We start from the raw sequence: 115343 nt of genomic DNA, 5'->3' as shown, positions 1-115343 counted from the left end.
GAGTTCTTTTAACAGAGCCATTATTCGGCCTACCTGTTTATCCATGTAGGTAATCATGGCGGCATAAGTTGAAAGTGGGTATGGTGTTGAAGCATAGCCTTTTTCGCCCCGATAAGGTTGTTCTTCAAATTTCCCCTTGTATTCGTTCACTGCTTCTTCGGGAGCTTGTAGAGATAGGTGTGGCCCTGTGTATGGCAAGTAAAGAAAAAAGGGCTGGTCAGTATGCTGACGAATATAAGCCAGTGTTTTTTCAGCCATTTTGGTCAGCGAATAGTCTTTTCCTCTGAACTTTTCAAAAGCCTGAGGGCTAGTTTCATTTTGTGGTAGCGGCTGATGCACGTTTATGTACTGATTGCGAAGGGTATCCCACTTTCCATTCTCCCACAAATGTGTCGGATAAAAGTTATGTGCCTGTTTCTGGTCAAGATACCCATAGAAATAGTCAAAGCCATGCTTGTTGGGGTCACCAGAAGTATTGCTCATGCCCAACCCCCATTTACCGATTGCAGCCGTGTTATAACCTGCTTTTTTCATAAGGTGGGAAATAGTAAATACCCCTTCGGGTAATGGCATTTGCCCGCCTTCTTTGTTGTCTTCAAACCCACCTAGTTCATAATTACCTCTGATATACGAGTGCCCACTGTGTTTTCCGGTCATGAGCATAGCCCTTGCCGGAGCGCAGACAGGTGCACCAGTATAATGGCGCGTAAACCTGATACCTTCTTTGGCAAGTTGGTCCAGATACGGCGTTTTTATTTTTTTCTGTCCATAACACCCTAGTTCTCCATAGCCTAAATCATCGGCATAAATATAGATAACATTAGGTTTTGATGCCTTTTGAGCAAAGGAATTTACAAAGAAAAACAGTAAAAAAATAAAGCGGCTTATTTTCATAGACTTTTGTAATTCAAAATAACTATATCCTAAGCGCTTTCATTTCTTTCAGGGCGTAATCGACCGCACGGGCTGTAAGTGCCATATAAGTTAACGATGGATTTTGTGTTGAAGTAGACGGCATACAGGCGCCATCGGTCACAAATACATTTTTACAATTATGCATCTGGTTCCATTTATTCAACATCGAGGTTTTAGGGTCTTTTCCCATACGTACCCCTCCCATTTCATGGTTTTCGCTACCCGGGTTACGTTTTGTATCAAAAGTCTGGATATTCTTAAATCCAGCTTTTGTATACATTTCAGTATATTGCTCCCAGAAGTCTTTCAGCATTTTATCGTCGTTATCATCATATTCGACAGATACGTGTAATTGAGGCAGACCATATTTATCTTTCAGGTCTTTATCTAACCATACACGGCTTTTTTCTTTAGGAATGGTCTCGCCCATCATGTGCGAGCCTACCTGCCACGGACCAAGCGCGGGTTTCATGAGATGTTCTTTCAGGTCTTCGCCTATACCACTGTTATCGGGTGCATAGCCTCTTGAAGTACTAAAACCGGCGGCGTATCCACGTAAGAAATCTGTTTCTTGTTTATATACGTTCCGAAAACGCGGAATATAGCTGCTATTAGGGCGTTTTCCGTCGGTAGTGGAGTCAAGTAAACCATCATATTCAGCAGCAATACGGCCTCTGAATGTATGAAAAGCCATATATTTACCCAAAATTTCGTTATCGTTACCTAGCCCATTCGGGAAACGATTAGAAATAGAATTTAATAGAATCAGGTTTGAATTAACCGTAGAAGCATTAACGAAAATAATTTTTGCGTAAAAATCTATCATTTCAAGGCTTTGGGCATCTATAATACGTACTCCTGTGGCCTTTTGTTTTTTATCGTCATAAATGATAGAATGTACTACCGAATGAGGGCGCAGGGTAAGCCTGCCTGTACGCTTAGCCCACGGTATTGTTGAAGAAACACTACTGAAATATCCGCCATAAGGGCATCCTCGCTCACAAATAACCCGATTCTGGCATTGTGCGCGCCCTTGTTTATAATGAATGTCTTTGGGTTGGGTTAAATGAGCCGCCCGACCAATAATAACGTGTCGGTCTTTATAATGGGTAGACATCTGTTGTTTGAAGTATTTTTCAACACAACTCATTTCATGCGGAGGCAGAAACTCGCCATCTGGTAAGGTATCAACTCCATCGCGGTTACCAGTAATACCTGCAAATTTTTCAACATAACTGTACCACGGAGCAATATCAGCATATCTGATGGGCCAGTCAACAGCATAGCCGTCACGTGCGGGGCCTTCAAAATCGTAGTCACTCCAACGTTGGGTTTGTCTGGCCCAAAGTAACGACCTACCCCCTACCTGATATGCCCGCATCCAGTCGAAAGGATGCTCCTGAATATATTCTTGTTCGGCATCTTTCACCAGAAAGTGAAGGGTACTTTCACCAAAAATATAATGCCGGCTAGGAATTTTATATTCTTCTTTAATTATGTTAGGTACCTGCCCCAGATGCTCAAACTCCCAAGGATTTTTTAAAGTTGTAGGGTAATCTTTTATATGCTCAATGTTTCGGCCACGTTCCAGAACTAATGTTTTAAGTCCTTTTTCGGTCAGTTCTTTGGCTGCCCATCCGCCGCTCATACCAGAGCCAATCACAATAGCATCAAATGTACGCTCTTTTACAGTGTCAATATTTAAGTTCGACATCAGAATTTCAGGGTTAGGTTACTTATACTAAACAAGTCTGTTGAATATAACGAAAGAGAATTTTGTATTTGGTATGTAAATATTCATATTTTTTACCAGAATACGAATATCCTTCTGAAAATTCTTCGATTAAAAATTATTTAATCGTTTCAAGACCTGTTTCCCTACCTCAGAACCCTGTTTTTGTCCGCGTTCGATGGCATCAATAAAGTGGATACCTCCATAAAAACGAGAAATGGCTGCCTCGTCGGCAGCAGCCTGAAATGAAGGGAATGTACGTGGCTCTAACCCAAAACGTTTTTCGACCGAATCGGTATATTTAAAATTATCTCCAAAAAAATGAGAAAGAATTACCGCTGAGGCAGACGAAACAGTAGAGTGCCCACTCAGATACTCAGGAAAAGGAGGTGTTTGCAGAAGTGGCCGCCAGTTTGGGTCAATATATTTCCGAATGGCGGTTTCGGGGCGTATTCTGTTACTACGGTATTTTTCTCCCCAGCAACCAATAAAACCATCCATAAGCCCTATGGCTAATACTGTATGTATCTGTAATGTTTTCTCAAGGCTTAAGTTTGCTTGTTTACAGACAATACCTGCCACACCCATCCAATGCGCACCGGGAGAAATTTTCTTTACACCTACCATCAGGTGTCCGTTATCCTGCAAAGCAAACGGGTTACAATCCCAGAAAGCAGCTATTTCTTTGTGGGCTTGTGGTAGTTTTTCATTGTAAAGATTAAGCATTAACCGATAAAATTCTGACTTTTTATCGGTTGAGAACGGAATTGGCGGAGACGGATTAAACTGATTGGCGGAATCGAGTGTGAATGACCTTATGGTATGAAAATAAGGCTCAACAGGTGGGAAGTATGCCGGTGGCGTAGGGAACCAATCTCCATCTTTACCGCCCGGAGTATATCTTGGATAATTACTTATCTGATTGTATTTATCGGCTTTGGCATAAGCCAACAGTTGTTTGCTTATATTTTGGGCATAAGCTAAAGAGTTATCCATTACTTCTTTTGAAAAACCGATAGTTTGGCACGAGTCTATCCATTTTTGCTCATAATCGGCCAATATTTTGCCTGATGGCTGTATTTTTTTTGCGGTTTCCATCATGGCCAGTATGGCACTCACCTGTGCCGAGAACGTGCCTTCTGGTTTTTTTACACTAATATCCGGGTAGCCGTTCAGTTTCCCTTTCATTGAATGAAAAGAGGTGTCATTCTGGCTTACTACCTCATAGCCTGCTAAACAGGCATACGAAAAAAAACGGGTGGCTAACGGCGGATTCGATACATCATGAATCATGATGTCGGTCATTCGGGTAATTACATTACTTACTTCGTTACTACTTAGCTGAGGTATTTTTTCGGGCTTTGTTGTACAGGCCAGACCTATGTAAGCAAGGCTTGCAAATATTATCAGAAATCTCATCGGGTAGAATTTTACTTAATAACCTTAAATCAACTCGTTTTTTCTTATTTCTTATAGCTGTATACTTTTAATGGCTGCTGATTAATACCTACAAATAACAGTTGATTGATATTAATCATACTCCGAACATCTCCTGCTATACCAAGACCTGAGTTTTTCTGCGTAATTGCATTAAACTGCCCTGTTCCATTGCCTTTTAAAAGTAAACCCAAATTAGCATCATATTTTCCAAACCTCAAACGTCCGCGATTAATGTTTCCGGCCAGTATTAAATCTTTTTTTCCATCGGCATCTATATCGGTTGAGGTTATGGCAAAAACTGGTGAAAACTGGGCCTCCACAGGCAATGATTTCTCCTGAAATTTTCCATCTTGAGAACCCATAAACAGCGTTGTTCTAAGTGTAGTTACACTTAGTTGTTTCATGTTTTCGAGTTCTTCTGGAGTAAAGATTTCTTTCATTGAAGCATCGGCATAACTTTTATAATCAGGAAAACGCGTTCGCATCAAACTTATCTGGTCAAGTAGTTCATCGCGGGTTACGTAAGGATAACTTTTACCTTGAATATAAAAACATAGCATAGGGTCAACGGAACCGTTATCATCAAAGTCTTTGTAAAATAACTCAGCGGGTTCGGTGGCTGTGGCTTTTAACTGAGAATTAGTTCCCATATTCCCAACCAGTAAATCAACTTTGCCATCATTATTCAAATCATCTACTAATAATTTGTTCCAAAGCCCGGTGTAGGGCTTATCAAAGTAATGCTTACTTGCTTCTGATAATTTACCATTAAGATTATTAAATACCTGCAAGGGCATCCATTCGCCAACTAAGATTAATTCAGGTTTTTTATCCTGATTTAGGTCATACCAAGCGGCATCAGTCACCATGCCGATATTTTTTAATTCAGGAGCTATTTTGTCAGTCTGGTCGGTAAACCTTACGTCTGCCCCTTTACTTTCGTTTATTAAAAGATAACTTCTTGGTGATTCGGGATAACGCCCCGGAATGACGCGCCCACCTATAAACAAATCAGGTTTTCCATCCTGATTGATGTCTGCCACTCTTACGCAACTTTTGCTCACGAGCATTTTTGGCAAAGCGTTTACAGCTTTGGAAAAACTACCTTTACCATCGTTCAGGTATAATCGGTCTTGCAGAAGCGGGTCTTCTGGTAGTAAGTTTCCGTAACCGCCACTGGTTACATATAAGTCAATGAAAGTATCACCGTTTGCATCAAAAAAAACGGCATCAGTATCTTCATTTTGTTTATCAGTTTCAAAAGTTGGTTGGGTCTTTGGGGTAAATTTGCCATTTTTTGTTTGTACATATAATGTTGCGGGCTGCCCGCTGCCACTGCCGATGAAAATATCTTCAAGGCCGTCTCCATTTATATCTCCTTTAGCTAGGCATGGGCCGGTAAATGATAAAGGATTTACCATTAAAGGTTGCCTTTTAAAATCATTCAGTGTGTTTTTTGCTGACTGAAAGTTAATGCCCACGTTAGTTTCTTTTAGTAGTGGGTTAATTGTAAAGCTGAAATTATGCAGTTCAACAGCTTCTTTTTCATTGATAGCAATGAGTTTATCGGCAGTAATGTTTTTCAAAACCTGCTGCTTACCAGTTAGCCAGATAACTTTCAGTGAATCGATACGAGGCTCATCTCCTAAACCCAAATGGAGTATTGGCGAAACACTTGATTGATACCCACGCGTAGGCATTTGTTCAAGGTACTGTACTTGCCCTTGTTTGTAAAGATATATTTTTGCGCCTAACCCGAAGGTGTTTAACCCAGAGCCATTGAGTTTTATTTTAAGGTAATGATTTTTGAGTTGCTTCTCGGTATCGTTCTGGTAAATAAAAGCCGGAAGGTTAATATTATTGACAATCAGGTCAAGGTCACCATCGTTATCAAGGTCAGCATAAGCAGCCCCATTACTATTGGCGGCTTGAGCCATTCCCCAATTTTTCCCTACGCTTTTAAACTGGAGATTTTTACCGTTTTTGTACATGTAGTTGGTGAGGTTCGATGATGGAATCTTCATCACTAAATCAAGTACGTTTTGCCGCTGGATGTTTGCCTGATTGTTCTGAATATAATCACTCATGTATTTCAGGAAATCCAGATTAGTATAGTCTCTCAGATAACCGTTGGTTATGTATAGGTCTTTCCAGCCATCGTTATCATAGTCTGCAAATAAGGCACTCCAACTCCAATCGGTATTAGAAATACCTGATAACTGACCAATTTCTAAAAACTGTGGAGTAGTTTTATTTGCAAACACACCTTGATTAAGGTGTAGCATATTGCGCATATATTGGTGTCCGAAACCAACTTTTACATTGAAGTCAAATTTCTCATAGTTATCGGGGGCCATTAAGAGTTTTTGACGGCGGTTATCTTCCGGCAACATATCCAGCGTAAAAATATCTGTCAGGGCATCATTGTTTATATCGGCCATATCGCTACCCATTGAAAAATGAGATGTATGCCCTATACTTTCGGCTATCTGATTAACAAAGCCTCCTTTTTTATTATTGATATACAGGAAATCTGGAATTGTGTAATCGTTCGAGACGTACATATCTTGCCAGCCGTCATTATTAAAGTCGGCAATACCAATGCCCAACCCATAAGATAAGGCCGTGCTCAGTATGCCTGCTTGTTTGGTGATGTCTTTAAAAACAGGTTGGCCGTCTTTTCCTTTATCATGTCTGTAAAAGCGTACTCCATTCGAGGGGTCATCAGTTTTCAGTATCGCAGCCGTAGTTGCTTCGTCCAAAACAGGCAATGATTTCGGATTGTGGTTTAACAGAAACATATCCAAGTCACCATCTTTGTCATAATCAAAGAATGCTGCCTGTGTACTTGTTGAAGGGCTATCGAGACCGTATTCATGTGCTTTTTCTGAAAAAACAGGTATACCCGCATTATTTTTACCCTGATTTACAAACAACTGGTTGGTACGTTTTTCGGGTGTCAGGTTACCCGAATAACATACATAAATATCAAGCAAGCCGTCACCGTTTACATCAGCCATAGTAGTTCCGGTTTTCCATGGGCCTTGTCGCCCGCTTACCCCTGCGGCCTCGGTAATATCTTCAAAAACCATGTTACCTTTGTTAAGATAAAGGCGATTCGACTGCATATTACTTGTAAAATAAATATCATCAAGCCCATCATTATTCACATCGCCTACTGATACGCCGCCGCCATTATAGAAATACTCATACATGAGTACGTTGGTATTGAGCCCTTCATTAATGATATTCTGGAAATCGATGTGTGTTTGCTGGGCATCAAGGAGCGTAAAAAGTTGTGGCTCAGTATCAGCAGCTATTGCATTGTCTGAAGTAGAGTCAGGGCCTTTACAGGCGGTTAGTAGTAATAATAGGTTTAGAGAAAAGAGGTTCAGGTATTTCATTTGAAAGTATTATAACAATCATAAAAATTTGGGTAGCCGAGTATCTTTTCAGTGTCTCAGCTACCCAATTTACAAAAAATACAGGTTAGTACCCAGGATTTTGTATGAGCTTATTATTACGATTCATTTCATCACGATGGATTGGCAGGAAGTACATTTTATCAAGCCATGTACGGTTTTCTTTGCCGGGGTCCATATCTGTTACTTTGTATTCATAATTATAATTTGATGGGTCATATTTATACAAAGAAACGCTTTTACCATCTTTTAAAGTACCAAGTACCGTAATGATATTGGCTTTTCGACCGAGTGTTGTTGGAGCAATCATCCAACGGCGGGCATCATGGTAGCGTTGTTCTTCAAAGGCCATTTCAATCCGGCGTTCATTTCGATACCGTTGGCGCAGGGCATCGCCCGATTCGGTAAGAGCAGGCATCCCTGAACGGAAACGTATCTTATTAAGCCATGTACGTGCCTCTGCATCTTCGCCTAGTTCGATACAAGCCTCGGCGTAGTTAAATACAGCTTCGGTGTAACGCAAATGTGGCCACGGTATTTGCTGCCATGTATTCTGGTCAATAATTGCAGGGTTCGGGTCAATGAACTTACGCATATAATACCCTGTATAACTACCGTTCCAGTCTTCAACCGAACTTTTGCGGGTATCCAAACCAAAGTAAGGCACTTTCTTTCCTGAACCATCGGTTACTTCATATTGGCCTGTCTGAATCTGGTTAGCAGGGTCTTTGGCGGCTACATCGGCTGTGCGTGGTTTCCACGGCGCACCGTCATAAAGAATAGAAGCATAGAAACGAGGGTCACGGTTTACATAAGGGTTGCTAGCCTGTTGTGTATTCTGCCAGCTGAATTTTGTTCCATCCATCATTTCGTAATCATCTACAAAGTTCTGGATAGGTGTATTTCCGGCCCAGTTATGGTAACCATTTGGCCCATTAAATAAACCCTGACGACCGCCATCTTCTTGCTTAGCATTGATAAAGTAACGTGCAAAAATCAATTCTTTTTCACCACCATTACGCGAAAGTGAAATATTCATGTAGTTGGTTGTTCCTTCTTCTTTGCTTACTGGGGCAGACAAATTAAGGTTAAAACCATAACCTGCTAAATCAAGAACAGCTTTTGCTGCGGCTTTGGCTTTTGTCCAACGTTCGACACGGCTACCACTTGCAATAGCCAATATTTCGGGTTTGCTGAAAGCAGCCATAGCTGTTGATTTTGCCTTGGCTGTGTTTACGTCGTACAAGTCGCTGGCAGCATATAGCAATATACGTGATTTAAGTGCTAAAGCTGCGGCTTTTGAAGCACGGCCAGCGGCCAGAGTTTTACCATCGAGCAAAGTGGCCGCTTGGTCACAATCTTTCACAATGAAATTAATACATTCTTCCATCGTATTACGAGGAGCCATGTAATCGGCCTCACCTAAATCATAAGGGCGGTCAACAAGCGGAACACCTCCGAAATAACGTACTAACTGATGATAAAAATACGCACGCATAAAGAGTGCTTCACCTTTCAGACGTTCGGCAATTTTATTGGTGTTAGTAAATTTCGGTGTTTCCAGATTTTTAAGAGCCAAGTTACAAGCTCTGATACGAATGTACATTTGTTGCCACTGTATGGTATTATTTATCCAGCCCGGAGCAGCCGGATTTGAACGGGCCTCGGTAATGGTTGTGATGTCACGGCCGGGGTGAGTAAAGGCGGTTTCGTCGGTTAAAGAAGCAAGCATTTGCTCATTAAAACCGCCCAGCCCTAAGCCTCCGTATAATTCTGTAACGAAAGCCTCTGCCAGTGCAGCATCAGACCATACAGCGGCCTCAGACACCTGATCAAGAGGGCTGGTATTCACAAAATCATCGTTACAACTTGTTATAACAAAACCTGCAATAACAGTAGATGCTAATATTTTCTTAAATTTATTCATTGCTGTTCAATTTAATTTTTAGAATGTTGCTGTCAGACCTGCATTGATAATTCTTGCTTGAGGATAGTACTGGCCAGTAGAGTTGGCAGACTCAGGGTCATACACTTTCAGTTTATCCCATGTAACGAGGTTAAGGCCGTTTACATAAACTCTGAAGTTATTCAAGCCTACTTTTGACCCCCATGCACTCGGAATAGTGTACCCTAACTCAAAGTTTTTCAAGCGTAGATAATCAGTACTTCTTAGCCAATAAGTGTTTCCGCCCGAGAAATACTGGTCGCTACGGTTAGCAATACGCGGGTGTACACTACTTGGATTGTCGATTGTCCAGCGGTTTTCATAAATATCAAGCAAGAAATTACCGATATTACCAGACTCACCCGCACTTACATATTGTTTGGCGCCAGCGGCTCCCTGAAATAAGATAGTAAGGTCGAAGTTTTTGTATTGAGCCGTAATATTCATACCTCCCTGAAACTTAGGTAACTGTGTGTTATCGTCACGAACTTGGTCATCAGGAGTAATTTTGCCATCACCATTATAGTCTTTATACTTCATATCGCCGGGGCGTAGCTGATTCACAATTGCTTTGTAATCAATCGGATTGGCATCAATTTCTGCCTGATCTTTGAACACACCATCATAAATGTAAGCCAGATAAGTATACATAGGTTTACCCGTTGTGCGTTGCCATGCAGGTGCGCCGGGTGCTTCGTCCCAGAAAAGTACTTTATTTTTAGCATATCCGCCATTTACACTCACGCTATATTTAAAGTCACCAACCTGACTACGGTAACCGATGTTAAACTCCCATCCTTTATTCGAGATTTCACCGATGTTTTCAGCAGGTAATGTCAGACCTGTTGACTGTGGAACTGACGCATTTCTGAACCACAAAATGTTTGTGCGTTTGTTGGCAAATACATCAAATTCAAAAGACACTTTACCATTAAATAACTGACCTTCTAAACCGATGTCGGCATTGTTTGCCACTTCCCATGTAATATTGTTGTTTGGTATACGTGTTTCATATAAGGTTTTTGTTTCAACATTACCAATAATATAACTACGGAACCCATAGGTTGATAAATACTGATACGTGGCTGGTGTTGTGGTATTAGGCAGGTATACTTGGTCATTACCCATTTGCCCCCACGAACCGCGTAACTTCAGGTAATTAACTACTGGTAATCCTTTTTTAATGAAATTTTCTTCAGATAATACCCATCCTAGCATAAAGCCCGGGAAGAAACCGTAACGTGTTTTTTGAGGAAAAATGTCGGAGCCGTCATAACGCCACAGGAACTCTGCCAGATATTTTTCTTTAAAATTATAAGCCACACGACCGAAGTAATTCAAACGTGCTGAATTATAAGCACCACCACTATTATTTTTCTCAAGGTCACCGCCTGCAAATAGCTGGTCGATAGCAGTTGAGATAAAATAACGACGGTAGGCACTAAAACCATTTCCTTGAATCGTTTCACGGTTTGTACCAGCTAAAACTGTTAGGCCATGCCCACTGAAATTACGCTCATAAGTAGCAATACCCCCTAACAAAATATTCAGTTGTGTTTCGTTACCAAGCGACAGGCGAGGTTCTGCCGGGCCACGTTTACTCGGAATGAGTATAGGGGTAGTACCGTCAGCTTCAAAACCTGAGCCTCTTTCGTAAAGTGTCCACGGTATCTCCCAACGTCTTAACGAGCGAATACGCTTATCAATAGCTGCTGTACCTGTAAACTTAAGTCCTTCAATACCCGGAATCTTAATATCTATTTGTCCGTTAGTCTGGAAATAATCCTGTTTGTCATGCTCGTAACCTGTCTGATTGGTAGTAATTACCACGGGGTTTTCTCCGTTTTCAATATCAGGGCCAGGGAGTCCGTTTGGCCAGTAAGCTGGTTGATGAGGCTTACCACGCATTTGCATACGGAAGATGGCCCCAGCAGGCTTAGTCGGAAAACGTCTGAACTCTTCACGGCCTAACAAACCAATTTGTACATTAATGTATTTATTAACTTTTGCATCAAGGTTTACTCGGATGTCATATTGTTCATAGGCGGTAGCCGATTTTTTATAGTAAGCATCCTGTTTTTGGTAACCCAATGAAGTAAGGTATCTTATGTTTTCGGTACCACCGGTTAACTGCACATTATGGCGTGACTGTGGAGACCAGTCTTTAAGTGTAGCTGCATACCAGTCGGTATTGGGGTGTAACCACGGGTCAGAACCATCTTTGTATTTCTGAATATCAGTCGGAGAAAAAGGTGCTTTCCTTTCTTCGCCGTTTGGTCTTTTATAGACCCCTGTACTTTTATAAGCCTGATTGGCCGTTGCCCACTCTCCTACTGGTAACTGATAAATATCCAAGTCGTTGAGCATTTCAACATACTGTGCAGCATTGGTTAGCTTAGGAATTACAGTAGGTTGCGCCCACCCCTGATTATATGAATATGATAATTCAGGTTTACCTGTTTTACCTCTTTTGGTTGTTATCAGAATAACCCCGTTAGCCGCACGAGAACCGTAAATAGCTGCCGAAGCATCTTTCAATACTGAAATACTTTCAATATCAGCAGGATTGAGGCGGTCAAACCCACCCGAACGGTTAGGAATACCATCAATCACAATCAGGGCATCACTATTGTTAAGGGTATTAGCTCCACGAATACGAATAGCAGAACCATCGTAGCCCGGTTCGCCGCTTCTGTTTACAGCAACAACCCCCGGTAAACGACCCGCCAGTGAGTTACTAAGGTTAACCGCCGGAGACTTAACGAGTTCAGAACCTTTAACGCTCACCACCGAGCCTGTAACGGTTTCTTTTTTCTGAACACCATACCCTACCACAATTACTTCACCTAACGACTTTATGTCGGCTTTCATGGCAACATCAACGGTAGAACGGTTCCCTACAATTACTTCCTGTGATTCAAACCCTACAATACTAAAAACCAGAACAGACTGATTATCAGGCACTACAATTGAATACGCACCGTCGGCATCGGTAGTAGTTCCTTTGGTAGTACCTTTAATTACAACACTTACCCCAGGCAGGCCTTCGCTCTTCTCAGCTTCTGTAACCCTGCCTTTTACGGTTCGTTCAATTATTTCTCCGTTTTCCATCCTTAGCTCGTCAATGTATGACATTTTCTTGAGCTGGGATTTTTTCCGAAGTAGAATTCTGGAGCCTACCACCTCATAAGAAATCTGAAGAGGTGTAAATAAATCGTTCAGTACCTCGGATAACTTATTATTTACCACGATTGATACTTTCTGATTCAACCGTATAGTATTTGAACTATACACAAACTTCACCTCTGCCTGCTGTTCAATCTGGCTGAGAATTTTTTTAATTTCTAAAGACTCTATTCTTAAAGAAACGTTAGTGTTAAGTACTTCTTGACCATTGACATCGAAGGCATAAGAAAGTCCGCTAAAAAGAGCGACCATCAAGAATTGAGTAAACGTAATTTTCATTGCTTTAAGCAAAAAATGTTTGCTACGTACGTCTTTTTTCATACATTTAGGTTGGTTTTATACTTGTAATAGGTAAAAACTCTACTCTCGTGAATCGAATTGCCGTTCGATTGAGAGTGCTCAAAGCCGGTGATGCGCCAACATCATCGGTTTTTTTTGTTTCATGTTTTCATTTTGGTTTTGTTAATATTTAGGTTTTGTAAATTATATGATTGTTAAGGTTGAATAGATACATGGTTTTATTTGCACCCCTCGCCACTTATAAAAAAACTGGTTCCGCGTTGCTCGAAACGGGCGTTAATAGAGCGGCAAATGAGTTCAAGTTGTGTGGTTAGTGGCAGGTCGTTAAGGTCAGCGGTAAGCGCACATTGGGCTAAATCCTGATTCTCAATGATTATTTCAATGCCATAGGAATTTTTTAATTTCTGTAATACCTGAGGCAGCATTGTATCTTCAAAAACAAAGTCAATTTTGTTCATTTGCTGGCCTATCACCAGTGGGTTCTCTACAATTCCCTGTATGATTTTCTTTGAACTTTTATCGAAAATCACTTTCTGATTAGGTGTCAGAATAACCCCGTTCTTTTTATCAGCTACGGGGCTGGATGCTTCATATACTGATACGCGCCCTGAAGTAACCGAAACCTCGATAGCCTTGGCGTTATCATACGATTTTACGTTAAAACTTGTCCCTAATACCTCGGTAACTAAATCGCCGGTATGGACAATAAACGGAGCATTAGGGTTACGTTTAACTTTAAAAAATGCCTCTCCTTTCAGATACACATTTCGAACATGGGTGCCAAAGTGTTTCGGATAACTGATTGAGCTATTGGTCTTTAGCCTTACAATAGTGCCATCTTCCAGTTTTATTTCGTTTTCGGTAAGTGAAGTATTTTTTATTTCAATATCAGTAGCCAAAGTGGTGTTTACAGTGTTGGCGGCCAAGTCGGAATCTTTGTTTCTTAACAAAAGGAAAAGATTAACAAGACCCAACAACACTGCCGCAGCAATACCCCATTTAAAAAGCGTTATGGCCAGTTTAGGGGAAGAAATACCTTCTTCCTGACCGATAGTATTGCTATAAATTCTGTTCCAAAGACGTTTTTTGATTGCTTCTTTCTCATCGGGATTAAGAGATAACTGACTGTTTTTTAACATGTTATCCTGCCATTCCCAAATCAATTGTTCTTCTTCAGAATTACACTCACCTGCTAAATATTTTTCTAGTAGTTTGTCGAATTCGTGCTGGTTCATAGACCTTAGCTCGTAAAAATAACGGCATCTTTAATTTTGAAACTTGATTAATTATCTATATGATAAGCCCGAAGTTGTTCCTTTAATACTTTAAGCGTTTTGGTAAGATGATATTCAACTGCTTTTTCTGAAAGATTCATCTTACTGGCAATATCTTTTACTGATTGGTTTTCAAAACGACTGAGTTTAAAAATTTCACAGCTTTTTTCCGGTAGCTTTTTCATCGCTTCTTCTACTGCCTTCGAAAGGTCAGTAAATTCTACGATTTCGTCTGTTGAGTATGATTGATGTATCTGATTGAATATCAGATACTCTTGAAATTTACGATGTGTAATTTGCGACTTAATGTAATTAGTTGACAAATGCTTGATAGACACCACCAAATAAGAAGACAAATGCCTAATAATACTTGTCTGGCGACGATTCCAAAGGCTTTCAAAAAGGTCGTGTACTAATTCTTCGGCTTCTTCTCTGGTACCGATTTCATGGTAGGCTATGCCAAATAGTTTGTACCAATACCGATTGTATATCTCTTCAAAGGCTGTCTGATTATCACCTTTCAAGAAATCAACCAATTCATCGTCAGTAAGTTTTTGGTACTTCATTATAGAGCGGTTAGTTTTCAAATGCATGACTTCGTTAATATGTATAGTCAATTAATTCGGCAAAATCCCTAAATCATTTCAAATATTCTTGAAAAAATACAACATTAGATTCTTAATAATATGGCTATTATTCTTGTATTCCGTTTAATAAAAACCACAAAAAAATAGCAGGCACAAATAGATATGTGCTTGGAATCAAACAGTTAGCAGTTTGAGAATGTAACGGACACGCTAAAGAAATTAATTTTTAAAAAAATTTAAAAATTCTTCATATAGTCCTATTGTATCGGGGTTTGGTTAAAATAATCTTTACGTACATGTGCGGATTCCACGATAAAAGATTGCTTTTAACAACAACTTTCTGGGAATACTAGAGAATAGAAATTTTACTGGATGAGGGGTTAATCAGGTTTTCAGGGTAATTATTATATTGTGTAAATTTGATAAAATTCTTAAAGATTAAAAAGTAATTAATATTTTTTTTAAAATATGCCTTACCTTTTTGAGAATATCTATTTATTTGAGAAATAATTAATGTCTCATACTTTTCTGAACGAGTTTATGCTTTCTGAAACAGATACTTTAACCTTAAAAAACAAATTACGCAAAGCACGTATAGCAACTTTACTTATTTTTCTGGTATGTGGCATTGGCTTAGCCAGTTGGGTGCCGATGGTTCCGCTAGCCAAAACAAGGCTACACCTAAACGATGCCCGTCTTGGCTTGATACTGCTTTGTCTGGGAGCAGGGGCCATGACTATTATGCCTTTTACAGGTTCTTTAATTAATAAGTTTGGTAGCCGGCTTATTATGTTACTGTCGGGCCTGATGATTTCAGCCATTTTGCCGTTACTTTTATTTGCCGATAATAGCATAATGCTTGCCATATCACTCTATTTGTTCGGGATGGCTATCGGGGCTATTGATGTTTCCATGAATGCTCAGGCTGTGCTGATACAAGAACGAGTAGGAAAATATATTTTATCTTCTTTTCATGGTTTGTTCAGTTTAGGAGGCCTTATTGGCTCATTAGGGCTTGGTTTTTTGCTTGAACTGGGTTTGTCTTCAACAATTGCCATTAGCATAATATCAGTATTACTGGTTGTTATTTCAGTTAGCCAATACAATAATTTGTTACCTCATTCTGACGAAAAACAGGTAGAAACAGCTACTCTTATTATTCCGAAAGGTGCCGTGCTTGTACTTGGATTGATGTGTTTTATTGCATTTCTGGCCGAAGGAGCTATACTTGACTGGAGCGCAGTTTTTCTAAAGTTTCACCGTAACTTTGAAGATTCGATGTCAGGGGTGGGTTTTGCTGCGTTTTCGGTGGCAATGGCTGTTATGCGCTTGTCTGGCGACGGGCTGATTAATCGTTTCAGTTCACAGAAAGTAGTACTTTATGGAGGAGTCATGGCAGCCTTAGGACTACTGATTGCCATAATAATTCCGTCAGGTATTGCTACCATTTCGGGGTTTGTACTGGTAGGCATTGGTTGTGCTAATATTGTACCTGTGTTTTTCAGTACTGCTGGTAACTTACCCGATGTTGCACCAAGCACAGCTATTGCGGGCGTAACTACACTTGGATATATTGGTCAGCTTGCTGGCCCTGCCCTGCTAGGCTTTCTGGCTGAGGCCACTTCGTTGCCGTTAGCTCTGGGCCTAGTAAGTATTTTATTGCTCATAGTAGCCTTTACATTCAGGAAATTCTGAGTACCATGTGGCAAGAGGTGCAGGTGCAGTTCACCTCTTGCACTATGGTTTTTATGTATTTTTTAATTCTGAACCAACGTAAAAGTATACTTACCTTTTTGTTGTAATGCTTTGTTTGTCAGGATAATCCTACGTACAGGGCGGCTATTCCATTTGGTTTTAAAACTGTTGTACTCCATACCTTCGGTCGATGGCAAATCGGTTGATACACTCCAGTTTTTGGCATCGTAGAGCAAAGTTATATTTTGTTTGTTTGCAGTAGTCAGGCTTATTTTACCCGGCGAAGCGGTATCAATATCACAAACAGTCATGAACACTTGCTCAAGCGATACAGGTTTTTGGGTTAAAGTATAGTCGTCGGTTATTTCGATCTGATTTTTGATTTTATTTAACTTTACAGTCCTGTTCCATACCTCTATACCGGTCGATTTGTCATAAGCTGGTGTTATGTTCATAGCCAGAGAGGCTTCTTTGTCGTTCAAGGTACTTTTAATGTTTATACCTTCATATTGGCGGCCAGCCAATTGCCCTTTACCATTCACAATAGGCAAATTATGGTATTGCGATTGTGTAAACCACAACTCGTATCTTTTAGACGAAAAGGTACGGGCTGTATAATTACCACGCCCTGCATCAATAATAACAGGTTCTCCGTTTGCATATAAGAGGAAATCGCCAACATCGTTATGATTATGGCTTTCGGCGTTATGCCCTGCATGAGTAGCCAGAAAAAAGCCATTCGACGAGCGTGTAGTAAGTACCTGAATATCTCCAAACCAAGCATCGCCATTGGGTTTGTAAGATGTTGGTGTTGTAGGTACCTTTAGTAAAACCAGGAAGTTGGCTATTCGGCGCATTCGGTGGAAACTACTATTTGCTATTGCCGTAGTCGGGAATTTCTGGAATGCCCATAAACCAAACTGAGTAAGAGCATTGTCATTTAAGGCTTGCCCAAACCGATAGAGCATTAATCCGTCAGGGCGTAGTTTAGGGTCAGCATCGGCAAAATTCACGAAATAGTCATCGGCTATGTGCATTTTATACACATACGAAGCCATTTTCTGAATTAGCGGCTCATTGTAAATATCGACCTTACCATTTGTAGCACTCGCAAGGGTTTCAAGCGCATCGAACACGCAAGCACCAGCGGCAAACCAGTAACTGGGGCCTTCGTCACAGCCGCCTTCATCTCCCAAACTGTTAAGATACGAATCTAAAAAGCCGGCGTAGTTGTAGGCATAGCTTACTCGTTTGGTTTCGTCGGTTTCTAACAGCAAGTCGGCAATCAAGAGGTTCGAGACTATCCATGGATTCCAGTTATTGACAGGATTTTTCTTGCTCAAATAACCATATCGTTCTACTTGCTTGATAGGTTCAAAAATTTTACGATTTACTTCATAGTAAATTCGTTTACGAATGAGAGGCGAGATTTTATCCAGTTTTTCGCCTGTAAAGTAATCTGTCAAAGCCAATACCGAAGCCGTTTCGGCAGCAAATAAATCAACTGTCGGGTCTTCGGCATCGGGTAACCCATTTTTAGCTTTTTGCACACCTAAATGTGCCGGAACACCCCAGTAGGTTTCTTCACAAATAGCCCAAACGTAATTCATGATTGCTTCCGTAAAACGGCCCTTACCTTCTACCGATTCGGCCAGTATCAAATCAATCAGGTTATTACGGCGTGCATAAGATATTTTTGAATGCTGTTCGCGGTCACCCGAACGCACATATTCCATGAGCAAAGTAGCCGATAACTGCGGCATTTCTTTACGTACAGCTAGTTCGCCAGCTTTAATCAACGATTGTAAAAGAGTATCTGGTAAAGCCGCCTTCCACTCGTCTGGGTTTTTTGGGTATGGCTTCCATTGATTTTTAGGAATAATATTCTGTTTATAGGCATCTAACGAATATCTATTACCTAAAATGTTTCGCTGTGTTACCTGTGCTGTACTTAGTATAGGCAGGCTTAATAAAAACAATAAAAAAAGTTTTTTCATACTGTATTCAGGTTCAGGATTGATAGACACTTATTTGTTCCAGTCATTAAGAGCAGGAATACTTTTTTCTGGCTTTACCCCTTCAGGAATCAGTAAGACCGTCAGATTGGTTTTAGTATTCGCCGGAAGGCTTATTTCAAACCCCACCAACGTAGTACCAGCATTAGAAGCATCATACTCGTGCGGCCCTTGTGTTGACCATGTTTTAATAAGGGCATTTGAAGGTTCTAGTACTTTTAGCCGTAATTTTTTACCCTTCTGCATCAGAATAGCTTCGCCATTTTCAGCCATGCTTACTTCGGCGGGCGTAAGCATAGCCCAACGTACATTCACAGGTATTTCGGCTGTTTTGACTTCGTCTTTTACGGCTACATATTTTTTATTTATAATAGCTACTCCCCTTTGCACCTGTCGGGTTTTGTTCTTGTAAACTGCCGTAATGTCGCTGACGGCACTTAGAAACAGAGGATTGCTGGTTGACTGATTAATGGCAGCATAACCCTCTACATTCTGGAATTCATTGTCGAAAACCAAAGTGCTATGTGCCAGATTATTATAGCGGAACACCTGCCAACGCTCAGAGTTTTGAGCCATACCCCAAAGTTTTACGCCTTTTGATTCGAGCGATTCATATTCTTGCATACCAAAATCCATCGACCAGCGTTCACCGTTGGCATCCATCACAAAAGACCCAACATCCATGTGACCATGGTTCACTGACGGCGACCCTGTTTTGAAACCCACATAAATTGCATTTGGGTCTGTCCATGAAGTACGCATCAATGCCACAGGATTTTTACCCTGCCCTACCCATAGCAACTGTTTAGGAGCCTCTGCATTTACCAACGAAATATCTTTACCCCATAGCATGGCTGCCGGCAGCAGGCGGTCGCGACCTATATTTTTATTTCCACCTTGCAGGTAATTTTTTTCAGTGTACAACAAGCTATTATCTTTATTCCGATTGGCAAACCAGAACATGGCCGGACTTAAATCAGAGCCATTGCCGGCATCTGAATAATTAAAACTCTTACCCGAAGTGCCCACCATGTGCTGAAAATATCCTGCTGTTTTCAGAAACCCTTGTGCATTAGATAACTGAAAGTCTGTATTGAAGGCTTTCTGAACAGCACTCAGAAACATCACATTAAAACTGGTGCCATATCCCCAATAACTATAACCTTCAGGATAAGCCCCTTCAGGTTTGTAGTCTTGCATTGGCAGCTTGATTGAGCCGATGGCGCGGTCAATAATCTGCCTTGCCAAAGCCGGATTATCTTCAAAAATAGCCAATGCGCCGTAAGTCATTCCTGCATTACAAACCTGATTCCAGTTATGAGAGGCTTTCAGCCAGCTATTATATTTATTATCTAGCGAAGGCTCGATTCCTTTTTTCAAAATAGCTTCTCTGATGATTTCTTTTGAGGTTTGTGGTAAATCGTTAAACAACCAGTCATAGCCGATGGCTACGCCCATTGTCATTTCGGCTACATCCAGAAAATGACTTGGATTCCAGTCACTAAACTGTGAAACTTTCAATAACTCCTGTTCGGCCCTATTCAGGTATTTTTTATCATGGGTAGTTCGGTAGGCATAAGAAAGATAGAAAACCCTGCGAAGGCATTCTCTGGATTTATCGAGCAAACGACGCCCGATTTGTATGCGCTCCAGCGTAGGTATGTTTATCAGACGGTCACTTTCATTGATAATTACCTGATGTATTTTTGCCCAGTTTGGGTCAGAAGCAATGTTTTTCAAAATATCTTTTTCTTCATCTTGCAGAAGCAACAAACGAGGGTGAGCCGAAAATTTTGTTTCTTCTTTCAGATACATCAACTGCGCCGAAGCCTTCAAGGCAGATGCCCAAAGCAATATGAACAAAAAAACAAAACATTTCTTTTCCATAGATTTATAGTTTTGAATCCAGAGTAAAATAAAATTGTGTGGTAGTATTGCCGAAAACCAGCAACGTACATTGTTAAGAATACGCTCAAAGGTTAGTAATAAATAACAGGAGTTTTATGGTGTGGGATTTAGCAGAATCGGGTTTACAGATAAATAGTTTCCTTCTCTTGACCAGAGAAGGAAACTTAATAAACAGTAATTAATGAGTATTTTTAATAGCCTTCTAGCCTGCTCATTTAAAAATACATTACCATTTAGGATTTTGTTTCAGATTTGAATTCAGAGAGATTTCATTAATTGGCAAAGGCCACAAGTAGTCTCTTTGGGGGTCAAACTTACGGAAACTGGCATTCTGTACTAAAATGTATTTATCGGCTGTAAGATTAACGGTAACTGAAGTTCCGAACTCATCTTTGAAGAAATAGTTGCCTAATACTGGTTTTGGAAGCTCTGTTTCAGCGGTTTTCCAACGGATAATATCCCAGTAGCGGAAACTTTCCTGTGCCAGTTCAACACGGCGTTCACGGCGAAGTTCTTCGCGCATATCTAAACCATTAGCTCCTACAAAGGCATTGCTCAATCTGGCAATCTTAGCCCTGTCGCGGAGTAAGTTTACCGATATATTCAGGTCTGCATCGCTGATTTGCCCTTCTAACTCAAATTTTGCTTCGGCATAAGTAAGAAGTACCTCGGCATAACGTAAAATAACACGGTCCATTAAAGATGCTTGCGTAACCCAGTCGTCAAGGTTTGAGTATTTACGAAAAGTGAATCCTGTTTTATTAAATACCAAAGGCGCAATATCAAAAACAGGTTTTGTACCCATGTAAGAATCGCCCTTTTTCATGATAGTAGCCCCCATGCGTTCGTCGCGGTTAGCGAAAACCTCTAGCGAAGTAGTAGGTGTTTTGTATAAAGGCGATTGTGAAATTGGCAAGCCATCTTTCATTAAATAAGAATCAACCAGACTTTTGGTTGGGCTAAGGTTACCATTTTCAAGTGTGCCTCTATAATAAGCATGGGTACTTACGCGGTCGGTAACAGCAACGCCGTATTGTCTTACAATGATGTTTTCACGGTTCTGACGGCCCTCACCTTCGTACTGAAAAAGGTTAAAGTAATTGGCAAACAAATCGTGTTGTTTGCTATCCATCACAGCCTTTGCTGCTGCTACTGCTGCCGACAAATGGGTGTTAGGGTTACCGTAGTTATGAAATTTTGAGCGCGTACCTTCAAAAAGTGCAACTCTGGCCTTAAATGCAAGTGCCGCGGTATTAGAAATACGACCATAATCGGCCGACCCCAACGCTGTTGGTGTTGGCAACTTACCGGCTGCAAAGTCAAGGTCCTGATAAATCTGCTCGTAGATTTGTGCGCGGGCAGTAGCAGGAGCCGTCAATTCAGGCGAGGTGTCGTCAAGGGTTTTAAGAATCAAAGGCACATCGCCATATTTCTGTACCAACGAAAAATAAGCCCATGCTCTGAAAAAACGTGCTTCTGCCGTATATCGGTCAATAGCTGCCTGGCCTGCTGCTGTGGCTTTTGGAGCTTTCTCGATAATATTATTGGCTGCTCTTATTAACGAATAGGGTGTGTTATAATTACCATCGGTAGCAGGTGCCAGTCGTGAACCATCGCTGATGCTATTAGAAGCCAGACCAACGGCATCGTCTGACCAGACATCTTCGTTATTAAAACCCGGCAAAAAAGTGTACAGATAATTGGCCGCCGATTTTAAATCAGCCTCTGAACGCCAGAAAGTAGCATCGCTGATACTGGTTTCTGGTAATCGGTTTACGTCGCAAGCCGTTACACCTACCAAAACAGCGACGGTTAATGATATATATTTTATGAATGATTTCATATTCAAATACTATTTGGATAGTTCAAGTAATATTTCCTAATTAAAATGAAAGATTTAAACCCACCGATGCCGTAGCAAAAAACGGATAGTCGTTATCGACGTTATCGCGGTTTTCAGGGTCGAACAAGCCTTTAAATTTACCCAGAGCAGACACCGTAAGGAGGTCTTGGCCTGAGAAGAAAAATCTTGCTCTTGAAATATTAATTCTGGATGTCCATTTAACAGGAAGCGTGTAGCCAACCTGAATGTTTTTCAAACGGGCGTAGCTGGCATTTAGTACCCATTTGTCTGACGGCAGATAATTGTGTGTACCACCTACGTAAGGTCTCGGATACAAAGCATCAGGGTTTTCAGGTGTCCAGTAGTCTCTGTGTACCGCTAAAGCCTGTTTCCATGTAACCAGAAGCGGAGCGATATTTTCGGCATTAGGGCGGTAACTACGTTTACCAACACCTTGCACAAAGGCTGAGAAATCGATATTTTTCCATTGGAACCCTAAGGTTACTCCAAACAAATAACGCGGCTGAGTAGTACCTAATAACACCAAGTCGCCATGGTTATCAATATTACCATTACCGATGGTTAATTTGCCGTCGCCGTTCTGGTCAATATATTTTACATCACCTGCTCCAGTGCGATTATCCTGAAATGCCCATGCTTTTACTTCATCAGTGCTAGTAAAATAACCTGCCGTCTGATACCCCCAGATAGTATTAAGCGGGTATCCTTCAATAATGCTGTTTGTGCCTGCACTAATTACTCTGCGGCCCGAGAAGTTGAGAAGTTTATTCTGGTTGTCAGATACGTTTGCTGCTATGTTATAAGAGAAGCTCTGCCCGATATTACCACGGTAACGCGCTTCTAACTCCCAACCCCATGATTTTAGTTCACCATTGTTTTTGCGAGGCGTACCGATACCAATTACGGCCGGCAATTGCTGAGGAGTTAACATATTACGGTTATATTTTACGTAATAGTCGGCACTTACCTGTAATTTATTCTGGAAGAATCCGAAATCAGCACCAAAGTTTGAAGTCTCGATGGTTTCCCATGATAATTGTGCCGACGGAATAGAGCTCTGATAAATGTATGAAGTTCGAGAATCGCCCAATACTAAAGAAGCACTACGGCTTAGCTGATTGAGGTAATCGTAGTATCCTAGCGTATTACCCAATGCACCACCTAAACGCCCCCATGAGGCTCTTAACTTGAATTCTGAAATGAACCTTAACTGATTGGCGAACCACGCTTCACGGTGGATATTCCAACCTGCTGACGCGGAAGGAAATACTTTAACACGGAACCCCGGAGCCAGACGCGAACTTTCGTCGGAACGTAAAGTTCCTTCCAGCAAGTATCTATCATCAAAATTATAATTAACTCTACCAAATATTGATTGATACGCATAGGCATAAATATTCTGGCTATTGCTTTTGGTTTTATCGTCACCCAGATTCAGCGTTGGCAGGTCGTTGCTTACTAGGTTTGAGGCAGCAGTATAGAAAGAAGAGAAACGGAAGGCCTCCCACTGATACCCAGCAAATAAACCTAAATTGTGTTTTCCGGCAAATTGTTTATCATAATTAGCCAGTAATTGCAGATTGGTATTGGTCGTAAGCTCGTTTGTTAAGTTATACGAGTTTACCTGATTCAGATAACTCAGAATTCTGGATTTACCCCACAATGGCACAGTACGGTTAAATACCTCTCTGTCGCCACGGCGGTATTGCGTACCTAATACAGCTCTTAGATTCAAGCCTTTTACGAACTCAGCGGCTTTCAAGGTAAATACTCCATCAAAATAATTACGTCTGTAATCGTTAAAACCACCTGCTTCCATTGAAGCATAAGCCGTGGCGGCCGAACCAGCACCATTGTAGCGGCCTTCTGGCGTAAAGAATGGCGTACGTGTGCGCAAACGATAAATCTGATACAACAAGCCTTGCCCGTTTATACCTGCCGAAGACGTCTCGGTTTTATCGTTGGTATAAGAAAGACGCGAATCTAAAGAAAAAAACTTGGTTAATTGCGCCCCCAGATTAATACGTAAATTGTATCTGTCATAGCTATCAGGCCCTACCTTAAAGACCCCATCTTTTCCATAGTATCCTCCTGAAATCAGGAAGTTGAGTTTGTCGGTACCTCCGCGCATAGTTAAATTATGCGTACGCATCGATGAGTATTTTCTGAGAATCTGGTCTGTTAAAGGAACCTGATTGTAAAAAAGATACGTACTGGTGTCAACCGGATTCACTACGTAAGGGATTCCGTCTTTAATACGTTGAATATCGTCTGCGTTATATTCTGGGCCACTACCCGAATTGGCTCTTGCAAGGTTGGCAAACTCTGCCTCTTCCAATAAAGACATCCTACCCGGCACATTAATAGCCCAGTCGGTGCCTTGTTGTGCCAGATAATCGAAAGTGATTTTTCCGGCTTTACCTTTTTTGGTCGTTACCAGAATAACCCCACCAGCAGCTTGCGCCCCATAAATGGCTGCGGCAGCAGCATCTTTCAATACACTGATACTTTCAACATCGTTAGGGTTCATGGTTTGCAGGGTATTGCTTGGTACAGCTACCCCATCTAACACTACCAGCGGGCTTACTGAGCCATTGGCAGTAGTTGCCCCACGAATCTGAATGCCTATATCTTCGCTACCGGGCTGGCCACTTGTGCGGGTAATAATCAAGCCCGGACTCATGCCCTGCATGGCTGTTGCCAGATTACTCGCCGGACGATTCTCGATAGCAGCCGCATCAATGCTCGATACCGCTCCTGTAAGATTGGCTTTCTTCTGAGTGCCATACCCTACCACTATCACTTCGTCTAATGATTTCATATCAGAACCCAGTACAATATCAATAGTAGTACGGTTGCCAACAGTAACCTCTTGTTTTTCATAGCCCAAAAAACTATATACTAAAACTGATTTATCGTTAGGTACTACAATTGAATACTCACCGTTGGCATCAGTAGTTACACCGCGTGTTGTTCCTTTTATGGTTACGCTTACCCCTGGCAAACCGCCGCCGCCATCTTTATCAGTTACTTTTCCTTTAATGGGTTGGTCTACCACTGCCTCTTTTGCTTCCTTTTCAAGCATTTCAGCAGGCTCAATATTCTCTATCAAGGCTTGTTTATCTTCCCAATTCAGAATAATCTGCCCACCAATAATGCGATAATTCACTTGCATTGGTTTCAATAGAGACTCTAATACTTCAGATAGTTTTTGTCCAGAAACTGTGTAGTTTACTTTTCGGTTGGCATGAATGGCTTTAGAGCTATACACAAATTTTACTTCGGTCTGTTCTTCAATCATTCCCAATACCATACGAAGACTCTGATTTTCGGCTTTTAACGACACCGACTTATTCAAAAACTCTTGTGCTTTTGAATCATAAGCGTACGAAACAGTAACGAAAATCATTGCCAATACAAGCTGAACAGCAGAAATTTTCATAGCAAGTAGCAAGATTTTACTTGTTTGTAATCTTTTTTTCATACATTTGAACAATTTTGTTAGAGGTAAGAATTTGACAAAAGAAGCCCTGATTTTCACGAGCAGCGAAAACATTACTAGGGCATGTAGGGCTGACAATGCTGGTACCATTGTCAGCTTTTTTTTATTATATGGCAAACATCTGTTATTTTTTAATCATATATTTTATATGGGGTTAGCGTTTAATAGAGACTCTGGTATAGGTTATATTTGTTAAGGTTAAATAGATGCTGGTTAATAGAGGAGTATGCCTACCTGTTATTATGTATTTTATACTGCAACAAGTAAACATACTCCCGAGCGAATAGATGGTTAGCTTTATTAAGGTTGAATAGATACTGTTCTGGTTTTGGCATTTCTTACTCACATCCTTTACCTGTAATCAGGATAGTGGTTCCTTTCACTTCATATTTGCCATTAATTGTTGCACATATTATATCCAGTTTGGTATATAAAGGCTGCTGGGTTATATCGGCTGTTAACGGGCACGAACTCAGTTTTTCGCTTTCAAGTTCAATATCAATGCCATAGACCCTTTCTAATTTGCTGATTACGTCTCCGATAGGCGCATCATCAAATTCAAAAGTATCTGGCTGGCTACCAATCGATTTAATCTGTGGCAATGGTTTTTCAACCAAACCGGTAATGAAATGTTTCTCTAGCGCAAAGAAAGTAACCTTATGGTTAGGCGTAAGTACCACACCCGGATTCTGGTTATTTACTTTTTCCTTTTCATAAACTGACACCTTGCCTGTAAGTACTTCTACCTCTACGTTTTGTGTAGCGGCTACGGTGCGTACATAAAAACTGGTTCCAAGCACTTTGGTAACAAGTTTGTCTGTAATAACATAAAATGGTCGTTCAGGATTTTTACTGACTTCAAAAAGGGCTTCGCCCGTTAGTTGTACTTCTCTCTTGTTCGCAGCAAATTGATTGGGATACTGAAGTTGGCTGTGTGGACTTAGTGTTACGGTACTTCCATCTTCCAAATCTATTCTGATAGGCTTAGCGGAAGTATTATCCATGAGATTCATCTCATTTTTAACTTGCTCTGTATTTGCAATTGTTGGCTTACTGTTTTGCATACTGATATACCACCATACGCCCAAACCCATTAAAAGGGTAACCGAAGCAGCAATGCTGATACGATACGAACGCCAGAAACTAAAGCCTGATATTTCTTCGGTATCAGCAGTTTCAAAGGCATCTTTTTCAATTTTTCGCCATAATTTATATTCTAACTCTTGCCATTCGGTTTCTGTATAGTTTTGTCGGGGTTCTTCGTCAATCAGTTCGTACCACTGTTCAACCAGATGTTTTTCTGACTCATTACATTTCCCATCTAAATATTTCTGGAGGAGTTTACCAAATGCTTTACGGCTTTTCATTAAATAGCATATCGTTTCTTTCTATTAACTATGTATGTTATTGCCATAAAAAACCGCAAATAGTTTTGTAAATTCTTTAAATAATACCACAAAAAGCAACTTTTTATAAAAACTTCTTTAAAAAATACAATACGATTTTTTCTAAGTAAAGGGCTTGATTATTAAAAGATGAAAAAGTGGCCGATACCTGTAAGAAAGAGATTTAAGATTGACCTAAGGCAAAAAAATAGAAAGTATGAGATGATAAGCAAACTAAAATATTTTACTTGCTCGAATTATCCGGTGCATATATCATATTATTTATGATAAAAAAAAAGCAGTAACCCCCAAGTAATGAACTCTTTGAGGTGCTCGCGCATAAAACGAAGCGACTGAGAAATATGATACTCAACTGTTCTTTCAGGAATATTCAGGATGGCAACAATTTCTTTGGTAGTTTTTCCTTCTAACCTGTTAAGACGAAAAATATGTTGCGTTTTTTCAGGTAATTGTTCAATAGCTTGTTCAATCGATTGGGTTAAATCGTCGTAAGCAATTTTTTCTTCAAGGCTATTTTCTTCTTCGTAGCTTTCGGTGGTAGTGTAGGTAACGAATTTTTCTTCCAATACCTGTTTTTTGATGTGTGTAATAATCTGATACTTAAGAGCCGTGAAAAGATAAGGCTCCAGCGTCTGTATTTTTTGTGTAGCGCGTCTTTCCCAGAGTGTAACGAAGATATCCTGCACCAGTTCTTCAACTATTTCTTTTGCATAGACTTTACGTTGGGCTTTCTGGAATAATTTACGCCAGTACCGACGATAAATCTCCCCAAAAGCCTCCTTATCTCCCAAACTCATAAGTTTGACTAGTATGTCATCACCTAAACTTGCGTACTCCACACTTTTGAGCTTTTTTGGGCACAAATATAGGTTTAAAAAAACAAAAAACGGTCAAAAATACACCAATTTTAAGGCATATCAACCGTTTTGTATTAGTTTAAGTCAAATTTTGCATAGTTAATCGATTACATAAATTATTCTTTAAACCACTCGGCATACATTACATAATTATTTGCTGTTCGCATAAATACTTCTTCCAGTTCGGGTGTAACTGCCTTTAAAAACTTAGCCGGATTACCCGCATAAATCGAGTTAGGCGGCACCACTGTATTTTGTGTAATAATGGCTCCGGCCGCTATAATTGAGCCTGTGCCTATGACGGCGCCGTCCATGATAATAGCCCCCATACCAATTAATACTTTATCTTCAATAACACAGCCATGTACAATGGCATTGTGTGCAATACTTACATTATTACCAATAATTGTTTTAGTTTTCTGGTAAGTACAATGAATGACGGCACCATCCTGAATATTCACTCTATCACCCATAATAATTGAGTTTACATCGCCACGAATAACTGCGTTGAACCAAACCGTGCAATCTTTCCCCATGGTAACATCGCCAACGATAGTGGCATTCGGAGAAAACCAACAATTTTCGCCCCAAGTCGGGCTTATGCCTTTAACTGGTAAAATAAGAGCCATTTGTAAGAAATTATGTAGTTTTATGCTTATTAAGAAACTTGCACAAAACTACATAACTGTTCTGAAAAAGTAATTGCCTGCTTCGGATTTAGTCTGACAGTATTTAATGTGGAACCGAGCGTTTTTTTATCATTCCACCTTTGGTATCCTTAATACTAGTCATGATTACGAAGGCGTTAGGGTCTATTTTCTCAATTTCAAGGTTGAGTTTACTTACTTCAAGACGAGTAATAACAGTATAAACAATTTTTGTTTCCCCTTCTGTGTAACCTGTTTTTCCAAAACCTCTTTCGCCTTTATAAACGGTTACCCCACGCCCCATTTCTTCAATAATCATTTTCTTGATTTCCATGGGCTTAAGTGAAATAATAGTTACGCCGGTATATTCTTCAATCCCTTCAATGACAAAATCGACAGTTTTAGAGGCAGAAAGATAAGTAAGCATCGAATAAAGGGCTGTCTCGATAGATAACACGTAGGCAGCAACCGAAAATATAATGACGTTTATCACCAGAATTACATCACCAATGGTAAGGCTCATTCTACGGCTAAGTGTGATGGCCAAAACCTCGGTTCCATCAATAACGCCACCGCCTCTCATGGCCATTCCGATACCCAAACCTAAAAAGAAACCACCAAACACTGAGGTAAGTAGTTTATCATGAGTAATTTCGGGGTATGGAATTAATGCTACTGCCAACGAGAGTGCCACAATACCAATGGCTGTTTTAATAGCAAATTCTTTGCCTACAACCGTAAGCCCTATAATAATAAAAGGGATATTGATGAGGATGAGCATTAAAGAAAGTGGATAACCAGTAACGGCTGTAATAAGTAGTGAGATGCCAGTTGCACCCCCATCGATGAAATCGTTTGGCAACAGGAAACCATCCAGACCGAACCCTGCCGACAATACTCCTAGCGAAATCAGGAAGAAGTCTTTAAAAAGTCGTTTTATTGTAACTTTGGCTTCACGTACTTCTTTCGCAAACTTGTACTTAGAACGGTCGTTACTTCTGGTTTCATCATCGACAAAAAAGCTGATAAATAGATTTAGAATAATTTTTGGTAATCGCAGAAAAACATTTTCTTTTTCTTTTCGCATAAGTTTTATCTTTGGTGGTAAAAGCGAAAATACTAATTTTTGGGTACATTTCCGAAGATATACCTATTAATAATTCCTTAAAAATAAGATAACAGTATTTTATCCCCCTTTATAAAATAGTTAATTTTAAAGAAAAAACTATGGGCAATCTGTTAAAATTATGTTGTTTTGTAGCACTTACAGGTGCTTGTTCAATTTATATGCAATGCCGTTTTATGGGCAGGCACTAAATACTATTCTTTCATGAAAACCCCATTTTTATTTTATATTCTGTTTCTGTTTTACCTGAGTGGTCATGCTCAAAACAAATTTAAAGTTTTAGCTCTGGCTGAAAGCGGCGGGCATCATATCCAGTATTCTACCCGAGCCAGTGCGTGGCTCAATCAGTTAGCGGCCGATAGTAGTTTTTCTATTGATTATATACAGAACACCGATGCAATCAGCGAAAACTTTCTGAGCCAGTATCAGCTCTTTATCCAACTCGACTACCCACCTTATGGCTGGAAAGAAAAAGCAGCCAGCGCATTTATTAAGTATATTGAAGAAGGTAAAGGTGGTTGGATTGGTTTCCATCATGCTACTTTACTTGGCGAATTTGACGGTTTCCCGATGTGGCAATGGTTTTCTGGCTTTATGGGAGGCATCAGATATACCAATTACATTGCTACATTTGTGGCCGGAAAAGTAAACGTTGAAGACCGCACCCACCCCATCATGCGTGGCGTGCCAACACCTTTCCTGATAAATAAAGAAGAATGGTATACCTATAATAAAAGTCCACGGGCAAATGTGCATGTGATTGCAAGTGTCGATGAAAACTCTTACACACCTGATACCCCGATAAAAATGGGTGACCACCCTGTAATATGGACTAACGAGAAAGTAAAAGCACGAAATGTATATATATTCATGGGGCATTCGCCAGAGTTATTTGATAACGAAGCCTACAAAACTTTATTCAGGAATGCCATTTTCTGGGCGGCGAAAAAAAAGCCCTGAAGAGTGTTAACCAAACCAGCAAATGAAAACAGTATTAATTATAGATGATGAAGAAAAACTCAGAACGCTACTGGCACGCATTATTCAGTCGGAAGGTTTTGAGGTAATAGAAGCAGGAGATTGCAGGTCTGGTTTAAAAAAATTAGAACAACATGAGATAGATGTGGTACTGTCAGACGTAAAGCTACCTGACGGCAACGGGGTTGATTTATTACCCAAAATAAAATTGGTGCGCCCAATAGTAGAAGTCATTTTACTAACAGCTTATGGAAACATAAACGATGGTGTAAGAGCCATGAAAAACGGTGCTTTTGACTACATCGTGAAAGGCGACGACAACGAAAAAATTATTCCGCTACTACATAGGGCTATTGAGAAAGTACAGTTACAGAAAAAAGTAAAAGACCTCGAAAAACGCGTAGGTGAAAAGTTTTCGTTTGATGCTATTATTGGCAAGTCAAAGGCTATTCAACAGGCAATCGAACTAGCCAAAAAGGTAGCCCCGATTGATACAACAGTTTTGCTGACTGGCGAAACCGGAACGGGTAAAGAAGTTTTTGCACAAGGAATACATCAGGCCAGCCAAAGGGCTGGTAAAACTTTTGTAATGCTCAATTGCAGTACATTTAGTAAAGATATTCTGGAAAGCGAGTTATTCGGGCATAAACAAGGGGCTTTTACGGGGGCTATCAAAGATAAAAAAGGCTTAATTGAGGAAGCCAACGGAGGCACACTACTACTGGACGAAATCGGAGAAATGCCATTGGAGCTTCAAGCCAAATTATTGAGGGTACTCGAAACGAACGAATTTATTAAGTTGGGTGATACCAAACCTACTAAATCAAATTTCAGATTAATAGCAGCTACTAACCGAGACTTAAAGCAGGAGTATGAAGCAAATCATTTCCGCGCTGACTTGTATTTCCGGCTGAATGTTTTTGAAATACATCTGCCACCGCTTCGGGAACGGGTGAAGGATATTGAACTACTGGCCACGCATTTTATGCAACAGTTTTCAGATAAGACAAATAAACGTATCATAAATATTGATGCTGAATGTCTCGAAAAGCTGGAAAACTATACTTGGGTCGGGAATATCCGTGAACTGAAAAATATTATTGAAAGAGCGGTTATTCTGGCTGATAGCAACACGCTTACAGCCGATTTATTACCATTTGATATTCAGCAGCCTAAACCAAACCCTAAAGGTACTTTGTCGGCATTTTCGATGGCAAGTGTCGAAAAACTGCATATCCAGAAAGTACTCAATTATACCAAAGGCAACAAGGCCGAAACCGCCCGATTACTCGAAATTGGCATTGCCACCCTATATAGAAAAATTGAAGAATATGGCTTGTAACTAAGCCATTACCGATAAAACTTTACCTTAAATATTGTTTTTTAGATTTCCTCATTTTGAGAAAAGCCTATCATTTTGATAGGCTTTTTTTATATCTCCTCCCTCTACAATCAATTATAAATTATTCATTTACAGACACTTAACATTATTTCCCAAAAATAGGCATAAACATTGGCATTAGTTGAGCATAACTATTTATTAAACCAATGACAACATTCATTTTAATTACTCTGGGCGGACTCCTTTTCTGGATATGCTACAAGTCAATTCACTTTTTTGAAAAAATCTAAAAATCATGACAGCCTTATTCATTTTATCGATACTGGTTTTCGGATACCTCGTGTATGTATTACTTAAACCTGAAAAATTCTAAATCTTATGAACACCGAAATATCAGGCATAATTGCCATGTTTTTGGCCACGCTTCTGTTGGCTATTCCCTTCGGGAAATACATTGCCCGGGTTTACACAGGTGAAAAAACTTTACTAGACCCTGTTTTCAACCCTATCGAAAAGTTTTTCTATCGTTTCAGCGGTATTGATGCTACCACAGAAATGAACTGGAAACAACACCTGATAGCCTTACTGGGCATCAACGTTGTTTGGTTCTTTCTGAGTATGCTTATCTTAATGAATCAGGGTTGGTTACCCCTTAATCCAGACGGTAATCCATCCATGTCGCCTGATTTGGCATTCAATACGGCTATATCCTTTATGGTGAATTGCAACCTGCAACATTACTCAGGCGAAACCGGAGTTTCGTATCTGACACAGTTAGTGGGGCTTATGTATCTGCATTTTGTTTCGGCTGCTGTGGGTATGGCCGCTTGTGCCGTACTATTTAATGCCATGCGTGAGCGGCAAGCCGAGAGGCTGGGCAACTTTTACAATTATTTCTTAAAAAGCTGTACCCGCATATTGCTGCCGGTGTCTATTGTCATTGCTATTATTCTGGTATGGAACGGCACGCCTATGACCTTTGAAGGCAAAGACAACATTACAACTTTACAGGGCGATTCGATTCAGGTATCAAGAGGGCCCGCCGCTGCTTTTATTGCTATTAAACATCTCGGAACCAACGGTGGTGGTTTTTTTGGTGCCAACTCGGCACACCCGCTCGAAAACCCCAATTACTTCACTAACATGGTAGAGATGGTAGCCCAGATGCTTATTCCGTTTGCTATGATTTTCGCACTTGGTTTTTACCTGAAACGTAAAAAACTTGCATGGTCTATTTTTGGTGTCATGACAGTCGGTTTTCTAGCCCTTACAATTCCTACTATTATTGCCGAAACAAACGGGAATCCGGCTATCAGCCAGATGGGAATAACCCAGACCACTGGTAACATGGAAGGCAAAGAAGTACGTTTTGGCGCAGCCGCTTCTGCCTACTGGAGTATTGCAACCACGGTTATCTCAACTGGTTCGGTTAATAGTATGCACGACAGCAGTATGCCCTTGTCAGGAGCCATGCAATTACTAGCCATGATGATAAACGCCTTTTATGGAGGTTGTGGCGTTGGGATACTCAACTACTACATCTTTATTATATTGGGTGTGTTCATCTCAGGGCTGATGGTTGGCCGCACGCCTGAGTTTCTGGGCAAAAAGGTTGAGGCACGCGAAGTAAAAATTGCAGCTATTATCGCTATTCTTCACCCCTTACTTATTTTAAGCGGAACCGCCATTGCTGCTTACCTGACCGCAAATGATGCCTCTATGGGTTGGTGGTTTAACGGCAAGGCCACAGGCTGGCTTAATAACCCCGGGTATCATGGATTTTCAGAAATGCTCTATGAATACACCTCAAGCGCAGCCAATAATGGTAGTGGATTTGAAGGGCTTGGCGACAATAACCCATTCTGGAATATCAGTACAGGCATTGTACTTCTATTAAGCAGATTTATACCCATTATAGGGCCAATAGCCATTGCCGGATTATTAGCCAGCAAGAAGTATATTCCTGAAAGTGCCGGAACACTACAAACAGACACTCCAACCTTTGGCATTATGACCTTTGCTGTAATAGCTATCATTGCGGCTTTGTCATTTTTTCCGGCGTTGGCTCTTGGGCCTTTCGCCGAACACTTTACTTTATTTAAATAAGCTACTTCCATGAACAGAAATAATCAAATATCATTATTCGACAAAACTTTAGTAAAGGAAGCCATCGGGCAGTCTTTTATTAAACTGAATCCTCGAATCATGTTTCGGAATCCTGTGATGTTTACAGTCGAAATCGGAACATTCATTATGCTCATTGTATGCATTGCTATCTTTTTGGGGGCCAGTAATCAAGGTAGCCTTGCTTATAATATCATTGTATTTTTAATACTCTTTATTACTTTATTATTTGCCAATTTTGCAGAGGCTCTCGCCGAAGCAAGAGGCAAAGCACAAGCCAATAGCCTACGTAAAACGCGCGAAGAGACACCCGCCAAACTGGTTCAGACAGTAGGCGAAATGTACCTGAACGAAATACAGGTTATTCCGTCTTCTTTACTGAAAAAAGGCGATGTTTTTATTTGTGAACCCGGAGATATTATTCCTACCGATGGTGAGATTATTGAAGGACTAGCAACTATTGATGAAAGTGCGATTACTGGTGAGTCGGCTCCTGTGATTCGTGAGGCAGGCGGAGATAAAAGTAGTGTAACCGGAGGCACAAAGGTATTATCAGACAAAATTAAGGTTATTGTAAGCACCCAACCTGGCGAAAGTTTTCTGGATAAAATGATTGCATTGGTAGAGGGAGCCAGCCGACAAAAAACACCCAACGAAATTGCTTTAACTATTCTACTGGCTGCCTTTACATTGATTTTTATCATTGTATGCGTAACGCTAAAACCTTTTGCCGACTACGCACAAACCCCCATTACAATTGCGGCGTTTATTTCTCTCTTTGTCTGCCTGATTCCTACCACCATCGGAGGGTTACTTTCAGCAATTGGTATTGCCGGAATGGACAGAGCCTTGCGTGCAAACGTTATCACGAAGTCAGGCAAAGCCGTAGAAACTGCGGGCGACATTGATGTGTTACTACTTGACAAAACAGGTACTATCACCATCGGTAATCGGAAGGCCACACATTTTTATCCTGTTAAAGGTATTAATGGCCAAACCTTTATCAGAGCGGCTGTATTAAGTTCAATGGCCGACGAAACTCCTGAGGGTAAATCAATTATTGAGTTAGCGGGTGTTAATGCCAACAGTTACCCGATAAGCAAGCCTACTTTTATTAAATTCACGGCCGAAACCCGTAGCTCAGGTATCGACTTTGAAGGCACAAGAATAAGAAAAGGAGCTTTCGATGCAATCAAGAAATTAGTTGAAAATGCCGGAAATATATTTCCGAACGAAACTACTGAAAGAGTAAAAACCATCTCAAGCAACGGGGGAACTCCGCTTGTAGTAGCCGAAAATGAAAAAGTATTGGGTGTAATTGAATTACAGGATATTATTAAAACAGGTATTCAGGAACGTTTCGAGCGTTTACGTAAAATGGGTGTTAAAACCGTAATGGTAACAGGCGACAACCCTCTGACGGCTAAATACATTGCCGACAAAGCCGGCGTTGACGACTTCATTGCAGAAGCTAAACCTGAAGATAAAATGCAGTATATCCGTAAGGAGCAGCAATCGGGCAAACTAGTTGCCATGATGGGCGATGGCACTAATGATGCGCCTGCACTAGCCCAAGCCGATGTAGGAGTAGCCATGAATAGCGGCACTCAGGCAGCAAAAGAAGCAGGTAACATGGTCGATTTAGACAACGACCCTACAAAACTGATTGAAATTGTAGAAATTGGCAAGCAGTTACTCATGACACGCGGCACGTTAACTACTTTTTCTATTGCTAACGATGTAGCCAAATATTTTGCTATTGTACCTGCTTTGTTTATTGCTACAATTCCTGCCTTACAAGGTCTTAATATCATGGGGTTGCATAGTCCTGAAAGTGCTATTTTATCGGCAGTTATTTTTAATGCCATTATTATTCCTTTATTAATTCCGCTGGCTTTAAAAGGCGTTGCCTACAAGCCTATCGGAGCAAGTGCCATTCTTCGTCGTAATTTATTAATTTATGGTTTGGGCGGTATTATTGTACCTTTTATAGGCATCAAAATTATCGACCTTGCTGTTTCACTTTTCATCTAGTAAAATCATGAAAAATCTATTTTCGGCTATCAGACTTACATTGGTAAGTATGGTGCTATTCGCAATAATTTATCCGCTTATTATTACAGGTTTTGCCCAGTTAGTCCCAAATAAAGGCAAAGGCGAAATTATACAGGTAAATGGTAAAACAGTAGGTTATAAGCAATTAGGGCAGTCGTTCACGGCTGATAAATACTTCTGGGGGCGTCCTTCGGCAGTAGCTTATAATGCCGCGGGGTCGGCAGGTAGTAATAAAGCCCCAAGCAACCCCGACTATCTGGCTACTGTACAGGCACGGATTGATTCTTTTCGGGTTCATAATCCTAAAATACCACAATCGGCCATTACTGCCGAAATGGTTACTGCCTCGGGTAGTGGTCTCGACCCTGACATTTCGCCTGCCTCAGCCCGTATTCAGGTAAAACGCATTGCTGAAGCCAGAAGGATTTCAGCAGATAAAATTCTGGCACTCATCAACGCACATACTAAAAAACCAATTCTGGGTTTATTTGGTCCTGAAACCATTAATGTATTAGCCTTAAACGTAGAGCTTGACGAAATGAAGTAGGTACATCCTCTACCAAAGTATTTTTCAAGCCACGGCCTGTTACCATACAAATTATAAGTACAACAAAAAGCCTAGCACAGGCATCACTCAATGAAAAAACTATTTTTAATGGCATTTGCTTGCATAAGTATGCAAGCAAATGCCCAACAAAGCAATCCACTAACATTTTCGGGTTACATAGAAACCTATTACAGTTATGATTTCAGTAATCCGGCCAATCATGAAAAGGCGGCGTTTTTATATAATCATAACCGACATAACGAACTAAACCTGAATCTGGGTTTACTGAAAGCCAGTTATAATACCGATAAAATTCGGGCTAATATTGGCATTATAGCAGGCACTTATGCTCAGTATAACTTGGCAGGCGAACAGGGGCTTCTGAAAAATATTTATGAAGCCAATATTGGGTTTAAAATTTCTAAAAAGAATAATCTCTGGTTTGATGCTGGCATTATGCCTTCTCATATTGGTTTTGAAAGTGCTATTGGCAAAGATGCATGGAATCTGACCAGAAGTTTATTAGCCGAAAACTCGCCTTATTATGAATCAGGAGCCAGATTATCTTACACCTCACGTAACGAGAAATGGTTTCTGGCTGCATTGGTTCTAAATGGCTGGCAACGCATTCAACGAGTACATGGCAACCAGACACCTGCATTTGGCACACAACTTACATTCAAACCTAATTCAGAAATTACCATCAACTGGAGTTCTTATATAGGCAATGAGCAGCCCGACAGCCTACAACGCTGGCGGTATTTCAATAATTTATATACACAGTGGCAGGTTCATAAAAAACTGGGCGTAATAGTTGGTTTCGATTACGGCATCGAACAAAAGGCTTACAAAAGCACTAGCTATAACAAATGGCTCACACCTGTGTTGATTGCGCGTTATGCGGCCAACGACAAACTAGTGGTAGCTGCCCGTGCAGAATATTATCAGGATAAAAACGGGGTTATTATCACTACCGGCACAGTTAATGGGTTTCAGACTTTTGGTTACTCGTTAAATCTTGATTATACTGTGGTGAATAATCTTATATGGCGCATTGAGAGCCGATACCTGCGTAGTAAAGACAAAATATTTGCCGATAAAAACCATAATTCCTATTTAACAAGTGCCTTGTGTTTTAGTTTCTAGTAAATAGTTTGTCAGGGTACTTTGTTAGTATCCTGACAAACCAATAACAAACCAACATCATGTCAGATATTGAGAACAAAGAAGAAAACGTACAACATTTTCTGGATTTAATCAGGAAATCAAGGCAAGGAAAATTTAAAGTCTATATAGGCATGAGCGCAGGTGTAGGCAAAACTTTTCGGATGCTACAAGAAGCACATTCTTTACTTCGGAATGGCATTGATGTAAAAATAGGTTATATTGAAACACATTTCCGAAAAGAAACCCACGACTTACTGGAAGGGCTACCAATAGTACCTCGCCGAAAGATTTTCTACAAGGGCAAAGAACTAGAAGAACTCGACGTGCAGGCCGTTATAAACTTACGTCCTGAAGTTGTGGTCATCGACGAACTGGCACATACCAACATAGAAGGCAGCAAAAACGAGAAACGCTGGCAGGATGTACTCGAAATACTGGAGGCAGGTATAAATGTGATAAGTGCTGTTAATATCCAGCATATTGAAAGCCTTAACGAAGAAATAAAAGAGATTACTGGTATTGAAGTTAAAGAACGTATACCTGACAGTATTCTGAGACTTGCCGACGAAGTGGTAAATATTGACCTCACAGCCGACGAACTCATTACAAGGCTGAAAGAAGGAAAGATTTATACGCCCGATAAAGTACAAATGGCTTTAAATAATTTCTTTAAGCCTGAACAGATATTACAACTCAGAGAATTGGCACTCAAGGAAGTGGCCAGTCAGGTAGAGCGCAAGGTAGAAACCGAAATACCTAAAAGTACGGCTATCAGGCATGAAAAATTTCTGGCATGTATTAGCAGTAATGAAAAAACAGCCAGAAATGTTATCCGAAAAACTGCTCGGTTAGCAAGTTATTATAATAGCAAGTGGTTTGTTTTATATGTACAAACACCCCGAGAAAGCAGCGACAAAATTGCACTCGACAAACAAAGGCATCTTATCAATAACTTTAAATTAGCTACGCAGCTAGGAGCAGAAATTATCAGGGTTGAGAATAACAATATTTCAAAAAGTATCATGGAAGTGGCCGAACAAAGGCAAATTACTACCCTATGTATCGGTAAACCACATCTGAACCTTTTCAATGTCATATTATCAACCAACATATTCAATGAATTACTAAAAAAGCTATCATTTGCTGATATTGATGTAGTAATATTATCCTGAATAGAAAAACAAAAAAGGCCTTAAAAATTTTCTTTAAGCTAATGCAATGAAAATCAGAACAAAATTAACGCTGGGTGTAGGGTTACTCTTTATATTAATTACCTTGCTTACTTACGTAGGAGCAAAATCAATCAATGCCCTGAAAAATGATACAGAGAATATTCTGGTAGCTAATTACAACACCCTTGAGTATTCGCGTAATATGCTCATGGCTCTTGATGAATTAAGTACCGACACCACAGCTATCGAAAAAATCAAGGAAAACCTCAATAAACAGCAAGCAAATATTACCGAAATAGGCGAAAGGGAAGCAACCGAGCAACTCAGGCAGCATTTTTCACAATTGCAACTTAATAATTTTGACAGAACCACACATTTGCTCATCAGAAAGGATATTGCCGAAATTATGCGATTAAATATGGAGGCTATTCAGCGAAAAAGCGATATTGCCAAACAGACTGCGGCTTCTTCAACCATCTGGATAGCCCTCACTGGTACGCTCTGTTTTGTAATAGCTTTTACCCTGCTTATTAATTTGCCAAGTAATATTGCCAATCCTATAAAAAAACTTACCCAAAGTATTAAACAGATTGCAGCCAACGATTACTCGCAACGGGTATATTTTGAAGACCACAGCGAATTCGGAGAACTGGCGCAGTCGTTTAATACAATGGCCGAAAAACTGGAAGAATACAACAACAGTAATTTATCGCAACTGCTATTTGAAAAAAAACGCATTGAAACCCTTATTAATAACATGAACGACCCTGTTATTGGGCTTGATGAAAACAAAAAAATACTTTTTGCTAATAATGAGGCCCTAAAAGTTACAGGATTACAGGCAGCCCAACTGATAGGCCAACAAGCGCAGGATGTTTCGCTCATTAATGATTTAATGCGAGCTTTGGTGAAAGATTTAATTATGCCTCAGGAGAACACTGGCGACGAACGCAAACAGCCTATCAAGATTTTTGCTAATAACAAAGAAAGTTATTTTGACAAAGAAGTGATTGATATTGCCATTGTCCCCACAGGTGAAACTGAAAAGCAACACATCGGCCATGTGATAGTATTAAAAAATATTACGCCTTTTAAAGAACTTGATTTTGCCAAAACAAATTTTATTGCCACTATCTCACACGAACTCAAAACCCCTATTTCATCCATCAAAATGAGTTTACAATTACTCGAAAACCAACAAACTGGCCATATCAATCAGGAACAAAAACAGTTAATTAGCAGCATAAAAGATGATAGCCAACGTTTGTTAAAAATAACCAGCGAGCTACTCAGCCTCTCACAACTTGAAACGGGCAATATTCAATTAAACATTCAGAAAAGTATGCCCTACCAGATTCTTAAATTTGCAATAGAGGCCGTAAAGACACAAGCCGAACAAAAGAAAATTGAATTAATAACTGAAATAGACCCTGATTTGCCTGCCGTAAAAGCCGACACCGAGAAAACCGCTTGGGTACTTATCAATTTTCTGACAAATGCCATCAATTATTCGCCCGAACAAAGCAAGATTACCATTGCTATCAAACAAAATGCTGGAACAGTAAATTTTTCGGTAACTGATCAGGGTAAAGGCATTGAAAAACGTTATAAAGACAAAATATTTGACAAATATTTTCAGGTTCCGGGTAGCGTAAAAACCGGAACAGGGCTTGGGCTGGCTATTAGCAAAGAGTTTATTGATGCCCAGAATGGCATCATAGGTGTTGAAAGTGAAATTGGTATGGGAAGCACCTTTTACTTTCGTTTAGCTAGCATATAAGCATCTGGTTAATTTTCAGGTGATATTTCAGAGGTGAGTTTCAGAGAATTTCCTGTGTAAAAATACTGAATAAAGGTTTACATTCTTTATTTTTACAACCTATACCCTCATTTATCAACCTTATGAAGTATCCTATCAGATTCACCAGCCTGTTTCTTGTTTTAATTATTTCGTCACTCAGTTGTTTTGCCTCCTCACCTATTCAGGCCGACGGCTTAAAGTGTGAATACCTTAAAAATCCGCTGGGTATCGACAACCCTTCTCCACGCTTTACATGGCATATCAATGACAGCAGAAGAGAAGCCAGACAAACGGCTTATCAGTTAATAGTAGGCTCCGACTCATTGCAGGTAGCAAAAGGTATAGCTGACGACTGGAATACAGGTAAAGTTACTTCAGACAATCGTCTGGTTGTTTATAAAGGTAAAGCCCTTCAACCTTTTACTAAATATTTCTGGAAAGTAACCGTATGGGATAAAGACGGCGTTAAAGCTACCCAAGACCCCATAGGCAGTTTTGAAATGGGAATGATGGAAATGAAAAACTGGAAAGGTGCATGGGTAAGCGATAGCCGTGATGTAAACCTGAAACCGGCCCCCTATTTCAGAAAAAGTTTTTCTGCACCTAAAAAAATAAAATCGGCCAGAGCTTATGTGGCTGTTGGAGGGCTCTATGAAATTTACATAAACGGGCAAAAAATAGGCAACCACCGCCTTGACCCCATGTATACACGTTTTGACCGCCGCACGCTCTATGTTACCTATGATGTAACCCATGCCTTGCAAGAAGGCAACAACGCCATAGGCCTATTATTGGGCAATGGCTGGTATAATCATCAGTCAACAGCGGTATGGTTTTTTCATGAAGCTCCATGGCGAAACCGTCCTGCCTTCTGCCTCGATTTACGTATTACCTATGAAGATGGCTCTCAGGAAGTAATAACTAGTGGCAAAGGCTGGAAAACTGCCCTTAGTCCTGTCATATTTAATAGTATTTATACAGCCGAACACCATGACGCGCGACTTGAAAAAGAGGGCTGGAATACGCCTGATTATAATGACAAAGACTGGAAAGATGTTATTTTCAGAACATCGCCTTCGCAAAATATTGTAGCACAAGTCATGGTGCCTGTGAGAAATGTGGAAGAAATACCTGCCCAAAGTCTTAAAAAATTAAATGATACTACCTATTTATTCGATTTAGGCCGTAATATTTCTGGCGTTAGCCGCCTCAGAATTAAAGGAGAAGCGGGTACTGTCGTCAGACTTAAACATGCCGAGCGTTTACAGCCCACTGGCTTTGCCGATATGTCGAACATTGACATTCATTACCGACCAACTGATAACCAAGACCCTTTTCAGGTTGATATTTACACCCTAAGCGGCAAAGGCGAAGAAACTTTCATGCCTCATTTCAACTACAAAGGTTTTCAGTATGTGGAGCTAACCTGTACAAAACCGCTTGAACTGGCAAAAGAAAACCTGACAGGCTTTTTTATGCACAGCGATGTTGAACCTGTTGGGCGAATCAAGACCTCGAACCCTACCATGAATCAGCTCTGGTGGGCTACCAATAACTCTTATTTATCGAACCTTTTTGGCTATCCTACCGACTGCCCCCAACGAGAGAAAAACGGATGGACAGGCGATGCGCATATAGCTAGCGAAACAGGTCTGTATAATTTCGACGGCATAACGGTATATGAAAAATGGTTAGCCGACCACAGAGATGAGCAGCAAGCCAATGGTGTGCTACCATCGATTATTCCGACTAGTGGCTGGGGATATGAGTGGGGTAACGGCCCTGACTGGACAAGTACAATTGCTATTATTCCGTGGAATGTGTACCTGTTTTATGGCGATACCAAGATTCTGGCTGACAACTACGAAAACATGAAACGGTATGTAGATTACATTCAGGGTATTGCACCGGCCTACCTTACTACATGGGGTTTGGGCGATTGGGTACCAGTAAAATCAAAAACACCTGTTGAGTTTACTTCCTCGGTTTATTACTACGTAGATGCTTCAATTGTAGCCAAAACTGCCTTGCTACTTGGAAAAACGTCTGACGCTAAGTATTACACCAATCTGGCTCAAAAAATAAAAGATGCTATCAACCAGAAATATCTCAACAAGGAAAAAGGAATTTATGGCAGCGGTTTACAGACCGAATTAAGTGTACCGCTACAATGGGGTATAGTACCCGATGATATGAAAGCTAAAGTGGCGGGTAATCTTGCGCAAAGAGTACAAAACGATAATAACCATATTGATGTGGGCCTGTTAGGTACTAAAGCCATACTGAATGCCCTCAGTGAAAATGGTTATGCCGATTTAGCTTATACTGTGGCTTCGCAGGAAACTTTCCCTTCGTGGGGTTGGTGGATTAAAAACGGTGCAACAACGCTGTATGAAAACTGGCCAATTGATGCAAAGTCAGATATTTCGATGAACCATATAATGTTTGGGGAGATTGGAGCTTGGCTCTACAAGGCATTAGGAGGAATAAAACCCGATGAAAAACTACCCGGTTTCAAAAATATATTACTGGAACCTCATTTTGTTAAAGACCTGTCAGGTTTTGAGGCTCATCACAATAGCCCTTATGGAACAATTTCATCGGTCTGGAAAAAAAACGAAGACCTCATTACATACAATTTCAGTATTCCTGCCAGCAGCACTGCCACATTACGTTTAAATATTAGCACCAACCAATTGGTATATGAAAATGGCAAAGAAATAAAAGGAACTGTTATCAAACATGATGGCGGTAGTACAAAAACAATCATATTTTTATTAACCGCCGGAAGCTATACTTTTGAAGTGAAGTAAACCTAAGCGTATATTTAAATTTTCAGCAACGGTATCTATTACTTATACCATAGTTCAGACTTAGACCTCATAGATGTTGGAAATTCTGGCAAAAAACAAGTGATAGGAGTATGAGTAGTACATAAAAAAATCCCTGCTGCTAATACCAACAGGGATTTCCGTTTATATGTATGTCAATTATTTTTTTCTTGGCAATTTTTCATCGCGCATGGCTGCATTGTATACAAATGATGCTACAATTGTTGATATCTGTTTCAAATCATCTGGTTGCAGGTGGTCATACGAGTCCATATTTGTATGGTGAGTACGTGTGTTGTATTCAATTTCATCCTGAATAAACTGAAAACCCGGAATACCAACACCAACAAATGCTAGGTGATCGGTACCACCAGTGTTACGGATAGTAACTGTTTTAGCACCTAAATCATGGAAAGGCTCAAACCATTTAGTAAAAATCGGACGACAGGCATCGTTTCCTTGCAAATAAATACCTCTGATTTTGCCAGTACCGTTATCAACATTAAAATAAGCGGCTACTTTGTCGCCTTCGGCGTTACTTTTTTTAGTATTAGGGTCTGTAAAATGGTTTTTAACATAGTTTCTTGAACCATGCAAACCTTCTTCTTCTGCGCTCCATAAAGCAATACGGATTGTTCTGCGTGGTTGTACATTTAAGGCTTTCAGAATTCTGACAGCTTCAAGCATTACGGCAGAACCTGCGGCGTTATCGGTTGCACCGGTAGCACTTTGCCAAGAGTCAAGGTGTGCGCCTAACATCACAACTTCATCTTTCAAGGCAGGGTCGGTTCCTTTAATTTCAGCCAGTACGTTGTACCCTTGTAAATCTTGAGCAAAGAATTTTGTTTTTACATCAATTTCCATTTTCACCGGAATACCTGATTTAGCTAATCTGCAAAGTGAAAGATAATCTTCGGCAGCCAACATAATATCAAGCAAATTCTCAGGGTCTGAAGCCTTATAAGAACCCCCACCCGACACAAACAAGGTACCATCCTTACCTCTGTTGCTCATGCTCAATAAAGCCAATGCTCCTTCTTTTTTCGCCATTTCTTTGGTTTTGGTCGAAAGTAAAGTACTTCTGCGCATAGCTGCCATCATTGATCTGAATGCGGTATCAGGTTGAGAACGGGTTTGAGGTGCATCGTTAGCCATTTTTTCGAGTTCTTCATCGGTATAACGGTTGGCATCAGCCTTGAACGATGGCGTAATTTTATCGTTTTTATATAAGAGAATAATTTTGTCTTTCAGTTTGCCTTTGTAGTTTTCAAGGGCAGTAGTATCAGTCTCATCAATCAAAAAGATTTCCGCTTCTTTCAGTTTGCCTTTGGTGCCGGCTGTCCATGTTTTAGGATAAGCAATCAACGGACGATAATACGGTGCTTTCATGGCAAGATAGCTTTTCTGTAACTCCCAGCCTTTACCAAATTCGCCCCATGCTTCCAGTTTGGCATCTGCTAAGCCCCATTCGGTAAGTTTGCCTTTTGCATAATTGGCTGCACGCATAAAGCCCGGCGAGCCTTGTAATCTTGGACCACTCACATCTGTAAGATTAAAAGCGATGTCCATTACTTTTGAGTTGTTTAAGCCTTCCTGACGGATTTTTTTCACCATTTCGAGGTCAATTTTTTCTTCCTGAGCCAATAGCCCTAGTGAGACGAAGAAGAAGGCAATAACAGGTAGTAATTTTTTCATGAGGAGATGTTTAGTTTGTTTGAATTATTACAATTTGCTTTGGAAGTTTTAAAGGTAGAAATTCATAGACTTCATTCCAAAATATTGAGATTAATTTGCGTTAAGCTGCGATTAACAAGGCTTAAAGGCTGATATGAACGATAAGTCGTTTAAATAACAACCTATTCTTGATATGCCCAATATAGGTGCTTTATAGTAAAAATTGGGACGAAAATAATTTTAATCCCTTTTGCTTGAAGAACAATAATCAAAAACGGGGTTCAATAAACTGAACCCCGCCACAATATTTATTAGCATGAATTTTATCTTGAAAAATCCAAATCCTGAAAATCAAAACTGAAGTCTGTTAGCGGCGAAATAGCTTTCATTTTAAAGCCGGCCCCTTTGCCTTCACTATCAAGGTCAAACATTACATAGGCATCGGCATCAAGGCTACGGTCAACCCATTTCACAATAAACGTATTTCCTTTATACGGAAACATTTCTCCATTCAGCAAATACGAACGTTTAGAAGTAAACCACAACTTACCGTTTTTCATCCCGATTTCTACGTCACCAAACCACTTGTCATGATAAGTACCTGTAAACAGGTTATTATCTAATTTAAGCGCATTCTTTTGTTGTGCTTCAATGTCTTTCCAGATTCCATCAGTAATTTCCTTAGCCTTTGCCAGCCCCTGTAATACCCTATCTTGGTTTTCTTTTACCCTATCAATGCCTTTAATACCCAGATAACTATCTTTAATGGTATTCGTGATAGAAACAAATGCAGCACCCTGTTGCTGATTAGTAAATACAATAATACCTAATTTCAGTTCAGGCAGTAATGTTACCTGTGTTACAATTCCGGCCAGCCCTCCTGTATGAGTAGCCTGCTTATACCCTTTTACATCGCTTAAACCCCACCCTAAGCCATAGCTCGAAAAATGCGTATTGTAAGAATTAGTTCCACGAACCGGAATAATGGTTTGTGGCGTCCACATTTCATCGTGTACGTTTTCGCTGAAAAGTTGTTTTCCGTTCCCATATTTACCGTTATCCATCTGCATAATTATCCATTTACTCATGTCAGTAATGTTACTATAAAGCCCTCCTGCCGAATTAGCCACTTCGCTCCAGTCTCTACGAATCACTTTTACAACACCATCAACAGGTGCGTGTGGGTCTATTACATTCGATTTGTTTTTCAGGCGTTTGAACGAGGCCGCAGTCTGAGTCATGTTTAGAGGTTGCAGAATACGCTGCTCGATAAAGTCTTCCCACTCCATACCCGACGCTCTTTTAATTACTTCTCCAGCAACAATATAAAGTAGGTTATCATAGTCATATTTAGTTCTGAAACTCGAAATAGGCTTCAGGTAACGTAAATTATGGATGATATCTTTTTTTGAAAAATTATTGGAATCAGGCCAGAACATGAGGTCGCCAGCACCCAAACCCAAGCCACTACGATGCGTAAGTAAATCTTTGATTGTAAATTCTTCTGTAACGAAAGGGTCATACATCTTAAACTCAGGTATGAAGTCTCGTACTTTGTCGTCCCACTTTAATTTTTTTTCGTCAACCAACATTCCTAAAGCCGCAGCCGTAAAAGCCTTACTATTGGAAGCAATGCCAAACAGGGTATTCTCGTCAACTTTCTGCTTGGTATTTAGCGAACGCACGCCATATCCTTTGGCATGAATCACTTTTCCGTCTTTCACCACAGCTACGGCAATACCTGGCACATCAAATGTTTTGAGTGTACGCTCAACCAGATTATCAATTTCAGCCGATGTCATTTGTGCCTGAACAGCATTGAAATAGCCGAGAAAGCAAAAAAGGAGTAAGAAGGAGAGTCTAGGCTTCTTCATATTAAATGTTATTTAAAGGTTTTTTGAGAAGTGAATAAATTACCAGCAACGGAGCTGTGTCAGCAAAGATTAATGAAAACCATCTAAATTACAAGCAATCTGCCAGATTACCTGATAAATAACAGTAATCTCATGATTCCATAATAATATAAGGCTCCGGTAAGAAGCCTTATATTATTAAAGATATTTGTTTCAGCCAGCTATTATGGGCAGGCACTTGTAATTTTAGCCAAGTATACACTGCCAGCAGTAGCCTCAAAACCCGGGCCTATTAATACGTATTTGTTTCCAATATGTGTTGCTTTACCACCAGAACTGATTTTATTCGTAGCCTCAATGGTTTGGGCTGTATTGCTTTGAACGCCACTTGCCAGTACATCGTTTGTTGGGCTTGTCAGAACCAAAGGCGCTTGAATGCTCCCGCCTGAGGGCAATACACTTATGGTTGCACTGCCAGATAATAACTGATTGCACTTTCCTTCTACGTTAATACTTACCAAAGTAAAAGTTGTTTCCTCTGTAAGTATACCCGTCTGCATTGTTGCGCTTCCATTGGCATCTAACAAAACTGACGTAGTAAAGCCATTATATTTATAATATACTTGTGCAAAGGGTGTTCCGGTAAACATAAGCGTTCCGATAGACCCCGGACAGACAGCCCCACCAGCACTCATAACGGCAGTAGCTTTTGCCCAAACAGTTAAAGGAGCTTCGTCAGAAATGGCTACACCACATTCGCCTGTTACTTTTACTCTATATTTGGCACCATTATCGGCCAGCGTTCTGTTTGGAAGCGAAAGAATGGTTATGTCAGAGAAATCATTACTGAAAGGAGCATTTACCCCATTAGCAACCGGAGCCTGCCGTTGCCACTGATAGGTAAGAATACCTTCACCGGTTGCTTCACCCATAAAAACGGCAGTTTCGCCTACACAAACCACTTGCCTTGTAGGGTTACCTGTAATTTCGGTCGGAGCCTTTACGCTTACCGGAGACGAAATATTTAAGGCTCGCTCGCAATTAGTAGCATTATTTTTTATCTTGGTAATATATAGATTTTTGGCATTGTTTGCCCAAACCAATGTTTCTGAAAACGAGGCTTTTCTGGTAGTATCAGGTGTAACGACTATTGTTTTTTCAGTCCCCGACAAATCAACTTTATACGTAACGCTATAAGTATCTGTACTTGGAAAACCTGAGAGCGTGAAGGTTGTACTTTGCGCAGGGCAGACCGCTGCATTTTGTGTTACAGTTGCAATGGCCGGAATCGGATAGGTATACTGGCTATAAAAATAAGCACCACCCGTACCGAAATTAATCGACAAAAGAGATGGTATAAAAGATGCTCCTACAACAATTGACGTTTTACTGATAGCCACAGATGTACCAAACTGGTCGCCAGAGGCTAAATCAGCTGGTATTATTACTCTTTTTTGTATCCAGTCTCCATCAATATTTTTTTCATAAATTACTGCTGCCCCTTTGCCTACTACATTACCCGGGCCACCAAGCACGATGGTATTGTTATGAATGGCAACCGAGAAACCCAAACCTGCATCATCGGCTAAATCTTCGCTGGTTAGTCTGGTTTTTTCTAACCAATTCCCTGCAAGGTCTTTTTCGTAAACCTGCACCACGCTTTTACCACTCATTAGAACAAACCCTGAGGCAACAATAGTATTGCCACTTATACCTGTTGCAAATCCAAAACCTGCACCTAAGTCTAAATTATTTGGTGCCAGTCGGTCTTTCAGTTCCCAGTTTCCTGAATTATCTCTTTCATAAACAAAAATGGCTCCTGCATCGGCTTCGTCAACAGCACCTACTACCAATGTATTACCAGAGAGGCTCACCGATTGTCCAAAATAACTTCCTATGCTTCCATCAAACACTTCATCTTCGTATATCCAGTTGCCTGTATTGTCTTTTTTATAAATATATACGGTTTCATAATCAGTGGCTCCAATAGCCAGATAATTATTAGCTACTGCAATTGAGCTACCAAAATAATCACCCGATGCTCCACCAATGGCTGTTATTTTGGTTAGCTGTGTCCATGTATTATTGGTTTGCTTTCTGAAAATATACACAACCCCTCTATCGCCGTCTTGGCCGGGGGCACTTACAAAAACAGTATCACCAGAAATAGCCACCGATGCCCCAAAGTCATCTTCTTCATGAAGGTCAGTAGGTGCTAATTGAGCCATTTGAGTCCATTTACCATTCGGATTCATTTTAAGAATATATGCTGCACCTTTATTATGACTTTTAGACCATGCCCCTACAACAGCCAGACTGTCGGAAATAGCAGCCGAATTACCAAATTCATCAAGCGCAGTTACCTGAGGCGGAACAAGTTTATTTTTATCAAGAATGGTCTGAGGGAAAGACAAGAACACTTCTTCTGAATAAGAATCACAAGTGCCCACTACATGGCAGCGATAGTATCCACGGCTAGCCAGCACAGTACTATCAATAGTAAATGTACTTGCAGTTGCTAGCGGTATATTTACATAAAGGCCATTCTCCTGTTTTTTCTGCCATTGAAAGGTTGGCGTTCCGCTTGCTGCTACACTAAAAGTAGCACTACTACCTAAACAAACCAATAAGGACGTTGGCTGAGTGGTAATATCGCTCAAAGTGGTTATTGTTGTACTCTCGAAAGGCCCATAACATCCCGAATGAATCGTGCTTTCGCAACGAACTTTATAAGTAGTGGTGCTAGTAGGTTTTATATCCGTACTCAATACCAGAGTAGTTTCATCATCAAGATACCAATAGGGGTCCGAATCTGCATCACAATTAGCAAGTAGTAACACGCTCTCGCCTATACATACGCTCTGGCTACTTGTAACACCAGTAGGGAAAGGTGGTGAACTTACTTCGACACTGATGCTTGCAAAACTACTAGGACAAGCCGTCAGGCTTTCGCACCTGACTTTATAAGTAGTGTTTGTGGTAACATTCTCAACCACTGGCTCTATTTCTGTTACTTCATCGTCCAGAAAAAAGAAAGCATCGGCACCAGTATCACACGTAGCTGACAAGGTAATGTTTCCGCCGACGCAGGTAGTAACAGGACTTACAGGCACAGGTATACTGTTCGGGCTACTAAATACATGAATCGTTACTGACTCGAATAAACTCTCGCAAGCGTTAACGGTATCTTCGCAACGTACAACATAGGTGGTTTCGGTAGTAGGCGAAACTGTATTGCTGATTAATGGCACCATGGTATCGGCCCCATTATACCAAGTTACTGCTCCTCTTGGACAACTGGCACTAAGTGTTATGTCACTTCCCAGACAAATTGATTGAGTTCTGGTAATATCAAAAGGGCGGTCTACGGTAATAATAACCGGTACGGAATTACTCATTTCACAGCTACATACCGATTGGCAAACAGCAAAATACGTGGCTGTTTCGGTGGCATTAAAGGTAAGGCTTGTTATTTCGTTAGATAAAACATCAAACCAATGAAGCTCACCTGAACTACACGTGCCTGTCAGGGTAACGCTTTCATTATAGCAAACTGTCTGGCTTGAGGTAAGCCCAGTTGGGTCTGGTAATGTTTGTGCAAAAGTTAATTGACCACCAAGAAAAAACACACAAAAAATCAGGATTTTCTGGTAAAGTGGTAAATAGATGTTTTTCATAAATTGGGCTATAATTAGGTGTAAAACAATGGTTTGCGGGGTTACTTTTTTTCACAGTGTAATTTTTACTGAAAGATTTTTCAGCATTATAGAGGCAGTTCGAAAAGTTCACTCAATAAATACCTAAGCCAAAGACATTAGGTCTTCTAATTAAAAAATTAAAGGGATTATACCTGACTGCGTTTCAGAATGACGCTATTTTAAGGGTTTCAGTTTGACCCGACAGACTAGGCCGGAGTTAGTTATGATATGGAAAGCGGATAGTGTGATTTAATACTTGCTTTATGCTGAATTTATTCTCAGATACAGACAATCAAAATTAGTCAAAAAAAAGATACACCTACAAGCATTTCAATGAAAAATGTGGATATACTCCTTTTTATATCTATTCTGAAAATACAATTACAGATTTTGATTTATAAATATAGCTGCACTTTTTATGAATATACTAATTTTAATTTTGGTCTGAACCCCATATTTTTCATAAATTGCTGGCTTGTCTCAATCGTCTATTATTAACCCCCAAAACATGAAAACTGTTATTATAGGAGTACTTGTTTTTTTAAACGCCCATTTCGTTTTTGGGCAAAGCACCAAAGCACCCGCTTACCCCCTTATTACCCATGACCCTTATTTTAGTATCTGGTCTACTACTGACGAGCTAACGGCCTCCCCTACCAAACACTGGACAGGTGCCGACCACTCATTAATTGGTATGATTGAGGTTGACGGAATCATTTATCGTTTTTTAGGTAAAAGCGGAGATAATTACGAAACCATAATACCCGCCGGCGACGAAGTTAACTACGAAGCTCTTTATACTGAAAGTAATCCGGGTGAAAACTGGATGAACCCAAGCCTTGACGATAGCCAGTGGAAAAAAGGCTTGGCTCCGTTTGGCAATAACATGACTATTGCGAAAACAGCATGGAATACCAAAGATATATGGATGCGTAGGAAATTTACTTTAAAAGATTTAAACGCCGATGCTCTATATCTGAAACTTAACCATGACGATGACGTTGAAGTATACCTGAATGGCGAAATTGTATACAAAGTAAAAGGCTGGACAAACAAATACATTTACGTACCAATACCAGAAGCGGCCAAAAGCAAGCTCAAAACTGGCGAAAACCTGTTAGCTGTTCATGTAATTAATAACGTTGGCGGAGCTATTATGGATGCTGGTATTGTTGAAAAAGTTACAGAAAAACCGAATCCGAAACTACAAACGGCTGTTCAGAAAAAAGTGACCGTAAACGCCACTCAAACTATGTATAATTTTAGCTGTGGCAAAGTTGACTTAACTTTAACCTTTACGTCTCCGTTACTGATTAATAATCTGGATGTTTTATCACGGCCGGTTTCATATATCAGTGCCAAAATGAAAGCTACTGATAATTTATTGCACGATGTTCGCCTGTATCTGGGAGCATCAACCGATATTGCCGTAAATACTCCGGCGCAGGAAGTGCAAGCCACTCAGTACTCTGATAAAGGATTGGCTATTCTGAAAGCAGGTACTACAAGCCAGAACGTACTGAAACTTAAAGGTGATGATGTACGTATCGACTGGGGCTATATGTATGTAGCAGTACCTAAAGTAGCAGGTGTTGTGCAATCTATTACAAAAGGGAATGACCTTTCAAATGCTTTTACGCCTTCGGCCAATACAAATTTAGGTGGAAAACACCTCACACTAAACACTTTGGTAAACACAGGCAAAGTGGGCAGCACTACCAAAGAACAGGTTTTCTTGTTAGGCTATGACGATATTCAGTCAGTACAGTATTTTCAGACCAACCTTGCACCGTGGTGGCGTAAAAACACAACTACTATCGAAAACCAGTTGGCAGCAGCCCTAACAGGGTATCGGTCAATCATACAGGCTTGTGAAGCCATTAACCGCAAAATTTATAACGATGCCCTTATTGGTGGTGAACAATATGCCCGCCTCTGCGAGCTTGCTTATCGCCAGAGTATTGCAGCACATAAACTGGTTAAGAGCCCGTCAGGAGAAATACTTTTCTTGTCTAAAGAGAATTTCAGTAATGGTTCTATCAATACCGTTGATGTTACCTATCCGTCGGCTCCTTTGTTTTTGGTTTACAACCCCGACTTACTGAAAGGCATGCTGAATGGCATTTTCTATTATAGCGAAAGCGGTAAATGGACGAAACCCTTTGCTGCTCATGACTTGGGTACGTATCCGCTAGCCAATGGCCAGACCTACGGTGAAGATATGCCTGTTGAAGAATGTGGCAATATGATTATCCTGACGGCTGCTATTGCTAAAGTAGAAGGCAACACGTTGTATGCAAAAAAGCATTGGAAAACACTTTCTGTATGGGCCGACTACCTGAGTAAAGAAGGTCTTGACCCCGCTTTACAACTATGTACCGATGATTTTGCAGGCCATTTAGCCCGTAATGCCAATCTTTCGCTAAAGGCTATTGTAGCCTTAGGCGGATATGCACAAATGGCTGAAAAACTAGGCGAAAAACAAACGGCTGAAAAATACAAAGCTATAACCAAAGAAATGGTAAAAAAATGGCTTGAAATGGCTGCCGATGGCGACCATTACTCTTTAACTTTCAACGATAAAGGTACATGGAGCCAGAAATATAATCTGGTGTGGGATAAACTTCTGAAACTCAATTTATTCCCGAAAGAGGTTTACGACAAAGAAGTGGCCTATTACCTGACCAAACAAAATGCCTACGGCTTGCCTCTTGATAGCCGTAAAACCTATACTAAGTCAGACTGGGTAGTCTGGACATCGGTTTTAGCTTCAAGAAAACAAGATTTTGATGCCCTTGTTGAGCCTATGTACAAATATGCCACTCAGACCAAAACACGTGTACCTTTGAGCGACTGGCACGAAACCACAAACGGCAATATGGTTGGTTTTCAGGCCAGAAGCGTAGTAGGTGGCTATTTTATGAAAGTGCTTGAGCAAAAATTAAAAACTAAATAACTTTTCGTAAAGTCATAATCTTATACCAAAGGGCTGTATTGTTTAAACACAATGCAGCCTTTAGTGTTATAAAACGGCAATGAAATGGTGCGTTTACAAAAGCAATAGAGTAACTTAACAATATTTGCCCCCGCCTGAAACGTTAATGAGAGAAAATCAGGAAAAAATGAAAATTCAACGAATGCTATTTGTTCAATTTATAGGATTTTTACTTACTATTCATTTCATGCCTTCATGTGCGCAAAATAGCCCTTCAACTTCAGAAGATTTCACAACCTTACAACAGGCTATACTGGCAGAAGTAAATACATATAGAACATCTAAAAATCTGAAACCTTTACAGGAACTTCCGCTCATTACAGAAGAAGCCATTAAGCATAGTAAAAATATGGGTAATGGTAGGGTTGCTTTTGGCCATGACGGTTTTGACAACCGGATGGACAGAATTATGGGGCAGATAAAAAATGCCAATGCCTGTGCCGAAAACGTTGCTTTCGGAAAGTTTACAGCACAGGAAGTGGTAAAACGATGGATTCAAAGCCCCGGCCATCGAAAAAATATAGAGGGCAATTATAACCTTACGGGTATAGGTGTTGTCAGAGGCAAAGATGGATACCCCTACTTTACCCAGATATTTATTAACCAGCGAAGCATGTAATGGCTCGCCTATGTGTCCTGAAGAGTTATTTTATTTTTTAATATACTTCTCTGGAGCAGCGTCAAACTTCTCTTTGCACATCTTACTACAAAACTTGTGTTCTTTGTCTTTATATGTAGAACTATATGCAGCATTTTTTTTGACTTTCATACCACAAACGGGGTCATGTAATTCTTTATCTGCTTTTTTTGATGACTTAGGTTCCTGATTGATGTCTGCAAAATAACTTAAACTCACAAACAGACTTAAAAAAATGTACTTCATAATTTTTTAGTTTGAATTTTATCACAATTATTTTTCGGAAATACCTCATTTATTTTATCACTCAACCAGTTTAAGTCTGAATTTTCGCATCTGTGGTAATACAGCTTAGAATAATCAGGCTTAAATGAGGCTATAAGCACATAAAAGTTTTTTGAAAGCTCAATAAAATGTTCTGACTGGTGTTCAGTCGAATATTCACCTTCAATAATATGTTCACAATCAAAAGAAAGTTTCTCAAGATAGGTATTAAAAAACACTTTTTCTGCATTTGCTAATGGCAGACTATTAAGTTTTTTAAGTACCTTCGGTAATTTATCCGACTGCTTGGCAGCAATACCAGTCTGCTGTGTTTTAATGGCTTCTTTTATTTTCAGATAAATATCAATACTTTCATTGAATATTGCTTTTACTTTACCCGAAACCGGCCTAAAATTCACCACTTCGGCATCAATATCTTTTTTAGGAATACTTACGGTGAGTGTATTTTCAGCGAATCGGGTATTTTTTATAAAGTCCTCATCATCAAGGGTTCTGAGGAAGCTGACAATTTTTTGCTGCTCGTCTTTAGACAGCATAATACCTGTTTTACCATTCTGATTTAACACAGGGTCAAGAAATGGCGTTGATTCTACTGTTGAGGTATAATGCGCCAATACTTCTTCCAGCGTTTTAAAACGGCCGTCGTGCATATAAGGAGCCGTAAAACCCAGATTCCGCAAACTAGGCACTTTAAACTTAAAACTATCACTTTCGTTCTGGTTTACTTCAAAACGGCCTTTATCATCGACGGGTAAATGTGTTAACCCATTATTTCTAAACGAATAATCAGTAAAAAGTTCGCCCGCATGGCATGAAGCACACTTTTGTTTAACTATTGCCATACCTGCCAGCTCGGTTTCGTTTAGCTCAACGCCTTCATAGCGCATATATTTATCGTATTTTGAGTTGGCCGAAACCATCGTCAGCATAAATTGGGACAAGGCTTTCAGAAAACGTTCTGTGTTTATTTCCTCAGAACCAAAAGCCTTTTTAAATAAAGCCGGATACTGCTGACTTTTACGCAGTTTATCTAATACTCGCGCCATTGACTCATTCATTTCGGCAGGATTAGTAATAGGCGAAATGGCAAACAAATCAAGGTCGTGTACACCGCCATCCCAGCCGAAACTCTCAGACCACGCCAGATTAAACAAAGGCATGGAGTTTCGTCTGGTTAGTTTATCATCAATTCCGTGGCTAAGGGCGTGTCCGTGTTGTGTAAAGCCCGCCGACTGCTGGTGGCAACTACCACAGCTAATGGTGTTATCGCTCGAAATAATGGCATCATAAAACAAGGTTTTGCCTAGTTCGATGCCTTCGTTGGTAAGAGCATTTGCACTAAAATTATAACTGGGCTTCGGAAAATTTGCCGGAGCCGGAAATAGAGGTATATCCTGTTTTTTACGAAATGACAATGATATTATCAGAACAATTCCTGATAATATCATGATTTTATTTTTTGCTGGCATCATTTTAATTCATACCTAGTTTCTCTTTATTGGCAGCATTAACAGAGAAAGCCGGAGAAATTCCGCTAAATGAGAACATAGTTTGATAATTTTCTGCGATTCTGGCTGAAAAAGGGCCACCCATCACAGCAGGATTCTTGGCTATATCAACGTTGGTTTGCCCATTCATAAGTTTAAGGGCATCAGCCTTTATATGAACAACCGATGTGTTCTTATCAGACTTAACCCTAAAAACTGCATCCCCAAAATTGATAGTTGCGTATTTAATATTATTAAGGGTTTTCTTGTTTCCTATACCTCCGAACAACCCAATATGGTACATAAAGATATTATTCTTTTCGACTGACTGTGGCGATGCACCTTCCATTTTTACAAAAATGTAGCCTGAGTTCCATGCCCAATACATATCCTGCGCTTCCCCTGCCACATCAAGGCAGCCTTTTCTTTTACTTATATCGGCCGAGCTTCTGGCACTATCAATACCTATTGTAAAACTTATGCCCGTATATTTGCCCTTAGGAATATCAGTGAGGGTAATAGTCTTGCTTTCGTTTTTGCTCTCACGAATAAGGAAATAAGATTGGTCTTGCGGAACAGTGAAAGTTGAACCATCTTGCCGAGTAAGCTTAACATTACTTATATAATACTGAAACAATGAAACTGTAAACTCATTCCCGTTAGCATTGGTATACTTTTTAGCATTGAGCACAAGCGGGTCGCTGCCAACATAGTTATCAAACTGAATACTTAAAGAGCCTGTTTTCTGTGCCTGTGCTACCGATAAGGCACAAAACAACATGATTATTATTTTTTTCATAAGAAACTGTTTTAAAATTGTACTTTTTCCCAAACGATTGTCTGTTTTTTACCTTCCATTCTTTTTTCATAAGCCACCAGCACATCGTTTCCAATGGTTGTTGTTATACTTGGATAACTGCAATCGGCTAGTGGTTCTGATAAATACGTTGTTGTTATTTTTCCATTGATTTTACGTAAAGCAATGGCAGTATAGTAATCTTCTCCCTGAATCTTTGACTCGGCATAAGTCAGAAAAGTATTACCCGACTTGGTTGTAGTAATCTGTGGCTGCCGTACTTTTTCAGAAATTTCGGCATTTACAATTTTACCAGTTGCTACGTCACACACCTTTATGCCTGATGCCTTTTCTTTGCCTGTATACCAAGTCATTAATACTCCCTGAGGGCTAACAGTAGCCGACGGACCAGAGTGCGGACACGCATTTACCTGCCATTTATCGGGGTATACATTTCTGGGTTGCGAGAATGTTTGCCCGTTATCGCTCGACGAAATATAACTCATATCTCTCGAACCATCGTCATACATATCCCTATAAAAAATATGCAGCGTACCTTTTCCATCAACTACGGCTTCAATCCGGCAACACTCGCAAGCCTGATTATCAATTATTTTTTCTTCACCGAAACCTTTCCCGGGTGATGTTCTGGCAAATTTCACACTCCGCCCTTTGGCTGTTAGTTTTTCATCCAGCCAGATAATTCCGATTTCACCATCAGCCAGCCGCACAGGTCGGCTAAATGAATGGCTCTTATTAGGATTCCTATCGGCTTGTACATACATTGGTTCAGACCACTTTACGCCATCGGCCGAGTAAACATAAAGCAGGTCAGAACCAAAACGTGAGGTGGGGTTATCTTTCTTCAGTTCAAAACTTACAATCATGCTACCGTCTTTTTTTACAGTCAGCCGAGGCATTCCCTCGGCATGAGTTGTTGCCGAATCAACGATTGGTACTTTTACCGGACTATTAAATCCTTTGCCATTATATATGCTATAATAAAAAGATACTTTATTAGAGGCATCTTTCTCTGTCCAGCTAAGTATTACTTCACCTTTGGCAGTACTGGTAAAAGAAGGCACAGCGGCAGTATTAACAGGATTTGAAACAATAATGCCTTTGTCTTCTTTACGAAAAGCCATTAAAGTAACTAATGCAAAATAGATGATAATTTTTTTCATAAGGATTTATTTTATAATATACCACTCCAGTATGAAGCTGGTTATGTTTTTGTAACTTTAAAAACCTGATACCCCTCCGCAAGAAAGAGTGTGTTATAAAAGCAAATTCATTTTTTACCAACAAAACTATATTGTAAACCCATAACGAAAGTGCGTGGTGCAGCTGGTGTAAAAGTTGCACGGTCGGTTGTGGCATTACCGCGTGTAACATTGGTTGCATAGAGCGCATCGGTCAGGTTCATAACATTGGTATACAATTCAATACCTTTCCATTGATACCCAATTCTGAAATTAAGCAGGTCATAGCCATCATAAGTAACGGTATTAACCTGATTCTGATACCATTTACTTACGTGTTGCCACTCAACAGAACTACGTAAGCCTTTAGCCCATTTAGGATAATAGCTGACTTCGGCATTCCATAACCAGCGAGGAGCCTGCGGCATATATTTGCCATTGACATCTTTCAGGGCATCTGAAGCACGTTGGCTCAGTATAAACTCATCGAAACGATGAATGGCATAAGTACCACCCCAGCGCATAAATAATTGCTGACTAGGCTTATAAGTAACGCCCAGTTCTATACCTTTATGAAGTGTTTTTCCGGCTGCCTGATAATCGGTTGAATTATCGGGCTGACGTATATTGAGTAACTCGTTAAGGCCATTCATCTGGTACAACGACACATCGACATAAACTTTATTTTTTACTAATGAAGCCCACCCCCCAATTTCGGTATTAATAAAAGTAGCCGGAATGAGGTTATAATAAAATAAGTCGCCGTTAGGAGCAGGTGTAGGCCTCTTGCGGAATATTGCCGTAAGCCCCGACGGAGCAAAGCCTTTTGAATAATTGGCATATAAGCCTTTTCCTTTACCTAAATCATAGGTGATACCAATTTTAGGGGTAGTTTTAGTATATACCTTTGACCCACCAATGGCTTGTCCGGTTGTTTTATCAATATCAAGATTATTTACATAGTCGAAGGCCATATTATCATACCGAAGGCCCGCCGAAATACGAAGGTTTTTCAGAGGTTCAAAATCATATTGCAGATATACCGCTGAATTATGAATATCGGCGTTATAGTCTGCAATTTTAATATCTGGGCGTTCTTTCGCAATTGTATATTTTTCAACTGATTTTTTGTCAGGTCTGAGTTGGGCATTCAAATCAACCTGATACGACCAGTAATCGTTTGGTGAGAAATCAAGGCTGGCTCCAATAATTGCTTTGGAGTTAAGAAACCCAAATTGTTGGGTGTGTTGGGCAATAACCCCTAAACTTCTGAAATTATTAGAGTTAATTTCACCTCTGGCAGTAGATGCGCCCGAGGTCCAGCGGATACCATAACTCGGATTCTGCCCATGTTTGTTATCTCTAGCAAAAACCGTAATAAAAGATTGTGAACCTTTTGCCCAGTCTTTCTCAAATGTAAGACGGGTTCTTAACGAATAAGCCTTACGATAAGTAAAATCACTGGTGCTTACATACTGGCGGCTATAAAATGCGATACTGTCAACACTTCCGCTGGTTTGTGAATTATATTTACTATATGATAAAGTGTATATCAGACGGGCTTTAGGCGAGAAACTATATTCAAGGCGCGCATATTGCGCGTTTTTGGTATAGTCAGAACTAGCCATCCATGAATCTTTCTGTTCACCAACTAATCCACCGAGATAAATACCAAGTTTGCCTAAAGTAGCACCTGCTCCATACTGTATACGTCTGTACCCCCATTGGTCAAACTGAACACCTACCCGTGCCGTTGGTAGTGAAGTAGGGCGTTGTGTTATAAAATTTACTACCCCTCCTACTGCCTCAGGGCCATAGATAGACGAAACAGGGCCTTTTACTACTTCGATAGAACTCACCGTAAACTGATTCATTTCAAGCAAGGCGTTATGGTTAAATACACCCATTGGCCGAATAGGCACACCATCTTCCATATACAGATAATAGGCATTTGTAGTAATGGGCTGGCGTATGGCCATCATGTGTTGCTCGTTATTAAGGTTAACCATCATTACCCCCGGCAGTTTATTAATAACCTCATATACGGCTACCGGCTTTGCTTCTTCTATTTGCTTAGGGGTAAGTTTAGAAATAGCAATAGGGGTTTCGGTACGCAAACTAGCTTCACGATTACCAGTTATAACCACCGTTTGTAGGTCTTCGACGGCCGTTTCGAGTGCAATTAGTAATTCGTTGGAAGTTCCGACTGCAATTTTTTGTGTCTGATAACCTATCATAGTGACGGTAATCTCTTTGGCTTCGGTTTTTAAAGTAAAACTACCATTATTGGCGGTAGTAGTACCTGTTTCTGACTCACCCGCCCGAACACTTGCCCCAATAACGGCCTCTTTGGTATGAGCATCATATATTTTGCCTTTAATCAGGCTTTGCGCCCAAGTAAACTGGCTTATAATAAGAGAGATAATTAATACTAAATATTTTTTCATTACGGTTATTTTTAAATCAATATTGAATACCCTTTGCAGAGTAATGAATGGTTTGTAAGCTGAGTTTATACCAAATACATAGCAGCAAACTTTAGTTTTTACATAAAAACACAATTTATGCTTGCCCTAACTGCCAGATTATTCTGGTATTTTAACTCAACTGAGGGGGTTTCAATATTGAAAAAAGAATAAGATAATGGTAAGTATCTTTGTACGCGGGATGTGTAAGTGGCTTTATCCAGCAAAAGCCATGAAGAATCTCATAGCTAGGTGTGTGGCTATGGAATACTTCGACTAATAATTTAAAAATATTCGCTTTAGCTTGTTGTTCTTCGTTTTGCTCGGCAGTTTTAATTTTTTTGGCCAAGTAACATTTTCCGTCACAGTGCAACGCTGGTTTATTTTTATTTACACAATAGTTATCAATAATATACTCTTTGTTGAACTCATATTCAAGAAACACCACAGGAACAACCATGACCCGCAAAAATAGCAAGCCACATAAGAGCAATATTCCTATTTGTCTTAAATAATTCAACCGTAATTATAGGTTTATATGAAACTGAAAGGTAAATAAAATCATCAGCAGAGGGCTTTATTGCCAGCAGTATAGCCAAGCTACACACTTTTGTACAAAGCCTCAATAACGCAGATAATTAATAATGAAGTACTTATGCCTGACAAGGCGGATGAAAGAGATAAGAGGCAAACAAGCCTGTATAATGATTTTGGTAAGTATCAGCAATGAGGGTATAATCAGGCATTACAGAATTAAACTGTGGGCTTGTTACCTCCTCACAAATTATGGTTGGAATTTCGTATTTTTCGAGGATACTCCGCTGAGTTTTATTTTCTTTTTCTTCTGTGGCTTTCAGGCGTTTGGCCAGATAACATTTTCCGTTGCAATGTAATTGTGGTTTTTCTTTATTGATGCAGAATACCTTAGCGATAAAATCCTGACGTAGTTGATAATCTATCAAATAGTAAGCCTGAGTAAAAGGGCGAACCATTACCGAAAATAGAAGTAATATGGCAATTGCTTTTCTCAAAATCTTACGTTTTGCTGCAAATATATGCTACAAGTAATAAAGTTAAATAATTTTTTTCATAAAACATACATTATTGAGAAAAAAATATACCGACAAATAAATTTTCTTTCACATCAAATAAAGAATACAAGAAGTACTTTAAATCTAAAATGTTTTTCTATTCGCCAGTTAATGCGTTATTTTCTTCAATAAGAACTATTTTATTGCAAAAACATCAGACTTTTTTTGGTATATGACCTATACAGAATTAAATTTGTTAGAAATTCAGAAGTATTTGTTTCTTGGCTCCACTACAAGAAACCTTCATTCCTAAGTCCAGATATAATGAAAAAGCTCACTTTATTAATAATCTTATTCGTTGGTTCTTTTAGTGTTTATGGACAACAAAAAAAGAAATTTTTTGTAGCAGAAAAGATAGACTACGACCACAAAAGCGTCAAAGAAAATAAACAAACCGAAGAAGAACTCAAAAATGAAATGACCAGTTTTTTGGGTTTTGGTTTCAGGTTGTCTATTACCAATGTAGAAGAAGAGGTAAAGGAATCGGCCAAAGAAGATAAAAAGAAGTTTGCCTTACGCTTTCAGGTAGGTTTTCAGATGCCCAAGTTTATTAAAACCAAGCCCCCTCAGAAAGTATTCAAAGCCGGAATGGATGTTGGAATTGTAAAATAACCTTGTACTATTTTCGTAAAATATCAAAAAGAGCCGTATTCACTACGGCCCTGCATAATTGCTTGCTGTTTATATGCTTTTTTTCAGATTCTTTAACTGAAGGTAGTCCAGAAAATAAATAATTTTCAACGAAAAATTATTGTTTTGCTGTGTCTGAAGGGTATTCTGTAAATTATCCAGATAATTATTAGTCGCCCTATCAGAATCCGTTACACTTGCTTCCTTCCAGACAACATTCAGGAAGCTACCCGGAGCAAACTGCCATGTATATACCATATCAATATTAAAGAAGTTTACATTTCGGTTCAGATTCTCGGCAATGCCATCTCTGGGGCTAAGTGTTCCGTTGGTATTGAGTGTAAAAAAGGTTCTTGGGTTCACTACACTTGCGTAGTGTCTGGCTCTGAAAGTAAGCCCCATTTTGTTGGTAAAATTATATTTCAGAAACAAAACGTGGTCAATGGAATTTACACTTCTAAGGGCAAATAAAGGCGTGGTGGTATCAAGCAAAGTCATAAAGCCCAAATCTGTTGGCTTAGCCGAATACTCAACACTATGCCTGATTGAAAACTTACTATTGAAACGGTACTGATGCGAGAAATAAAACCACGTAGCGTTAAGGTTATAAAAATTAGTATACACAGTTTCTGAAATCTGCGTGGAAACCGAGTATTTTTTAGTGTAATTACTTTCAAACCATAAGGTCAGACTAGCGTTAGCTCCTTTTCTGAATACCTGCCCTACCACACGTGGCTCATAAAAGTTGTTCTGAGCAGGGTAAACCTCTGCAAAAGCACCAAACCAATGTAGCTTTTTCATTTGCGCACTGAAGTTGGCATTAATGTAAGATTGTTGATATTTAGATTTTATGTCTCCAATTGGTGCGTATAACGAACTGTAAAAGGCATTAAAATTATAAAATAACCTGTTATACCATTTTTTAGGCTCGGTATACCGATACCCCAAGTATAAAACATGGTTTATAAAATTGTTATTAGTAAAATAACCTAAGTCATTACTGGTATATCTGGTGTCGGTCAGTTGTTGTGAAAGGCTAAAATTAAACCTGCCACTATTTTTAGAAAAGCCTATGGAGTGGCTATAACCCATTGTGTTTTTCTTATCTGGTACTTTATATGTGAGGCTGCTGATAGCTACGCTTCCTGTCAGGTTATAAGTATTTTTTTTATCAAAAAAACTAAATAACCCCGAACTTACATTAGCATTATAATTATTATTTCCTCTGAGTACACTGGTATTTATAAAACTTACACTCGAATTGTGTTTAAGCGTTTGGTCTAGTACCAGAATGTTATAATTAGTGGTTGGGTCGGTTTCAACTTTTCTTCGCTCGCCTGTTTCGGTATTTTCAATAACAGCATATTGCGGGCGCGTAATGGCATTCAGAATGCCAATACCCAAGCCTCCTTTCATGCGGCCCGATACCTTTGAGGCATTAATTAATTTTGATTCCGTCGGATTCGCAATTACCCTTTCATTATCTTTCAGGCCGTCATAGGCTGCATCAAAGTTAATTGGCGCACCACCAATGCGTCTTGAGTAGAAAAGGTTACCTTTATTAAATAGTTCAGTTCCTTCGGTAAAAAAAGTACGATTCTCGTTGAACTTTACTTCAAAAGGGGTAAGATTTAGCACACGGTTATCACTTTGCACTTGTCCAAAATCTGGAATCAGGGTTGCATCTAAAGTAAAAGCCTGACTTAACCCCAGTTTCAAATCCAAGCCGCCAGAAACCTGATTAGTCCAGTTTTTCTGGTCTGGCTGATTGACCGGAAAATGATTGGCATAAATTGAAAAATAAGGCGACAATTGCAGACGAATCGGTGGTTTAATGTCTGAAATACCCGTCCAGAATCCTTCCTGCGTCAGAAAACCATTCACGTTAGGATTAATAGCACTCCATGTATTTTGTCGTTCGGTTTTACGTCTTCTTCTGGTAATATTCAAACCCCAGTCCTGAATTTTGTCTTTACTGAACCTGATAGCTGAGTAAGGCAGAAAAATCTCGAACGACCATCCTTTATCGTGTATCACTACGGCACTTTTCCAAACGGCATTCCAGCTAAAATCTTCTCCACCGTTGTCACTGTTGGTGTTCGATGTCATTTTAGCATCCCATTGCTCACCTAAAGGAGTAATAAAATATTCAAAGCCGTTGAGTTTGTCGTTATAGGTGTCAAAAATAATTCCGATGTAATCATTGGCTCCGAAGCCGTCTCGTCCTACGAGTTCTTTCGAAATACTGTCGAGACTTTTTTCATAACAAGTACCACCGAAGTAAATACCTGCGTCGTCATACATTAAAAAGGCTTCCGTTCGATTTTCATATTCTTCTTTGCGTCCTGCTACTGGGCGGAACTCCGTAAAATCGTCGAGTAACGATGCATCCTGCCAAGCTGGCTCGTTTAGTCTTCCATCAATTATAACCGATTTGCTGGTACGTTTGGCAGCCAGTTTTTTTGGTACAATCTGGGCAAAAAGAGTACAATAACACGTAAAAGTGAAAAGGTAAGTAAGTAAAAATAGCTTTTTCATAAAAGTTTAATCATACGCATTTGAATGCCGCAAAGTTATAGCGATTTGCAAACAGACAATTATTAAAAAATGTTAAAAGGAGTATTTTAACATTTTTTAAGCGAGATAATAACTTTCAAAAGACACAAAAGATTTGAAGATGTTGCACGATTTTAAAAAAAATACTCAGCCCTAGTTATTATACTTATATGAATATAGGCGTGTTTATCAGAGATTGGCTCAGCAAAAGGCAGCTTTAAAAGAGAAATTGAAGTTTTACAGCAAAAGAAAAAATAAGTTGTGCAGACATAAACCAATAAAATATTTTAGCTTTTTCATAATTTTTAATTGAGGGGCAAGCTCAATTAACTTACCCCTCAATATGTTATTTTGCCTTACGGATATAGATATTTCCGTGCATATTTTTCATCATTATTTCACTTCCACCGCCGTTAACTTTACCTTGAATCCAGTCGTCGACACTTACTTTATACATACCGTTCTGTGAGGTACGAACACCTTTCGGAGTAGTTTTGTCAACATCAATATCAAAGTCGCTGTATATTTCGCCACGGTCCGACTTCACCTTCACATTCATTTTCGTAGTAACCGGAAAAGTTACATCTACATTGCCATTTAGTGTTGTGAAAGCCATTGGGGCATCGGTTACACTTTTAAAATTAGCTTTAATTACCCCATTAACCGTGTTAGCTACTGCCGAACCCGACACATTGGTTAGTGTAATATCGCCGTTAACGTTATTTACTTCCAACTCTCCGTTAATGTTTTCAATAACTATATCTCCGTTGTTTACAGTACTTACCTTAAGCGAAAACTGTTGAGGCACTTTAATTGTCAGGTTCACGGGTTGTCTGACGGTATGAGATGTAACCACCACTTTATTATTTTTTTCCTCGGCTGATAGTTCAAGTCCTCCACGGTTCGATATGCGTTTCATGCCGCTGGCTAATTCATCGTTTTTTTCTTTTTTATTTGGGTTAGCATTGGTTTCTGCATCAATTACGACTTCTTTGCCAGCATAGCCAACCACTTTGATGGAACCATGAACTAATTCGACTTTTAAAGAACCTGATTTGGCAGGGTCGGACAGAGGCACCAACAATTGTTCTTTGATTTCATTTTGCGCTAATATCGGGGTGATTTTAATAACAGCCATTAGCACCAAGAGTACGATAATTACTTTATTGTTTTTCATTTTATGATTGTTTTTTGATATAAATATTTCCGTTGAATGTTTCAAAGTTGAATTTTTTACCGCCATTGCCTATTCTGATTGAACTCCGTTTGTCTAGTTTATAGACTGTTTTTTCGCCTTTGTGTTCTATGTTTTTAATAACTTCGGGAGCCAGTGTTTCGGTATTAGGGAAATCAGTAAAGAACTCTCCGTTAAAACTTTTAAACTGTAAATCGCCTGAAAACGAAGCCGGATATGTAATTCGGATATTTCCATTAAGTGTATAATAAGATGATTTTTCAGGCGGACTTGCCAGATAATTAATTGTTACGTCTCCGTTAATTGTATGCACATTGGTTGCTCCTTTCGCATTGGCCAATGAAATAGCACCATTAATGTTATTGGCTTTAATAGCACCTACAACATCTTTTACCGTAATATCGCCATTATTGATTGTCGAAACATCAAGGTTTATATCGGCGGGTACTTTTATGGTAAAATTCAGGTTGCTACGATATTCTATTTTGCGGTTCCAGTTTCGTCCTTTTCTTTCCTGATGCGGGCGGGTATCATAAGGGGCTTCAATGTATATCAGTACACTATCGCCGTTTTCTTCAAAACCCAGTTTAAATTCTTCTTTACCTTCATCAAGAATATCCTGAGTTTTAGCCGAAATTGTTTTATCAATTTCCACAAGTACTTTAGTACCTGCATAGGTCTCTACCTTAATAAAGCCATCAATGTTATAAATACCCAGAACCGTCTGGCTGGCTGGCTTTTTTAGTGTAAACTCTTTGCTGATATGTTCTTTAAATTCGAGCTTCTGCGCCGAAGCAGGGGCACAAGCAAGCACCACTCCTGCCAAAAGTAGGATAACCAATTGTTTCATAATTTTGTATGTTTATGTATGTTTTTTTAAGATAAAGCCTTGATGGTCTCTTTGATTTTGGTTTTTACAATCACATCGACATCATCTTTTTCAAGCAAACGTTGTAGGGGTTTAATCGAACGTTTTTCTTCCAGTTTTACCATTACGTCGGCTAAAGCTGCCTGTACAAGCGGAGTATCCTGCTTCAAGATTGACTGCACCAACCCTTCTCTTACTTTAGGATTGTTGGCCAACTGTGCCAGTGCTTCTAATGTTACTAGACGGACATTTACGTTTGAATCGTTATTTAAAGTACTGAGTAAGGCTTCTATTACCTGCTCGTCAACCTGATTTATTTCTTTTGTATAGCTTACAGCCTTGAGGCGTTCGGTAGCCGATGAGTTTTCGAGTAAAGAAAGCATTACTTTCTGGTTCATTTCCTGCACCTGATCTGAAAGTTGCTGAATCTGACCCTGATAATCTGGTGTCCGGCGTTCGTTGAGCCAATAGCCTCCTGCCAGTCCAATAAAAAGTAAACACATACTATACGACACCCTGAAAAGGTTTTTCTGTGTCAGAAGGGCTTCAATTTTATGTTTCAGTTCATTCCAGAACGACACCTTTTTTACTTTTTTAGTTTCAGCGGCTTTAAAAGTCTCAAGCATAGTATAAAACTGTATTGGCAGGTTATCGCTTGGCTTAGGCACGCTAACATTGCCCATTACCTCCCACAGTTGGCGGGTAGCCTGTAATTCTTTCTGGCAGTCGGGGCAAGTATTCAAATGTAATTCAAAAGCTGCCCTTTCAGATTCCGGCATCTGGTTATTCAACCAGTCTACCATCATTTCACTTGCATGTTCACAATTCATGAGCTTTGTTTCCATTTTCAATTTTTAAAAAATGTTTTTTTAATTCATTCATGGCGCGGTGTACGCGTACTTTTATGGCTCCTTCAGAGGTATTCAGAATAGTTGCTATTTCATCATACTTCAAATCCTGATACCTACTCATAATGAGTACCTCTTTATATTCGGGGCTTAGTTTGTCTAAGGCCCTTTGTAACATTTCTGTATCCTGCTGTTTTTCCAGTTCTTCGTCGGCTGTTACACCCCCTCCTATTCTTTCAGCAAATGCGTCTACATCATAATGCTGTGAGTTATGTCTGTTTTTCTTGTAAGAATCATTCAGTACATTACGTGCCAGATGATACATCCAAGTATGAAACTCGCCTTCTGCCGTAAACGTATGCCTGTATTTAAGCATCCGATAAAATACATTCTGCACCAAGTCTTCGCTTGTCTGGTTATCACCTGTCATGTGATACAAAAAGCCAAACAAAGGGCGATGGTATCGCTCAAAGAGCAAGCCCATTTTGTCGAGGTCGCCCGCCTTTACCTGAAGCATGAGTAGGTTATCTTGTGTATTCACACGTTTAACGATGTATTATTGTTTATCAAATTCATAGTGGAAACCTTGTCGATACTGAAAGGTTACAGTAAATATTCAAAAAAAATAAAAAAAACTAACACACAACTCATAACTAACTTATAATAAATCATTTACAACCCAAAAATATTTCTTTAAGGGCTAATTAGCTGGCTGATACCATCGGGTAATGAAACACCACAATTGCCCTCGCTTAATAAAATATTTGTCTAAAACTCCATTGCAAGAAAACAACAAATGCTTTTTTCTGTATTTTCGCAGGTATTCTCATATCCAATTTATCACTGATGAAATATCTGCAATTTAGTAATGGCGACCAAATGCCTGCGCTGGGTTTAGGAACCTGGAAGTCGGCAAAAGGCGAAATCTATAAGACCATCCGAACGGCCCTTGAAATTGGTTACAGACACTTTGACTGTGCCTATATTTATGGAAATGAGCATGAAATCGGGCTGGCTATTGCAGATGCCATTAAAAACAATGAGGTTACCCGTGAAAACCTATGGATTACGTCAAAACTATGGAATAACCGCCACCGCCGTGACGACGTACATCCGGCAATTGAAACCACTCTACGCGATTTACATTTAGAATACCTCGATTTATACCTCATTCATTGGCCTGTTGCTCTTATTTATGATGTGAACTATCCCCAGAATGCCGGTGATTTAATAAGTCTGGAACATTTGCCATTAAGTGAAACATGGCACGAAATGATTGCCCTGAAAAACAAAGGGCTTGCCAGACACATAGGGGTATCAAACTTTAGTATTAAAAAAATTAATCAGCTAACAACTGAAACCGGCGTATTACCCGAAGCCCTTCAGGTAGAACTCCAGCCATTTCACCAGCAAAACGATTTGTTAGCTTACACGCAAAACAAAGGGATTTGCCTGACAGGATTTTGCCCACTTGGTTCGGCCGACCGCCCCGCCAGTAGAATATCGCCCAATGAACCTAAATTATTTGAGAACGCTACAATTCTGACTATTGCAGCCACAAAAGGGTGTACACCTGCGCAGGTAATGCTGGCTTGGGCCATTAACAGAGGAACTTCTGTTATTCCGAAGTCGGTGAATGCTAGCCGATTAAAAGAGAACCTTGCCGCAGCAGATATAGTACTTTCTGAAACTGAAATGGCTGCCATGAACGCCCTTGATAAACATTACAGGTTTATTAAGGGTGATTTCTGGTGCCTTGCAGGAAGCGACTACACCCTTGATAATCTTTGGGATGAGTAAAGGAGGATACCGAGTATCTGTGGAGAAGTAAGCCAAACATTCTTCTGCCACAGATATTTTTAATTTTACTGTTGTTATGCTTTAAAACTATATAAGAACGGAGCTTTGTGAGCTTTGCCTGAATATTGTTTTTCGTGTCTCTGTAAAATTCCTAAGCCAAGTATTTTACGCTGAAACGTTGTGCGGCGTAGTTTTTCACCTAAAATTGCTTCATATACTTTCTGCAAATCATTCATTGTAAATAAAGGAGGTAATAAATTAACGCCAACCAATTTACGTTCCAGATTATCCCGCAAAGTCTGCAAGGCTTTTTCTACTATCTGTTTGTGGTCGAGCATCAGGGCTGGAAGTTCCTGCACATCGTACCAATCGCATGAGTCAGACAGTGCATCGGGCTTTAACACAACGTCTTTATTTTTATAATTGATAAGCGCATAGTACGAAATAGAGATAAAACGGTTGAGCATCCAATCGTATTCGTTCACATCATAGCCACTAGCTTCCAGAATAGTTTTCATTACTTCTGGCTTAAAACGTGTCAGGTCGCCAAAGGTATAAAACTGTTCAAGATAGATATTATCCAGCCCTGTTCTTTCTTTCAACCCTCTCCTAACGGCATCATTCAGGTTTTCGTCGCGTCTTACAAAGCCTCCGGGTAAAGCAAATAATCCAGTATTATGGTACTTCATAATCAGGATTTTCAGCTTGTTTTCTGAAAATCCAAAAATAACCGAATCGAATGCAATATGAGGCAAATATTCTTTCTCTTTCACGTATCTGATTGTTTAAACTTAAAAGCGTTCTGACAGGCAAAAATATAAATTTCTCAAAAATAAATATGATTATTTCAAAAAACCAATTATTATTGTCACAAATTGAGACAATAACTAAATTTTATCAAACAAAATGAAAAAAATATGCTATTTATTTAGCCTGCTCCTGTTGTCAAATGCAGTAGCACACGCACAAGGCAACAATGCTTTTGCGGTGCAAACTACCATTTCAAACGGTGTAATAGAAGGAAACTATGATACTAAAAGTGGTATCCAGACCTATTTCGGGATACCTTTTGCCAAACCACCCGTAGGCAACTTAAGATGGAAAGCCCCTCAGCCTGTTGAAAACTGGAAAGGTGTAAAAGAAACTAAAAAATTTTCGGCCAGACCTATGCAAACAGTTGTGTTTGGCGATATGAATTCACGGTCAGAAGGTGTTAGCGAAGATTGTCTTTACCTGAATGTCTGGACACCCGCCAAACGTAATACCAAAGATTTACCCGTACTGGTTTATTTCTATGGTGGTGGTTTTGTAGCAGGCGATGCCTCTGAACCGCGTTATGATGGCGAAGCAATGGCAAAAAAAGGCATAGTAGTAGTAACAGTAAATTATCGTTTAAATATATTCGGGTTCTTTGCTCACCCCGAATTAAGTGCTGAAGCTCCTTACAAAGCATCAGGCAATTATGGTTTGTTAGACCAAGCCGCTGCCTTGAAATGGGTACAAAAAAATATTGCTTCTTTTGGTGGAGACCCCAAAAAAGTAACTATTGCTGGCGAATCAGCAGGGTCAATTTCTGTAAGTGCGCAAATGGCATCTCCTCTATCAAGAGGCTTAATTGCCGGAGCTATTGGTGAAAGTGGTGCAGGTATTAACCCGACGTTGTCGCCAGTACCTTTGGCAGAAGCCGAAAAAACCGGTGTGGAGTTTGCCAAAAATGCCGGATATACATCGCTGGCACAATTAAGAGCTTTAAGCACCCGTGAAATCTATGAGATTTATAACGAATCGAAAAGATTTGGGTTTCCGACTGTAATTGACGGCTATTTTTATCCTAAAACTATTCCACAAATTTTTAGTGCTAAAGAACAAGCGCAAGTACCGCTGTTATTGGGCTGGAACTCGGCCGAAATTCCGGGTGCAGCCTTTATGTTCGGGCAGCCTTACAAAGAAGAATCATACGTTGCCCGTGTGAAAAAAGAATATCCGAACGATTATGAGGAAGTTTTAAAACTATACCCACACGGCTCTGAAAAAGAAATTGAGTTGTCGGCAACGGCTTTAGCTTCTGACCGCTTTATTGCATACAGTACATGGAAATGGTTCGATTTACACCGTAATAACAGTTCTCAGCCCGTTTACCGCTATTTATATAGCAAATTACGCCCATCGTTGGTCGACCAGTCACTTGCGGCGGGTCTGGCTGGTGGTACTGTCAAAAAAGACAACAATACACCAAAAATGCCCGAACCTGTTGGCGCACCTCATGCCTGCGAAATTGAATATTGCATGGGGAACCTACACCTCATTAAAGAGTATGCCTGGACAGCCGACGACTACAAAGTATCAGAAACTATGATGAACTATTTTGCCAATTTTATCAAAACCGGAAATCCAAATGGGGCTAAGTTACCTGAGTGGCCTGCGGCCAAAGCTGGTGACAGCACCCCACCGGTGATGATACTGAACACAGAATCGAAGGCAGAAAACGCGAAAGACGATGCCCGCTACCTGTTTCTGGATAAGGCTTATGGTAACAATAAATAATTAACAGACATCTACTTGCCTGAATAAAAATTCAGGCAAGTAGGCAATCTTGTGTTTATCCCAGCTAATTATTACATATTCTAATCTCTCCTTAATCAATGAAAAAAATTATTGTGTCGCTTTTGGCGATTTGCTTGGCTACTGGTGCCTCGGCACAGTTAAAAACCGGCGAAAACGTAGCCGTTACCAGCACCGATGCCGGTAAAGTTCGTGGCTATGTGCATAATGGTATTTATACCTATAAAGGTATTCCGTATGCAGAAGCTAAACGTTTTGAAGCCCCTCATAAACCAAGACCGTGGTCTGGCGTACGTAGCTCAATGACATACGGCCCTGTTGCTCCTTTAATGGTGCCAACTACTACCGTACAAGATGAAAGCGAGTTTGTGTTTCATCATGACTGGGGATATACCAGCGAAGACTGTATGCGCGTAAATGTCTGGACTCCGGGCATTAACGATGGCAAAAAACGCCCTGTGCTATTCTGGATTCACGGAGGTGGCTTTACTGCTGGCTCTTCGCAGGAATTGCCTTCTTATGATGGCGAAAATCTGGCTAAAAAAGGCGATGTAGTGGTAGTATCTATCAACCACCGTCTGAATATCTTAGGTTATCTGGATTTATCGGCCTATGGCGAAAAATTCAAACAATCGGCTAATTTAAGTATTATCGATATGGTAACTGCCCTTGAATGGGTAAAAACCAATATTACAAACTTTGGTGGTGACCCTAACAACGTAACTATCTTCGGCCAGTCGGGTGGTGGTGCTAAAGTAAACACCCTGATGGCGGCTCCGTCGGCTAAGGGTTTATTCCATAAAGCTGTCAACCAAAGCGGTGCTTTCCGTACTACATTACTTGAAAAAGCTGACACCCAACTAATTGGTGCAGAAGTACTAAAAGCCCTTAACCTACAACCTAGCCAGATAGATAGCCTGCAAAAAATTCCTTATGCCACTTTAGTTGCAGCCGGAAACAAAGCACTGAAAGTTGTAGCCGACAAAATGAAGGCCGAAGGCCGTGGCGTAGGTGGTTTTGGTTTAAGTTGGGGCCCTAGCCGTGACGGCGAGTTTTTACCTTACCAGTTTACTGACGAAAAAGCAATGGAGCTTTCTAAAAATATTCCGTTGCTGATTGGCACAGTAAAAAATGAATTTATGGCTTCGATGTTTGGTGGCTTATCGAATGGCACAGCCGAGCAGATAAACGACTTTATTAAGAAAAGATACAACGCAAAAGCTGACGCTTACACTGCCGCAGTTAAAAAGGCATTCCCGAACGATACTAAACCATCTGATTTAATTGATGTTGACATGATGTTCCGTCCGGGGGCTGTTACACAAGCCAAAACCAAAGCATCAGCAGGAGGCGCACCAGTTTATATGTACTTCTTTGCATGGCAGTCACCCGTGCTTGACGGCAAATACAAAGCCATGCACTGTATGGAGTTACCATTCGTATTTAACAACATTGCCCGTTGTGAAGAAATGACAGGCGGTGGAAAAGAAGCCTATGCCTTAGCTGATAAAGTGAGCCAAGCATGGATAAACTTTGCTAAAACCGGAAATCCGAACGCTAACGGTCTTCCTAAATGGGAACCTTACACCGTAGAAAAAGGCGCAACCATGTTCTTTGACAACACCAGCACTATTCGTTATCACCACGATAAAGAATTACTTGAACTAGTGGCGCAACCATAAATCATTTATCAGTGTATGAGTACATCCGAGATTCTCATGCACTGATTTATAATCTTGTATTATCATAGGTAAATATAAATTAGAGTCTCATACGCTTGTTTATCAAATATAATTGCTGGCTACCTGAGTAGAATCCGACAATTAATATTTTGCTTTTTTAGCGTTCAGCGAATAACTTCGCCAACGCTTTTTAAATAACTCTCTGGTGCTATGCTCAGAGAGTTATTTACTATCAGTACCTTAGTAGCTGAATAAAATTTTAAAAGTTTTGGCAAAACCTTGCATTAAACAACCTTCTGACCGTAACCATGAAAAAAGCACTATCATTTTTCTTTCTTCTATTCCTTTGGGTATCTGTAAGCGAAGCAAAGATTATAAGAATCGTCATTGACAAAACTGAACTTTACGCCAATGGCAGGCAGTTTGGTAACGCAGGGCAATACCAACGCCTTACGGGAAGAGCCTTTGGCGAGGTGAATCCAGCAGATGTTCACAACAGCATTATTCAGGATATTGCATTAGCTCCACGCAATGCCCGCGGAATGGTAGAGTACGAAATGGAGTTTATTTTATTAAAACCTGCCGATTTAAATAAAAGCAATCATCTTTTATTTTATAATGTGCCTAATCGGGGGAATGCGTTTCCTGCCGATACTTCACTTTTGAAAAGAGGATATATTTATTTATGGGGAGGTTGGCAAGGTGATATTTTCGGAGATAACAAATTAAAGATAAAAGTACCTGTTGCCACCCAAGACGGCAAAGAGATTATCGGAAGCCTACATACTGAATTTATTGTTTCAGAAACACAGCCTACGCAAAACCTGAGTGCAGGGGCATTCAGTGCGCAGTTTCATAAACCTTATGAAACTGTTTCATTAGATAATTCAACCGCCACACTAACCAAACGCATTCATGCGGCAGACGAACCCATAAAAGTTCCCAATACTGACTGGGCCTTTGCCGATTGTACTCAAGAGGTTTTTCCGGGTAAACCAAGTACTACTCAGATTTCATTAAAAGGAGGTTTCGACCCCAATTATATCTATGAACTAAATTATACAGCCAAGAATCCTTTGGTATTAGGCTTAGGCTTTGCCGCAACCCGCGACATCGTTTCATTTTTCAGGCACGCTCAAACACCTGACAATGTGTTGGCCAATCAGGCCAGCGCAGCTATTGGTGTGGGAGTTTCACAATGCGGAAATTTTCTGCGTAGTTTCTTGCATTTGGGCTTTAATGTCGATGAAGAAAACAAGCCTGTTTTTGAAGGACTGAATGTACACATCGGCCCACGACGCATCACCTTGAATGTCCGTTTCGGACGCCCGGGCGGTGGAGGTATGCAACACGAAGAAATACTTTTTCCGGGTAACGAAGCCCCTTTCACTTGGTCAAACACTTATGACCCTCTCTCTGAAATTGAAGGCGGAATACTCGATGCCTGTCAGAAACAAGGCTTTATGCCCAAAATTATGCATACACTTAGTTCTACTGAATACTGGCAGTCGAGGATGTCGCTACGCACAACAGATGTTTATGGAACAAAAGACCTTGTTATTCCTGAAAATGTACGTATTTACCTGTTTTCAAGCACACAGCACACGCCAGCGTTCAGTCCGAATATTAATAAAATTACAGGATTTCAGGGAAATTCAAACTCTTATGTAGACTCATGGCGGGCCTTACAGGTAGCATTGGAAGAATGGGTTCTAACAGGTCGTAAACCTCCTGAAAGTATATATCCGACTATTAAGGGTAAAACTCTTGCCAAAAGTACAGCCATAGGCTGGCAACCGATGAATAATGTTCCGTTCAAAGGTTTAGTAAACGAATTACAGGTAAGAGACTTCGGGCCACATTTCGATGAAAAAATGATGTCGGGCATTATTAGTGAGTCGCCTGTTATCAAAAAAGATAAAGCCTATACTATTCTGGTTCCTAAAGTTGATGCCGACAACAACGAAAAGGGAGGTCTGGCCACACTTACCTTGCAGGTTCCTATTGGTACTTATACAGGTTGGAGCTTACGAAAAGCCGGCTATGGCGAGGGAGACCTTGCCGTGCTAGAAGGAATGTTTATACCTTTTGCCCGAACAAAAGCCGAAAGATTAGCTAATAATGATAATCGTTTGTCGTTAGAAGAACGCTACAAATCACATAATAACTATGTAAAACTGGTAAAAAAAGTGGCTAAAAAAATGATTAAACTACGCCTCTTATTGCCAGAAGATGCTGAAAGGGAAATTAAAAAAGCAGAAAACCTGACAACTTTATTCTAAGTTGGCGGTTACGGCTTTAAGCAGAATACGCTATTTTTTGAATTAGATATAATTTAACCACCCTACCCGCTATGCTCGCTTTGTTAGGATTTGCAACCATTGTTGTTTTCCTGTTTTTAATTATTACCAAACGCCTATCTGTTGTAACAGCTTTGGTAATTGTACCCATTGTTTTTGGTCTGATTGCTGGTTTTAACCCCAAGCAATTAGGTGATATGATGCTAGATGGAATCAAGCAGGTAGCCCCTACCGGAATAATGCTGGTATTTGCAGTATTGTACTTTTCTACAATGCTCGATGCAGGTTTGTTCGACCCAGTTATTGCTTTTGTTATCCGTTCTGTGAAGGGAGACCCCATGAAAGTTATCATCGGAACAGCCATTTTAACCATGATTGTACATTTAGACGGCGACGGCACAGCCACTTTTATGATTGTTCTGTCGGCATTTTTACCGATTTACAAACAACTTAAAATCAATCGGCTGATATTATCCGGTATTGTAGCCCTCAGTGTTGGGCCTTTGCATCTGGTACCGTGGTCGGGTACTTCTGCGCGAGCCATTTCTACGCTGAAATCTGATGCAGTACATATTTTTAATCCGAATATTCCGGCTATGCTCGGCGGAATTGCATGGGTCTTATTTGTAGCCTATATATTCGGAAAAAGAGAACGTAAACGACTAGGTATTATTGATTTTCAGTATCAGCATCATGAAAACCTGACAGAAACCCAAAAGGAATTACGCAGACCTAAACTGATATGGGTAAATGCTATTCTAACCTTAGTGCTGATAATAACCCTGATGAAAGGTTGGCTTCCTACACCAGTTTTATTTATCATAGGCAGTATGCTAGCCCTGATGATTAATTATTTTAAATTAGCTGACCAGCAAAAAGTACTCAAAAGCCACGGCACCAATATATTCATGGTATCGAGCATGATATTTGCCGCAGGTATTTTTTCTGGCATTCTTACAGGTTCCAAGATGATACCCGCCATGGCTACTGCGTTGGTTTCGCTTATTCCTCAACACCATGCCGGATGGCTCCCAACACTTACAGCCATTACCAGTATGCCTGCCAGTATGCTATTTACACCTGATGCCTATTATTTCGGGGTTGTGCCTGTGCTGAGCCACACAGCTACACAATTTGGTATCGACTCTTTGGAAATTGGTCGTGCTGCCCTGCTCGGACAAATGACGGTAGGGTTTCCGCTTAGCCCATTAACGGCCTCTACCTTTTTACTGATAGGTCTGTCTGAGGTTGAGTTGGGCGAACATCAGAAATTCGTTTTCAAATGGGCATGGGGCACTACCCTTGTCATGACATTAATAGCTTTACTGACTGGCTCACTGCATATTTAACTTTGTTGGCACATGAAACAAAAAATAAGAATTGGCTGCGGAGCAGGGTTTTCTGGCGATAGGCTGGAACCAGCCCTTGTATTGGCAGAAAAAGGAGAACTTGATTATCTGGTACTAGAGTGCCTTGCAGAACGCACCATTGCATTGGCACAAAAGCGTAAACTGCAAGACCCCTCCAAAGGCTATGACCCGCTTCTGGAACGTAGAATTGGGTTACTGCTACCGACATTAGTAAAAAACAATGTTTGCCTTATTACTAATATGGGTGCAGCTAACCCTGTTGAAGGTGCCAGAAAAATTATTAGTATTGCCCAGCAACAAGGCATAAAAATAAAAGTAGCAGCCGTAACAGGAGACGATGTTCTGATAAATACTTCGCCTGACGACCCTGCGTTGGAAACAGGAAAACCACTAAGCCAAAGTGGAGAGCTTGTTTCTGCAAACGCTTATATGGGCATTGAAGGCATATTAACTGCATTAGAGCGCAAAGTTGACATTATTATTACAGGTCGTGTGGCTGATCCTTCTTTGTTTCTTGCGCCTATGATTCATGCTTTCGGATGGCATACCGACAATTATGATTTATTAGGCAAAGGCACAGTTATAGGTCATTTACTGGAATGTGCCGGACACATAACCGGAGGGTATTTTGCAGACCCCGTGAAAAAACCCGTAGATGATATGGCGCATCTGGGGCATCCGTTTGCTGATGTTTTTCCTGACGGTTCGGCTGTTATCAGCAAGGTAGCAGGTACTGGTGGTATTATTAATCTTCAAACCGCAAAAGAACAACTTTTATATGAAGTTATTAACCCACATGAATATTTCACGCCCGATGTAATAGCCGATTTCACTACCGTACAATTGAAAGAAATTGGCCATAATCAGGTTAAAGTAACCGGAGGTACTGGCAAAGTAAAGCCACAAACTTATAAAGTGAGTGTTGGTTACAAGGCTTTTTATCTGGGTGAAGGTGAAATTGCCTATGCTGGCCCCTCAGCCCTTGAAAGAGCGCAATTAGCAGGTGAGATTATCTACACCCGATTGAAAGATTTGTATACCGACATCCGAATAGATTATCTGGGGAATAATGCCATTCATCGTACTAATTTCGGACATGAGTCTGTCCCCTATGAAATCCGTTTGAGGGTAGCGGCCAAAGCCAGCAATGAGGCAGCCGCCGCACTGGTTGGCGAAGAACTAGAAGCCCTGTATACCAATGGCCCCGCAGGGGGTGGCGGTGTAAGAAAAATGACCAACGAAGTTATAGGCATTGTTTCTACACTCATTGACCGAGATAAAATCCGACCGATAGTCAGTTTTTTTGAATCATAATTTTACGCTCATGAAACTTTATGAAATAGCACATAGCCGCGCAGGTGATAAAGGCAATACGCTTACACTTTCTTTAATTCCTTATCAGGAAACTGATTACCCGATGCTATGTTCGGTCGTGACTGCTGAGGCTGTTCAAAAGCATTTGGCTGAAATAGTTTCAGGCGAGGTTGTGCGTTATGAGCTACCCAATATTCATTCATTATTATTTGTTTGTCAACAAGCTCTGCTAGGGGGTGTTACTACCTCGCTGGCTGTTGATACGCACGGCAAAACCCTAAGTTATGCCCTTCTAGCAATGGAGATAGAGGTAACTAAGGAATAACCTTTACTCTTTGATTATTTTTCTTGTATATACGTCCTCACCATGGTATAGCCTGATAATATAAAGACCTTTGGCTAGTGGTTGAATATTAATAGGACAATCGGGCAGAAAATTGCCTTCCATAACCTGCTGACCCGTGCTGTTAATAATCCGATACTGATAAGGCTGCACAAGATTAATATTTATATAGTCTTGCGCCGGATTCGGAAAAACCATAAAGGTTTTTTCAGGCTCTTCGCCTAATATAAGTGGTTCTATCTTCGCCATTTTCCAGACCTGCCAGCCATACGACCTTGTGAAGGCATAAGCATATAACTGCTGTTTAAATTCAAAGAGTGTTCCGAGCATTATTCCTTCGGGGCCTTTTATAATTTCAGGATAAAAAGTTACGCTATCTCTCCCCAAGCCTATAAGCTCATTGCCTTTTTCAGCACTCACTGTGTAATAGCTATAAAAATTATTACCTACTATTTTGACATTATATGCCAAATAATTAGGGAACTGGTATGATTTTACTAATTCGCCACCACTAAAACGCCACACTGTTGTATTATCATTATTGAGGGTTGAAGAAAAAACCTGTGTTAGGTCAGGGTCAGAAAAATAACTGGCCACTTCAAAAGGAACCAGCTTTTTGTTAGCCAATGTCCAGTAGTTATGGCTGTAATCCGTGTTTTCGTTAGTAATTGTAATAAACAAAGTAGCCTTATTACTGTTAGATACAGGTATCGAATAAAGCTTGTTTTTGACAATAGGTATCACCTGATTATTCGATAAATCGTAGTAGGTCAGGTCTCTTGAGCCACAAATCAGAAAACCATTGCTAAAAGGTATCAAACCGTTGTCTGCTCTGTATTCAAGTTTATATTCTTTCAGGTTCTTACCTGTTATTATCAATACTTTCAGGTAATTTGTCAGAATAATGGTATTTCCTACTGCCATGTTGTAGACATTCGCCTCATTTTTTACCTTACTAATTTCAGTCTGGCTTGTTGTCAGGTCAATAATACTAAATACTTTTGTTGATGTTTGCTCTACATATTGTTGATAAAGCAGCTTATCTCCATAAATTGTATAACCGTTTATATTTTCATCTGATAATATGCTTGGTAGGCCGTCTTTACCTGCCCAGTATAACTTTAATTCGTTAGACTTATCAGAAACAACCTTGCCATAAATTACACGGTCTTTATAGACCATTTCCAATAGCACGTTTGTATCAATTAGCTTAAGCTGACCTTTATCAACTCTAAAAAAATCATGGTAATTTTTATAAGTACTAACCCTCACTTTCTTGATTAGGTATGTATCGGTTGTGCTTATCTGTATATCGAACCCATACGTTTCGGGCGAGGTATCTGTTACAAGATACGCCTCTTCATCTTCAACCACTACAAATTCGCCTTTGCCCGAAGTCCTGTAAAACAAGCATATTATTTGCCGATTGTTATTTTTTATCCATTCTACCCTCAGCATTTCTTTTGCTTCATACCTAAACACCTGCTTTGTTCCCTCTACTGTTCCATCAGTTTCATAAATAGCAAGTATGGGTGAATAATTACCAGTATAGAAATATATTTTTCCGTTTAATTCTTTTATAGCAGCATCATACACCGTTCCACTGAGGTTTACTAACAAACGCGTATGGTCTCTTTCGCCATCGCTTACCCACAGTTGATACTGCCTGACGATAGGGTTGTATTTGATAAACAGAAGTTTATCACCTAACTGGTAGTTGTAAAAAGTAGCGTCTTGTTGAGTAGTATATATTTGTTGGGGTGCAATCATCGGGATTTTTTCAGCCCTCGAAATATCATATACATTCCCCGACACAAGTAGTTTTCTGCCATTAAGCATAAAAGTTGTATCTGCATACCAACTGAATGGGTAATTAGTGATATTAATAACCGAATCTTTCAGAAAACTATAAGTGTATTTTTGTCCGACCTTATTATCGAGTATATAAGTATTGCTGTCAACAGGTGTTATATCCATTATTCCATAATAGAACCTAAAATATTCAATCAGGTTTTTACTTCTTCTGTTAACGCCTGTGTTCAGATTAAGAGCATTGAAATAATACTTATTTATGCCCTCCCCACCTACTGTTGTATTGAAAAGCAATTTGTTGCCAACAATTAAGGTATTGTCAGTTCTTAATGAATAGGTATCTAATACATCATTCATCAATACAAGTGACTGCATTGATACGCGCCATTTTTCAGTAATCTGATTACTATCCGAAATTGCAAATATGGTGAGGTCACCGAAGTGATGCGTAAAATAAACATTCTGTGCGGTATCTTTCAGTATTATCGGGAAGCTCTGAGAAACGGGCCCCCAATCTTTTAGCACAACTTTTTTATCAATATCAGTTGTTTGCGCTAGCAACTGCCGGTCTTTATTGGTGTAAAAAAAGTAGTACTCAATGCTGTTTCGAGTAGCGTATTTAAAGTTTTCTATGGTAATGCCATCAGCTTCAATCGTTTTTTTTATGATGGTGCCGTCTTTTTTTACTTTACCCAATTCGTAGTATTGCGTTTGTGTATTGAATTTGAGAAAATGGAAAGTAGAATCTATCATCTGGCAACTTATAATATCTTTCTCCCAGATATTTATGTGGTGGAGCGAATCTAACCACCCTACCGAACTATAAAGAATATTTTTGCCCGTTGCTGAGGCAGTATTCGTATTGAACCCGAACAGTAAATACTGGTTAAAATCATAAACCACCCGCAGTGAGTCAATATCAGGAAACAAGCGTTCCACAGTTGTTCCGTCTGTTCGCCAGAAATAGCTTCCTTTCAGGTACAAATATCCATATTTCTTTACTTTCGTACCATACAAAGGCATTTGCCCCCATTGGTCTTTCAGTTGAATAGTATTTTGGGGTGTACCATCGGTACTCCACATCATAGTGCTACCTTCTTCGGGGTTGAGTGTCAGAAAAACTAACCTTCCTCGCAGGGTATCTGTAAGTTGGGCTTTATCGGGAATAGTAACAGCTAAGTTATCGAAGTTAGTTATCTTCTCCTGAGCAAATACAAACTGAAAACCAAAACAGGCAATCAGCAATAAAATTTTCTTCATATAATTTCTCTGAACGTTACTGCTCTGACATCCCAACTGCCAAATTGGTTGTATTTAGTGCTAATCTTTTATAGTTTTTGTCATAAGATTATGGGTGTAAATATTACTTTTTGCCCAATTAGGCTATATCAAAAGCAAGTTTCGGCTGATGGCATCATAATCTAGATTTTTATCTTTACCTTTGGAGTTATACTAAAATTATGCAAAACAAACTTTTAATATTGCTACTTTTATTAGGTTTCTCTTGCCAGAAAACTGACGTACTATTGGCTACATACGAAATTGACCCCGCTCTTAAACCGTATGTTGACTCATTTGTGACCGAAGCTAAAAAACGAAATATTGAAGTAAAGCAGGAAAATCTGATTATGAAATTTGGTGCAACCACCATTGAGATTTGCGGCCAGTATATAAAAGATAATAAAGGGCAAAGAAGTATTACCATTAACCCAAGCGCTTCTTGCTGGAAAGATGCCCCCGAACAGAATCGGGAAGCATTAGTGTTTCATGAATTAGGACATTGTTTTTTAAATCGCCTCCACCGTGACGACCACCTACCAGATGGCTCCGCAGCAAGTATCATGAGTACCAGTAACAATGGCCCTTATGAACCTTGTATTTATCCGATTGATGGTAGCACTACCTGTAATAAAACTGCACGCAGAGACTACTATATTGCTGAGCTTTTTAATGAAAAAACCCCTGTGCCAAACTGGGCCAAATAACTGGAATAATACCCATTAAACCCTATGAAACGAATTCTATTTTTTATTTCTCTGCTAAGTTTGGCTAGTTTGTACTCAAAAGCACAGCTTTTAACCGGAATCGTACGGGACTCTATCGATAACGCTCCGCTAAACAAAGCTGCTGTAATTCTGGACTATGAAAAGATTTCAAAAGGAACTTATACGAACGCCAAAGGTGAGTTCAGTTTGTCTCTTCCGCCAGGCCCTCATGTAGTTGTAGTACGATACATAGGTTATTTACCCTATCGGCTTTTGATTGATGGGAAAGGGCAAAACCTGAATCTGGATATACGTCTGCAAAGTGTTTCGAGCCAGTTAGAAGAAGTAGTTATTACCGACAAAGGCTATGACCGAACCGTGCGGGAACCTCTGCTAGGTGTAAGCCGCATTAACATGAAAACCATTGAGCGAATGCCCGCCGCTTTAGGCGAAATTGATATTCTGCGAAGTTTACAATTATTACCCGGCGTAACCAGTGTGGGCGAAGCGGCCAATGGAATCAATATCAGGGGTGGAAATACAGACCAGAGCCTCATCCTGATGGACGAAACGCCTATTTTTAACCCTACGCACATGTTCGGGTTGTTTTCGGTATTTCCGGCAGATGCCGTTCGTGGGCTTGACCTTTATAAAGGTAATGTTCCGGCCCGATACGGTGGTCGTGCGGCGTCGGTGCTTGATATTTCGCTGAAAAACCCAAATCTGGAACAGTTTACTATGAAAGGAGGTATAAGCATCGTGTCGAATAAATTAACGGCTGACATTCCGATAGTAAAAAACAAATTAGGGCTTATAATTTCGGGAAGAGGCTCTTTTAATTCATCACTTTTACCGCTAGTTTCCAAGAATCTTGACAGCATCAAGGCTAATTTCGGCGATGTGGTTGCCAAACTCTTCTGGCGTATGAATAATAAAAATACCATGACGGCCATGGGGTATTTCAGTAAAGATTTGTTCAGGACTAATCTGGTAGGCGGGTTAGCCAGCATAAATTCGGTTAGTACACAGTATCGCCACCAAACCATGAATGGGATGGTACAATGGTTTAGCGCAATTTCACCTAAAATGAATCTTCAGACTACGGCCGTAGTAGCGCAGTACGTTCCTGATATTATTTCACTTGAATCAGGAACCAATAAAGAGGTAACGCTCCGGCAGGAGATTTTGCAAAGACAGTTTAAATCAAACCTGAATTATCAGGCTTCCAATTCTAAAACAGAAATAGGCATTAATGCCACGCATTACCAGTTGAATCCGGGCGAGCTATCACCCGGAGGAAGCCCCAATGTAAATTATAAAAAAACACCTAACGAAAACGGACTTGAAACGGCTATTCATATTGACCATGAAGCCAGCTTTACCGATCGACTGGCTGTTTCGGCAGGTTTACGGTATTCTTATTTTATGAGTCTTGGGCCAGGTGTAGTAAGAAGGTATACGCCGGGCGAATCTGTTAGTGAAACAAGTGTCATTGATTCGACCAGCTATGGAAACTGGCAGGTATCAAACCATTATGGCGGGCTTGAACCACGTTTGGGGGTAAGGTATACTTTAGGCCCCAATACTGCTATTAAAGTTGGGTATAACATGATGCGCCAGTACCTTCAAATTATTACTAATACTACTACCCCACTTCCAACGGCCCGTTGGAAAACCAGCGATGCCAACATTAAACCACAGGTAAGCCAGTTAGTGTCGGTAGGTTGGTTTCAGAACATGAAAGATAATACCTTTGAGTTTTCGGCAGAAGCCTACTGGCGAACCACCAAAAACACCCTTGACTATAAACCCGGGGCCGATTTCCTCTTACAGGCATATCCTGAAACCCAGCTAGTTCCGGCCCGTGGAAAAGCCTACGGATTGGAGCTAATGTTTAGTAAGAAGAAAGGAGAACTAACCGGATGGCTCAATTATACCTATGCACGCTCGCTTAATCAGGTGTTATCCACAGTAGATTTCAAAGAGCAAATTAATAATGGAGACTGGTATCGGGCTAACTATGACCGACCGCATAGCCTGAACCTGAGTATTAACCTTAATCAGGGTAAAACTCATAGTTTTTCATTTAATTTTGTCTATAGTACGGGGCGGCCTTATACCGCCCCCGAAGGACAAGTGTTTTATAGGGGCAGGGTTTATCCTTATTATAATGAGCGTAATCAGGAACGCCTGCCAGATTATCACCGTCTCGATTTTGCATGGAACATCTACAATCCAAGCCTGAAAAACAGGCGTTGGCAAGGGCACTGGACATTCACGATTTATAACCTGTACGGGCGGAAAAATGCGTATTCAATCTATTTTAAACAATACGAATTATACCCTTACAGATTAGCTATTTTTGCCGCACCTATTCCGTCATTATCTTATAACTTTGATTTTAAATAACCCAATATTACGTTTCATCATGCCCTTGTCGTTCAATAAAAAGATTGCCTCTTTAGCTCTACTTTTATTAGTAATGATTGGCTGCATTGACCAGATAGAATCAGGTATAAATGCTTATATTGATATTATTGTAGTGGATGGGCGGCTGACAAATCTGGCCGAGGAACAAGTGGTGCGTATTAACCGCTCAAAAGCCGAATACGGGCTTTTTGGTTCGCTACCTATCAGTAATGCCGTGGTTGAACTCGTAGTAAATAACTCGATGGTTATTGCTTTCACCGAAAAAAATAATCAGGCAGGAGAATACATTTTACCCGCGGGTTTCAGAGCTAACATCGGAGATGCTTATCAGTTACGCATAAAACTAGCCGATGGCAGGCAGTATGAGTCTACTATTCAGGTTATGCCAAAAGTACCTGCCATCGAGAAGGTATCTGTACGTTTCAATGCCGAAGAGCCTTTTTCGTCAAAAAGTGCTTTTAAAGGCGTACACAGTTTTTATCTGGACACTAAAGACCCCGTTGAACAGGAAAATTTTTATAGCTGGGAATGGACAGCCTACGAAAAGAAAAAATGGTGCCGCACGTGCCAGAGTGGGGTATATGTGGTTAATGAGATTCTACCCGGTCAATACCGGTTTTCGCAATATTATGTTTCGGGCGACAAACTCTTTGAAGATTGCTTCACACAGCCTACCGCAACAGGTTTGGGGGTTCCGGCCATTGTGAATGAAAAGTGGAATTATGACTATAAATGCCGGACTGAATGTTGGGAGATTATTCATAACGAGGAAATGAATCTGTTCGATGACAGAAACATTAACGGGGGGCAGATTCAGTCAAGAAAAATAGCACGACTTCCTTATTATCAATTTAATGGTGCATTAGTAGAAATCAGACAAGCCTCACTAACCAAAGATGCTTATCAGTTTTACCGTTTTTTTCAGGAACAAACCCGAAACAACGGTGGCATAGCAGACACCCCGCCTACTGCCCTGAAAGGTAATATCAGAAATATAAACAACGACCGCGAAAATGTTGTGGGGTTCTTTACAGTTTCGGCGGTTTCGTCGGTCAGATACTGGCTTGACCGTAAAGACACAGGTAAACTGGAACCTCCTGGTTTATTTGAAGGAATGAATGAAAGAAATCCATCGGAAGAACCGCTTCCGCCTGAAAAACCATACATACTTATCTGGGGTGGCCCTCCACGAGTACCCACTGCCACCTGTTTAAATTCAGCAACCAGTACCCCCGAAAAACCCGTAGGCTGGATAGGGGACTAATTGTATAAAAATGAAAACAAAAGCCAATATGCGTACTAAAACCCTCCTGCTAGCTGTTTTTTTGCTGACTATGCTTGGCTGTGTTGACCAGATTGAATATAACATTACAGGAAAAGTTGATATTATAGTAGTTGATGGCCGTATCACTAACTTGGAAGAAGAACAGATTGTAAAGTTGTTCAGGTCAAAAGCCGACCCTATCACTGGCCGTTTCGGCTCAGCACCTGTATTGGGTGCTAAAATGGAATTGGTGGTGAACGGCAGTCAGAAAGTAGCTTTTGTTGAAGATACAACCATACTTGGCAACTACCATTTACCCAAAAATTATATTGGTGCTATTGGCAATACATACCAGTTACGTTTTCAGCTAATTGATGGCACCATTTATGAGTCGTCGATAGAAAAAATGCAGTCGGTACCTGCTATGGAAAATATCGATGTGCGCTTTAATGCAAACGAAGAAGCAGAAACAGCCATAGGATTTAAAGGGTTTCATGAGCTTTATATTGATACCAAAGACCCCACCGATGAAAAAAACTTTTATAGCTGGGAATGGGTGCTTTATGAAAAACAACCGTGGTGCCGAAGCTGCCTCAGAGGGGTTTATGCTGTGTATAAAATAATTCCGGGGCAGTATTTATTCAGGCAATATTTTGTTTCAGGAACTGAACTATTTGAAGACTGCTTCGCACCTCAACCTGTATACGACAACCCCGAAGCCCCCATTATAAATAGAACTGACTGGACGTACGACTATGAATGCCGTACCAAATGCTGGGAGGTTATACGCAATAACAGTCTTAATCTTTTTGAAGATAGTTACACAAATGGCGGTCAGATAACACATAGAAAAGTAGCCAAAATTCCTTTTTATCAACGTGGTGGGTGTCTGGTCGAACTCAGACAATTATCTCTTAACAAAGATGCGTACGAATATTATAAGCTATTTCAGCAACAGACCGAAAACAGCGGCGGCATTGCCGACACCCCTCCTACCGCCCTTCGTGGCAATGTAAAAAATGTAGCCAATGCTCGTGAAGTAGTAGTTGGGTATTTCTCGGCTTCGGCTGTATCATCTAAAAGACAATGGATTGACCGGAAAGATACAGGCGGCACCATACCACCGGGTTTATTTGAAGCTCTTACAGGTAGAATTCCGAACCCTGAACCTCCGCCACCTTATGATGGCCCCAGAGGTGAAGCATTGGTAAAAATATGGGGTGGGCCACCAAGAGTACCTACGGCTCTCTGCTTAAAAACCAATAATCGTACGCCTACAAAACCAGAAGGCTGGCGTGATGATAACTAACATAAAGCACCAAGAGACCCCTCAAAGTCAGGTTCAGAGGTCTCTTGTATGTAGCATATATATATTTTAATGTGGGTATCAGTTCCACATTGTGCCATGTAGCCCCAGAACAATCCCCATCCACAAGCCTATAATATAGATAATCACAGCCAGTATATTAGCTACTATTCTTTGGGTCTTACCCTCATTCCGAAGAAAGTCCAGAAAATGATTGCAAACACCTGCGGCTGCGCCTGCCATTGGTGTCACTAGCAAGGGCTGAATTAGCCAGTATTGTCCCCAATCAGGGTGTGGAGTTTTTACTCTTAATACAAAACTCAGAATTATAACCAAACCTATGGCTGCACCAATCAACACGCGTTTTATCAATAGTGGTGTATTAAATGGCTGCGTTGTAAAATTGTTTTTCTCTGTCATATTAGTGATAAGTTTAAAATTGTATATTAAAGTTTTTGTTACGTTTATACTAATACCCGCCTTTCGGTTATTTTTCTATGCTGGCTATTGGCGTTGTTTAATATCGGGTAATGCTTTTTCATATTTTTCACTTCATTGTTTATGTTAAAAGTTTCTTACTACCTATTCAAAAAGTACTTTGTAATACAAAGTTAAATAAAAGTACTTTTATTTTCAAAGCAAAATCTTGAAAAAATTTCTAAATATCGAAAAACCATTTTCACAGATAGCTTTTAATCAACTAACTTACTTCCTCTAAATCAAACTGTTAACCCTGAAATAGTTAAATAAGCTATGATTAAGCCAATTAAATAGCTATTTATTTACTTTGATAAGCAGCATCAAGAGAAGGAAAGTACATAATAGATAATATCTATTAAAATATAGAATTTATCGATTTTGATTATACTCATCAATCCCATAATTTTACGGTCAGATAAACATACAATTGTCCGAAGTTCCTAACAGACAGAAGCCAATTGATTAATAACCCGATTATTATAAATTTTTTACCAATTCCTTTGCAAAAATAAAAAGATAACAATCAAGAAAAACTCTAATAATCATCATATACAATACCGATTAATAAGATTAATATTGTAATAATGCCTATTTATGGCAGAGCCTGTTAATTTTATATATATCGCATAAATTCAGATACATTAAACATTATTCTTTAAATCTAAAACCTGAAAAAAATGGAAAAAGAAGCCGGAGATATTAGCAAATGCCCTTTCCATAATGGCACTATGAAAAATAATGTTGGCGGTGGTGGTACCAGAAACCGTGACTGGTGGCCGAATCAGTTAAAATTAAATATTTTGCGCCAACACTCTACATTATCCAACCCAATGGATAATGATTTCAATTATGCTGAGGAATTTAAAAGCCTTGACCTTGAGGCCGTAAAAAAAGACCTTCATGCCTTAATGACTGACTCGCAAGACTGGTGGCCAGCCGATTTTGGGCATTATGGCCCTTTGTTTATTCGTATGGCATGGCATAGTGCTGGTACGTATCGTGTAGGTGATGGCCGTGGTGGTGCAGGCTCAGGTCAACAACGTTTTGCCCCATTAAATAGCTGGCCCGACAACGTGAGCCTTGACAAAGCTCGCAGATTACTTTGGCCGATTAAACAAAAATATGGCCGCAAAATTTCATGGGCCGATTTGATGATTCTTACCGGAAACGTAGCATTGGAATCGATGGGTTTTAAAACATTTGGCTTTGCAGGCGGACGCGAAGATGTATGGGAGCCAGATGAAGATGTATACTGGGGTTCGGAAACAACATGGTTAGGTGGAGACCTACGCTATGCGAGTGGCTCTGAGGGTGTAGCTAAAGCGCATGGAGTGGTATCGTCAGACGATAACGCTGATGGCAAAATTCATACCCGCAATCTGGAAAACCCACTAGCTGCGGTACAAATGGGCTTAATTTATGTAAACCCTGAAGGACCTGACGGAAACCCCGACCCAATTGCAGCAGCGAAAGATATTCGTGATACTTTTGGCCGTATGGCAATGAACGATGAAGAAACTGTGGCTTTAATTGCTGGTGGGCACTCGTTCGGTAAAACACACGGAGCCGCTCCGGCCACGCATGTTGGCAAAGAACCTGAGGCTTCTGACCTTGAAATGCAAGGATTAGGCTGGAAAAGTAGTTATGGCTCAGGTGTTGGTGCCGATGCAATTACGAGTGGGCTGGAGGTAATCTGGACAAGCACTCCTACTCAATGGAGCAACAATTTCTTTGAAAACCTGTTTGGGTTTGAATGGGAACTAACCAAAAGCCCCGCGGGTGCGCATCAATGGGTAGCTAAAAATGCAGAAGGTATCATTCCTGATGCTTTTGATAGCTCAAAAAAACATGCACCGCGTATGCTTACGACTGACCTTTCGTTGAGATTTGACCCTGCGTATGAAAAAATCTCACGACACTTCCTTGAAAACCCTGATGCCTTTGCTGATGCGTTTGCTCGTGCGTGGTTTAAACTAACCCACCGTGATATGGGTCCACGCGCCCGTTACCTTGGCCCGGATGTTCCGGCAGAAGAACTAATCTGGCAAGACCCGATTCCGGCAGTTGACCACGAATTAATTAATGAAAGTGATATTGCAACGCTAAAAGCGAAAGTACTGGAATCAGGCTTGAGCGTGTCTGAACTGGTATCAACAGCATGGGCATCGGCTTCTACTTTCCGTGGTTCTGACAAACGTGGCGGTGCCAATGGTGCACGTATTCGTCTGGCACCACAAAGATACTGGCAAGTGAACAACCCTGCACAATTACAAAAAGTATTAAGTGTATTGGAAGGTATTCAGAAAGAATTTAATGTCGCACAAACAGGTGGCAAGAAAGTTTCAATAGCCGACCTTATTGTATTGGCGGGTGGTGCTGGAATTGAAAAAGCCGCCAAAGATGCCGGACACGACATTAGTGTTCCGTTTACTCCGGGTCGTATGGATGCTTCCCAAGAACAGACAGACGTTGAGTCGGTAGGTCATCTAGAACCTGTTGCCGATGGTTTCCGTAATTACCGCAAAGCAAGATTCTCGGTTTCGACAGAAGAACTATTGATTGACAAAGCTCAGTTACTGACACTTACAGCTCCAGAATTAACTGTTTTAGTGGGTGGTATGCGTGTATTAAATACCAACTTTGATGGTTCTAAACATGGTGTTTTCACCGAGCGTCCGGGTGTACTTAGTAACGATTTCTTTGTAAATCTGCTTGATATGAATACTGCATGGAAAGCCACATCACCTGAAAGAGAAATCTACGAAGGTAGCGACCGTGCCACTGGTAATGTAAAATGGACAGGAACCCGCGCCGACCTTGTGTTTGGTTCTAACTCAGAATTAAGAGCTATTGCCGAAGTCTATGGAAGTTCTGACGCACAAAGTAAATTTGTAAAAGACTTCGTAGCGGCATGGACAAAAGTTATGAATCTTGATAGATTTGATTTAGCTTAATTTTTGAAGTTTAAATAAATGACTGAAACGGCCTTCTACATGAAGGCTGTTTTTTTTTATATTTCGCTCAATCATTTTTAGGTAATAAACTAGTAGCATAAAATTAAAAGTAGTACCGCTTAAATGAATAAAAGTCGCTAATTTGATATTAACGACTTTTATCAGAGGCTAGCAACCTAGTATTTATGTAGGTACTAATTTCATTACAAATATTATAAAGATACTTTCTTTTGTCCGTCGTTTGTTCCTTTCAGGAATTTAATAAGCCCATTCATATAGGTCTGTTGGTCGTCATACATGGCCATGTGGCTACCGTTAGGGCAATAAAGATAGCTTCCGTTTTGTACCTGCGTACTCATCCATTGCATGTGTGTGGGGTCCATGGTATCGTATTTAGCACCAATAACCAGCGTTGGAACAGTAATGTTTTTCAATTCGGCTTTACGGTCCCAGTTAATAAGATTCCCACCAATGCCAAACTCACTCGGCCCCTGCATAGTAACATATAACGAATTATTCATTTTACTGAACGAACGATTGACAGGTTCGGGCCATTGGTCTAGAGGCAAGCGGCAAATATGCTTTGCATAAAAATTAGGCATCAACAATTGCATATATTCAGGGTTTTGAAAATCTTTTTTGGCTTCTATTTCGCGAATACGTGCAAGTACTTTAGGGTCAAACTGTGGGGCCAATACACTATCGGCATATTTACCATAATCAGGGCAGCTACTCATCATGTTTGATATAATCAACCCTTTTATATGCTGCTGATATTTAAGCGCGTATTCCATAGCCAGTATTCCACCCCATGAATGGCCCAACAAATAAAAATTACTACTGTCGAGCTTGAGGGCCTGCCGTACTTGCTCTACTTCCTCAACAAAGCGTGGTAATTGCCAGAAAGTAGTATCTTTCGGGTTATCAGAGTTACCACAACCTAGTTGGTCGTAATAGATAATTTCAATACCTTCGGCAGGAAGAAAACTTTCCATACACTCAAAATACTCGTGCGTTCCACCCGGCCCGCCATTAAGCAACAATAACTTTATACGAGGATTATTACCAAGTTTTTTAGTCCAGACATTAAATTTTCCTTTAGGAGTATTGATGGTTATGACTTTTACACCTCCGGTTTTAGCTCCTGAGGTAGTGTCTTTAAAGTACTCGCTTAAGGTTGGCCCCTGTGTTGATGAGGTATTCTGGCAACTACTTATCCATACTGCACTACAAATCAGTAGCACAAAAAGCAGGCATTTTTTTATCATGACATTAGAGTTTAGTTGGTTTTTACAAATATATAAAAAACAACCGTTTTTGCCTGATAATGAGCCGAATACTCTGTATATATTTTATCATAAAACACCTGCAAACAAAGTATGTGCTAATTAAAAGAACGCTTGAATTCTAATGGAGACAAATTGGTTTTTGTTTTAAATAATTTACTGAACGATTGCGGGTGTTCAAAGCCAAGCTCGTATGCGATTTCACTAACCGACAAACTGGTTGTAGATAATTTCTCTTTGGCTTTTTCGATCAGTTTCTGGTGTATGTGCTGTTGGGTGTTCTGGCCAGTGAGCGAACGCAACACATCACTTAGATAACTTGCCGAAATATTGAGTTTTTCTGAAAGATAATGTACGGTGGGTATTCCCTGGCTCAAGGATACTTCATCTGCGAAATAGCTATCGAGTATTTCTTCCAGCCGCAGCAAAAGGTCATTATTTAATGGTTTACGGGTAATAAACTGACGCTTGTAAAACCGATTCGCATAGTTTAATAACAACTCAATCTGAGATATAATTACATCTTGGCTAAAGTCATCTATACGGCTATTCAGTTCATTTTCTATCATCATAAAAATCCCGATAATTGTTTTTTTCTCTTCTTCTGATAAATGCAGGGTTTCATTAGTTGCATAAGAGAAAAAACCATACTGTTTAATCTTTCGGGAAAGCGCATGACCCAAAAAGAAATCAGGATGAATAAGCAACGTATACTCCGAACACACGCTGGCGTCGTTATCATTATTACCTATAATCTGGCCGGGTGAGGCAAACAATAAACCACCTTCATCAAAGTCATAATAGCTCTGCCCGTATTTCAGCCTACCTGTTAGTTTAGGTTTGTAAGCTATTTTATAAAAGCCTAATACATGGCTTGGGCTAAGTTTATCAATTTCAATCCTGACCTGTGTTCCGTTAATCAAACTAATTAACGGATGCTGGGGCTTGGGCAAATTAAAAAGCCTATGCCCCTCTGCCAGAGTCATTATTTTTAACGGGCTGTGTTCTTCTTTCTTCATAATCTGGATTTATTAAAATACTGGGCGGTATTTGCTTGAACGCAGCCCAGTACCTTTGTTTCTGCTTATAAATCAACCTTGTGCGGCATTTGAGACTTCTTCCCATGCTTCCCATGTTGCCAGACGTTCCTGATAAGCAACACGCACCCACGGCAAACAATGGCTACCTAAAAAGAAACGTAAGGGTGGATTTTCTGCATCAACAATTGCAAAAACTGCTTCTGGAGTAGCATCAGGATTACCCCTTTCAAAATTTTGCAAATTACCAAAAAACTGTGCTTTGAAATCAGTATAAATATCAAGCCCTTGTGCAAATTTTAAAGACTGCTGGCTACCAAACTCTGTGGCATAAGCACCTGGTTCTATGATAGTTACTTTTATACCAAAAGCCTTTACCTCTTCGGCTAGGCTTTCATGAATAGCCTCAAATGCCCATTTGGACGAACAATAATAACCGATAACCGGAAGAGTAACATGCCCCAGATTGCTTGAGGTTCCTATTATATGGCCTCCACCTTGTTGTCGGAGCAATGGCAGGGCTGCCTGAATAACACTAACCGGCCCAATAATGTTCGTTTCGTAGAGTGCCGGATATCTTCTGCACTAGCTTCTTCAATAGTACCTACAAGCGAGTAACCCGCATTATTGAAAACGATGTCGAGTCTTCCGAAATATGCATAAGCCTGCTCAACAGCCGCCTTTACTTGTGTTGAGTTAGTTACATCAAGTGCCAACGTTAACACATTATCGCCATATTTTTCTTTTAATCCGGCTATACTTTCAGGGTTACGTGCCGTAGCGGCTACCTTATCGCCTCGTTCAAGCGCGGCCTCAGCCCAAACATGTCCGAACCCTCTTGATGCTCCTGTAATAAACCAAACTTTAGCAGATTTATCCGCACCAGATGTTGAAATACTGCCTGAATTTTCTTGTTGCTGTGACATAAGTTTATTGTTAAATTAAGTACACAACAAAGGTCTTTAAGTGCATATTGATACTTGTAGCCAAATTGAGGGTTTTTGTAATCAAAATGAGGAGAACTGAAACATTAACTCTCTATTTAGATTCTCTAAAAGTTTAATCCGATGAAAATAAACATTTTTACGCTATAATCAGGCAAATTTTAAGTGCAGGTATTGGGCAATTATGAGTTATTTAACATAAAAAGGTTGCCTGAGAAATCTGACAACCTTGCTAAAAAATATTACTGCATCGAATATTACAGTAAATTTTATTCATTCTTGAGAACTTCTACGGGGTTAGCCCTTGCTGCTTTCATTGTCTGCGAGCCAATCATCAGACAAGCAATGAGTAAAACTGCCAGTAAACCAGCAAATAACTCTGCAACTTGCACGGGTGTATGATAAGGAAAATTAGTAAGCACAAATTTTTCAAAGAAAATATAGGTTATTGGTAATGCAATGAAGGCTGATACTGATAACATTATCAGGAAGCCACGACTTAGTAAATAGACCAAATTAGCCGAGCTGGCCCCCATTACTTTTCGGATACCTATTTCTTTCAGTCTGGTTTCTGTTGTGAATGCGACCATTCCGAATAAACCCATTGAAGAAATTGAAATAGCCAGCAACGAAAGAAAACCTATAATTTTAATCATCATTGAAAATTCGCTGTATGCTTCTTCTATTTCTTCGTCATAAAATTTAGCATCGAACAAATGAACACGGTCTGTTTTTTTCCATAAAGACTCTATTTTTTCCATCGTTGCTGGTAGGTCATTGCTTTGAATTTTAGCATTAATAACAGCCCTGTCGCCGGGTGTCCAGAACATAAAAGCTACTGGCACAATCAGGTTATCTACTTTGCCATAGTGGAAATCTTTTATGACACCAACAATAGTCACTTTACGTTGATGTATATTAAAGTTACTGAATGTAATCTCCTGACCAATTGCCTGCTGAGGGTCTCCGATATTAAATCGTTTCAAAAATTTCTGATTAACAATTATTTCTGTGGCGGCTTCGCTTGTTGCTGGCCTCGTCCTAAAATTACTTCCGGCTATAAGTTTATACTCATGCAGGGGCAGATAGTTTTCATCAATATTATTGGTTAATACAAGTGCCGAATCGCGCGTGTCTTTGTATTTCATAAAGCCGCCCCAAGCATTTCCAACGCTCGTAATGATTAAAGATTTAGATACAGTCTTTACCTCGGGTATTTCGCTCAATTCTTTCATGAAAGAATCTGGTTTATTACCTTGCATATTAATATTCAGGATATTTTCTGTGTTAAAGCCCAAGTCGAACGCCAGAATATCTTTATACTGCACATAACCAATAGTAGTAGTAGTAATAAAAATTAAGGTGAGTGTATATTGAACTACCACCAGTACGCGCCTGAATGTCACAAACTTGAAGCCTTTTACTGAGGAAGCATTTCTGAGAGCATTAATTGCATTGACTTTTGAAAAGAATAAAGCGGGTAAAAAACCTGCAATAACACCTACAACCAGAGAGAAAACAATAAAGGTTACAACCATTGAAAAAGTAAGCTCAAGCCTGACGGTGCGTTGCATTTCGGGAGCCAAATTGATTAACTGTGGGCGTAATAATAAAAAAATCAAAAATGACAGCAAAAGGGCTGCCAGAGAAATCATAACCGATTCGGTCAGAAACTGTTGCCATACCTGACTTTTGCCCGCACCAATAGCTTTACGAATGCCTATTTCTTTGAAGCGACGCATGGCACGCGCTATTGAAAGATTCGTATAATTGAAACAGGCCGATAATATTACTACTAGTGCAAGGCCACTCAGTATCCAGAGCACCACAGGAGACATGTGAGGGCCTGATGAACCACCCGCCCCTTCCGACTGGCGGAATTTTTCTCCCACTACAATATTATATAAAGGTAAAAGTTCGAGCTGAATCTTTGTGTTATCTTCGGCAAGGTTCTCTTGCTTGGCAATGGCATCAAGCTGAGTTTGCACCACACTTATATTGGCCTCTTGTGGCAATAACAAATAAACATAGTTCGATGACATATCTGTCCATTTATCGAAGTTGTTATTACTTTTATTGAGTTGTTCAGCCGTCGATAGTGACACTAAGGCCTCAAAGTTGATATGCGAGAAAAAAGGAATATCTTTCATTACGCCAGTGACCTGATAGCTAAGTGTATCAAACCGGATTACCTTACCCAGTACGTTTTCGGTACCGAATAGTTTTTGGGCAGTAGTTTGTGTAAGCACAATAGAATAAGGGTTTTTGAGCGCATTTTCTGGATTACCTGCCAACATCGGAAATGTAAAAATCTTGAATATTGAAGCATCGGCCCATAAACCTTTAATCGGCAGAATATTGTCGCCAACTTTAGCATCCTGAGCAAAGCCATTACGCAGAATAGCTACTTCTTCTATACCAGTTACTTTTTGCCTGATAAGTTTACCTGTCTTTATTGAAGTAGTTGCAAACTTGCCGCTCTGTTTATTGTTTTCGGTCAGTACGTTGGTGATACGGTAAATTCTGTCACCATTTTTATGGAATCTGTCATAAGTGCGCATATCAAGCACAAACGCAATGAGTAATAAACCTACCGACATACTAATGGCAAGGCCCGCAATGTTAATAAACGAGAACATCTTGTTGCGCCACAAGTTGCGTTTAGATGTTTTAATGTAGTTTCCGAGCATGGTCTGATTAATATAAATGTTTACAGATACTATTTTTCATAAAAGTATTAAGTCAGTTAGTGCATTTTAAGAAATGTGATAAACCAGTCTAAAAATGGTATAAAACACAAGAAAAAGTCTCTAAAACCAAGAGACTTTTTGCACTAACTACAATTTATTTCTACCATAAATTGTATCTATATTTGTTTATTCCCATTACTGTCTGCACCATCATTTCAGTCAATATCTATCTGGCAATTAGCAGGCTTCTGACGTATTGTTCAACTTAAACCTGATTATCTTTCGGCAACAAAACAAATACAAAAAATAAATCAGAATTTTTATTTTAGCCCAACTACTTATTTGGCTTGCCACACAGCTTTCTGAAAGGCAAAATTGTAGTTTGTCGAGGAAATTTGTCGTTCGGCTAAAATTGCTGTTGTTTTCGTCTGATTCCATACTGTTAGGCAAATAAACTGTTTTTTTAGTATCAGAATTACTAAATTCGGCTCTATAATGTGTATAAAGTCAAAAAAAATGAAAGCTATCCGCCAGTACAAATTCATCTATAAAGTTGGGCCTCAAATCCTTTTCTGGCTTTGCTATTTTTTATTCTCGTGGCTCAATCTGGCACTTTTCACACATGATTATGAATATAGTTTTCTTAGTATCATCAAGACATTTCCTGTTTACATTTTAGCCAGTTACTGGCATCTGGAGGTTACAGTCAGGTATTTTCTATTAAAAAGCAATATTCTAGGTTTCGTCTTGAGTTTAATAGGTGGCATTATTGCGTTTGGTATCATTCAAAGAGCCTTAATATCAGAATGGCATTCGCCTCTGTATTATCTTAACGCATTTACCAAACCACTCTCCTACTGGCGCAGGTTATTCGGCCCCGGAGCAATTATGCAATTACATTTGGCTATTATGCTATTTATAGCCTTTGAGTTGGTGCGCCATGCTTTATCGCAACAACGGCTAAATGAAGTTTATAAAAGAGAAAAATTAGCGGCCGAGTACCAATTGTTGCAGTCACAGGTACAGCCACATTTTTTGTTTAATACCCTTAACAACCTTACATCTGTTTCTATTAATCAACCTGCACAAATGCCTGTATTAATGCAACGGCTGGCAGGTTTACTGAGTTATCAGATTCATGAAAGCCATCGTGCCACAGTTAAAGTAAAAAAAGAAATTGAATACCTGATTGATTATATCGCTCTGGAAAAGATACGCTACGGCAACAGGCTAGATGTGCAGACAAATTTTAGCGAATTAGGCAGCCTGAATGATTTAATGATTCCACCAATGCTTTTGTTACCCTTTGTAGAAAATGCGTTCAAGCACGGTGCTGCGCAGTCGGAGAACAAATGTTGGATTCAGTTACATTTAAGTAAAAGTGGCAATCGGCTTATTTTTTCGGCCGAAAACTCTGTTCCTGAAGAAAAAAACTCTTTAGCTAAGTCAGGCTTGGGTCTGGCAAACCTAAAAAAAAGGTTAGATATTTTGTTTCCTGAAAATTATGAACTGGTAACACTACTTGAAGATGGACAATTTTTAGCGGTATTGAAGTTTATACCAGAATCTATGGCAATTAATTCAATGCCAGAATATACACAGCGAAAAGAGGTATATCTAGCGTAAGTATTAGCGAGCATACAGTTTTTAAACATTAATTTTACTTTGATGGCTATTCGTTGTTTTGTTTTAGATGATGAACCTCTGGCAACTGACTTGCTCAAAGAATATATTAGTCGCCTGCCTGATTTACAATTAGTGGGGGTATCGAACAGCCCGACACAAGCCTTACTATTTCTTCAACAAAACGCTGTTGATATACTGTTTCTGGATATTCAGATGCCTCGACTAACAGGTTTCGATTTACTTAGGCCACTCAATAACAGGCCAAAGGTTATTTTTACTACGGCCTTTCGCGAATACGCACTTGATAGTTACGAGTTCGATGTAGTAGATTTTTTGGTTAAGCCTATTTCATTCGAGCGTTTTCTTCAATCGGTCGGAAAAATTTATCGTTTTTTACCCAATTCTTCACCTCAGCCAGAAGTTGCGGAAACCACCAGACCAGCCAAGGAGTACCAATATTTCAAGGTTGACAAAGAAATGATAAAAATAGACCTAGATGATATTTTATGGATTGAAAGCCTTAAAGACTATGTGCGTATTCACACCATTTCAGGCTCGTTGGTATCTTATTTACGCATCAGTTATCTGGAAGAGAAACTCCCGCCTAACAAATTTGTAAGGATTCATAAATCATTCATTGTATCTCTCCACCATGTTCAGGCTATCGCTGCATCTTATATTCGAGTCAATAATGAAGAATTACCTATTGGAAGAATTTACAAAGCCCGACTTGATGAGATTTTGCAAGGTAATTGAATGATTGTTGCAGAAATCTACGAAAATAAAAAAGTCGCCAAACGACGACTTTAAATTCTCTCGTGAACCCGGCAGGATTCGAACGGCACAGTAATAATTTTTCTATTAACTATTACCTGAAAATAAAGTACAGCTGTGTCGTCTTTTCTGACACGCTAACTATTAATTTTCAGTTTGTAGGAGAAAATCATGTTGAAACGTTGTTAAAACATCCTGAAAATATTACTATTATAAGGAGATAGTAAGGAATGTTTAAACGATGTTTAAACAAAAAAACCGCCACAGAGGTAGCGGTTAATGCGATTTAAGAGGAAATTGTGAACCCGGCAGGATTCGAACCTGCGACCCACAGATTAGAAATCTGTTGCTCTATCCAGCTGAGCTACGGATCCGTTTTCGGACATTTTTCCGAATTGTGGTGCAAATATAGTGGTTTCCTTTTATGTTACAAAATTCGTATTAAAAAAAATCCATGTAGAAATTTCCCTAAAAAAATATTCTATAAAAAAATACCTTTGAAACTTTAATAATATCTCAGAACTTTGAAACTTGATTTCTGAACTCAACAAAACGCCTGAATGCTATTTAATTCGTTACAATTCGTATTCTTTTTTATTGTTGTTACACTAGCTTATTTCAGTTTACCCCATCGAGGCCGCATCTGGTTGCTACTTTTGGCAAGCTGTTATTTTTATGCGGTTTTCAAGCCCATTTATATACTTATCTTGTTTGTAACGATAGTTGTCGATTATTTTGCAGGCATCTGGATTGCACAGGCTTCTGGCAAAAAACGAAAATGGCTATTGGTTCTCAGCCTCATCACTAATGTTGGATTTCTGGCCTATTTTAAATATTATAATTTTCTGAATACGAATCTGGCTGTTATTCTATCAAAATTCGATACTCCAACTCCTTTCCCCTTTCTTGATTTTGCTCTACCTATTGGTTTATCTTTCCATACGTTTCAGGCTATGAGCTATACCATTGAAGTGTACAGAGGAAACCAGAAAGCCGAAAAAGATTTTATCATCTATGCGCTCTATGTGATGTTTTATCCGCAACTCGTAGCAGGCCCTATTGAACGTCCGCAAAACTTGCTATGGCAATTCCATAGCTATTTTAAATATGACTTTGCTAACCTGAAAAACGGCCTTATGCGTATAGCGTGGGGAATGTTCAAAAAAGTTGTTATTGCCGACCGCCTCGCACTCGTAGTTGATTATTGCTACGACAACCCACAAGACCATAACGGGCTTACCCTTTTGATAGGTACTATTTTCTTTACCTTTCAGATATATTGCGATTTTTCGGGTTATTCCGACATTGCCATTGGTACTGCTCGCGTAATGGGTTTTAAACTGATGGAAAACTTCGATACGCCTTATTTTTCGACTTCCATTTCAGAGTTCTGGCGTCGTTGGCATATTTCGTTGTCGGCATGGTTCCGTGATTACCTCTATATTCCTATGGGTGGTAACAGGGTTGGGCAAGGGCGTATGTATTTCAATCGTTTTTTTGTTTTTATGATGAGCGGCTTATGGCACGGTGCTGCCTGGACTTTTGTTATCTGGGGCGCATTGCATGGCCTTTATTTGGTTATGGCCCAAATACGCGATAAATATTTCAAACTAAAAACCAATGTCATTCCAGCCTTTCTGAACAAGCCATTTAACCTTTTATTTACGTTTGCGTTGGTAATGCTCACATGGGTGTTTTTTCGGGCAAAAGGGCTTACAAATGCGAAGATTATCCTACAAAAGATATTTTCTTTCGGTAGCTATGGCAATACCATTCATTCGCCTTTGAATAATACTGAAATGTGGTTCTGCTGGTTGCTGATTGCAGGATTACTACTGAAAGAGAAGTTTTATAAAATAATTGACACCAGTAATACCAAAAGATTTTACGCGCTATTTATTGTTTTACTCATAGCCTGTTATTTCTTCGGCGTATTCGAGTCAAATCAGTTTATTTATTTTCAGTTTTAAACCTAATTTCAGTTCATTGTGAGAAATATCACAATACACTGAATAACCACAAGCTATATTTGCAGAGAGGTTTAAGAATGTAGGCGTTTTATCCTCAAAACTTCTTTTGAAAACTTTAATGAGTTTTTAAAAAGAATGAAAAGCAGTTTCCATGACTAACAAAATACTCAAATACACTGCCCTCGTCATTTTTTCGGCATTATGGCTTACAGGATTCTCTCCTGAAGTATCCAAATGGCTTTATCAGATAGGGTTCACGAAAGATGATTACCGATACGGCGACCTATACAGGTTTTCGAACTTACCACAATTCAGGGTATTAAAAGAAGTTTGTAAACCTGATAAAATGGAGGTAACAAAGCCCAATACTAGTTTATATCTGATTGGTGATAGCTTCACAGAAGAAGGCAGAGTAGCAGCAACTGACTTTGTAAGCGGTGCTTTTTACCGATTCTTTATTGGCCAGCACCCTTTTGTTAAATTAGACAAAACTAAGAAAAACATTCTGGTAATAGAAACAGTTGAACGGCATTTCAGAGAGCGTTTTGCAACACCTTACCAAAACCTGACAGTGGGCGAGCCTACTCCTACTCAAGCTGTGGCTAATCTGGCAAAAAATGCTAAGTCGGAGTTCTGGTATGATACCGAACGGCATACATCTGTTTTGTTCTCATCTGATTTCTTCTTAACTATCAAGGAATGGAAAGCTACACTGAATGAGTATTTATTCGATAGAACAGACAAGAATGTGGTGTTATCGCCCGACAAAAAAAATATTTTTTATGAACTGGATGCACGCCCAAGTGGCATTACATCATCGTTCGATAAAATTTCTGAGAAAGAAATTTCACTTTTAGTAGAAAATGTCAATCGTACATACGATTTTTACAGAAAGAACGGATTCGATGAAGTATACCTGACAATTGCTCCTAACAAGAGTGCTGTTTTAGGAACTGATTTAGGTGAATATAACCACCTGATTGAACGGATTCAGAAAAATCCAGCCTTGCGCATGCCAATCTTGGATATTTACACGCCTCTTAGCTCTTCAAAAAAAATGCTGTATGATATAGGAGACACCCATTGGAACTGCGAAGGAAAGCAGATTTGGCTCGATGCCGTAAATCAGAAACTATAATATTTTTTTTGTAAGGTAGAGTTCATTAAATTTGTACTTTATTTAGATGTTTATTATTTAACTTAATACCATAAATTATTTCATATGAAAAGAGCACTGGTATGTGGAGCAGGTGGTTTTATTGGAGGCCATTTGGTTAATCGCTTAAAGAGTGAAGGTTATTGGGTGAGAGGAGTAGATTTAAAATATAATGAGTACGGTAACGGAAATGCCGATGATTTTATAATCGGTGATTTAACAGACCCCGTAATTTGTCGTCAGGTACTTGAAGGTGGCTTTGACGAGGTATATCAGCTAGCAGCCGATATGGGTGGTGCAGGATATATCTTTACAGGTGAAAACGATGCAGCCGTTATGCACAACTCTGCTTTGTGTAACCTTAATATGTTACACGCTGCACAACAGGCAGGTGTAAAGAAAATCTTCTATTCGTCGTCGGCATGTATGTATCCTGAATACAACCAGCTTGACCCCGAAAACCCTAAATGCTCTGAAGAGTCGGCTTATCCGGCTGCACCCGATAGCGAATATGGCTGGGAAAAACTATTCAGCGAACGCCTATACCTTACCTACCAACGTAATTTAGGTATTACAGTTAAAGTAGCGCGCTTCCATAACATATTTGGCCCACAAGGTACATGGAAAGGAGGCAGAGAAAAAGCTCCGGCTGCTATTTGCCGTAAAGTAATTGAAGCCGAAGATGGAGGTTCTATCGAAATCTGGGGTGATGGAAAACAAACCCGCTCATTCTTATATGTTGATGAATGCGTTGAAGGTGTACGCCGTTTGATGGAGTCTGACTTTACTGGCCCTGTAAATATTGGTTCAGAAGAAATGATTTCAATCAATGATTTCGCAAAAATGATTATCGAAATATCAGGCAAGAATATCAGCATCAATAATATTCCTGGCCCACAAGGTGTACGCGGACGCAACTCTGACAACGCCCTCATTCAGGAAAAACTAGGCTGGTCTCCGTCTCAATCATTGAAAGAAGGTATCACCAAAACATATAAATGGATTGCAGAACAAGCTACCAAAGAAAACGAAGTAGCAGAATTGGTGTAATTGCATAGACAAATTTCCTGTAAGAAGATGGCCAGATTAAATTCTTGGTCATCTTTTTTTATATATCGGTTTTCAGGTCTGGCACAGCTTTTTATTTCATAAGTTGTCATCTTTTATTTATCATGAAACCAGACTTCGACCTTTCAATAATTCTTGCCCGTATTGAACAAGCAACAAAAGATTTTCCGAAAGCAGCTATGTTTGAGCTTGCCGAACGTGGCTATAACTCTTTGTTTGAGCAGTTAATTTCCTGTATCATTTCCATTCGTACTTTCGACGAAACCACTATTCCAGTCTCTTTAAAGCTTTTCAAAGTAGCACGTACACCCGAAGCATTATTACAACTAAGCCCACAAAAACTGAGTGAGTTACTTTATGGAAGCACCTACCCAGAACAAAAAGCCTATACCATGTTAGGCATTGCACAAACGGCGATACAAAAATATAACGGCGAATTACCCGCCGACTTCGATAAACTTATTGAAATGAAAGGGGTTGGCCCTAAATGTGCCAATCTGGCTTTAGGAGTTGCCACCGGACTAGCTGCCATTAGTGTAGATATACATGTACATAGAGTAGTAAATCGCTGGGGATTTATACAAGCTAACACCCCTGAAAAGACCCTGAAACTACTTGAAGCGAAAGTTCCCGTTAACTATTGGGTTGATATAAACCGGCTATTGATGCCATTTGGCAAACATATCTGTACTGGCACCTTACCCAAATGCTCAACCTGCCCAGTATTGCAATTCTGCGAACAGGTAGGCGTAACAACCCACAGATGAATAGTTCTGTGCCGTTGCTTATATTGACAGAATGGGGCTTATAACTCCAGTAATGTTTTAATAAATGCTTCGCTGGTATGAGCCTGCACAAAGTCTTTGGCTCTTTTAGGATACTCAGGTGCCGCAGTATGCAAAAAATATTGAAATGCTTCTTTGATTTCTTCCGGACTATGCCCATCAACAGTAATGCCTAGCTGATATTCACGGGTCTGGTCTCCTACTACTCCAAATTTTGTTGCTATAATAGGTTTATTATGTCGACAAGCTAGCCCTATAACTCCGCTCGAAGAATAGAAATTCACGTATGCCAGCGATATTACATCGCTTTGCCCAACAAAACACTCCATTTCATCATCATCTACAAATCGGCTTTCGAGTTCTACCTGTAAAGACGGATGCAAACTTTTAGCTTCTTTTATGGCTTCGGCCAACGGTGCTTCATATTCAGGTCTGATTTTCCCTACTATCAGCAAGCAGGTTTTGGCGGCATCCTCGGCCGATAATTGTTGCAGCCCTTTTAAAAGATTCACTACGTTTTTCTTACTATCAATCATACCAAAAGCTAGCAGAATTTTCCGGTCGTCATTAATTTTATATTTCTGCCGGATAAACAAGCCTTGTCTGGAAGGGTAATTATAAACAGGGTCAGGCAAATAGGTAAATATTTTGGTTCCTAAGGTTTCGTTCATGGACTGAACTGTTTGCCTGTCATTAAAAATAAAAACCTTTTTTAAATTTTTATTCCGAAGCATCCACCACGAAGTAAATAATTTACGGGCTTTTGTAATAGCTGTTTGCTGTTTTGCACGCAAGGTATTAGCCGCAGGAATCACCCTCGGATAAGGGTTAAACATAATACCCGTGATTTCGCACGATGACCGACTGCTTCCGATAGTATGTTGAAACATATCTACCATCATCAGAATAAGCCTGTCGGCTTTCCAGTCGTTCATGTATTTTGTGACAGACTTCCAGAGCAATTGCGTTGATTTGATAAGGCTCATTCCTGAAAGTTGCGGGGCAAATTCCTCATCAGTAAAGAAAATAATCTGTACGTTTTTTGCAGAACTACGAATGGAAGGAATTGTTTTGGCTTCAGGATTCAACAAAAATATGTACTCTGTATCATTAGGGTTTTGCTCTAAGTATCTTAAAATATTCTGAATATGCCCTAAATTATGCCCTACTAGTTTCACATATATATCGCAAATAATTACTCGCATAATTAGTCTGTTGAAAAAAACGGATTAGTAATAAAACCAACTACTATCAAAAGCAGCTACATTCAAAAATAAAACAGCTAAAACTTATACTATACAAACAGAAATGTGTACCTATTTGCCTAGTACATTTCTGTAAACGTTGAGGGTTTTTTTAGCAGTATTTTCAGGAGAAAAATCTTTAAGACGCTGATACCCCCTTTTAACCAGACTCAGCCTTAATTCGGCATCATCAATTAACCTTTCTACTTCAAAAGCAATATGCTCGGGGTTATCCGGATTAAAATAAGTGGCCGCATTCTGTGCCACCTCAGGAAAACACGAGCGGTCGCTCAATACAACCGGGCAACCACAGGCAAATGCCTCCAGTATAGGAATCCCGAATCCTTCATATAATGACGGATACACAAAAGCAATGGCCCGCTGATACACCCTGTACAAAACTTCATCGGTGGGTATTTCCTGGTGCATCACTTGCTTACTGATGCCTAACTCATGAAATAGTTTATGTTCGGTTTCAGTAAATTTGTTACTCCCTGCACACATCAGATGCAAATCGGGCTGTTTTTTCAGAATTGGCGTAATTGCTCTGATAAAAACATCGAAATTTTTGTAGTTTTCCCTATTGCCTACATAAAGCAAGTATCTTTCGGGCGTAACAATATCAAAGTTTTCGTCAGGCTTATAGGTAGCAAAATGCGTCGAATGATGTACTACTTCTATTTTTTCGGGGGCTATATGAAAAATTTCGAGGAGGTCATTTCTGGTATTTTCTGATACGGCAATAATTTTTGAAGCCTTATCGAGCACTCTTTGTTTATGGGCTTTATCAAAACCATCCAGTTCGGCATATTTGGTCGAGAACTTTTCAGGAATGACATCATGATGGGTAATCACGAATGGTTTCTTGCCAAGAAAAGTCAGGAAGTAATCGTTGAAATAGGTCGGATGAAATATATCGTATCTGTGTAAACCAATGTGCATGGCACTATTGGCACGATTGACATGTGAAAAAACTGCATTGGTAAGGCCGTACCCAAGAAAATAACTAAATGGAAAAACTTTTTTTACATCGGCATTTTTCAGATACTCGTTGTTTGAAAACAATAAGGATAAGTTTACCTCTACCCCCTGATGAAACTTCAGATTGTGCATCAGGTCATAAAAATACCTTGCTACACCGCCATATTTTGCACCAGAAAAAGATTGATGGTCGAAAAGGACTCTCATAAAAAAACGATCAAGTATGTAGGATGAAAAGAATCCGGGAAAACAAAATCTTACACACAATTCTCCTACATTTTATTCAAATTAGGTAAAAATAAAATATTGGTAATGGTAATGATACAACTGGTGTATCATTTTTTGTCTTCTTAGGTTGCCTGATTTTAAACAGCAGCAGACCCTTTTCAATGGTTTGTCGATGGTAATAACAGATGTGATTCCGAAACAAATCAACACAAAATGTATGCCCAAAATCTTATTACCTTTAGTTGATTTCAGTCATACCTCAACCAACATAAGCTAATTATAGATTCATTTTCATACGCAATGGCAAAAATAACAAAAAGAGCAGACATTTTTGCTATAATAAGGCTAGTTATAATTAAAGGTTATCAGAACCTTAATTATTCAATAGTAAGTTTATGTGGCATAGTTTTTAATGAAAAATAATCAGAATAGTTAGTTAGCAGTAGAGATAAATTCCCTTTCTGTTTTCTTATTAAGCTAAAAAATCATATATATTTGAAACAGACAACCCTATTTACATAAACTTACAACCTATGATACAAGCTAAAGCCGCCATTGCCGATGGAAAAGGCCATTTTACCATTCAGACAATTACAGTAGATAATAACCCTTCGGATGATGAAGTACTGGTAAGGCTGAAAGCCGCAGGTATATGCCATACCGACTGGGACTCACAATCGTGGGGTAAACCTTTAGTGATGGGCCACGAAGGAGCCGGAATTGTAGAGAAAACAGGCTCTAAGGTAAAACACCTCAAAACCGGCGACAAAGTGATTCTTAACTGGGCTATACCCTGTTATGAATGTTTTCAATGTCAGGAAGGCAACCAGCATATCTGCGAAGTAAACTCGCCCGTAACGGCAGGTAACAAAGTTGCAGGTGGCCATGCACGTTTGAATGCTACTACATTAAACAATGTTCCCATAGAACGCTCATTCAGCTTGGGGACTATGTCTGAATACACGTTGGTTCGGGAAGCAGCATGTGTAAAAATTGATATAGATATTCCTTTTACTTCGGCAGCTATTGTCAGTTGTGGTGTCATGACAGGCTACGGGTCTGTCATTAATGCCGCAAAAGTAAAGGCGGGCTCATCGGTGGTTGTACTCGGAACCGGAGGAGTAGGACTAAATGTGATTCAGGGAGCCAGAATTGCCGGAGCCAGTAAAATTATTGCTATTGACATAAACCCTTCCCGATTAAAAATGGCGCTTGAATATGGTGCTACTCATACCATTCTGGCCACAAAAGATGATATTGGCCTTTCAGAAGCCGCCAAAAAGGTAAAAAATCTTACGCAACGCGGAGCCGACTATGCTTTTGAATGCACGGCGATTCCGGCATTGGGTGCAGCCCCTCTGGCAATGGTACGAAACGCTGGCGTAGCCGTGCAGGTAAGTGGCATTGAGCAGGAAATTAATATCGACATGAATTTATTCGAGTGGGATAAAGTCTATATTAACCCTCTTTATGGAAAAGCCCGCCCGCAAATTGATTTCCCAATTTTGTTGGAACTCTACCAAAAAGGTGACCTCATTCTGGATAAAATGGTTACACAAACCTACGCCATAGATGAACTACAAAGGGCCTTTTCAGATATGCATCAAGGGTTAAATGCCAAAGGGGTAGTTGTATTTTAATTGTTTCAATCTTTTAAGTTTATCCGAAAGCATAAAGCTTGTTAATTTTAAAATGTCATCATTTTTTACAATCGAAGTATCTGACCCGTCTTACGAATGGGATAACCTACGTTGGATAACCGTTAAAAGCAAAGCGCTCAACAAAAGAGCCGACGTAAGCGTTTTCAAACCAAAGGGAGTGCCAGCCGAATCTATCAAGGGTATCGTAATATTGCTACATGGCGTTTATGGGTCACATTGGGCTTGGTCTCTCAAGGGTGGTGTACATAAAACTACTCAACAATTGATTGATGAAAATAAAATAGCTCCTATGCTTTTAATAATGCCATCGGATGGCTTATTTGGCGATGGAAGTGGGTATTTGCCGCATCAAACAGAAAACTATGAACAATGGATTGTGAACGACCTCCGAAATCTCATTTATGAAGTCCAGACGGGGCTTCCGCAAGACTTACCGGTGTTTATCACAGGGTTATCAATGGGTGGTTATGGTGCTATGCGACTGGGAGCGAAATATCCGCAGGTTTTTACCTCATTTTCGGGTCTTTCTTCTATTACCGAGTTTTCACAATTGAGACAGTTTTTAGAAAACGCTGACGATTCTACTCTAAAACAACACGTAAACACCGAGGAAAACACTTTGGATTGTATACTGGCAAATAAGGAAAATTTACCCTTATTTCGTTTCGATTGTGGCCAAGATGATATACAGATTGAAGCTAACCGAACACTACATCAAGCTTTAATGGAGAATAATATACTGCATCATTATGAAGAATACTCTGGGGCGCATGAGTGGCCCTACTGGCAAGAACATATTGTGGATACTCTTTTGTTTTTTAATAGCTTTTTGAATAAATCTTCGGCATAATGGCCATTAAACATAGCTTAGCATTTAAGTAGCCAACACAAAATAGTGCGCTTATGAATTTTATTAAAACGGGCTTATTAAGCACTTTTCAGGATACAGGCAGGCATAAGTATCGTTATATGGGTGTCAACCCCAATGGAGCTATGGATAAAATGGCCCTTCGTTTGTTGAATATGCTCTTACAAAACTCAGAAAACGAAGCAGCCATCGAAATACATTTCCCTGCCCCTGAAATATTTTTTGACCATGATACGCTTATAGCCATTGGTGGCGCAGATTTCTCGCCTTATTTATTTCATAAAAACCATTCTATTCAGCATATTAATAACTGGCAATGTACTTGGGTAAAGGCTGGCAGTACACTAAAATTCAGCAAGCGTATTTCGGGGCAACGGACTTATTTGGCCGTAAAAGGAGGTTTTAAAGTAAGCGAATGGCTGGGCAGTAAAAGTACCAATACTTTACTTGGCTTTAACGACATCAAATCAGGTCATTATCTGGCTGTATCTGCTCAGGCAGAACCAGATTTTTATCCCTATTTAGGCTTATCGCTACGCCCATTATATACACCAACACCAGTTATCAGGCTTATTAAAGGCAATGAATATTTTTTTTTGAAAGACGAGAGTAAAACCGCATTAGAAAATCAGTCTTTCGGTATCAGTCAGCAATCAAACCGAATGGGTTTCAGGCTATCAGGTCAAGCCCTGCACCTTAAAGAAAAAACAGAACTCATTTCATCAGCCGTTGATTTCGGCACTATCCAGTTACTCCCTGACGGACAACTCATTATCCTGATGGCCGACCACCAAACGACGGGCGGGTATCCGCGTATTGCTAATGTAATTACTGTTGATTTGCCATTGTTAGCACAATGCGGCCCCAAAGACTTTATTTGTTTTAAGTTTATTACTCAGGCCGAGGCAGAAGAATTATTAATAGCCCAAGAAACCGAATTAATGAAATTAAAAACCTCACTGACTATAAGCAGAAGGTAACAGTACCGACTGTTTTCAGCATTTCTATTAATAAAAATCTCCTGAATATACATGTTTATATCAGGAGATTTAAAAGGCTTGTTAAAAACAGGTCATTACTTTACTCAATGTAATCCATTTCTTTATGGAAGGTTTCGTCAATATTCCAGAGGGCTATCAACGCAATAGCGGTTGTAAACACCCCTATTATTAGTGCAGCATACATGATGCCCATATCAGGTTTCAGAAACTTAAAAATTGCCAGTAACGGAATAGTAGCTCCACGTACAAAATTGGGTACTGTTGTAGCTACCGTTGCTCGAAGATTTGTTCCGAATAATTCGGCCGCAATAGTAATAAACAATGTCCAGTAACCATTACAGAACCCTAAAAAGGCACATATTATATAAAAAGTATAGCTACTGTTGATAGGTGCCAGTAGATAAACCAATACAAAACTTAATGATAGTAAAATAAAAATCAGAATTACTTTTTTACGGCTTTGCATATACTGGCTCAGAAATCCACTCACAATGTCGCCGAATACCTGCCCTGTAAAAGTAAGCATAACGGCTTTACCTGCGTTGATAGGCTCAACAATTCCGGCTGCTTCGGCAAATTCTTTCGAAAAAGTAATCAGCACACCCACTACAAACCAGATAGGCAAACCAACCAGAATCGACATCAGGTATTTAACAAACCGTTTCTTATTGTTTACAAGCATAAGCAGGTTTCCTCTCGAAACATGTTTATTTTTAGCTTCTACAAATATCTTTGATTCAAAAATATTTATACGCAGAATTAGCAGTAACAAACCCATACCGCCACCTACATAATACGAAATACGCCATTCAAAAAGTTCTGCCACAAAGTAAGATGCAATAGCCCCCAATAGCCCTAAAGTTGCTACAATAGTTGTACCATAGCCACGTATCTGACGAGGCAAGATTTCAGTTACTAACGTCACGCCTGCACCTAGTTCTCCGGCCAACCCTACTCCGGCAATAAAACGGCAAAGAGCATATTGCGGAATGCTATCTACAAACCCGTTGGCAATATTTGCCACAGAATAAATAATAATTGACCCAAAAAGGACAGATAAACGACCTCTTTTGTCGCCCATTACTCCCCATACAATACCACCCAGAAGCATTCCGGCCATCTGGATATTTAATAAATCAGCCCCTTGTTCAAAAAGCTGATTTCCTTCGAGGCCAAGCGCTTTTAAACTGGGTACTCTTACTATATTAAAAAGAAAGAGGTCGTACATATCTACCAGATAGCCCAAAGCAGCTACCAGTACGGGTAATTGTAAGAGTTGTTTGAGGATATTTTGCTGGTTAGTCGTAGTATTGCTCATGAACAGGTTCTTTATAGGGTTGAAACTGGCCTTAGTTGCTTTTTTGATTAATTATCATCGAAAGCAGCCAAGGCCATGAAATTAAAGATTACACCTTATTAGGGACTGTATAAGGTGCGCGATATTTACGCGTCAGCATTGCATTGGCTTCTTTATCGTTCGGGAAAGTTTCTGTTTTAGGGTCGAATTTGAGTGTTCGTCCTAAACGATATGAAATATTCCCTAAATGTGCCAGACTGGCAGAAAGATGCCCTGTTTCGATAGGGCCATTCAATAAAGCCTTGTTTCTGGCTCTTACGGCTTCAACAAAGTTTTTGTAATGGTCACCACCGGCATTTCTGGCAGGGCCAGGTTCACGGTTTTTACCCAGATACGTTTTGTAATCGTTATAACCGTTTATTACCATATAGCCTTTATCACCGTAGAATATATTTCCTACTTCCACCCCATCTTCTTTATTGGTCATCCACGGGCGTACTTCAAATTCTATTATTTTACCTTCTTTCGGATATTGATATACCGATGTTAAAACCTCCGGTGTTTCTTTGCAGTCGTTCCAGAGATATTTCCCACCCGACGAAGTAATTACTTCGGGTAAGCCAACATCCAGCCCCCACATACAAAGGTCTGTTTCATGTACACCCTGATTGCCGATGTCTCCATTGCCGTAGTCCCAGAACCAGTGCCAGTTATAATGCACATAGTTTTTGCTGAATTCGCGGGCTTGGGCAGGGCCTTGCCATAAATCCCAGTCTAGACCCTCTGGCACAGGAGAGTTACCCATATTTCCAATATCAGGCCGCCATTTATATACGGTTCCGCGAGCCATATAGACTTTACCAATAAGACCATCGCGTAAATGTTTGATAGCTTCCTGAATGGCCTCAGAGCTTCTTAATTGCACTCCATGCTGAACAATGCGGTTGTATTTATTGGCTGCTTCTACCAGTTTACGCCCTTCAAAAAGGTTATGACAGGCAGGCTTTTCTACATATACATCTTTTCCGGCCTGACAAGCCCATATTGCTGCCAGCGCATGCCAGTGGTTAGGGGTAGCAATGCTTACGGCATCAATGGTTTTGTCATCATATACTTTTCTGAGGTCTTGCTCGGTTTTTACTTTTTTTGAATATTTCTTTTCAAAATCATTTGCTCGTTCCTGAAGCACTACCTTGTCAACATCGCAAAGGGTAGTTACTTCAACGTTATCTTGCTTCATCAAGCCTGAAATGTGGTCTTTGCCTCGGCCGTTAACGCCTATTACAGCCACCCGAAGCCTATCGTTTGCTCCAAAAGCCGTAGACGGAATAATGGTTGGAATAGACATGACAGCCAAAGAACCGGGAAGAGCGGTTTTCAGGACATCGCGTCTGGTGAATTTTTTCATAGTATATAATAGTTAAAAGGTTGAAATTCTATTTTAAAGTCTGGCTAGTGTCAGTCCCCCGTCTACCATTATTACCTGCCCTGTCGAATATGGGAAATCACCTTTAGCCAGTGCAGCTACTGCCCTTCCGACATCGTCGGGGAGCCCCCAACGCTTTTGCACACATAGACCTCCTTCTATTAACTGGTCATATTTGGCTGTTACACCGGCGGTCATGTCGGTTTTAATTACACCCGGCCTCACTTCAAACACAGGAATATTAAATTCGCCCAGCCGGACTGCAAATAATTGTGTAGCCATGCTCAGCCCTGCTTTTGATAAACAATATTCTCCACGATTAACCGAAGCCACGGTAGCCGAAATAGAGGAAACATTAATAATACAACTACTAAATAAATTGCTATCGGTTTTTTGTTCTATCAGCCAGTTGGCAACGGCCTGTGTCAGAAAATATGTACCTTTCAGATTCGTCGAAATCACATAATCAAAACTTTCTTCCGTGGCCTGTAAAATATCATTACGTTCTTTAGGAGCTACGCCAGCGTTATTTACTAATACGTGCAAACAACCAAAATGGGCCTTTATTTTATTGAGCATTGTGTGTCGGTCTTCGGATGAAGCTATATCACCCCGACAATAAATAACCTCAACCCCCTGCTCTTTCAAGCCTTCTAGAACTTCTGTTACTTGTTCTTCGGGGCGCATACCGTTAATAGCCAGATTAAAACCTGCTTTTGCCAGATGTTCGGCTATTCCTAAACCAATACCTCTGCTTCCTCCGGTGATAAATGCTACTTTTTTCACTGCTGCTCTTTGAATTGTTTCAGTTTTTCGGCTATGTCCAGATTTTTATACAATGGGTCAAGCGGGAAACAGCCCGAAATTAAACCATTACGAGGGGCCGTGGTACAGTCTGAGAATGTACGGCAAATCTGTTTCCGTTGAAGCGGCCTGTTGTTCAATACATCGTCTGGCAAGGTGGGGTAAGAAAGCACCATACGCCCCAAGCCAACAAAATCGGCCATGTTGTTACGCAACACATATTGCCCAACATTTGGTAGCCACTCTTGCAGGTACGAATAAGCCGACCCTACTATTACCATTTCAGGAAATGCCTGTTTCAGTTCGTTGGTTACATTAATTTGTCGGGCTACTCCTAGAAAAGGCTCTTCGGGTGGTAAGTATCCATCAGAAGGCGGAAACGTAGCCGGACGCATCAGATGCGGGTTATAATATGGGCTGCCTACTGTAATACAAATCAGTTGAATACCCAACGACTGCGCCAAAGCCAGAAATGCTTTAGGTTCTTCTAAATCAATGGTTGTGCCGGCACCTGTTCCTCCGAAGGCAAATTGGTATTTTTCTCCTGCCGAGTAATCAGGCTCACCGTGCCCATCATTATCTTTTTTGAAAGGCACCCAATCAAACGCGCTCAGGCGTATACCCATTTCTAAACCAGGGGCTGCTCTTTTAATGCCCTCCACGATGTTTCGCAAAAAACGGGTACGGTTTTCAAAGCTACCCCCGTATTTACCTTCCCGATTAAAAGAACTCAGAAACTCATGCCCCAGATACCCATGGCAATGTTTCAAGTCAACA

Annotated in this window: 78 protein-coding genes, 1 tRNA gene and 1 pseudogene (2 of these 80 cut by a window edge); 35 read left to right on the top strand and 45 right to left on the bottom strand. The window is 40.0% G+C overall.

The window, feature by feature from the left end; all coding sequences use genetic code 11:
- The 8 genes from WAA15_RS18695 to WAA15_RS18660 all read right to left on the bottom strand — a co-directional run.
- Nucleotides 1–894: the 5' portion of an arylsulfatase gene (locus WAA15_RS18695; RefSeq protein WP_337044348.1), read on the bottom strand. 579 nt of this gene lie to the left of the window's left edge; the window shows 894 of its 1473 coding nt (coding positions 1–894); the start codon lies at nucleotides 892–894; its stop codon lies beyond the left edge, outside the window.
- 22 nt (nucleotides 895–916) lie between these two features.
- Nucleotides 917–2629: a GMC family oxidoreductase gene (locus WAA15_RS18690; protein ID WP_337044347.1), complete on the bottom strand. Its 1713-nt coding sequence runs from the start codon at nucleotides 2627–2629 to the stop codon at nucleotides 917–919.
- A 129-nt stretch (nucleotides 2630–2758) separates the two neighbouring features.
- The gene (locus tag WAA15_RS18685; protein WP_337044346.1) at nucleotides 2759–4066 is read right to left on the bottom strand and encodes a vanadium-dependent haloperoxidase; all 1308 of its coding nucleotides are present in this window, start codon (nucleotides 4064–4066) and stop codon (nucleotides 2759–2761) included.
- Between the two features lie 44 nt (nucleotides 4067–4110).
- A complete protein-coding gene (locus WAA15_RS18680; protein WP_337044345.1) occupies nucleotides 4111–7491 on the bottom strand; it encodes a VCBS repeat-containing protein in 3381 nt (1126 codons plus the stop codon).
- An 85-nt stretch (nucleotides 7492–7576) separates the two neighbouring features.
- Nucleotides 7577–9436: a RagB/SusD family nutrient uptake outer membrane protein gene (locus WAA15_RS18675; protein ID WP_337044344.1), complete on the bottom strand. Its 1860-nt coding sequence runs from the start codon at nucleotides 9434–9436 to the stop codon at nucleotides 7577–7579.
- Nucleotides 9437–9454: 18 nt separating this feature from the next.
- A complete protein-coding gene (locus WAA15_RS18670; protein WP_442892813.1) occupies nucleotides 9455–12589 on the bottom strand; it encodes a SusC/RagA family TonB-linked outer membrane protein in 3135 nt (1044 codons plus the stop codon).
- A gap of 569 nt (nucleotides 12590–13158) precedes the next feature.
- Nucleotides 13159–14175: a FecR family protein gene (locus WAA15_RS18665; RefSeq protein ID WP_337044343.1), complete on the bottom strand. Its 1017-nt coding sequence runs from the start codon at nucleotides 14173–14175 to the stop codon at nucleotides 13159–13161.
- A gap of 47 nt (nucleotides 14176–14222) precedes the next feature.
- On the bottom strand, nucleotides 14223–14780 hold the full coding sequence (locus tag WAA15_RS18660; protein ID WP_337044342.1) for an RNA polymerase sigma factor: 558 nt from the start codon (nucleotides 14778–14780) through the stop codon (nucleotides 14223–14225).
- 534 nt (nucleotides 14781–15314) lie between these two features.
- Here WAA15_RS18660 and WAA15_RS18655 point away from each other — a divergent pair.
- The gene (locus WAA15_RS18655) at nucleotides 15315–16496 is read left to right on the top strand and encodes an MFS transporter (RefSeq protein ID WP_337044341.1); all 1182 of its coding nucleotides are present in this window, start codon (nucleotides 15315–15317) and stop codon (nucleotides 16494–16496) included.
- Nucleotides 16497–16558: 62 nt separating this feature from the next.
- On the opposite strand, the gene WAA15_RS18650 is transcribed toward WAA15_RS18655, so the two are convergent.
- From WAA15_RS18650 to WAA15_RS18615, 8 genes are all read right to left on the bottom strand, one after another.
- The gene (locus WAA15_RS18650; RefSeq protein WP_337044340.1) at nucleotides 16559–18493 is read right to left on the bottom strand and encodes a heparinase II/III domain-containing protein; all 1935 of its coding nucleotides are present in this window, start codon (nucleotides 18491–18493) and stop codon (nucleotides 16559–16561) included.
- A gap of 30 nt (nucleotides 18494–18523) precedes the next feature.
- Nucleotides 18524–20398 carry a heparinase II/III domain-containing protein gene (locus WAA15_RS18645; protein WP_337044339.1) on the bottom strand — a complete coding sequence of 625 codons (1875 nt, stop codon included), beginning with the start codon at nucleotides 20396–20398 and terminating at the stop codon, nucleotides 18524–18526.
- Between the two features lie 247 nt (nucleotides 20399–20645).
- Nucleotides 20646–22262 carry a RagB/SusD family nutrient uptake outer membrane protein gene (locus WAA15_RS18640; RefSeq protein WP_337044338.1) on the bottom strand — a complete coding sequence of 539 codons (1617 nt, stop codon included), beginning with the start codon at nucleotides 22260–22262 and terminating at the stop codon, nucleotides 20646–20648.
- Nucleotides 22263–22302: 40 nt separating this feature from the next.
- On the bottom strand, nucleotides 22303–25767 hold the full coding sequence (locus WAA15_RS18635; RefSeq protein WP_337044337.1) for a SusC/RagA family TonB-linked outer membrane protein: 3465 nt from the start codon (nucleotides 25765–25767) through the stop codon (nucleotides 22303–22305).
- A gap of 356 nt (nucleotides 25768–26123) precedes the next feature.
- Nucleotides 26124–27152 carry a FecR family protein gene (locus WAA15_RS18630; RefSeq protein WP_337044336.1) on the bottom strand — a complete coding sequence of 343 codons (1029 nt, stop codon included), beginning with the start codon at nucleotides 27150–27152 and terminating at the stop codon, nucleotides 26124–26126.
- A 296-nt stretch (nucleotides 27153–27448) separates the two neighbouring features.
- On the bottom strand, nucleotides 27449–28030 hold the full coding sequence (locus WAA15_RS18625; RefSeq protein WP_337044335.1) for an RNA polymerase sigma-70 factor: 582 nt from the start codon (nucleotides 28028–28030) through the stop codon (nucleotides 27449–27451).
- Between the two features lie 134 nt (nucleotides 28031–28164).
- Nucleotides 28165–28677: a gamma carbonic anhydrase family protein gene (locus tag WAA15_RS18620; RefSeq protein ID WP_337044334.1), complete on the bottom strand. Its 513-nt coding sequence runs from the start codon at nucleotides 28675–28677 to the stop codon at nucleotides 28165–28167.
- Between the two features lie 103 nt (nucleotides 28678–28780).
- Nucleotides 28781–29782 (bottom strand): YitT family protein, encoded by a 1002-nt coding sequence (locus tag WAA15_RS18615; RefSeq protein ID WP_337044333.1) that lies wholly within the window; start codon nucleotides 29780–29782, stop codon nucleotides 28781–28783.
- A gap of 243 nt (nucleotides 29783–30025) precedes the next feature.
- Here WAA15_RS18615 and WAA15_RS18610 point away from each other — a divergent pair, with 243 nt between their 5' ends.
- The 10 genes from WAA15_RS18610 to WAA15_RS18565 all read left to right on the top strand — a co-directional run bounded on the left by WAA15_RS18610 (nucleotide 30026) and on the right by WAA15_RS18565 (nucleotide 43820).
- Nucleotides 30026–30781, top strand: coding sequence for a ThuA domain-containing protein (locus WAA15_RS18610; RefSeq protein ID WP_337044332.1), 756 nt, complete (start codon nucleotides 30026–30028; stop codon nucleotides 30779–30781).
- 22 nt (nucleotides 30782–30803) lie between these two features.
- The gene (locus tag WAA15_RS18605; RefSeq protein WP_337044331.1) at nucleotides 30804–32141 is read left to right on the top strand and encodes a sigma-54-dependent transcriptional regulator; all 1338 of its coding nucleotides are present in this window, start codon (nucleotides 30804–30806) and stop codon (nucleotides 32139–32141) included.
- Between the two features lie 295 nt (nucleotides 32142–32436).
- Nucleotides 32437–32514 carry a K(+)-transporting ATPase subunit F gene (kdpF, locus tag WAA15_RS18600; RefSeq protein WP_101726280.1) on the top strand — a complete coding sequence of 26 codons (78 nt, stop codon included), beginning with the start codon at nucleotides 32437–32439 and terminating at the stop codon, nucleotides 32512–32514.
- A 5-nt stretch (nucleotides 32515–32519) separates the two neighbouring features.
- On the top strand, nucleotides 32520–34247 hold the full coding sequence (gene kdpA / locus WAA15_RS18595) for a potassium-transporting ATPase subunit KdpA (RefSeq protein ID WP_337044330.1): 1728 nt from the start codon (nucleotides 32520–32522) through the stop codon (nucleotides 34245–34247).
- A gap of 9 nt (nucleotides 34248–34256) precedes the next feature.
- Nucleotides 34257–36299, top strand: coding sequence for a potassium-transporting ATPase subunit KdpB (gene kdpB / locus WAA15_RS18590; RefSeq protein ID WP_337044329.1), 2043 nt, complete (start codon nucleotides 34257–34259; stop codon nucleotides 36297–36299).
- 4 nt (nucleotides 36300–36303) lie between these two features.
- Nucleotides 36304–36867, top strand: a complete 564-nt coding sequence (locus WAA15_RS18585; protein ID WP_337044417.1) for a K(+)-transporting ATPase subunit C — start codon at nucleotides 36304–36306, stop codon at nucleotides 36865–36867.
- A 90-nt stretch (nucleotides 36868–36957) separates the two neighbouring features.
- A complete protein-coding gene (locus WAA15_RS18580) occupies nucleotides 36958–38013 on the top strand; it encodes a porin (RefSeq protein ID WP_337044328.1) in 1056 nt (351 codons plus the stop codon).
- 59 nt (nucleotides 38014–38072) lie between these two features.
- The gene (locus tag WAA15_RS18575; RefSeq protein ID WP_337044327.1) at nucleotides 38073–39206 is read left to right on the top strand and encodes a sensor protein KdpD; all 1134 of its coding nucleotides are present in this window, start codon (nucleotides 38073–38075) and stop codon (nucleotides 39204–39206) included.
- 46 nt (nucleotides 39207–39252) lie between these two features.
- Nucleotides 39253–40986: an ATP-binding protein gene (locus WAA15_RS18570; protein WP_337044326.1), complete on the top strand. Its 1734-nt coding sequence runs from the start codon at nucleotides 39253–39255 to the stop codon at nucleotides 40984–40986.
- A gap of 122 nt (nucleotides 40987–41108) precedes the next feature.
- Complete coding sequence (locus tag WAA15_RS18565) at nucleotides 41109–43820, top strand: alpha-L-rhamnosidase (protein WP_337044325.1); 2712 nt, start codon at nucleotides 41109–41111, stop codon at nucleotides 43818–43820.
- Between the two features lie 177 nt (nucleotides 43821–43997).
- Here the strand turns inward: WAA15_RS18565 and WAA15_RS18560 are convergent, their stop codons facing one another.
- The 3 genes from WAA15_RS18560 to WAA15_RS18550 form a co-directional block, all read right to left on the bottom strand.
- Nucleotides 43998–45533, bottom strand: a complete 1536-nt coding sequence (locus WAA15_RS18560) for a M28 family metallopeptidase (RefSeq protein ID WP_337044324.1) — start codon at nucleotides 45531–45533, stop codon at nucleotides 43998–44000.
- A 302-nt stretch (nucleotides 45534–45835) separates the two neighbouring features.
- The gene (locus WAA15_RS18555; RefSeq protein ID WP_337044323.1) at nucleotides 45836–47386 is read right to left on the bottom strand and encodes a serine hydrolase; all 1551 of its coding nucleotides are present in this window, start codon (nucleotides 47384–47386) and stop codon (nucleotides 45836–45838) included.
- 203 nt (nucleotides 47387–47589) lie between these two features.
- Nucleotides 47590–51042, bottom strand: coding sequence for a 3-coathanger stack domain-containing protein (locus WAA15_RS18550; protein ID WP_337044322.1), 3453 nt, complete (start codon nucleotides 51040–51042; stop codon nucleotides 47590–47592).
- A gap of 529 nt (nucleotides 51043–51571) precedes the next feature.
- Between WAA15_RS18550 and WAA15_RS18545 the strand changes: the two genes are divergently transcribed.
- Nucleotides 51572–54019: a glutaminase family protein gene (locus tag WAA15_RS18545; RefSeq protein ID WP_337044321.1), complete on the top strand. Its 2448-nt coding sequence runs from the start codon at nucleotides 51572–51574 to the stop codon at nucleotides 54017–54019.
- A gap of 166 nt (nucleotides 54020–54185) precedes the next feature.
- Complete coding sequence (locus tag WAA15_RS18540; RefSeq protein WP_337044320.1) at nucleotides 54186–54677, top strand: CAP domain-containing protein; 492 nt, start codon at nucleotides 54186–54188, stop codon at nucleotides 54675–54677.
- A gap of 30 nt (nucleotides 54678–54707) precedes the next feature.
- On the opposite strand, the gene WAA15_RS18535 is transcribed toward WAA15_RS18540, so the two are convergent.
- From WAA15_RS18535 to WAA15_RS18505, 7 genes are all read right to left on the bottom strand, one after another.
- Complete coding sequence (locus WAA15_RS18535; protein ID WP_337044319.1) at nucleotides 54708–54941, bottom strand: YHS domain-containing protein; 234 nt, start codon at nucleotides 54939–54941, stop codon at nucleotides 54708–54710.
- Nucleotides 54938–56452: a cytochrome c peroxidase gene (locus WAA15_RS18530; protein WP_337044318.1), complete on the bottom strand. Its 1515-nt coding sequence runs from the start codon at nucleotides 56450–56452 to the stop codon at nucleotides 54938–54940. Before WAA15_RS18530 ends, WAA15_RS18535 begins: the two co-directional genes overlap by 4 nt.
- Before the next feature lies 1 nt (nucleotide 56453).
- The gene (locus tag WAA15_RS18525; RefSeq protein WP_337044317.1) at nucleotides 56454–57266 is read right to left on the bottom strand and encodes an MbnP family protein; all 813 of its coding nucleotides are present in this window, start codon (nucleotides 57264–57266) and stop codon (nucleotides 56454–56456) included.
- Between the two features lie 11 nt (nucleotides 57267–57277).
- Entirely contained in the window at nucleotides 57278–58447 is a 1170-nt protein-coding gene (locus WAA15_RS18520; RefSeq protein WP_337044316.1) for a sialidase family protein, read from the bottom strand.
- A 107-nt stretch (nucleotides 58448–58554) separates the two neighbouring features.
- Nucleotides 58555–60912, bottom strand: a complete 2358-nt coding sequence (locus WAA15_RS18515) for a TonB-dependent receptor (RefSeq protein WP_337044315.1) — start codon at nucleotides 60910–60912, stop codon at nucleotides 58555–58557.
- A 151-nt stretch (nucleotides 60913–61063) separates the two neighbouring features.
- Complete coding sequence (locus WAA15_RS18510) at nucleotides 61064–61450, bottom strand: hypothetical protein (RefSeq protein WP_337044314.1); 387 nt, start codon at nucleotides 61448–61450, stop codon at nucleotides 61064–61066.
- A gap of 133 nt (nucleotides 61451–61583) precedes the next feature.
- Entirely contained in the window at nucleotides 61584–61961 is a 378-nt protein-coding gene (locus WAA15_RS18505) for a hypothetical protein (protein ID WP_337044313.1), read from the bottom strand.
- A 324-nt stretch (nucleotides 61962–62285) separates the two neighbouring features.
- Here WAA15_RS18505 and WAA15_RS18500 point away from each other — a divergent pair, with 324 nt between their 5' ends.
- Nucleotides 62286–62633: a hypothetical protein gene (locus WAA15_RS18500; protein ID WP_337044312.1), complete on the top strand. Its 348-nt coding sequence runs from the start codon at nucleotides 62286–62288 to the stop codon at nucleotides 62631–62633.
- A gap of 69 nt (nucleotides 62634–62702) precedes the next feature.
- Here WAA15_RS18500 and WAA15_RS18495 read toward each other — a convergent pair whose 3' ends face one another.
- From WAA15_RS18495 to WAA15_RS18475, 5 genes are all read right to left on the bottom strand, one after another.
- Nucleotides 62703–65189 (bottom strand): DUF5916 domain-containing protein, encoded by a 2487-nt coding sequence (locus tag WAA15_RS18495; protein ID WP_337044311.1) that lies wholly within the window; start codon nucleotides 65187–65189, stop codon nucleotides 62703–62705.
- Between the two features lie 364 nt (nucleotides 65190–65553).
- On the bottom strand, nucleotides 65554–66384 hold the full coding sequence (locus WAA15_RS18490; protein ID WP_337044310.1) for a DUF4097 family beta strand repeat-containing protein: 831 nt from the start codon (nucleotides 66382–66384) through the stop codon (nucleotides 65554–65556).
- 1 nt (nucleotide 66385) lies between these two features.
- On the bottom strand, nucleotides 66386–67252 hold the full coding sequence (locus WAA15_RS18485) for a DUF4097 family beta strand repeat-containing protein (protein ID WP_337044309.1): 867 nt from the start codon (nucleotides 67250–67252) through the stop codon (nucleotides 66386–66388).
- A 26-nt stretch (nucleotides 67253–67278) separates the two neighbouring features.
- Nucleotides 67279–68100 carry a HEAT repeat domain-containing protein gene (locus WAA15_RS18480; protein ID WP_337044308.1) on the bottom strand — a complete coding sequence of 274 codons (822 nt, stop codon included), beginning with the start codon at nucleotides 68098–68100 and terminating at the stop codon, nucleotides 67279–67281.
- On the bottom strand, nucleotides 68090–68635 hold the full coding sequence (locus WAA15_RS18475; RefSeq protein WP_337044416.1) for an RNA polymerase sigma factor: 546 nt from the start codon (nucleotides 68633–68635) through the stop codon (nucleotides 68090–68092). Before WAA15_RS18475 ends, WAA15_RS18480 begins: the two co-directional genes overlap by 11 nt.
- 329 nt (nucleotides 68636–68964) lie before the next feature.
- Here WAA15_RS18475 and WAA15_RS18470 point away from each other — a divergent pair, with 329 nt between their 5' ends.
- A complete protein-coding gene (locus tag WAA15_RS18470) occupies nucleotides 68965–69918 on the top strand; it encodes an aldo/keto reductase (RefSeq protein WP_337044307.1) in 954 nt (317 codons plus the stop codon).
- A gap of 74 nt (nucleotides 69919–69992) precedes the next feature.
- Here the strand turns inward: WAA15_RS18470 and WAA15_RS18465 are convergent, their stop codons facing one another.
- Entirely contained in the window at nucleotides 69993–70691 is a 699-nt protein-coding gene (locus WAA15_RS18465; RefSeq protein WP_337044306.1) for an NUDIX hydrolase, read from the bottom strand.
- 133 nt (nucleotides 70692–70824) lie between these two features.
- Between WAA15_RS18465 and WAA15_RS18460 the strand changes: the two genes are divergently transcribed.
- From WAA15_RS18460 to WAA15_RS18435, 6 genes are all read left to right on the top strand, one after another.
- Nucleotides 70825–72462, top strand: a complete 1638-nt coding sequence (locus WAA15_RS18460; RefSeq protein ID WP_337044305.1) for a carboxylesterase/lipase family protein — start codon at nucleotides 70825–70827, stop codon at nucleotides 72460–72462.
- Nucleotides 72463–72560: 98 nt separating this feature from the next.
- On the top strand, nucleotides 72561–74162 hold the full coding sequence (locus tag WAA15_RS18455; RefSeq protein ID WP_337044304.1) for a carboxylesterase/lipase family protein: 1602 nt from the start codon (nucleotides 72561–72563) through the stop codon (nucleotides 74160–74162).
- 308 nt (nucleotides 74163–74470) lie between these two features.
- A complete protein-coding gene (locus WAA15_RS18450; RefSeq protein WP_337044303.1) occupies nucleotides 74471–76444 on the top strand; it encodes an alpha/beta hydrolase domain-containing protein in 1974 nt (657 codons plus the stop codon).
- 71 nt (nucleotides 76445–76515) lie between these two features.
- Complete coding sequence (locus WAA15_RS18445) at nucleotides 76516–77811, top strand: CitMHS family transporter (RefSeq protein ID WP_337044302.1); 1296 nt, start codon at nucleotides 76516–76518, stop codon at nucleotides 77809–77811.
- Between the two features lie 12 nt (nucleotides 77812–77823).
- Nucleotides 77824–79146 (top strand): acyclic terpene utilization AtuA family protein, encoded by a 1323-nt coding sequence (locus WAA15_RS18440; RefSeq protein ID WP_337044301.1) that lies wholly within the window; start codon nucleotides 77824–77826, stop codon nucleotides 79144–79146.
- Nucleotides 79147–79156: 10 nt separating this feature from the next.
- A complete protein-coding gene (locus tag WAA15_RS18435) occupies nucleotides 79157–79471 on the top strand; it encodes an AtuA-related protein (RefSeq protein WP_337044300.1) in 315 nt (104 codons plus the stop codon).
- 3 nt (nucleotides 79472–79474) lie between these two features.
- On the opposite strand, the gene WAA15_RS18430 is transcribed toward WAA15_RS18435, so the two are convergent.
- A complete protein-coding gene (locus tag WAA15_RS18430) occupies nucleotides 79475–82561 on the bottom strand; it encodes a T9SS type A sorting domain-containing protein (RefSeq protein ID WP_337044299.1) in 3087 nt (1028 codons plus the stop codon).
- Between the two features lie 200 nt (nucleotides 82562–82761).
- Here WAA15_RS18430 and WAA15_RS18425 point away from each other — a divergent pair, with 200 nt between their 5' ends.
- The 4 genes from WAA15_RS18425 to WAA15_RS18410 are packed head-to-tail and all read left to right on the top strand — an operon-like array spanning nucleotide 82762 to nucleotide 88289.
- Nucleotides 82762–83286, top strand: a complete 525-nt coding sequence (locus tag WAA15_RS18425; protein WP_337044298.1) for a hypothetical protein — start codon at nucleotides 82762–82764, stop codon at nucleotides 83284–83286.
- 24 nt (nucleotides 83287–83310) lie between these two features.
- Entirely contained in the window at nucleotides 83311–85695 is a 2385-nt protein-coding gene (locus WAA15_RS18420; RefSeq protein ID WP_337044297.1) for a TonB-dependent receptor, read from the top strand.
- 19 nt (nucleotides 85696–85714) lie between these two features.
- Nucleotides 85715–86980, top strand: a complete 1266-nt coding sequence (locus tag WAA15_RS18415) for a DUF4249 domain-containing protein (protein WP_337044296.1) — start codon at nucleotides 85715–85717, stop codon at nucleotides 86978–86980.
- 10 nt (nucleotides 86981–86990) lie between these two features.
- The gene (locus WAA15_RS18410; protein WP_337044295.1) at nucleotides 86991–88289 is read left to right on the top strand and encodes a DUF4249 domain-containing protein; all 1299 of its coding nucleotides are present in this window, start codon (nucleotides 86991–86993) and stop codon (nucleotides 88287–88289) included.
- Nucleotides 88290–88367: 78 nt separating this feature from the next.
- Here WAA15_RS18410 and WAA15_RS18405 read toward each other — a convergent pair whose 3' ends face one another.
- Nucleotides 88368–88706 (bottom strand): potassium transporter KefB, encoded by a 339-nt coding sequence (locus WAA15_RS18405; RefSeq protein ID WP_337044294.1) that lies wholly within the window; start codon nucleotides 88704–88706, stop codon nucleotides 88368–88370.
- A gap of 737 nt (nucleotides 88707–89443) precedes the next feature.
- Here WAA15_RS18405 and katG point away from each other — a divergent pair.
- A complete protein-coding gene (katG, locus tag WAA15_RS18400) occupies nucleotides 89444–91720 on the top strand; it encodes a catalase/peroxidase HPI (RefSeq protein ID WP_337044293.1) in 2277 nt (758 codons plus the stop codon).
- 212 nt (nucleotides 91721–91932) lie between these two features.
- On the opposite strand, the gene WAA15_RS18395 is transcribed toward katG, so the two are convergent.
- The 4 genes and pseudogenes from WAA15_RS18395 to WAA15_RS18380 form a co-directional block, all read right to left on the bottom strand.
- Nucleotides 91933–92988: a proline iminopeptidase-family hydrolase gene (locus WAA15_RS18395; protein WP_337044292.1), complete on the bottom strand. Its 1056-nt coding sequence runs from the start codon at nucleotides 92986–92988 to the stop codon at nucleotides 91933–91935.
- A 116-nt stretch (nucleotides 92989–93104) separates the two neighbouring features.
- Nucleotides 93105–94025: a helix-turn-helix domain-containing protein gene (locus WAA15_RS18390; protein WP_337044291.1), complete on the bottom strand. Its 921-nt coding sequence runs from the start codon at nucleotides 94023–94025 to the stop codon at nucleotides 93105–93107.
- Nucleotides 94026–94097: 72 nt separating this feature from the next.
- Nucleotides 94098–94969 (bottom strand): annotated as a pseudogene (locus WAA15_RS18385) (SDR family NAD(P)-dependent oxidoreductase).
- A 287-nt stretch (nucleotides 94970–95256) separates the two neighbouring features.
- Nucleotides 95257–97677, bottom strand: coding sequence for an ABC transporter permease (locus WAA15_RS18380; protein WP_337044290.1), 2421 nt, complete (start codon nucleotides 97675–97677; stop codon nucleotides 95257–95259).
- 516 nt (nucleotides 97678–98193) lie between these two features.
- On the opposite strand from WAA15_RS18380, the gene WAA15_RS18375 reads away from it, so the two are divergent.
- Both WAA15_RS18375 and WAA15_RS18370 read left to right on the top strand, forming a co-directional pair.
- Entirely contained in the window at nucleotides 98194–99303 is a 1110-nt protein-coding gene (locus WAA15_RS18375; protein WP_337044289.1) for a sensor histidine kinase, read from the top strand.
- 42 nt (nucleotides 99304–99345) lie between these two features.
- Nucleotides 99346–100059 carry a LytR/AlgR family response regulator transcription factor gene (locus WAA15_RS18370; protein ID WP_337044288.1) on the top strand — a complete coding sequence of 238 codons (714 nt, stop codon included), beginning with the start codon at nucleotides 99346–99348 and terminating at the stop codon, nucleotides 100057–100059.
- A 318-nt stretch (nucleotides 100060–100377) separates the two neighbouring features.
- Here WAA15_RS18370 and WAA15_RS18365 read toward each other — a convergent pair.
- Nucleotides 100378–100451, bottom strand: a tRNA-Arg gene (locus tag WAA15_RS18365).
- A 186-nt stretch (nucleotides 100452–100637) separates the two neighbouring features.
- Here WAA15_RS18365 and WAA15_RS18360 point away from each other — a divergent pair.
- The 4 genes from WAA15_RS18360 (at nucleotide 100638) to WAA15_RS18345 (ending at nucleotide 105038) form a co-directional block, all read left to right on the top strand.
- Entirely contained in the window at nucleotides 100638–102047 is a 1410-nt protein-coding gene (locus WAA15_RS18360) for an MBOAT family O-acyltransferase (protein ID WP_337044287.1), read from the top strand.
- A gap of 151 nt (nucleotides 102048–102198) precedes the next feature.
- A complete protein-coding gene (locus WAA15_RS18355; protein WP_337044286.1) occupies nucleotides 102199–103185 on the top strand; it encodes a hypothetical protein in 987 nt (328 codons plus the stop codon).
- Nucleotides 103186–103269: 84 nt separating this feature from the next.
- Nucleotides 103270–104253: an NAD-dependent epimerase/dehydratase family protein gene (locus tag WAA15_RS18350; RefSeq protein ID WP_337044285.1), complete on the top strand. Its 984-nt coding sequence runs from the start codon at nucleotides 103270–103272 to the stop codon at nucleotides 104251–104253.
- A 122-nt stretch (nucleotides 104254–104375) separates the two neighbouring features.
- Entirely contained in the window at nucleotides 104376–105038 is a 663-nt protein-coding gene (locus WAA15_RS18345) for an endonuclease III domain-containing protein (RefSeq protein WP_337044284.1), read from the top strand.
- A gap of 38 nt (nucleotides 105039–105076) precedes the next feature.
- On the opposite strand, the gene WAA15_RS18340 is transcribed toward WAA15_RS18345, so the two are convergent.
- Together WAA15_RS18340 and WAA15_RS18335 are read right to left on the bottom strand one after the other, a co-directional pair.
- Entirely contained in the window at nucleotides 105077–106261 is a 1185-nt protein-coding gene (locus tag WAA15_RS18340) for a glycosyltransferase (protein ID WP_337044283.1), read from the bottom strand.
- Nucleotides 106262–106372: 111 nt separating this feature from the next.
- Nucleotides 106373–107488 carry a glycosyltransferase family 4 protein gene (locus WAA15_RS18335; protein ID WP_337044282.1) on the bottom strand — a complete coding sequence of 372 codons (1116 nt, stop codon included), beginning with the start codon at nucleotides 107486–107488 and terminating at the stop codon, nucleotides 106373–106375.
- Between the two features lie 554 nt (nucleotides 107489–108042).
- Here WAA15_RS18335 and WAA15_RS18330 point away from each other — a divergent pair.
- From WAA15_RS18330 to WAA15_RS18320, 3 genes are read left to right on the top strand one after another with little or no spacing between them, the layout of a single operon-like run.
- Entirely contained in the window at nucleotides 108043–109149 is a 1107-nt protein-coding gene (locus WAA15_RS18330; RefSeq protein ID WP_337044281.1) for an alcohol dehydrogenase catalytic domain-containing protein, read from the top strand.
- A gap of 52 nt (nucleotides 109150–109201) precedes the next feature.
- The gene (locus WAA15_RS18325) at nucleotides 109202–110020 is read left to right on the top strand and encodes an alpha/beta hydrolase (protein WP_337044280.1); all 819 of its coding nucleotides are present in this window, start codon (nucleotides 109202–109204) and stop codon (nucleotides 110018–110020) included.
- Between the two features lie 53 nt (nucleotides 110021–110073).
- A complete protein-coding gene (locus WAA15_RS18320) occupies nucleotides 110074–111018 on the top strand; it encodes a biotin-dependent carboxyltransferase family protein (RefSeq protein WP_337044279.1) in 945 nt (314 codons plus the stop codon).
- A 100-nt stretch (nucleotides 111019–111118) separates the two neighbouring features.
- Here WAA15_RS18320 and WAA15_RS18315 read toward each other — a convergent pair whose 3' ends face one another.
- From WAA15_RS18315 to WAA15_RS18300, 4 genes are all read right to left on the bottom strand, one after another.
- Entirely contained in the window at nucleotides 111119–112357 is a 1239-nt protein-coding gene (locus WAA15_RS18315) for an MFS transporter (protein WP_337044278.1), read from the bottom strand.
- Between the two features lie 88 nt (nucleotides 112358–112445).
- On the bottom strand, nucleotides 112446–113744 hold the full coding sequence (locus tag WAA15_RS18310) for a Gfo/Idh/MocA family protein (RefSeq protein WP_337044277.1): 1299 nt from the start codon (nucleotides 113742–113744) through the stop codon (nucleotides 112446–112448).
- A gap of 33 nt (nucleotides 113745–113777) precedes the next feature.
- Entirely contained in the window at nucleotides 113778–114548 is a 771-nt protein-coding gene (locus tag WAA15_RS18305; RefSeq protein WP_337044276.1) for a 3-ketoacyl-ACP reductase, read from the bottom strand.
- Nucleotides 114545–115343, bottom strand: partial view of an oxidoreductase gene (locus tag WAA15_RS18300; RefSeq protein WP_337044275.1) — the 3' portion only. The gene runs 653 nt beyond the window's last position; 799 of the gene's 1452 nt are visible here — the last part of the coding sequence; its start codon lies off the right edge, out of view — the gene reads right to left on this strand; it ends in the stop codon at nucleotides 114545–114547. The genes WAA15_RS18305 and WAA15_RS18300 overlap by 4 nt, the downstream gene beginning before the upstream one ends.

The sequence above is a fragment of the Emticicia sp. 17c genome, assembly GCF_037153985.1.
Lineage (GTDB): Bacteria > Bacteroidota > Bacteroidia > Cytophagales > Spirosomataceae > Emticicia.
The sequence above is the reverse complement of the archived record's forward strand: the minus strand, read 5'-3'. Positions and strand labels throughout refer to the sequence as shown.

Bases quoted from the DNA above. Each gene is read 5' to 3' on its own strand.
- WAA15_RS18690 (WP_337044347.1), bottom strand. From the start codon at position 2,629: ATGTCGAACTTAAATATTGACACTGTAAAAGAGCGTACATTTGATGCT.
- WAA15_RS18685 (WP_337044346.1), bottom strand. From the start codon at position 4,066: ATGAGATTTCTGATAATATTTGCAAGCCTTGCTTACATAGGTCTGGCC.
- WAA15_RS18680 (WP_337044345.1), bottom strand. From the start codon at position 7,491: ATGAAATACCTGAACCTCTTTTCTCTAAACCTATTATTACTACTAACC.
- WAA15_RS18675 (WP_337044344.1), bottom strand. From the start codon at position 9,436: ATGAATAAATTTAAGAAAATATTAGCATCTACTGTTATTGCAGGTTTT.
- WAA15_RS18670 (WP_442892813.1), bottom strand. From the start codon at position 12,589: ATGTCATACATTGACGAGCTAAGGATGGAAAACGGAGAAATAATTGAA.
- WAA15_RS18665 (WP_337044343.1), bottom strand. From the start codon at position 14,175: ATGAACCAGCACGAATTCGACAAACTACTAGAAAAATATTTAGCAGGT.
- WAA15_RS18660 (WP_337044342.1), bottom strand. From the start codon at position 14,780: ATGAAGTACCAAAAACTTACTGACGATGAATTGGTTGATTTCTTGAAA.
- WAA15_RS18655 (WP_337044341.1), top strand. From the start codon at position 15,315: ATGTCTCATACTTTTCTGAACGAGTTTATGCTTTCTGAAACAGATACT.
- WAA15_RS18650 (WP_337044340.1), bottom strand. From the start codon at position 18,493: ATGAAAAAACTTTTTTTATTGTTTTTATTAAGCCTGCCTATACTAAGT.
- WAA15_RS18645 (WP_337044339.1), bottom strand. From the start codon at position 20,398: ATGGAAAAGAAATGTTTTGTTTTTTTGTTCATATTGCTTTGGGCATCT.
- WAA15_RS18640 (WP_337044338.1), bottom strand. From the start codon at position 22,262: ATGAAATCATTCATAAAATATATATCATTAACCGTCGCTGTTTTGGTA.
- WAA15_RS18635 (WP_337044337.1), bottom strand. From the start codon at position 25,767: ATGAAAAAAAGATTACAAACAAGTAAAATCTTGCTACTTGCTATGAAA.
- WAA15_RS18630 (WP_337044336.1), bottom strand. From the start codon at position 27,152: ATGAAAAGCCGTAAAGCATTTGGTAAACTCCTCCAGAAATATTTAGAT.
- WAA15_RS18620 (WP_337044334.1), bottom strand. From the start codon at position 28,677: ATGGCTCTTATTTTACCAGTTAAAGGCATAAGCCCGACTTGGGGCGAA.
- WAA15_RS18615 (WP_337044333.1), bottom strand. From the start codon at position 29,782: ATGCGAAAAGAAAAAGAAAATGTTTTTCTGCGATTACCAAAAATTATT.
- WAA15_RS18610 (WP_337044332.1), top strand. From the start codon at position 30,026: ATGAAAACCCCATTTTTATTTTATATTCTGTTTCTGTTTTACCTGAGT.
- WAA15_RS18605 (WP_337044331.1), top strand. From the start codon at position 30,804: ATGAAAACAGTATTAATTATAGATGATGAAGAAAAACTCAGAACGCTA.
- kdpF (WP_101726280.1), top strand. From the start codon at position 32,437: ATGACAGCCTTATTCATTTTATCGATACTGGTTTTCGGATACCTCGTG.
- kdpA (WP_337044330.1), top strand. From the start codon at position 32,520: ATGAACACCGAAATATCAGGCATAATTGCCATGTTTTTGGCCACGCTT.
- kdpB (WP_337044329.1), top strand. From the start codon at position 34,257: ATGAACAGAAATAATCAAATATCATTATTCGACAAAACTTTAGTAAAG.
- WAA15_RS18580 (WP_337044328.1), top strand. From the start codon at position 36,958: ATGAAAAAACTATTTTTAATGGCATTTGCTTGCATAAGTATGCAAGCA.
- WAA15_RS18575 (WP_337044327.1), top strand. From the start codon at position 38,073: ATGTCAGATATTGAGAACAAAGAAGAAAACGTACAACATTTTCTGGAT.
- WAA15_RS18570 (WP_337044326.1), top strand. From the start codon at position 39,253: ATGAAAATCAGAACAAAATTAACGCTGGGTGTAGGGTTACTCTTTATA.
- WAA15_RS18565 (WP_337044325.1), top strand. From the start codon at position 41,109: ATGAAGTATCCTATCAGATTCACCAGCCTGTTTCTTGTTTTAATTATT.
- WAA15_RS18560 (WP_337044324.1), bottom strand. From the start codon at position 45,533: ATGAAAAAATTACTACCTGTTATTGCCTTCTTCTTCGTCTCACTAGGG.
- WAA15_RS18555 (WP_337044323.1), bottom strand. From the start codon at position 47,386: ATGAAGAAGCCTAGACTCTCCTTCTTACTCCTTTTTTGCTTTCTCGGC.
- WAA15_RS18550 (WP_337044322.1), bottom strand. From the start codon at position 51,042: ATGAAAAACATCTATTTACCACTTTACCAGAAAATCCTGATTTTTTGT.
- WAA15_RS18545 (WP_337044321.1), top strand. From the start codon at position 51,572: ATGAAAACTGTTATTATAGGAGTACTTGTTTTTTTAAACGCCCATTTC.
- WAA15_RS18540 (WP_337044320.1), top strand. From the start codon at position 54,186: ATGAAAATTCAACGAATGCTATTTGTTCAATTTATAGGATTTTTACTT.
- WAA15_RS18535 (WP_337044319.1), bottom strand. From the start codon at position 54,941: ATGAAGTACATTTTTTTAAGTCTGTTTGTGAGTTTAAGTTATTTTGCA.
- WAA15_RS18530 (WP_337044318.1), bottom strand. From the start codon at position 56,452: ATGATGCCAGCAAAAAATAAAATCATGATATTATCAGGAATTGTTCTG.
- WAA15_RS18525 (WP_337044317.1), bottom strand. From the start codon at position 57,266: ATGAAAAAAATAATAATCATGTTGTTTTGTGCCTTATCGGTAGCACAG.
- WAA15_RS18520 (WP_337044316.1), bottom strand. From the start codon at position 58,447: ATGAAAAAAATTATCATCTATTTTGCATTAGTTACTTTAATGGCTTTT.
- WAA15_RS18515 (WP_337044315.1), bottom strand. From the start codon at position 60,912: ATGAAAAAATATTTAGTATTAATTATCTCTCTTATTATAAGCCAGTTT.
- WAA15_RS18500 (WP_337044312.1), top strand. From the start codon at position 62,286: ATGAAAAAGCTCACTTTATTAATAATCTTATTCGTTGGTTCTTTTAGT.
- WAA15_RS18495 (WP_337044311.1), bottom strand. From the start codon at position 65,189: ATGAAAAAGCTATTTTTACTTACTTACCTTTTCACTTTTACGTGTTAT.
- WAA15_RS18490 (WP_337044310.1), bottom strand. From the start codon at position 66,384: ATGAAAAACAATAAAGTAATTATCGTACTCTTGGTGCTAATGGCTGTT.
- WAA15_RS18485 (WP_337044309.1), bottom strand. From the start codon at position 67,252: ATGAAACAATTGGTTATCCTACTTTTGGCAGGAGTGGTGCTTGCTTGT.
- WAA15_RS18480 (WP_337044308.1), bottom strand. From the start codon at position 68,100: ATGAATTGTGAACATGCAAGTGAAATGATGGTAGACTGGTTGAATAAC.
- WAA15_RS18475 (WP_337044416.1), bottom strand. From the start codon at position 68,635: ATGCTTCAGGTAAAGGCGGGCGACCTCGACAAAATGGGCTTGCTCTTT.
- WAA15_RS18470 (WP_337044307.1), top strand. From the start codon at position 68,965: ATGAAATATCTGCAATTTAGTAATGGCGACCAAATGCCTGCGCTGGGT.
- WAA15_RS18460 (WP_337044305.1), top strand. From the start codon at position 70,825: ATGAAAAAAATATGCTATTTATTTAGCCTGCTCCTGTTGTCAAATGCA.
- WAA15_RS18455 (WP_337044304.1), top strand. From the start codon at position 72,561: ATGAAAAAAATTATTGTGTCGCTTTTGGCGATTTGCTTGGCTACTGGT.
- WAA15_RS18450 (WP_337044303.1), top strand. From the start codon at position 74,471: ATGAAAAAAGCACTATCATTTTTCTTTCTTCTATTCCTTTGGGTATCT.
- WAA15_RS18445 (WP_337044302.1), top strand. From the start codon at position 76,516: ATGCTCGCTTTGTTAGGATTTGCAACCATTGTTGTTTTCCTGTTTTTA.
- WAA15_RS18440 (WP_337044301.1), top strand. From the start codon at position 77,824: ATGAAACAAAAAATAAGAATTGGCTGCGGAGCAGGGTTTTCTGGCGAT.
- WAA15_RS18435 (WP_337044300.1), top strand. From the start codon at position 79,157: ATGAAACTTTATGAAATAGCACATAGCCGCGCAGGTGATAAAGGCAAT.
- WAA15_RS18430 (WP_337044299.1), bottom strand. From the start codon at position 82,561: ATGAAGAAAATTTTATTGCTGATTGCCTGTTTTGGTTTTCAGTTTGTA.
- WAA15_RS18425 (WP_337044298.1), top strand. From the start codon at position 82,762: ATGCAAAACAAACTTTTAATATTGCTACTTTTATTAGGTTTCTCTTGC.
- WAA15_RS18420 (WP_337044297.1), top strand. From the start codon at position 83,311: ATGAAACGAATTCTATTTTTTATTTCTCTGCTAAGTTTGGCTAGTTTG.
- WAA15_RS18415 (WP_337044296.1), top strand. From the start codon at position 85,715: ATGCCCTTGTCGTTCAATAAAAAGATTGCCTCTTTAGCTCTACTTTTA.
- WAA15_RS18410 (WP_337044295.1), top strand. From the start codon at position 86,991: ATGAAAACAAAAGCCAATATGCGTACTAAAACCCTCCTGCTAGCTGTT.
- WAA15_RS18405 (WP_337044294.1), bottom strand. From the start codon at position 88,706: ATGACAGAGAAAAACAATTTTACAACGCAGCCATTTAATACACCACTA.
- katG (WP_337044293.1), top strand. From the start codon at position 89,444: ATGGAAAAAGAAGCCGGAGATATTAGCAAATGCCCTTTCCATAATGGC.
- WAA15_RS18395 (WP_337044292.1), bottom strand. From the start codon at position 92,988: ATGATAAAAAAATGCCTGCTTTTTGTGCTACTGATTTGTAGTGCAGTA.
- WAA15_RS18390 (WP_337044291.1), bottom strand. From the start codon at position 94,025: ATGAAGAAAGAAGAACACAGCCCGTTAAAAATAATGACTCTGGCAGAG.
- WAA15_RS18380 (WP_337044290.1), bottom strand. From the start codon at position 97,677: ATGCTCGGAAACTACATTAAAACATCTAAACGCAACTTGTGGCGCAAC.
- WAA15_RS18375 (WP_337044289.1), top strand. From the start codon at position 98,194: ATGAAAGCTATCCGCCAGTACAAATTCATCTATAAAGTTGGGCCTCAA.
- WAA15_RS18370 (WP_337044288.1), top strand. From the start codon at position 99,346: ATGGCTATTCGTTGTTTTGTTTTAGATGATGAACCTCTGGCAACTGAC.
- WAA15_RS18360 (WP_337044287.1), top strand. From the start codon at position 100,638: ATGCTATTTAATTCGTTACAATTCGTATTCTTTTTTATTGTTGTTACA.
- WAA15_RS18355 (WP_337044286.1), top strand. From the start codon at position 102,199: ATGACTAACAAAATACTCAAATACACTGCCCTCGTCATTTTTTCGGCA.
- WAA15_RS18350 (WP_337044285.1), top strand. From the start codon at position 103,270: ATGAAAAGAGCACTGGTATGTGGAGCAGGTGGTTTTATTGGAGGCCAT.
- WAA15_RS18345 (WP_337044284.1), top strand. From the start codon at position 104,376: ATGAAACCAGACTTCGACCTTTCAATAATTCTTGCCCGTATTGAACAA.
- WAA15_RS18340 (WP_337044283.1), bottom strand. From the start codon at position 106,261: ATGCGAGTAATTATTTGCGATATATATGTGAAACTAGTAGGGCATAAT.
- WAA15_RS18335 (WP_337044282.1), bottom strand. From the start codon at position 107,488: ATGAGAGTCCTTTTCGACCATCAATCTTTTTCTGGTGCAAAATATGGC.
- WAA15_RS18330 (WP_337044281.1), top strand. From the start codon at position 108,043: ATGATACAAGCTAAAGCCGCCATTGCCGATGGAAAAGGCCATTTTACC.
- WAA15_RS18325 (WP_337044280.1), top strand. From the start codon at position 109,202: ATGTCATCATTTTTTACAATCGAAGTATCTGACCCGTCTTACGAATGG.
- WAA15_RS18320 (WP_337044279.1), top strand. From the start codon at position 110,074: ATGAATTTTATTAAAACGGGCTTATTAAGCACTTTTCAGGATACAGGC.
- WAA15_RS18315 (WP_337044278.1), bottom strand. From the start codon at position 112,357: ATGAGCAATACTACGACTAACCAGCAAAATATCCTCAAACAACTCTTA.
- WAA15_RS18310 (WP_337044277.1), bottom strand. From the start codon at position 113,744: ATGAAAAAATTCACCAGACGCGATGTCCTGAAAACCGCTCTTCCCGGT.